This window comes from Enterococcus sp. DIV1315a (assembly GCF_051712325.1).
GTDB classification, from domain to species: Bacteria; Bacillota; Bacilli; order Lactobacillales; family Enterococcaceae; genus Enterococcus; species Enterococcus faecalis.
Genome location: NZ_JBIOOS010000001.1, coordinates 1,221,200 through 1,336,542 on the forward strand (window position 1 = coordinate 1,221,200; position 115,343 = coordinate 1,336,542).

Here is a 115,343-nt window from a genome sequence, read left to right on the forward strand (position 1 = left end):
TGGAAAAATCATTTGAAAAAAGACTCGTTTATCTTACCTCAGAATCTAGAGGAGATAAATGAATATTTAGTTCAAGTAAATCAACGAATAGAAAAAAGAGGGCAGCGAATAGTGAATCGGTTGTAATGAAATAAGAATCGACTTTTCACTAAACGTTGAAAGTCTCGAATCGTGTGCTCTTTTATTGACTCAGGAACAGAGAACGATTAAACTACTAGATTAGTATCAAAAAATAATTGCGTATAGGGCTAACCAGTCGCATGTTTAAATAACTTTTAGGTCTTATGTAAGTAACAAAAGTTATTAGTACGAAGCAATCATTTTAGAAAGGAGCTTTTATGTAATTCACATTATTAAATCAAGAAAATCAAGCCTATTGGGAAGCAACCTACATAGAAGCTTTTCCAGAAGAAGAGAGACTGCCGTTTGGTCAATTATTGACGTCTTCTCAAGCAGGAAAATTTCATTTGTTTGTTATTCAAGAGGCGGATGAGAACGTGGGGATTTTGTTAAATAGTCAAATTGCACCTGAAGCAACCTATGTCTTTTTCTTTGCAATTGATCAGCACCACCGAAACAAACGATTAGGCTCAACCGTGTTAGCGTTATTGAAGACACGTTATCCTAAGGGGTTCTTTTAGAGAGTGAAGAAATTGGCAAAAATGCAGCGAATGAAGCCCAAAGAGAAAAACGTTATCAGTTTTATGAAAGAAATGGCGTGCTGGATACAGGGTACTGATTATGGATAGAGGGCTCACTTTTCATATCATGTTTGCTGGAGCGTCAGGCTTCGGTGGAACGCAGCTACAGTTTTTATTAGACTTCCATCCAGTAGCAAAAATTTGGAAAAAGCCAAGTATTGATGGCATCAGGTAGTTTTTTTCAAATAAGTAAATTAAACAAACAAAAAAACATATGAAAGAACGGACCAATCGGTTCTTTCATATGTTTTTTATCATTAGTCTCGAAATAACTAGCGAATACCCAAAGCAATTCGTGCGTAACGGCTCATTTTATCCGTTGTCCAAGCAGGGTACCAGACTAATTTTACTTCGATATTATTCACTTCAGGAATATCTTTTAAAACACCATGGATTTGTTCTGTTAAAACATCTGCTAACGGACAACCCATTGTGGTTAAGGTCATTTTGATGACAGTATCACCAGTTTCTTCTGCAAATTCAACTTCATAAATTAGTCCTAAATTAACAATATCGATGCCTAATTCAGGGTCAATCACTGTTTCTAATGCAGTTAAAATATCTTCTTTAATTGCTTCAACTTCTTCGGTTGAACGTTGTTGAGGTTGTTCACTCATTCGTCTTCTACTCCTTTGCAAGTTGCCTCTTTACTATCATACCTTTTTTAAGAATGTTTGTAAATGAGAAGTATCTCACATGTCATGGAATTTACTGATTTACTAAAAAAGCTCATAAAATTCGAAATTCATTTTATTTTAATCAAAATCTCATTATTTTGTTGACATTAGAAAACAATGAGTTTAGAATGATCGATAACAATCTAAATTTAATTTTTGGATATTTTTAAAAAACTGAATTTTCAGTCAATTGAAAATATCAAAGGGAGGATTTTATGAAAATTAAGCAGGTACATGTTAGGGCATCAAAAATCAAGCTGAAAGAAACATTTACAATCGCTTTGGGGACGATTGAATCCGCGGATAGTGCAATTGTGGAAATTGAAACAGAAGAGGGACTTATTGGATATGGAGAAGGAGGGCCAGGCATTTTTATTACCGGTGAAACGTTGGCTGGCACGCTTGAAACGATCGAATTATTTGGCCAAGCAATCATTGGCTTAAACCCCTTTAATATTGAGAAAATTCATGAAGTGATGGATAAAATATCTGCTTTCGCTCCAGCGGCAAAAGCAGCAATCGATATTGCTTGTTATGATTTGATGGGTCAGAAAGCTCAACTGCCTCTTTATCAATTGTTAGGCGGCTATGATAACCAAGTAATAACGGATATTACACTAGGTATTGATGAACCAAATGTGATGGCACAAAAAGCCGTCGAAAAAGTCAAACTAGGTTTTGATACATTAAAAATTAAAGTCGGAACAGGAATTGAAGCTGATATCGCAAGAGTAAAAGCGATTCGTGAAGCAGTTGGCTTTGATATCAAGCTCCGCTTAGATGCGAATCAGGCTTGGACGCCCAAAGATGCAGTTAAAGCGATTCAAGAATTAGCAGATTATCAAATTGAATTAGTGGAACAGCCAGTTAAAAGACGCGATTTAGAAGGTCTAAAATACGTTACTTCACAAGTTAATACGACAATTATGGCTGATGAAAGCTGTTTTGATGCTCAAGATGCGTTGGAATTAGTTAAAAAAGGCACAGTCGATGTTATCAATATAAAATTAATGAAGTGTGGCGGCATTCATGAAGCGCTGAAAATTAATCAGATTTGTGAAACAGCAGGCATCGAATGCATGATTGGTTGCATGGCGGAAGAAACAACCATTGGCATCACGGCTGCTGCCCATTTAGCTGCTGCTCAAAAGAATATCACACGAGCAGATTTAGATGCGACATTCGGTTTAGAAACTGCGCCCGTAACTGGGGGCGTATCCTTAGAAGCAAAACCATTATTGGAATTAGGAGAAGCAGCTGGATTAGGCATTTCTCAATAAAAAAGGAGTAAAACAAATGAAGTATGATTTAAAGTATCTTAGTGTCCCTTTGCCTGAGGAAATTCAAAGGGTGAAAGAATTTGGCGATTTTGCAAGTGCGGATATTGCCATTGATTTTTGGTTGACAAAAGAACTTCCGCAGGCATTAAAAGAACGTTTGATAATTGAAAAAGATGTCATTAAAATGATGCGTATGAATGAGTATCCTCATAGCTTTGCAAAAGCTGATCAAATGATGAGAGACACTTTTCAGGATTATCAAACAGAGGAATTAATTCGTTTAAAAGAAACGGGTTTAGTGGACTGGGTTTATATTGACGGTGAACCGTATTTCCAACTTCGATTTTTGGCCAATTTAATTAAAACAAATGCGGCATATGTTGCACGTTTGCAGGAAGCAGAAAGCAATCAATTAGAAATTCTCCGCAAAAAAGAACTAAAAGAGAACATCGAACAAATGCAAAAAAACGGTGGTAGAAAAGTGAGAACAACAATTAAAGCCACCATTCAGGTGAAAAAAGAATTTGAGCGTCCAGGTGAGCGTGTTCGTGTCCATTTGCCGCTGCCCAAAGCGTGTCAACAACAATCAGAAATTGAAATCCTAGCTACGTCACCTGAAGCAACCTATATTGCGGCAGAAGATGCGCCTCAACGAACACTGTGTTTTGAAACAATCTTAAAAGAAAATCAAACGTTTACAGTTGAATATTGTTATGTTAATCGGATGGTTTACCAACAGTTAGAAAAAAATAACGTAGACAAAATGCAACCAAGCTTTGATTTAGAGGAACAGTTACCGCATATTCGATTCACGCCTTATTTAAGAAATTTAGCAGATGAGATTGTGGGCGATGAAAGTAATCCCTTAAAAAAGGCACGCTTGATTTATGACTTTGTGACGACAAAGATTCATTATTCTTTCATGCGTGAATATTTTACAATTTCCAATATTTCAGAGTATGCTGCAACTAATTTAAAAGGTGACTGCGGCGTGCAAGCGATTTTGTTTATCACGCTTTGTCGGATTGCAGGGATACCAGCCAAATGGCAATCGGGATTATATGTTTCTACACATTATACAGGCTGTCATGATTGGGCACAATTTTATATAGAACCGTACGGCTGGCTCTTTGCGGATTTATCTTTTGGCGGAGGTGCTTACCGAGACGGGGATAGACAGCGGTGGAATCATTATTTCGGCAATTTAGATGTTTTTAGAATGGTCGCAAATAGTGAGATCCAGGCAGACTTTCAGCCGGCAAAAATGCAATTGCGTGCAGACCCAATTGACAACCAGCGGGGAGAATTTGAGTACGAAAATGAGGGCTTGCCCTACGCATGCTTGATAGTTTCGCAAGAACGGCTTTCCATGGAAGAGTTGCCGTTTGATTGACACATAGGGGGAATAGTATGAAAAAGTTAAAAATGATGGGGATTATGTTATTTGTTAGTACGGTCTTGGTAGGTTGTGGCACAACAGCAGAAACAAAAATAGACGAGAAAGCAACTGAGAAAACCAGTGTCTCGAAAAAAGTTTTAAATTTAATGGAGAACTCGGAAATCGGTTCAATGGATTCTATTTTTACACAAGATGAAGCCAGTATTAACGCACAGTCCAATGTCTTTGAAGGGTTATATCAATTGGATGAAAAAGATCAACTAATACCTGCTGCTGCTAAAGAGATGCCAGAAATTTCTGAGGATGGCAAACGATATACCATTAAACTAAGAGAAGATGGCAAGTGGTCCAATGGTGATGCTGTAACAGCCAATGATTTCGTTTTTGCTTGGCGTAAATTAGCGAATCCCAAAAACCAAGCTAATTACTTTTTCTTGTTAGAAGGAACGATTCTGAACGGAACAGCTATTACAAAAGAGGAAAAAGCACCAGAGGAATTGGGTGTCAAAGCGCTTGATGATTATACTTTAGAGGTTACTTTAGAAAAGCCTGTACCGTATTTTACGTCGTTATTGGCATTTTCTCCATTTTTCCCACAAAACGAAGCATTCGTGAAAGAAAAAGGACAAGCCTATGGCACTTCTAGTGAAATGATTGTATCTAATGGTCCGTTTTTAATGAAAAATTGGGATCAGTCAGCGATGTCGTGGGATTTTGTGCGTAATCCCGACTATTACGATAAAGAAAAAGTAAAATCAGAAACGATTCATTTTGAAGTTCTTAAAGAAACAAATACCGTTTACAATTTGTACGAATCAGGTGAATTAGATGTGGCTGTCTTAACAGGAGATTTTGCTAAACAAAATCGAGACAACCCAGACTATGAAGCAATCGAACGGTCAAAAGTCTATTCCTTACGTTTAAACCAAAAAAGAAACGAAAAACCATCCATTTTTGCAAATGAGAATGTCCGCAAAGCTTTAGCTTATGCTTTGGATAAAAAAAGTTTAGTCGACAATATTTTAGCAGATGGTTCAAAAGAAATTTATGGGTACATTCCAGAAAAATTTGTATATAACCCAGAAACGAATGAAGATTTTCGTCAAGAAGCAGGCGCCCTTGTCAAAACAGACGCCAAAAAAGCCAAAGAGTATTTAGATAAAGCAAAAGCAGAGCTAAACGGAGATGTAGCCATTGAACTTCTTTCAAGAGATGGTGATAGTGACCGAAAAGTTGCTGAATTTATCCAAGGCCAGTTACAAGAAACGTTGCCTGGTCTCACTATTAATGTCAAAACAGTTCCTTTAAATAATGCGATTGAATTAATGAGAAAAGGGGATTATGAATTGTCTGTTGGCATGTGGGGACCCGATTATCAGGATCCAATGACTTTCTTAGAAAGCTCAGTTAGTGGTAACCGTATGAACTATTCCAGCCCAACGTTTGATCAACTAATTGAAGAAGCAACAACTAAATACGCAAATGATCCTGAAACTCGTTGGCAAACATTAATTAAAGCTGAAAAAGTATTGGTGGAAGAAGATGCCGCTTTAATTCCTTTATACCAAGAGGCCCGTAGTCAGCTTGTACGACCAGGTGTCAAAGGTATTCAGTATCATAACTTCGGTGCAACGAGCACATATAAGTATGCCTATAAAGAATAAATTAGTGAACGAGCGTGGGACAAAAATCACTTTGGATTTTTGCTCCACGCTCAAAAACTGATAAACGGCGGGAACAGAAGCAACACTACGCGTTGCTCCGATCTCAACAACTTCTAAGGTGTTTTCTCGACATGCGTCTCGTCACAGTACAGCCTTCAAAAGAGCTCCAGCTCTAAGAGTTGCGATGTTTCACTGTGAAGCATGAACAGATGAAATCATCGTACCTACTTGGTGAAGGTCCTTCGGAAATAAGCCGAAATTGTTGAGAATCACGAAGAACGTAGTGATTCGATGATGAACAATACCTACTTGGTTCTCGGAGTTAAACACTTCTGTCCCGACCTCTTCCCGATAAGAGCTTCTTTTTTGTTAATAGTCAACAATTAATAAAAAAATAATTGAAAAAGGTTGACAAAAATAATGATACTCGTTAGAATAAGCACTGTTAACAAATGAATAGCGTTTTCATGTGACTAGATAATACTAGGCATGGAAGAATTTCGTAATACAATGTGGTGTACAATGGTTACGCAACATGTTTAACGGGATTGTTCTATGCTTTTTTTGTTGTTTTCACTGAAAATGTTAGAATTACTTCTGCAGAAGAGGGTCATTTATGAAAATTAAAAAGGTGCTAAATCAAAATGCTGTACTTGTTCTTGACGAAGGACAGGAGAAAGTAGCTGTCGGTAAAGGCGTCGGGTTTAATAAGACTAAAAATGATGTCTTATCTCGACAATTGGTGGAGCGGATGTTTGTGATGGAGCCAGAAGGGCTGAAAAAACTTCAAGTACTGCTATCACAAATTGAAGACAAATACTTTTTAGCGAGTGAAGAAATTATCCAACATGCTGAAACGGTATTGGGTGAAAAGTTGAATGAACATATTAATATTGGGTTGAGTGATCACATTGCTTTTGCAGCTGAAAATATTCAAAATAATATTATTGTTCGGAACAAGCTTTTAAGTGAAATTGAGATTTTATATAGTGAAGAATTTGCTATTGCTCAATGGGCTGTAGAATATTTAACACAAACCTTAGAGATTCCATTTAGTTATGATGAAGCGGGGTATATTGCAATTCATATCCATAGTGCTCGCAGCGGGCGTACTGATAATAGTAAAAGTATCCGTGAAGTTACAATCGTTTCTGAAATTATTCATTTAATCGAGCAGGAATTGGCTATTGATATTCATGATGATAAAAATAGTCTCAGTTATTCACGTTTGGTGAATCATTTACGTTTGTTTATTCATCGCTTCCAACAAAATCAATATGCTGTTTTAGATGAAGAAATTTTGGAAGTCGTAAAGAAAAAGTATGCTGAAAGCTATGAAATCTCAAAAAAAGTACAAGTCTTATTAATGAGAAATTTTCATTATCAAGTACCAAATGAAGAACTTGGTTATTTATCGATTCACATTGAACGATTAAGAATGACCAAATAATAAAAATTAAATAGTTTATGTGAGGAGTTACGTATAATGAAAGCGTATATGCAAAGAATGGGACGTTCGTTAATGTTACCAGTTGCTGTATTACCGGCGGCTTCTTTATTAGTCGGTATTGCTAACTGGATCGTGGGTACAATCGGCGCTAGTCCAGCCACAACTTTTCTAATGAATGGTGGCTTGGCTATCTTAAACAACTTAGCATTATTATTTGCGGTTGGTTTAGCGTTAGGAATGTCAAAAGATAAAGATGGATCGGCAGCATTAGCTGGTTTAGTCGCTTATTTAGTGCCAAAAACTGTTTTAGCGCCTGCTTCTATCCAAGCCATTAAAGGCTTCAAGGATATTGCTGAAGTAAACCCAGCCTTCAACAGCATGGACAACAATGTCTTTGTCGGGATTGTCGCTGGTTTAGTTGCTGCGGCAATGTATAATCGTTTCTCTGGTGTGAAATTGCCAATGGCTTTATCATTCTTTAGTGGAAAACGTTTAGTTCCTATTATGTCAGCTATTTCGATGTTAGCAATCTCAGCTGTCTTATTCTTCTTCTGGCCAGTTGTTTATAACGGATTAGTTGCTTTTGGTAAAGGAATCTCTAGCTTAGGTTTCGTAGGAGCTGGCTTGTATGGTTTCTTTAACCGACTATTAATTCCAACAGGCTTACATCATGCTTTGAATTCTGTTTTCTGGTTTGATGTTGCTGGTATCAATGATATTGGGAACTTTTTAGCTGGTCAACAAGCGTTAGATACTGGTAAAGCAATTGTAGGACAAACAGGGATGTATCAAGCTGGTTTCTTCCCAGTAATGATGTTTGGTTTACCAGCAGGCGCGTTTGCTATTTATCAATGTGCACGTCCTGAGAAGAAAAAAGTTACAGCTTCATTAATGTTAGCTGCTGGTTTTGCGGCTTTCTTTACAGGCGTAACTGAACCTTTAGAATTCTCATTTATGTTCGTTGCTTGGCCTTTATATGTTTTACATGCAGTCTTTACAGGTATTTCTTTAGCATTCGCTGCGTTTATGCATTGGACAGCTGGCTTTGCCTTTAGTGCAGGTTTTGTAGACTTCTTCTTAAGTTTGAAAAACCCAGTCGCGAATCATCCAATGATGTTGGTGGTTCAAGGACTTGTCTTTGCAGCAATTTACTACTTCGGTTTCCGTTTTGCAATCACTAAGTTTAACTTAATGACACCAGGACGTGAAGAAGGCGATGGCGAAGAAACGCCAGATGTTGCGGAAGGCGACAACAAATTTGCTTCTCTAGCTCGTCGTATTTATGATGGTTTAGGCGCTGATGCTAATGTAACTTCTATTGATAACTGTACAACTCGTTTACGCTTAACAGTGAAAGATACAGGCAAAGTGGATCAAGCAAAAATTAAAGCAACTGGGGTTCCTGGTGTGAAAGTCATTGATGACACCAATATCCAAGTGATCGTTGGTACGGAAGTACAATTTGTTGCTGACGAAATGCAACGATTATATAACCACCAAGCGCCAGCAACACCAGTCAAAGAAACACCTGTTTCTCAACCAGTTGTTGAAGAAAAAGCACCGGTTTCAACAAAAGAAACTGAATTATATTCTGTAGCGAATGGGAAAGTTATTCCTATTTCTGAAGTACCAGATGATGTTTTCTCAGCAAAAATGATGGGTGACGGTTTTGCTGTCGTACCAACAGACGGCGAAGTTTCAACACCTGTTGCTGGTAAAATTACTAGCATTTTCCCAACAAAACATGCGTTAGGTATCCAAACAGATTCAGGCATTGAAGTATTATTACACATGGGTCTAGATACTGTTGAGTTACAAGGTGGACCATTTACATTACATGTTGAAGAAGGCCAAGTTGTAAAACAAGGCGATAAAATTGCAACCATTGATTTAGCCGCATTAGAACAAGCTGGCAAAAAATCAGATTTAATTGTTGTTTTCACAAATCAAGATATCGTTGCTCAATACGATTTACAAAAAGCAGGTCAAACGACTTCAATGAATGATGTAATCGGAAATGTTACCGTAAAATAAAAGTAAAAAAGGGCTAGCCGCAAGGCAGCCCTTTTTTTGTATTCTTTGAAAGTATTAGTGTCTGTAGAACCAGTAGTAATAAAAATCGCTTGCTCTACAAGTTTTTATTTATAAATAGCCTTAGAAAGTTTCGCATAATTGAACACTTTAACCACTCACAAAAATGGCCAATGTAACGGACAGAAAACAAGGAAGCGTTTTCTTTTGTATGGATTATAATAAATATATCAAGGAGGGGTTGCTATGAGTTCGAAAAAAGAACGTGGACAAAAATTGTTGTTACTTCTCTCAAAAAAACAAGATTATATGACTGCAGAAGAATTGGCAAACTGCCTAAGTACTTCTCCTAAGACAGTTTATCGTTTGATAAAAAAAATTAACGATGAATTTTCAGAAGGTTTACTCATATTATCTGAGAAAGGACGAGGATACAAGCTAGACTATGAACGATTTATGGAACAGAATCGACATTTAGTCGAAAAAGAAAGTGATTTTTCGCCAAGGGAAAGACGCAATCGAATTCTGGAGGAATTGTTGTTAGCTTCTCCACAAGCTAAAAATGTTTATGAATTATTTGCAAGATATTATGTTGGCGATTCTGTGATATTTAGCGATGAACAACAATTATCCGAAGATTTAAAGAAATATGATTTAACACTCAAACGGAAAAATCGAACGTTGGCAATTATCGGTGAGGAAAGAGCTATCAGGAAAGCCATTTCCGATAGAATACAACTGTTGAACATTATCGATATTGAGGATCTTCGAAACAACAAAGCATTAAATTTTAATAATTATGATGTCCTTTTTACGTTAGATCAAGTCAGGAACATTGAAAAAAAACTGGATATTACTATTCCACATCCATATAACGTAAACATCTTTTCGCATCTTTATATCTTAATTAGTCGTTCACGAAAAGTAGCTATTTCTGAAAAATACCAATTATCTAACGAAGAAGAACAAGAATTAACAAAGGACTTAGTACTCAAAAAGGTCGCGCAAACAACGGTTCAACAGATTGAAACTTATTTAAATAAGAGACTGCCTAACGTTGAAATTTATTACTTATATCAATATTTGGTTTCTTCTAGGATGCAAGGTTCGTTTAGTAAAGTAACTAATTTTTCTTTCAAAGTAATGCAAGTTACTCAATTTTATTTAGAGGAAATGAGTGCACAACTAAAAATTTTAACTGATAATGATCAGCTACTTCTTGAATTGGCTAGTCATATAAAACCAATGATAAATCGTCTTGAAAACGGCATACATGTTAAGAATAGTTTATTGGATCAAATAAAAATGACGTATGAAACAATTTTCAGAAAAATTGCGCAAGTTTCTAAGCAAGTAAGTAAAAACTATCAACTGCCGGCTATAAACGAAGATGAGAATGGGTTTATTACATTGTATTTTGCGCGAATGATTGAAACCAATCAGTTACCTATTCGTACTTTGATTATGTGTACCACTGGAATTGGCACTTCAGAACTATTGAGAGTAAAAGTTGAAAAGAAATTCCCTGAATTACAAATTGTTGAAATTATTGCCACACGAAATATAAAGAAATCATTAAAAGATTATTCTGATATTGAATTGATTCTTACAACGATTCATTTACAGGAAAAGGTCCCCATTAAATCATTGTTGGTAAGTGCCATGTTTACAATGGATGATCAGTATCGATTACAAAGAAAAGTTGAGGAAATCTATCATGAACGTTAATACTTTATACCAAGTTTTCCTAAACCAAGAACTTCTTTCAAAGCAGCAAGTATATCAATTCATTGCAGAAACAGCAGCACCTTGGTTAACGCCCGAAGAAAAAAAGCAGATTGAGGAATCTTTGGTAAATCGTGAGAAGATGGGAAGTAATCAGATTGCAGAGCAAATTGTCTTGCCACATTTAGAAAATGCACTCTTGAAAAAAAGTGAAATATATCTGATTGGCTTAAAAACAGAAATCCAAGAATGGACGGCAGACATTAAGCAAGTGAAATTAATTATTGTCATCTTACTAAAAGAAAATGAACGGTTAAAAGTAAAAAAAGAAATCAGTCGATTTACTAGAAAATTAGCAAATGAAGACTTCTTAGAAAAGTTGTTGCGTTTAAAAACAGAAACAGATTTTTATAAAATTATAGAAAAATTTGAGGAGGAAAAATAATGAAGATAGTCGGCGTAGCAGCCTGCACAGTAGGAATTGCTCACACATATATCGCACAAGAAAAATTGGAGAACGCTGCAAAAAAAGCAGGAGTTGAGATCCATGTAGAAACACAAGGGACCATTGGGATTGAAAACAAACTAACGGATGAACAAATTAAGGAAGCGGACATTGTTATATTAGCCATTGATGTAAAAATTTCTGGAAGAGAGCGTTTTGATGGGAAACGAATCATTCAAGTACCTACAGAAGTTGCTGTAAAATCACCCACTAAACTAATTGAAAAAGCAGAAGAAGTTATGACACAAGAAAAGTAACCTTCTAGGAGGAATTGTAATGGAAGTAAAGGATATCATTGACTTAAAAACCGTTAAAACGAATATGAATGTAAATACAAAAGAGGAAGCGTTAAAAGAATTAGCCAATCTTTTGCTTGAAAATGGCAATATTTCAGAGGAAAAAGGCTTTATAAAAGATATCTATGCTAGAGAGGCGGAAGGCCAAACAGGCATCGGAAACTATCTAGCCATTCCACATGGTAAAAGTGCGTATGTAAAAAAAATAGGCGTGGCCATTGGTATTAATAGTACAGAAATTCCTTGGGAATCTTTAGATGATAATGGCGTAAAAGGAATCATTCTTTTTGCTGTGGGCAATGATCATAAAGAAACAACTAGCCATCTTAAACTATTATCATTGTTTGCCAGAAAACTCGGAAATGATGAAGTAGTGAAAGAACTCCTTCAATCAAAATCGCCAGAGGATGTAGTGAAGGCATTCTCTTAATGAAATTACTGAGACAGCATATTGTGGATATTTTCTACAGAAGAATTCATAACAGCAATTTTTTAAAATAGAAAATAAAATGAAAAGAACAATGTTTAGGAGGATAAAAATGAAAAAACTAAAAGAGTTAAATCTTAAAGGTCATTTATTAACAGCAATCTCATATTTAATTCCAATTGTCTGTGGCGCTGGCTTTTTAATTGCAATTGGTATGGGGTTTGGTGGCTCAAGTCAAGGAACCTTGGTGCCAGGTGAATTTTCGCTTTGGGATGCTTTAGCTACTATGGGTGGCGCTGGCTTAGGCTTACTGCCGGTTGTTATATCTACTGGCATTTCCTTTTCAATCGCCGGTAAACCTGGAATTGCTCCAGGCTTTATTATTGGTTTAACTGCGAATGCAGTTGGTGCCGGCTTTATTGGTGGTATTTTAGGTGGTTACTTGGCAGGATATCTTGTATTAGCTATTTTAAAATATGTGAAATTACCAAACTGGGCGAGAGGGTTAATGCCAACATTAATTATTCCATTTTTAACCTCAATTACTGGTGGATTAATCATGGTATATATTATCGGGACCCCAATAACGGCATTTACTTCATTATTAACGAACTTTTTAGATAGCTTAGGTAACTCGTCATTATTAATTTTTGGTGGTGTAATTGGTTTATTAAGTGGTATAGACTATGGCGGACCCATTAACAAAACTGTTTTTGCCTTTGTTTTGACAATGCAAGCGGAAGGACTTAATGGACCAATTACAGCATTGCAATTAGTAAATACAGCAACGCCAATAGGCTTTGGATTAGCTTTCTTCTTTGCTAAATTATTTAGAAAAAATATTTATACAAAACTAGAAGTTGAAACGTTAAAGTCTGCCGTACCAATGGGCGTGATTAACATTGTTGAAGGTGTTATTCCTTTAGTTATGAATGATATTGTCCGAGGAGTCATTGCTACAGCGATTGGTGGCTTCGTGGGTGGCGCAACAACAATGATCTTAGGGGCAGATGCGACAGTTCCATTTGGCGGTGTTTTAATGATTCCAACAATGAGTAAACCGCTGGCTGGCGTGATTGCAATTGTTGTAAATGCTGTGGTTACCGGTTTAGTTTTAGCTATTATTAAGAAAGATGTAACTGAGAAAGATATGGAAGCTTTAGTAGAAAAAGAAGAAGAGGAGATAAACTTGGAAGATATTCAGATTTTCTAAACAAAATGAAAAAGCGCAACAAAATTAATGCAATTTATATTGCCTGTCAGAGATGTGTCAACGTCTGAATATAACGAGTTAGAAAAATTTTCAAAAACATCAACCAAATAATCAGATAGAAAGAGTTGGAAATTAGAATGAACAAAGTTGAATTTTCTCCGTCACTAATGACGATGGATTTGGACAAGTTTAAACAACAAATCACCTTTTTGAATGATCATGTTGCTTCGTATCATATAGACATCATGGATGGTCACTATGTGCCAAATATCACGCTATCTCCGTGGTTTATTGAGGAGTTAAGAAAAATTTCGAAGCTCCCAGTATCTGCCCATCTAATGGTTACGAATCCAAGCTTTTGGGTACAACAACTAGTAGATATCAAATGTGAATGGATTTGTATGCATGCAGAGGTTTTAGATGGTCTAGCATTTCGCCTAATTGACCAAATTCACAATGCTAATCTTAAAGCAGGGATCGTCCTTAATCCCGAAACGCCTATTGAATCAATCTTTCCATATATTGAATTGTTGGATAAAATCACAATCATGACCGTTGATCCAGGCTTTGCTGGCCAACGATTTATTGAAGGAACACTTGATAAAATTGTTGCTCTTCGTAATTTACGTGAAGAAAAAGGGTATCGTTATGTAATTGAAATGGACGGCTCATCGAATAGAAATTCATTTAAGCGAATTGATGCTGCAGGACCTGATATTTATATTGTTGGTAGAAGCGGATTGTTTGGATTGAACAAAGATATTGAAAAAGCTTGGAGAATGATGAGTAGAGACTATGAAGAAATGACTGGGAAAAAAATTCCATAAAACATTTGACTGTTTGTTAAAAGAATAGATAAGTTGTATAAAGCCAAGCCTAGAAAAGAATTTTGTTCATTCTTATCTGGGCTTTTTTGATGCAATAAATAAGCGCCAATAGAACAAAATTACTTGTTATTCTATTCTAGGTGAAAACGTTCAATCTTGCGAAGTTACGGTTTGTTCACAAAAAAGTTACTTTTATTAAATAAAACTAAAGAAGTAACAAAAACTTCGCTTTTTTCAGTTATTTCAAGTAACATAGAACGTATCTTAAAAGAAAAAGTTTGGATGATTCGATGCGTAGAGTAAGAAAAATAATTTATAAAATCATGCTACTTTTGTTTGTTGGTTTAGTTGCTGGTCTTGGCTATCTTGGCTATAAAATACATCAAAATGTTGAAACGGTAATGACCTTTGAAAAACAAGTAGAAGCAGAAGTCAAAAAAAATAAAATACCTGAATACAAAACATTAGCTTTAGCGATTATCTATACAGAGTCTAAAGGGAAATCTGGCGATATTATGCAGAGCAGTGAAAGTGTTTATGGACAACAAGAAGTGATTGAAACACCAGAGGAAAGCATCGCACATGGCGTCAAATTTCTTGCGGAAGCGTTAGCGAAAGCAAAAGAAGCTGGCTGCGATGAGTGGACAGGCGTACAAGCATATAATTATGGACTGGATTATATTCAGTTTGTTAAAGAACGTGGCGGGAAACACACGACAGAGTTAGCAGAAGAATATTCAAGAGAAGTCCTTTCACCGTTGCTAGGGAATGACCAAAATACGAAATATCGTTATTATCGTTGGCAAGCGTTAGTTTACAATGGTGGTTACCTTTATCAAAATGGTGGCAATATGTTCTATGCAGAAATTGTCAAAATGAATCGTTGGTTTATTGAAAAGTTAAATTAAAACGAGAAAAGTCTAAAGAATTCTTTCAACTTACAGGAATTTTTTAGGCTTTTCTTGCAGTTTCATGAAAATGCAAGTAAACTAGAAGGGATGTAACTGATTAATTGAAAAGGTAGGGAAAGAGCTGGATGTTGAATAAAGTCGACCTGAAAAAAGGGTTAAGTACAGAAGAAGTTGCCAAGCAGAAAGAGTTAGGCCTTCAAAATAACTATGAGGAAAATGTAGCAAAATCTACAAAAGATATTATTTTTGATAACGTCATGACGTTATTCAACTTTTTAAACTTTGCAATCGCTGTTTGTTTACTATTTGTCGGAGCGTATTCCAATCTGGCTTTCTTAGCGATTATTATTGTGAACATGTCAATCGGGATTTTCCAAGAAATTCATGCCCGTAATTTAGTTCAAAAATTATCTATTGTGGCAAAAGAAAATGTTCATGTTGTTCGAAATGGCGTACAACAAGAAATTGATACAAAAGAACTAGTTATGGAAGATATTGTTGTTATCTCTGCAGGGGAACAAGTTCCTTCTGATATGGAAGTTATTGACGGTAAAGTCGAAGCGAATGAAGCGTTGTTAACAGGTGAATCAGATTTAATTGAAAAGGAAATCGGCGATACCTTGCTTTCTGGAAGTTTCATTGTTAGCGGACAAGCCTATGCCCGTGTTATCCACGTTGGTGCCGAAAACTATGCTGTGAAAATCACCCAAGAAGCCAAAGTGCATAAACCAATTCAATCAGAGTTAGTCAATTCGATTCGTAAAGTCTCTAAATTTACAAGTTGGGTGATTATTCCTCTGGGGATTATTTTATTTGTTGAAGCTTTTTGGTTAAGAGATGCTGGCATTAAAACATCTGTTGTTGCTTCTGCAGCTGCTTTGTTAGGGATGTTACCAAAAGGATTAGTACTATTAATTAGTATTGCACTGACAACAGGTGTCATTAAGTTAGCCAAAAAACGTATTCTAGTACAAGATATGTACTCAATTGAAACATTGGCCCATGTGGACACTTTGTGTTTAGATAAAACTGGAACAATTACAGAAGGTAAAATGAAAGTGCAAAAGGCGATTATCTTGCATGACAAATATGAAGAACTTTTCCCGCAGATTATCGGAAGCTACCTATCTGAAAGTACGGATAATAATATTACAATGCAAGCAATTCGTGATCATTATGAAGTATCCAATCGATTTGGCGCAAAAGAAGTCTTGGCTTTTTCTTCTGAACGAAAATGGGGAGCTATTGAATTTCCAGAAATTGGGACAGTTTATTTAGGGGCTCCTGAGCGTTTGGTAGACGATAGTCGGTTGCCAGAAGCTGTCTTTACAGCACAAGAGAATGGGTATCGCGTCTTGATGTTAGCCATTGCGGAACAACAACCGTTAAACGAAACCAAAATGCCTTATTTAGAGCCATTAGCAATTCTAGAAATTGATGATCCAATTCGCCAAAATGCCAAAGAAACACTGGCTTATCTAAAAGAAGAAGGAATCGACTTAAAAGTAATTTCTGGTGATAATCCGGTAACTGTTTCAAATATTGCTCGTCGTGCTGGGCTACCCGGTTATGAGTCTTATATTGATTTGTCGACCAAAACGACAGAAGCAGAAGTGCGTGAAGCAGTTCAGCAATACACAGTGTTCGGACGTGTATCGCCTCAGCAAAAAAGAACCATTGTACGTGAGTTGAAAGACACAGAGCATGTGGTGGCGATGACCGGCGATGGCGTCAACGATGTTTTAGCGTTACGAGAAGCGGATTGTAGTATCGCCATGGCAGAGGGAGATGGCGCTACTCGGCAAATTTCTAATCTAGTTTTACTAGATTCTGATTTTACAACGTTACCAGATGTCTTGTTTGAAGGACGACGTGTGGTAAATAATGTAACCCGAGTTTCCAGCGTTTTCTTCATTAAAACGATTTATTCGTTTATTCTCTCAATCATTTGTGCCTTAACGGCCATTGCGTTCCCGTTCATTCCGATTCAAGTGACCTTGATTGATTTAGCAATTGAAGGATATCCTGCTTTCTTCTTATCTTTCGAAGGGGACAAACGAAAAGTTGTCGGGAAGTTTTTACCAACGGCTTTGAAAAATGCGTCTGTTAATGCGCTTTTAGTTGTAGCGAATATCATTGCTGTTTATCTGATTGGACAAAATCAAGGATTTTCTTCTTTAGACACCACGACGTTAATGTATTATTTATTAGTTGGAATTAGCTGTATGGCTGTTGTTCGAGCATGTCTGCCTTTAAATCCATTACGCATTTTCTTGGTTTTCAGTACCATTATTGGTATTTATGTAGCAGCTATGTTATTCCACAACATTTTAGAAATTGGTTTCTTAACTTCGCAAACAATGGGTCTCTTCTTTATTATGATGGCCATTAATATTGTAGTGCGTGTAACAATTGGTTTCGTACAAATGAAACGTGCTGGAAAAACAATTAAAGATTTATAAAAAGCAGAGGTTGAGCTAAAAGCATTCGTCTCCAGAAATGCAGTTCTTCTTTAAATCTTGAAGGAAGTCGGAGCAAGCTTGATGTTTAACTGATTATTTTAAGAGTTAGTGTCTGGGGCAGGAGTCAAGATGACTTTTGTCCTAGATACTTTCTTTTTTTGTTGAGTTGAAACAAGATACTTGAAAAACAGAGATTATGTGATACAATAAATCATGTGTAAATGTGTCCATTGGAATTCGCACTGAAATGACAGTGCGTTTTTTAAACGGTCAATCACATGAGTTAGCACAATGCTATTCTTAGGAGGTGAGGACAATGGCACAACGCATTCCTCAGGAAGTCATTGAGGAAGTTCGTCACCGAACGAATATAGTAGATATTATTGGGCAGTATGTCCAGTTAAAAAAATCCGGTAAAAATTATATGGGTTTATGTCCGTTTCACGAAGAACGTTCCCCTTCATTTTCAGTAGCAGAAGACAAACAAATTTTTCACTGTTTTGGCTGCGGGAAAGGTGGAACTGTTTTTAATTTCTTGCAAGAAATTGAAGGCATTAGTTTTCCCGAATCCGTGAAACGTGTTGCAGATTTGGAACATTTATCTGTGGACTTTGATTGGTCAGAGCCGCGTGAAGTAGCGGATACCCCAGAAAACCAACAAAGACGGAGTTTGTTACAACTGCATAGTAAAGCCGCAGAACTTTACCATCATATTTTAGTGAATACTAAAATTGGCGAACCCGCATTAAACTATTTATTAGAGCGGGGGTTAACACAAGAACTAATTGAGACCTTTCAAATTGGATTTGCGCCGCAAAAACGTGATTTCTTAAGTCAAGTTTTTAAAAACGAACAACTGGATGAAACGCTTTTTGAGCCTTCTGGGCTGTTTGTCCAAAGAGATAACGGTACGTTTTTGGATCGTTTCTATCAACGAATCATGTTTCCAATTAATGATCCCCAAGGCAATGTCATCGCCTTTTCTGGTCGCTTGTTAAAAACAGCTGATTTTCCAGGGGATGAGATGCCTAAATACTTGAATAGTCCTGAAACAACACTTTTTAATAAGCGAGAAACGCTGTTTAACTTTGATAAAGCCAGAAAAGAAATTCGTAAAGAAAATACAGTCTTGCTTTTTGAAGGATTCATGGATGTTATCGCTGCTTGGCAATCAGGCGTAAAAAGTGGGGTGGCTTCAATGGGGACTAGTTTGACCAATGAACAAATTCGGCGTTTGGAACGGGTCGCTAAGGAAGTAGTTATTTGTTACGATGGCGATAATGCCGGTGTTCAAGCCACAAACCGTGCGATTCAATTATTGCAAGAAAACAGTCATTTTGACTTGAGTATTGTCAGCATCCCTGAAAAGCTGGATCCTGATGAATATGTGCGGAAATATGGCGCAGAAGCTTTTCAAAATTTAGCCAATCATGGCCGAGAAACAGTTTTTAGTTTTAAAATGAATTATCATCGGTTAACTAGAAACATGAATAACGAAAAAGAACAATTGGATTATGTGAACGAATTGTTACGGGAGTTAACCAATGTTCAATCTCCCTTGGAACGTGATCGTTATTTAAACCAAATTGCTCAGGAATTTCAACTTTCTGTTCATAGTTTAGAAGAACAATTCAATCAATTGAAGCAAGAGCAACGTTCAGTCCAACGACAAGAAAGGCAACAATTTTATCAAGATGAAATGATGCCACCACCAATGGAAGAGCCTGTTTTTGAAGAGAATCACGTCCAGAACAAGTTACCGTTAACACAAGTTCAAAAAGCAGAACGTTCCTTATTATTTCGTTTAATGAATGAACAAGGAGTACGGCAAACCGTTCAACAATTGCCAGATTTTTCGTTCGCTCATGATGAATACCAAGAATTATATTTCTTGCTAGAAAGTTATGCGACACTGCATCAAAGTTTCGACATTGCCGATTTTATTAATTTCTTGCAAGATAATCAAACCAAACAATTAGCAATTGAAATTGCGTATCAGAATTTATCGGAAGAAAGCTCTGAGCGAGAAGTTGCCGATTTATTACATGTAATTGCCTTATCAAGTATTGCAGAGGCAATTGAGCAGAAAAAGATTCAACAGCAAGAAGCAAAACGAGTGGGCAACCAACAGCTTGAAGCCGAATTAACAATGGAGATTATCCGATTGGCTCGACAGCTTAAAGCTCAACGAACATTTACTTAAGCAATATAATGAATAGAACTAAGCGTTTTGTTCATTTTATTTTGATAAGTCCCAGTGATTTATCAGTTATTTCAAGCGTGAACCGAAAAATGAAGGGGGCCTTCTTTCATGGAAAAAGAAACAAGTAAAAAATATGAAGCTGCAGTGGCAGCATTTATCAAAGAAAACAAGCCTAAAGGAACAGTGGTTTATGATGATTTAGCGAATCAATTAGCCACACCGTATACTTTGGATGCAGAAGCTATGGAAAAATTGATCCAAAAAGTTGAAGATGCTGGTATCAGCGTGGTCGATGAAAATGGAGACCCAAGTGAACATAGCTTGAAAAAAGATGAAAAAGAAGCGGAAAAGGCCCAAGCAGAAGACTTATCTGCGCCAACAGGTGTTAAAATTAATGATCCCGTGCGTATGTACCTAAAAGAAATTGGGCGCGTTCAATTATTAACTGCCGCAGAAGAAGTTGAATTGGCACTTAAAATTGAAGAAGGCGATCAAGAAGCAAAACAACGTTTAGCAGAAGCTAACTTACGTTTGGTTGTTTCAATTGCCAAACGATATGTAGGTCGTGGTATGCAATTCTTGGATTTAATTCAAGAAGGTAATATGGGCTTAATGAAAGCTGTTGAAAAATTTGACTACCGTAAAGGGTTCAAATTCTCTACGTATGCTACTTGGTGGATTCGTCAAGCGATTACGCGGGCAATTGCGGACCAAGCTAGAACGATTCGAATTCCTGTTCACATGGTTGAAACAATCAATAAATTGATTCGGATTCAACGCCAACTATTGCAAGATTTAGGTAGAGAACCAACGCCAGAAGAAATTGGTGCGGAAATGGATTTACCAACAGAAAAAGTTCGTGAAATCCTAAAAATCGCACAAGAGCCAGTCTCTTTAGAAACACCAATTGGTGAAGAAGATGATTCACATTTAGGTGATTTCATTGAAGACCAAGATGCTACCAGTCCTGCTGAACATGCAGCTTACGAATTGTTAAAAGAACAACTAGAAGATGTTCTGGATACTTTAACAGACCGTGAAGAAAATGTTTTACGTTTACGTTTTGGTTTAGATGATGGTCGGACACGTACGCTAGAAGAAGTCGGAAAAGTTTTCGGTGTCACTCGCGAACGTATTCGTCAAATTGAAGCAAAAGCGTTAAGAAAACTAAGACATCCTTCTCGTTCAAAACAATTAAAAGACTTTTTAGAATAAACATACCGTTTAGCGGCTCTTTTCGTGCATGCGAGAAGAGCCGCTTTTGATTTTTAAAAAGTCTCTAAATGTCATTGCTAGTTATTGGAAGAAGGCGCAAGTTGTGGTAAATTAGAAGTAATGGAATATTAGCAGAATGTGAGGCGGAAGAATGACAAAAAAATGTCCGAAGTGCGGGAACGAATTCGATGCAGAATTAACGACCTGCCCAACATGTGGCTATTCACTAACTGACACAACAGTTGATAAAGAAGAAGTGGAAACGACTTCAACAAATATAGATTTTGAAACACAGGAAAATGAACAACACGAAGATCAATTAAATGAGAATATTGAATGGTCTGAGTTAAAAGATATGAGCTTAGGCCATGTGATGGAACTGTTTGGCGAATCACCAGAAGAAGAAAGTAATGATGACAAAAAAGAAGAGTCGATAGAAGATAACTTAATAGTCTCTGATTCAGAGGATGTTTCTGATTCAGAAGCAGTGCTTCAAGAAGGGGCTAGTGAGGAGACTCATGATTCGGTGGAGGAAACGACACCAGCGACAGAAGCGACGCCTACTCATTCAACAGAAGAAAAACTAGCAACGGACGAAGCAGTTAATTTAGAGGAAACAACAGAAGAAACAACAGAAGAAACAACTACTGTTGAAGCAGAAACAGCTGAGGTATCTGAGACAGTGAAGTCAGAAGAGGAAGCTTTAACAGAGATTTCAGGAACTGAAGTTATCTCTACCACTTCTGAAGAAGAAATTTTTTCACAACCACCGATAGAAGATCAAGATGTAACACCAAACGAAACTTTGCAAGCTTATATTCAAGCGCATCGAGCAGATACAGAAATGTCTGAAAATCCATCAGAAGAAACAGCAGAGACCCAAGAGTTAGAAAACAGCGGTGAGGCAGTATTAACCCAAGCCGAAACACCAACTGAATCCATTTCAGATTCTGAAGAAGGGTTAACAAGTGCAGCGTCGCTAGAGGAACCGAGCGAAGCTGACGTAACCGAGGAAAAAGTTTCAAATTCAGGTGTGATACCACCGATGAATGAAACTGGGAATGCTCAACCAGCGCCTGCTCCGAAGAAACCATCAAAAAAAGTGGCTTTCGTTGCGCTTGCGGTTGTTTTATTAGCTGGAGGTAGTGCTTGGGCGTATCATGATCAAACGCAAAAAGCTGCCGCACAAGAGGCGGCGGCACTAACCAAGAAAACAGATACGCTGAAAGATGAACTAGCAGCCTTTTATACCACGAAGGAGCAAGTTTTTATTAAACCCGATATGGTGACTGTTAGTCCAGAAAAACTCTCAAAACAAGTCGCGGAAATTAAAGATTCAGAAGAGTATTCTCAATTAAATAAACAAATTCAAACATTGAAAGAGAAGCAACAAACCATTCAACAAATCAACCAATTATTTGAGGCGCCGATTGTCAATGGCAATGAGTTGAAACCGGCGATTCTAGCTGCTGATCAACCAATTTCCGTAAAGAAATTAACAGGAAATGATCCATTTGACCAATTGATGAACCAAGCAATCGATCAAGCGAACCAACAATACAACCAATTACAAAAAGCTAAAAAAGCGGTTGAGGTCATTTATAAAGATGGAAAAACTACCAATCAGCTGAATCGAGACACGTATCAAGCTGCTAAGGCAGAAGTAGATAAAGTAACAAGTGATAAGCTGAAAAAAGAACTGGTCAAACAAGTCACGACAGCTGACCAAGCGTTAACCAAGGTTGAAGAAGAACAGAAAAGAATTGCAGAAGAACAAGCTGCCGCAGAGCAAGCAAAACAAGCAGAAGAACAAGCGAAACAAGCTGCTGCCGCGAAAAAAGAGAACGCTAAGAAGGAAGAAACAGCAAAAACAGAAGCGAATGGCTACACGGCGCCGAACAGTGACGGGGTTTACACTAGTCCGCTTTATGCGCCAGATGCTGCCGATATCGCTGATAGTAGCAATCCAGCGTGGACATGGGCACCAGGTGTGAAAGAAAAAGTCTTAGACACAGTGATTGCTCGTGGCTATGTGGTTCCTGGTGGATATTCTTTAGAACCTGCCAAAATTGTGAATGGCGAAGGTTACTACAATCTTTATGCAACAAACAATCAATCAAAATTATTAGAAGGTACTACAGAGAAAAATGTTCACATGTATTTAGTTACAATCAATGCTAAAACAGGTTGGTTCAAAGGGAACGCTTCTCGTAATGCAGGGCAATAAAAGAAAATAGAAACAATCGAACAAAAGCGGAAATCTTTTGTTCGATTGATTTTCCTTGAGGAGTTAATGATAAATGAGAGAATTACTAGCAACAACATTTACCGGCATTGTGGTCGATGAAAATGAACAATTTTATTTTGTTCAAAAAAATGGCATCACATTCCGTTTAAAAAAAGAAGAAGGTACGCATGCTATAGGGGAGGCTGTAGAAGGGTTTGGTTATTTAAATCAAAAACAAGAGCCAGCACTGACAACTACAATTCCTACTGTGCGCATTGGTAGCTATGGCTTTGGTACTGTCACAGGAACGAGACGTGATTTAGGTGTCTTTGTGGATGTTGGCTTACCAGATAAAGATGTCGTTATTTCGTTGGATGAATTACCAACCATGCGGGAACTTTGGCCTAAAAAAGAAGACCGAGTAATGGTTACTTTAAAAGTGGACAGTAAAGACCGCATTTGGGGCGAATTAGCAGATGAAAAAGTCTTTAAAGCCATGGCAAAACGCGGGAATGCTGAAATGCAAAACCAAAACTTAACTGGGCATGTGTATCGTCTGAAACTTGCAGGAACGTATATTTTAACTGATGATTTATACATTGGATTTATCCATCCTTCTGAACGATTCCAGGAACCACGTTTAGGTGAAAAAGTAGTGGGACGTGTGATTGGCGTGCGGCCGGACGGCGTATTGAATCTTTCATTAAAACCAAGAAGTCATGAAGTGATCAGCGATGATGCGTTGATGATTCTAACTTTCTTAGAAAGAGCAAACGATCACCAAATTCCTTTCACCGATAAATCAAGCCCTGATGAAATTAAACAAACCTTTGGCATTAGTAAAGCTCAATTTAAACGCGCCTTAGGCCATTTAATGAAACAAAAATTAATTAAACAAGAAGATGGTAAAACAATTCTAATTGGCTCGTTGGAACAATCAAAAGAAAAAAATTAAGGTAGCTAATTGAGAATATCTTGCAAATTACAGTTATTTCTTTTATAATTATTTTAATTTGATTGATAAATTAAGTTTCTTAATTTGTAATCATTCTAAACAAGGAGCTGTAATAATGGATTCGACTGCTGCTTTAAAAAAGACAAAAAAACAATTGCATGAATCAGGCTTTAAATTAACACCACAACGGGAAGCAACCGTACTTGTATTATTGGAAAATGAAAAAGATCATTTATCAGCAGAAGAAATTTACTTCTTGGTAAAACAAAAAAGTCCGGAAATTGGTCTAGCAACAGTCTATCGAACGCTAGAAATTTTAACAGACTTAAAAGTCGTTGATAAAGTGAGCTTTAACGATGGTTTAGCTCGCTATGATTTAAGAAAAGAAGGCGCCAAACACTTTCACCACCATTTGTTATGCTTAGAATGTGGCACAATTGAGGAAGTGGAAGAAGACTTGCTTGGTGAAGTAGAGCAAATTGTTGAAAGTCGGTATCATTTTTTAGTCAAAGATCATCGCTTAACTTTTCATGGTATTTGTCAAAGTTGTCAAAGTAAACATTAAAAAAACTGCCTTGCATTAATTTATGCAAGGCAGCTTTTTATTTATTGGCATTATAAATTAGCGAATTTTTCCAATAAGCGAATCATTTGGCAAGTAAAACCATATTCATTGTCATACCAAGCCACAGTTTTCACCAATTGGAAATCGCCAGCTGTCGTTACTTCTGTTTGCGTTGGGTCAAAAATCGAACCTTCTGTCGTGCCGATTATGTCTCCAGAAACAATTTCACGATCATCATAACCGAAAGAAGGGTTATCAATGGTGTGTTTTTTCATTGCTTCATTTACTTGATCAGCTGTTACTTTTGTTTTTAAAATGCTAACTAATTCTGTTAAGGATCCATCCACAACGGGAACACGTTGGGCATGGCCTTGTAATTTTCCATTAAGTTCTGGAATAACTAAGCCAATTGCTTTAGCAGCACCAGTTGAATGGGGAATAGTATTGTCTGCAGCAGAGCGTGCCGCACGAAGATTTCCGCCACGAACAGGGCCATCTAATAGCATTTGTGTTGATGTGTAGGCATGAACAGTTGTCATGGTACCAACTTCAATACCAAATTCATTATTTAAAAAGTAAGCCATCGGTGCTAGACAGTTTGTCGTACATGAGCCGGCAGAAATGATTTTATCGTTGGCATCAAGTGTATCATCATTGACGTTATAAACGATTGTTTTCATTGCGCCTGCAGGAGCAGAGATAACCACACGTTTCACACCTGCATCTAAATGAGCTTGTGCTTTTTCTTCAGAGGTATAAAAACCTGTACATTCAAGGACAATGTCTACTCCGTTTTCTTTAACCCAAGGGATTTTACTTGCATCTGGTTCTGCGTAGACACGGGTTTCTTCGCCGTCCACAACAATGCCATTTTCAGTGGCTGTCACGGTGCCAGGATAGGTGCCATGCGTAGAGTCAAATTGTAATAAGTGAGCCAACATTGTTGGGCTAGTCAAATCATTGATTGCCACAACTTCAATATCATCAGAAACTTCTTTTATTCGGCGAAAGGCTAAACGACCAATTCTTCCAAAACCGTTAATTCCTACTTTGACTGTCATAACAAAAATTCCTCCTTTAGATGTTTGTGTTTCTTTGGACCCTTGCTGAAAAAGTGATTTTCTTCAACTATCTATAGTATGAACCTCTAAAATTTTTTTGTCAAAAGACTGATAGCGAAGCGACAAAAAGAAAGCGAAAGATTCATGAGAAATTTTGCTTTTTCCAACGATAACTAACTAGAATTGCTAGACAAACGGTTGTTTTCCCGATACAATAATAAAGACTTTCGAATCACGCTTTTTGAGGTGATTAAAGATAGTAGAAGTAGAATAGGAGGACAAATTATATGTCCATGTTTTTAGATCAAGTGACGATTGATGTCAAAGCTGGTAAAGGCGGCGACGGAATGGTTGCTTTCCGTAGAGAAAAATATGTACCAGACGGGGGTCCCGCTGGTGGTGATGGCGGTCGCGGTGGCGACGTTGTTTTAGTTGTTGAAGAAGGATTACGCACATTAATGGATTTCCGGTTTAATCGTCATTTTAAGGCGACACCTGGAGAAAATGGTATGAGTAAAGGAATGCACGGTCGTGGGTCAGAAGATTTACTTGTCAAAGTTCCACCAGGTACAACAGTTCGTGATGCAGAAACTGGAGCCTTAATTGGGGATTTAATTGAGAATGGTCAAACCTTAGTAGTAGCAAAAGGCGGACGCGGTGGTCGCGGGAATATTCGCTTTGCTTCCCCAAGAAACCCTGCACCAGAAATTGCCGAAAACGGCGAACCGGGCCAAGAACGTAAAATCGAATTAGAATTAAAAGTCTTAGCAGATGTTGGCTTAGTTGGGTTTCCTTCTGTAGGGAAATCAACGTTACTCTCTGTTATCTCGTCCGCTCGTCCGAAAATTGGTGCCTATCATTTTACGACGTTAGTTCCAAACTTAGGGATGGTGACTACTAGTGACGGTCGAAGCTTCGCTGCAGCAGATTTGCCAGGCTTAATTGAAGGAGCTTCTCAAGGTGTCGGCTTAGGAACACAGTTCTTACGCCACATTGAACGGACGCGTGTTATTTTACATGTCATTGATATGAGTGGCATGGAAGGACGCGATCCTTACGAAGATTATTTGGCAATCAATAAAGAATTGGCTTCACACAATTTACGTTTGATGGAGCGACCTCAAATTATTGTTGCCAATAAAATGGACATGCCTGAAGCAGAAGAGAATTTAGCGAAATTTAAAGAGCAACTTGCGAAGGAACGCACCGATGAGTATGCTGATGAGCTACCTATTTTCCCAATCTCTGGGGTTACTCGTAAAGGTATTGAACCTTTATTAAATGCAACAGCTGACTTGTTGGAAGTAACGCCTGAATTCCCATTATATGAAGATGAAGTGGTAGAGGAAGAAACCGTTCGTTATGGCTTCCAACCAGAAGGTCCAGAATTTACGATTGATCGTGAACCAGATGCTTCATGGGTTTTATCTGGTGAAAAATTAGAAAAATTATTTGAAATGACGAATTTCGATCATGATGAAACAGTAATGCGTTTTGCACGTCAATTACGTGGTATGGGTGTCGATGAGGCATTACGAGCACGTGGCGCGAAAGATGGCGACATTGTTCGGATTGGTAATTTTGAATTTGAATTTGTCGAATAAGCATAAAACCAGTTCACTCAGTGAACTGGTTTTTTATTTTAAAATTAGTATTAAATTAGCGAATAGATTGAAATAATATTTTTAATAGCTTATAATTTTAAATGTAACAAAATAACAAACGAAAGGAGCGAAATTGAAATGGAAAACAATCAAGCAATGGTTCCTAAGTTTTCAGTTAAAAGTGCCGGTTTTCTTTTTAGTATGGGGTTCTTATGTGGTGTCCTGTTGCCGAGTGTTTTATTATGGACTTTCAGTCTGCCGTTTAATATTGGTGCCATGATTTTTTTGCCTGTTGGGATTGCTTTTGCGTTAGCGTATAGTCATTATTTTATTGAAACGAAAACAGGTTTTTGTAAGCGTTTTATTTGGTTGTTTTTAATTTCTCTTATTTTATTAGAGCTTATCTCTTATTTATGGCTGATTAAAGGAGTTATTTTTTAAGAGAAAAACAGAGGAGAGTGTTATTTATGTTAGATAAACTGACTGTTTGGATTGAAAATCATCTAGCTGGACCAATGGCTAAAATTGCCAATCAGCGCCATTTACGTGCGGTGCGGGATGGGATTATTGCGACATTACCTTTAATTATTGTCGGTTCTTTTTTTCTAATTATTGCGTTTCCACCGTTACCAGAATCTTGGGGCATTACTCAATTTTTAACAAGTAATGCTGCTACAATCTTATTGCCTTACCGAATGACAATGTACATTATGGCGTTATATGCGACTTTTGGCATTGGCGCTAGTTTAGCGAAATCATATAATCTTGATCAAGTCTCTGGAGGGATTTTGGCTACGATTGCTTTTTTATTAACATTAGTACCTGTAGCGATTCCTGAAGAAGCCAGTAAAGCAGCTGGCGTTTCTGGGTTTGTTTTACCAATGGCTAATTTGGGTGGTGCAGGGATGTTTGTCGGGATTGTGACGTCAATTATTGCTGTCGAAATCTATCGAGTGACAGATAAGTCTAAGTTCAAAATTACAATGCCTGATAACGTTCCACCTGCTGTTGCTCGTTCATTTGAATCATTGACTCCGACGTTAATTGTCATGTTATTGATTGGTTCAATCACTTATTATTTAGGCTTTGATTGGCACACATTTGTGGGGAACTTGGTGGGACCACTAGTTCAAGCAGCGGACTCTTTATTGAGTGTCTTGCTGTTAGTCTTTTTAACCACATTTTTCTGGTTCTTTGGGATTCACGGCGCTTCAATCGTAGGATCGTTGGCGCGTCCTCTATGGCTACAACTATTAGAGGAAAACACGACTGCTAAAGCAGCTGGCGAAGCATTACCTCGGATTGCGGCAGAACCTTTTTACCAATGGTTTATTTGGATTGGTGGTGCTGGAGCCACAATTGGTTTAGCTATATTATTAGCCTTCCGGGCAAAATCAGAATATGGTTCAAAACTAGGAAAAGCTATTTTAGCACCGTCTATTTTTAATATTAATGAGCCAGTTATTTTCGGTGTACCGATTGTCTTAAATCCGATTTTAATGATTCCTTTTATCTTTGCACCAATGGTTTTAGCAACGATTGCTTGGTTTGCCACAAAATTAGGTTTAGTAAGTGAAGTTGTCTTTACCGCTCCTTGGACCTTACCAGGACCAATTGGCGCCTTTATGGCGACAGGCGGCGATTGGCATGCTGCTGTTTTGAATATTGTTTTAATTCTAGTAGCCATCTTGATTTACTATCCGTTCTTTGTAGCTTATGATAAAAATGAGCTTGCCAAAGAACAAGGCAAACAAATAGAAGAATAAAGAGTGTAGCCGTTTAGTGTCCAGAACAAAAGGTGATGACCTTTTGTTCTGGACCTATTTGTTTATAAGTGTTAAAAATTCTCAATTTTTTTGAAATGTATAGAAAATTTTGAGAAAAGAAACGCATAAAAAAGTGTAAAATATTATATATATAATGAAAATGGTTTTCTTTTGTGTGAACATAATAAAGTTATTGTTAACTAAAAGAGAAAAGGGGTATGAAAATGGTTAGAACGAAGGTATATACAAAGGAAAAAATCTTAAACGTAGCTGAAAAAATTTTAGTAGATAAAGGTTTTTCTAATTTAACTGCTAGAAATATTGCAGATACTATGGGGATTTCTACGCAGCCAATTTATTTAGAATTTGTCAACATGGACGATTTAAAACGAACCTTAATTAAATCGTTATTTCATCGTATGCAATTATTTTATAAAGCAGATGTCGGTGCCTCAGACCCAGTGATTGCATTGGGTCTGAACTTTATATTATTTGCCCAAAAACATCAAAAAATCTATACGGCGTTATTTATGAAAGCACATGGTTATGAAGAAGAATTGCAGCAAATGCTTCAAACTTTTTTTGAAGAGCGTTTATTATTGGATAAAAAATATGTACAAATAGACAAAGGAAAATTTGTCGAATTATTTCCTAAAATGGTGGTAATTTATTTAGGTTTAGCCACAGCGGTTACAATGAAAACAATTGACTTAACTAAGAATCAAGAAATTCAATTATTAAGTCAATTATTGATAGAAGAGTAGTGTTTTGTTATTTATTCAAAATAACAAAAATACGACATAAGTCTGAGAAAAAACTGGTCGTTGCGCCCGAGGAAGGATTGTTTAAAACTTGCTATACTTTGGAAGAAGTAACAGAGAATAATTACTCGGGAGGATTTATGTGATGAAATTTATTAAATTTTTAGTGGTGACAGCAATTGTTATTGGTGGTGGTTTATTTGGGGCCAAGTTTTACGCAGAGAAGAACTCTGGCGAATTAGCTGGTGTGTTAGATCAATTAAATCCATTGGTTAAAGAAGGAAATGTGTATGTTAAAACAAAGAAAGCCGATAGCGTTAATGGCTATGGAATTGCTAGTTATACGCAAGTAGCCGCAGATGAGGAAGGCAAAACGCGAGAAATAACTTTCACAGCGGACCATGAATTAAAAACAGATCATTATCTAAAAGTCTCAAATAAAGGGGCCCACATCAATACGTATGAAGAGGTCAATCAAGACCAAGTACCAGAAAAGGCATTACAAGCGATTCAAAAATAACAAAAAGTCAGAACGTATCTTCAGCGTACGTTCTGACTTTTTGTTATTTTTTTGCTTCTTGAAGAATATTGATTTTTTCAATTTTAACATCGGTTTTTGGTTTATCGTTGGCACCAACTTCGACTTTGGCAATTTTATCGACAATATCCATTCCTTTGGTTACTTGACCGAAAACAGTATGTTTTTTGTCAAGAGAAGGATAGCCGCCTTTTTTGTAAGCATCAATGATTGCTTTTGGATAATCATCATATAAAAGACCATCAGATTGATCATCTGTATTTTGGACAATAAAGAACTGACTGCCGTTAGTATTAGGTCCTGCATTCGCCATTGATAACGCGCCACGAATGTTATATAACTGGTTTGAAAATTCATCTTCAAATGGTTTATTCCAGATGCTGTTTCCGCCAGTTCCATCACCGCTAGGATCGCCACCTTGGATCATAAAGTTATTGATGACGCGGTGGAAAGTCAATCCATCATAATAGCCATCTTTGGCATGTTTCATAAAGTTCTCGACAGTTTTTGGAGCCTGTTTAGGAAATAGTTTGATTTCAATATTTCCCATTGAAGTAACCATTTGGACTAAGTCTTGATCTTCGGCAACTTTGTCATCTAGTTGTGGTAAATCTAGTGAATTTAAGTCGACCGAATCCTTTGTTTTGCTTTCACTGGATTTAGCGACAGAATCACTCGTTGCGGTCGTGCCTTTATTATTGGTTGTGTTACAGCCTGCTAAAAGCAAGGTGAATGCTGCAACTGAAGCAACAGCAAGCATTTTCTTATGTTTCATCTGTTTTCCTCTTCCTTTCACACTGACAATTAGGTTCTTTTTTATCATAACAAAAGAGAAGATAACAAACCAGTGGAATTTTTATAAGATTTCCTATAGGAAAGGTGTAGACCATTTTTGTTTTTTTTGTTACAATGTAAGCAGATACATTATTATGTTTTACAATTTAGGAGGCAATCACATGGGAAAATTAGGTATTTCAATTTATCCAGAACGTTCAACATTTGAAAAGGACAAAGCATATTTGGATTTGGCTCATAAATACGGCTTTAAGCGTGTCTTTACTAGTTTATTGCAAATCAATGATGATCGGGAAAAGGTATTAGCAGAGTTTAAAAAAGTCGTAGATTACGCCAACCAATTAGGTATGGAAGTGATGGTCGATATTAATCCTGCATTGTTCGAACAATTAGGCATCTCTTATGATGATTTATCATTTTTCCATGATATGGGCGCTTACGGTATTCGTTTAGATCTTGGTTTTACTGGGCAAGAAGAGGCGAATATGACAAGAAACCCTTATGGCATTAAAATTGAAATTAATATGAGTTCAGGGACAAGTTATGTAGATAATATTATGGCCTACTCACCAAACACAGAAAATTTACTAGGCTCACATAATTTCTATCCACATCGCTATACCGGCTTAGGCTATGATCATTTTGTTTATTGTTCAGAAAAATTTAGAAAATATAATTTAAATACGATGGCGTTTGTGAACTCACACGATGCTACATTTGGGCCATGGCCGACACAAGATGGGTTATGTTCTTTGGAAGACCACCGCGATTTAGAAATTGCAACGCAAGTTAAGCATTTAGTTTTAACAGGATTAATCGATGATATTTCTGTCGGAAATGCTTATGCCTCAGAAGCAGAATTAGCAGCAATGGCAGAAGCCTTTCATGCACCGTATCCTTCGATCAAAGTGGATACAGAACCAGAAATCACAGAAGATGAAAGAATTGCATTGTTCGATAACTTACACAGTTATCGTGGAGATCGTTCTGATTACGTTTTGCGTTCAACAATGACACGTGTTTACTATAAAGATCGTCCTTTCCCAGCTCATACAACGAGAGATATTGTTCGAGGCGATGTCTTGATTGACAACGTTGGCTATGGACAATACAAAGGGGAAACACAAATTGCTTTAAAAGAAATGAAAAATGATGGCCGTGTAAATGTGGTTGGTCGTATTTCTGATGACGAACGTTTCTTATTAGAATTTTTGAAACCATGGTCAAGTTTTAAACTTATTGAAAATAAATAATTTTTAGTTTCCTATAAATAGATAAGTGGAGCATAGCGCAAAAGGTAACATTTTTGTGCTATGCTTTTTTTGTCGCAACAAAATTGTCCCATTGTAGTGGTAAAGAAAGATGGCTGAATCTTTGAATGGTAGTTGTCAAAAAAAGGGCGACAACTTATAATGAATCATACAGTTTAAATAAAAGGAGTACGTAGATGAATCGATGGTTAAAAATTTTGATTGCGCTTATTGTAGTAATTGCAATTGGTTTAATTGCGGCAGGCTTATATTTTTATAATTATGCAGTAGTTCCAGGAAAGAAAGACTTTATAAATGAGAATACCCCAGGGTCAAAAGTGGTCCAGACACCTGAAGGCGAGTGGTTTAAAGATGACAAAAATCGACAAGAATGGTCAATTACTTCGGAAGATGGGCTACGTCTAAAGGCCATTTATTTACCAGCCGACAAAAAAAGTAATCGTACCGTTATTATGGCGCATGGTTATATGGGTTCGGCAGAAACGATGTCTGTCTTTGCGAAAATGTATCATGATTGGGGCTACAATGTGTTAGCGCCAGATGCGCGTGGTCACGGGAAAAGTCAAGGAGATTATATTGGGTTCGGCTGGCCTGATCGTAAAGATTATGTCCAATGGATTGAGAAAGTTTTAACCGAAAATGGTCAGCAAGAACAAATCACTTTATACGGTGTCAGTATGGGTGCTGCTACAGTCATGATGACGAGCGGGGAAAAATTACCAGATAACGTGAAAGCCATTGTGGAAGATTGTGGCTATTCTACAGTCAATCAGGAGTTGCAATATCAATTGAAAGAGCTTTTCAATTTACCAAGTTTCCCATTAGTTAATGTTACTAGCGGGATTACGAAACTTAGAGCTGGCTATTTCTTTGGGGAAGCAAGCGCTGTTAAACAATTACAAAAGAATCATTTACCAATGCTCTTTATTCATGGTGAAAATGATACGTTTGTGCCGTTTAGTATGTTAGACGAAGTTTATAATGCAACCCAAGGACCTAAAGAGAAATATGTCGTGCCTGGAGCAGAGCATGCGAAAGCTTATAATAAAAACCCAGAAAAATATAAGGAAACAGTAGCTGCTTTTCTAGATAAATATATAAAATAACAAATTTATTCTTTACTAATAGTAGCAACAACAAAAGACTTGTTCTTAAGTTAACGACTTAGTGAACAAGTCTTTTGTTGTCAGTTGATTTTTTTTAATAAGTTGGAATTTACCCATGCAATCTAGGGCATAATCTGATAGGATAGTACTAGAAATGAGGGAAGGATAATGGAAGAACAATTAGTCGATTATTTACACTATTTACAAATAGAGCGGGGCTTATCAAATAACACACGACGGAGTTACGAGCGAGATTTAAAAAAATACGTAGCCTTTTTACAAGAACAAGGCTTGCATTCTTGGGACGAAGTTGACCGTTACATGATTACAGAATTTTTGCAATCCCTTCACGAAGAACAGCAAGCTTCAGCAAGTGTGATTCGGATGATTTCTAGTTTGAGAGGATTTCATCAATTTTTACGTCAAGAACGCTTAAGCGAACATAATCCGATGCAACATATTGACTCCCCCAAGAAAGTTCAAAAATTGCCAAGTACATTATCTGTTGACGAAGTGACTCGATTAATTGAAACGCCTGATACAAGTAAACCACTAGGTATGCGGAATCGTGCTATTTTAGAAGTGATGTATGCAACGGGCCTGCGAGTTAGTGAACTAATTGAAATAAAATTAGGGGATCTGCATTTATCCATTGGTTTATTGCAAACAATCGGAAAAGGGGACAAAGAACGAATTATCCCTTTAGGCGATTATGCGATTCAATGGATTGAGCGCTATATGAACGAAGCCAGACCTCAATTGATTAAAAACCATCCGAATGAAACACACCTGTTCGTTAATCATCATGGCGAACCGTTATCTAGACAGGGCATTTGGAAAAATTTAAAACAGATTGTTCGAGAAGCCCAGATAGAGAAAAATATTACCCCGCATACATTACGGCATAGCTTTGCGACACATTTGTTGGAAAATGGCGCAGATCTTAGAATCGTGCAAGAATTATTAGGACATGCAGATATCTCCACGACACAAATTTATACACATATTACCAAACAACGAATGGCAGATGTTTATAAGGAACATTTTCCTCGGGCTTAATTTGCGAGAATGCCCACAAACGAATAAATTTATGGTAAACTAGGAAGTCGAGAAAAGAAAGTAGGTGTCGTTTTTGCAAGAAATTAATTTAAAACTAGATGTCTTTGAAGGACCACTGGATCTTCTACTACATTTAATTCAAAAATTAGAAATCGATATCTATGACATTCCCATTACAGCAGTAACTGAACAATACATGTCTTATATTCATGCGATGCAAACCTTAGAGTTAGAAGTCGCTGGAGAATATCTAGTCATGGCTGCCACCTTAATGGCTATTAAAAGTCAGATGTTACTTCCAAAACAAGAGCTTGAAATCATTGATGATGAAGATTTTTTTGAAGAGGAAGACCCACGGGAAGCTTTAGTAGCTCAGTTATTGGAGTATCGGAAATTTAAATATGCAGCGACTGTTTTACATGAAAAAGAAGAAGAACGTAAACTCTATTATACAAAAGAACCAATGGATATGGATGATTATAAAGAGGAAGATACAACACTACCGCCTAATCAAATTAATACAATTGATTTATTTCTGGCCTTTCATGCCATGTTAGAAAAGAAAAAAAATCGCCAGCCTGTTGAAACAACTGTTGCTAGTGACGATGTTTCCATCGAAGAAAAAATCACCGCTATTTCAGAGCGTATGCGTCAAGTACAGAAAGGGAAGGCAGTGTCGTTTGATTCTTTCTTCGATTCTTATTCCAAACAAGAAATTGTGACAACGTTCATGGCTCTTTTAGAATTAATGAAAACGGGCGCGATTTATGCTGAACAAGAAAATAATTATAGTGAAATTTTGTTATTTAATACAGAAACCCAGCAGGAAGATACAACAGAGGTGGAGGAAACACAGTGACATTAGTTAGTCAAATTGAAGCAATTTTATTTGTGGTTGGCGAAGAAGGAATTGGCTTGGAAGAGCTTGCGTACTTATTAGAGAAGTCAACAGCAAAAACCTATGAAGAATTAACGAAATTGAAAGAACATTATGCTTCTGACAATAAATCGGCGTTAAATATTTTAGAAGTCGGCAATCATTTTGTCTTAACAACGAAGAAAAAATATGCCTCATTACTAAAAAAATATGCGCAATCGCCTATGTCGAACGCCTTATCACAAGCGGCGCTAGAAACATTATCCATTATTGCTTATAAGCAACCAATTTCGCGTATTGAAATTGATGAAATTCGTGGCGTACAGACTTCTGGCTCTATCCAAAAGTTAGTTGCCCGTCAGTTGATAGAAGAAAAAGGCCGCGTAGATGGTCCTGGTAGAGCAATTTTGTATGGCACAACGAAGTATTTTATGGATTACTTTGGGTTGAAAAGTTTAGAGGAATTACCAGATATCCAACAAATGGAAGATGAATTAGAAGAAGAACTACCAATGGATCTATTTTTTGATCGTTATCAAGAAACGAACCCAATGTCTGAAACAACAGAAGGCGAGGAAGCTTAAACAATGGAAAGATTACAAAAAGCAATTGCTCATGCTGGGGTGACTTCGCGTCGCAAAGCAGAGGAATTAATTGTCAAAGGTCGCGTAAAAGTCAATGGCCAAGTGGTCAAAGAATTAGGAACACAAGTAAGTAAACAAGATACCGTTGAAGTTGATGGTGTACCAATTTATCAAGAAGAATATGGTTATTATTTATTCTATAAACCAAGAGGGGTTATTTCTGCGGTGTCTGACGATAAAGGCCGTAAAGTAGTAACGGATTATTTTACAGATGTTACTGAGCGAATTTATCCAGTCGGTCGTCTGGATTATGATACTTCTGGGTTGTTACTTTTAACGAATGATGGAAGTTTTTCACAAAAATTAACCCATCCTAAACATGAAGTAGATAAAGTCTACGTAGCAAAAATTAAAGGTGTACCAACTAAACGAGATCTATTGCCATTAGCCAAAGGCATTCGCATTGATGGCAAACGCACAGCACCAGCCAATTTTCAAATTCTTTCAGCGGATATTAAAACAGGTAGCAGTGTCGTGGAATTAACGATTCATGAAGGACGTAATCATCAAGTGAAGAAAATGTTTCAAGCTGTTGGTTTCCCTGTTCAAAAATTAAAACGTGAACGTTATGGTGAGTTGACCTTACAAGGTTTGCGACCAGGACAATATCGTGATTTAACTAAAAAAGAAATCAGTCAATTATTAAATCAAGCTAAATAAGATAAAATGACTCGATCTCTTCGCGCTTATGGCGAAGGGATTGTTTTTTTTGAGAAATGAAACAATCAATGAAATTTAATAAAAAAGCTTAGTTAGTTGCATTCATTGTTCAAATCGGTTACACTAAGTAAGTAAAAAAATATAATACAAGGTTCGTCTTCAGGGGCAGGGTGTAATTCCCGACCGGTGGTTATAGTCCACGACTCGTTTTTAACGATTGAATTGGTGTAATTCCAATACCGACAGTATAGTCTGGATAAAGAAGATAGGGCTTATTTGAGACGCTTTTTCATCAGATAATCCTACTCTATTTTTCCCTGCAGAAAAATAGGGTTTTTTTGTATGACAAAGAAGCGAATCAAAAAGTTCGTTGAAGATGGGTCCTTAATTGGAGGATTTCAGATGAACAACAAGGTACAAAAAATGGTCAGCATTGCAATGTTGGCCGCAATCGGTACAGTATTACAATTTGTGGCATTTCCGATTATGCCGGCGTTTAGTTTTTTGAAAATCGATTTTAGTGATATTCCGATTCTACTCGGAATGTTCTTGTACGGACCGTTAGCAGGAGTAATTACTGCTTTTGTTCGTTCGTTGCTACACCTGTTCTTAACCGGACTAGCACCGCAAAATATGGTGGGAGATTTCGCTAGCTTTTTAGCAAGTAGTATCTTCACCTTGCCAATTTTTTATTTCTTTGGTAAAAAGAAAAATATCCGTACAAATCGGATAGTGGGCTTAGTAAGTGGGATCTTAGCCTTGACGATTTTCATGAGTATTGCGAATTATTTTGTCATTACACCCATTTACTTACAATTATATGGTGTGACCACACAACAATTTTTAGGAACATCTTTAGCAAGCTATGTGGCGATTGGTATTGTGCCATTCAACCTTATTAAAGGCCTCTTAGTCAGTGGTGTTTTTCTAGTACTACATGCGAAGTTATTGCCATGGCTATCAAAAAAACAACATACTATTCAGAAAAAAACACCGTTAACAAAATAAATGATAAAAAACCTGCTGTTGAACAATGTTTGACAGTGGGTTTTTAAAATTTACGCCTAAAAGAAAAGAGGTTGTCATAATCTGTCATCATTCTGTTAAAAAATACTAAACCATCTGCATTGTAATTTTAACTTTCCCTTGGTATGATAGAAATCATCAAAGAAAGAGGAGTTTTCCTGAGTGAAAAAGTGTAAAAATTGTCGTCACGTGAATCGTGATACGGAGTCCTTTTGTGAAGAATGCGGCGCTCCGCTAATGAATGAATCAATGCATCAAGAGGAAAACCAAGCGCAACCATCAATGAATAAAGGGAACGAATCTACTCCTCTCAGATCAAAAAGAAGCTGGATCTGGGTGTTTCTTTTTGTGTTCATCGTTCTTGGAGCGGGTAGCTATTTTCTCGGGACGCATTATTTTTCTAAGGAACAACAAATTTCTCATTTTATTGAAGCGATTGAGAATGGTGATGCCCAAGAATTAAGTAAAAAAACGAGGACGAACGAGTCTGAATTTCAAGTGAATCCGCAAAGCATTAAGCCTTTAATCACTTATTATCAAAAAAATCCAACTGAGCTAAAAAAATTAGAAAAAGCGCTATTAAAGGATAAAAAGCTACATGGTTTAACTATTCGTGAAACAAGTCAAACAGCATTTTTCTTTCACCGTTATCAATTCATTTTAACGCCTGTTTCTGTTCAGTTAACGACGAATCAGCGCGGTGTGACGCTAGCAATGAACGGGCGGGAAGTGGGCACTTCCGACTCAACCACTTATCAAAAGGAATTGGGACCCTTAGCGCCAGGACAATATACCTTTACAGCCACAGTGAAAGATAGCACCGGCGAACCTGTTATCACAGAAGAGTATCGTTTATTAGAAGAGGAAAATTATATTTCTAGTATTCCTTTAGATTTTAAACGAATGAATTTTGTTGTGGAGAGCAATCTGCCAGACGCAGATATTTATATTAATGATCGGAAAGTTGGTACGCTAACGAATGGAAGCAAAACGATTGGCCCTTTGTTCTGGTCCAAAGGGATGACGATTCAACTTAAAAAGACGATTAATGGAGAAGAAATTCAAACATCAAAAGAAACGATTGGTGAAAATGATTTTGTCGAAGCGCTCTCCGATAATCCAACGCTACAATTGAATTTTCCGTTAGCTAGCGACTATGATGCCCGCAAAGCGCTAGAAACCTTTTATCAAGCATTTGCCAAACAAGTGAAAAGTCATACGGATAGTACAGAATTTGCTAAAAAATATCTCGTTGGTGGGGAAAATAATCCTCAATTTCCTTCTTTTATTGAAGCACTTGAACGATTACGTGAAAAGAAATCGACCGATGTTTCACCAGATTTTGAAGTGACCATTAATACGCTACAATTGGATGGTAAAGAAAATTACCATGTCAATTATTATTTAGAAGCTAAAAATTCTAAAGCAAAAGAAAATGGTCTTCGTTATGAATGGATCAATGGCCTAAATGATCAAATTCATTTAGTCAAAGAACCGCTAAAAGAAGGACAATTACAGTTTGTTTCGATAGATGAGCAAACACTTGCTTGGCTCGAAAAAATACTCTAAGCAAAAATGAGTGCTAAATTATTTAGCACTCATTTTTGCTTATTTCTATTGCACGCGTGGGACATTTGCGGTACGCTTTTAACACATTCTCGCGTTCGTTTTCTGGAATAAATTGTTGTCGAGCATGCGGCTCGTCTTTAAAAAGGACAATTCCATGATCATCATAATCAAATATATTGGGCGCATAAACTTGACAAAGTCCACAAGCAATACATTTTTCAGGAACTAAACGTGATTGCATAAACAGTGACACATCCTATCTAAAAGAGGTTTACTATGGAAGCAACTTTTATTTTAGCGTTATTATCTCATGGATACAAGGTACGTGCATCAACTTTGTATCATCTTTTAAAAGGCAAACGGACTAGCTCTGTTTTGATTTATGGGTTTTTATATGATTGTTTACGATTCATTGGCTGGTGGCCAACGATTTCCGAACAAGCCTATTTTCAATTTCTTGAAAAACTTTCGAAGGCGAAACAAATTCAGTATCACAAAGAGACAAATGAGATTCAACTAACAAAAGAAGGGCAACTATTTTTAAAGGAGCACCATTTTTCGTTGCTGGATTATCCTGCAATTGATCTTTATCGTTTTGGCAGAAGTGATCGAGAAAGTTGGCAACTCATTCAATTTGCCGTGCAAGTGACTTCATATTTATCATTTGAGGAAAAACAGTATATTCCACTTTTATCAACACCGATTCCGCAACTATATTTGAAACGATGGTTACAACAAGACAAGAAAGAGCAGCGCGTTCAATCAATCAAAGAAGAACTGTTGCGAGGGTTTGAGTTACTACCTGAAGCAGAAAGCGACTATTTGGTTGCGCAACTTTCTGGTTATCAGCAAACTGGCAAAGTTCCTCAGCAATTAACAAGCCATAAGACAGCTCTTGAACAGCGTTTATGGCATACGCAAGCGGTTCATCATTTACTGCAGTTGATAATGTACGGAGGAAACTATCCTGCTTTACAAACGCTTGTATGGCCGTATCTAGAAAAAAATCTAAACCAAAGTATGCAAGAAACCCAACGATTGTTAACGGAAGGCAAGACGCTTCAAGAAATTGCTGAGCAACGAAAAATAAAACTGAGTACCATTCATGATCATCTATTAGAGTTGGCTATTCAAGGGCAGCTGCAGGCGTCTGTTTATCTTGAAAAGGAGGCAATACTCCAAAACTTGGCTCAAACAGAACAAAATCCGCGGTTGTGGGTGTATCGGGATTGGCGAGCGCAAGAAGAGACGCTTTCTTATTTAGATTTCCGCTTATATCAAATCCAACAAATTTGGCAAGAAAAGGAGTGAGTGTTGTTGACATTAGAACAAGAATTATTCACTCGATTTGGTTATGCAGCGTTTAAGCCTGGTCAAAAAGAAGTGATTACAAACTTACTTGACGGTATGAATACATTGGCTGTTTTGCCAACAGGCACTGGCAAATCATTGTGTTATCAATTTGTGGGCCAAAAGTTAGAGGGACTAACGGTAATTGTTTCTCCCTTACTTTCGTTAATGGAAGATCAGGTGCGTCAATTACAAAGACAAGGAATTAAAGGTGCGGTTGCCTTAAACAGTACGTTACAGTATTCAGAAAAGCGTTATATTTTAGCGGAAATGTTCCAATACGATTATCTGTTTTTAAGCCCAGAAATGCTTTTGCAGCAAGAAGTGCTTAGTGTGTTACAACGCCAAAAAATTGCATTATTTGTGGTGGATGAAGCCCATTGTGTTTATCAGTGGGGCGTCGATTTTCGCCCTGAATATAGTAAATTAGATCTGGTCCAAAAACAGCTAGACTTTCCTTTGACCTTGGCGTTAACTGCCACAGCGACACCCGTTGTACAGCACGCAATTATAAAACAATTATTTTCTCATGGTAGCTATCAAGAAGTTCTTTCTTCAGTGAATCGAAAAAATATTGGCTTGTTCGTGAAGGAAACGTCAGAAAAAGAAGAAGTATTACTAGATTACTTATCTAAAACGGCTGGTAAAATCATTATCTATTGCGCCACGCGCAACAAAACAGAACAAATCAGTCAACTTATTCAGGCGAAAACCAGTTTTAAGGTAGCCTATTATCATGGGGGCTTGGAGGCTAGTGAACGTAGTCGCTTGCAAGAACAATTTATTGATAATCAAATCGATATTCTTTGTGCAACGAATGCTTTTGGGATGGGAATCGACAAACCTGATGTTCGTGGAGTGATTCATTTTGATTTGCCTGATAGCTTAGAAAATTACCTGCAAGAAATCGGGCGAGCTGGACGTGATGGTCAAAAAAGTTGGGCGCTATTATTGTATAAAAAAGGGGATGAATTTATTCATCGGTTTTTCTTAGAAGAGACAAGAGCGAATCGAGCGACCTTAAAATCGCTGATTGAAGGAGAAGAACAAGCAGGTTTGTTAGAAAATGCCACCGAGTTACAACAAAAATGGGTTCAAGGCTATTTAGCCAAGGATTATTCTTTTGAAGAGCTAGAGCATCGTTTAGAGGAGAAAGAAAAAGATCGTCAAGCGCAATTAAGAGGGATGCTGACGTATATTGAAACCACAACCTGTCGAAGAACGTTGATTCAAACTTATTTTCAAGAATCGATTGTCAAACAATCACCGGAAACTTGTTGTGATAATTGTGCGTTATTCTTTGACATTTACCAAGATTCAATAGTAAAATCGAACAAGACCAGCAATCAAAATGAAGAAGATTGGCGTTCTAAATTTCTAAAATTATTTAAAGAACGTGATTAATTCATTTTTTTAGTCGGCAGTTGGCAAAAGCTATGATATAATAACAAGCGAGAGAAGTTTAGGAGGAAATTAGCAGTGAGTAAAAAGGACAAAAAGAAAAACCAAGCTCGTGAGCCATGGGAACAATCAATTTATGAACCTGATCAAAATGGTGGTGGTTCTCGTTTAGCAAAACGCCAACAGCAACGAGGAAATTCATTATTTCTAACTGTTTTAGTTATTTTGCTATTATTAATTATTGCCATTCCAATTGGGACTTTCTTATGGATGATGCAAGACAAGAAACCGAACGAAAGTGCTAGCAAAAATAGCCAGCCATCTTCTTCATTAGTCCAATCATCATCAAAAGAGAAGAAAAAAGAAAGTACGTCAAAATCAGTGGAAAGCTCAGAACCAGCAAGCAGCCAACCAGCTGAAAATACAACACCTTCAAGTTCAGATGCTGCTGCACAGCAACAACAGGACCAACAAGCACAACAACAACAGCAACAACAAGAGCAGCAACAACAACAAGAAGCTCAAAATCAACAACAGCAACAAGCGCAGAACCAACAACCTGTTTATGATACCGTTCAAAGTGGCGAAGGGGCACGTCAAGTTGCCGAACGTAACGGAATGACATTAGAACAAATTTTAGCGTTAAATCCTGGGATTGATACATCTGTGTTTTATCCAGGACAACCATTACGTATTAAATAATCCAGAAAAAGAGGTTTGGACAGCACTTTCAAGGGCTAAACCGCGACGAATGATTACATGAGAATGCCAATAAGCAGAAATTTCCGAAAGATGTTTTGCGTCTTTCGAGGGATTTCGGCTTATTGCTTTTTCGTTAGAGACTCGTCATCAGTTTAAATCCAAGTTCTTTTCTTCTGATTTTAATATAAAAGAAGAAGCGCATTTTAAAGGATGCATATCAGTTAAGGAGTTTTTTCATGGGGAAAATCAGTATTGCTATTGACGGACCAGCTTCGTCAGGCAAAAGTACAGTTGCAAAAATTTTAGCAAAACAATTGAATTATGTGTATTGTGACACGGGGGCCATGTACCGAGCGATTACGTATCTGGCCTTGCAAAATCAAATCGACATTCAAGCGGAAGAACCATTAGTAGCGCTTTGTGTCAACCACACTATTTCTTTTCAGCAAGCAGAGAATGGCCAACGTGTTTTTATCGACGGTCATGAAGTGACCGAAGCGATTCGCCAGCCAGATGTAACGAATGCTGTTTCAGCTGTTTCAAAACATGCAAAAGTTAGAGAAGAAATGGTGGCGTTACAACAGAAAATTGGTCAAGCCGGCGGAGTTGTCATGGATGGTCGAGATATTGGTACTGCAGTTTTACCAAAGGCCGAAGTAAAGATATTCTTGGTGGCTAGCGTTGAAGAACGTGCAGAACGTCGTTTTAAAGAAAATCAAGAAAAAGGGATTGAGACGGATTTTGAAACCTTGAAGGCGGAGATTGAACGTCGGGATTATTTAGATTCAACCAGAGAAGTATCACCCCTTGTCCAAGCAAATGATGCTGTGAAAATCGATACAACAGGGTTGACGATTGAAGAAGTCGTCGCCGCCATACAAAATGTGATTAAACAAAAAGGTTTTGAACTTTTTTAAAGAATTTTAAGAAAAATAGAAGAAATCGCTTTATTTTTTTACAAAAATCTCGTACTATGTAAGTATATATAGCTAAGTTTTGGAATTTTTGTTGGCATAGGAGGATAAGAGGCATGACAGATTTTGAAGACAAACAAGTAGCAAACAACGAAACAATGGAAGATGCAATGAACAGCGTTCAAGAAGTCAGTGTTGGCGATATTGTTAAAGGCGAAGTTTTAGCCATTGAAGACAAACAAGTTGTTGTCGGCATTGAAGGAGCGGGCGTTGAAGGCGTTGTTCCTGCAAAGGAATTATCGACTTTACCAGTTGAAGATGTACACGAACTTGTGAAAGTCGGTGATGTGTTAGATTTAGTTGTTATCACATCAATTGGCAAAGATAAAGAAAACGGCAGTTATTTACTGTCAAAACGCCGTTTAGATGCTAAAAAAGTTTGGGAAGAAATTGAACAAGATTTCCAAGCGGGCAAAGTAATCGAAGCACCTGTTACAAATGTTGTTAAAGGTGGTTTGGTTGTTGATGTTGGTGTTCGCGGATTTGTTCCTGCCTCAATGGTTGAAGATCATTTTGTTGCAGATTTTTCTGAATATAAAGGTCAAACACTAGCATTTAAAATTATTGAAATCGAACCTTCAGAAAACCGCTTAATTCTTTCACATAAAGCAGTTGTTGAAGCTGAAAAAGAATCGAAAAAAGAAGAATTACTTTCTTCTTTACATGACGGAGACGTTGTTGAAGGGAAAGTAGCCCGTTTAACAGATTTCGGCGCATTCATTGATTTAGGTGGCGTGGATGGTTTAGTTCATGTTTCTGAAATTGCTCATCAACATGTGGGCAAACCAAGTGATGCGTTAACTGTTGGCGAAGACGTTCAAGTAAAAATTCTTTCAATTAATCCAGAAGAAGGACGTATTTCTTTATCTATTAAAGAAACACTGCCTGGACCATGGACAGATATCGAAACAAAAGCAGCCGCTGGGACTGTTTTAGATGGCACAGTAAAACGCCTAACAAGCTTCGGTGCCTTTGTGGAAGTTTTCCCTGGTGTGGAAGGATTAGTGCATATTTCTCAAATTTCTCACAAGCATATTGCAACGCCTCATGAAGTCCTTCATGAAGGGGATCAAGTACAAGTGAAAGTTTTAGAAGTTAATCCAGAGGAACATCGTATTGCTTTAAGTATCAAAGCGTTAGAACCAAAACCTGAGTCTCAAGAAGAACCAAAAGAAGAACAGGAATATGAATTGCCTGAAGAAAATACTGGCTTTACCATGGGCGATATTTTAGGTGACGCTTTATCTGATGCGAAAGAAGAGGAATAACACGTTACTTTCTTGAAATTTATGAGTTTGACATAGCCGTAAACAGATCGGCTATGTCAAACTCATTTTTTCTTGAATTGGTTAGAAAATCAGCAGAAACTAAAACTTTTCTTGCACTTTAAGGTTTGATTAGGTAAACTAGTAAGGATTGAAATTCTCAAGGAGGGAATCAAATGGCAAATCCAACTATTGCGATTGTCGGTAGACCGAATGTCGGTAAATCGACTATTTTTAACCGCATTGCCGGTGAGCGTATCTCGATTGTAGAAGATACTCCTGGCGTAACACGCGACCGTATTTATACAACTGGAGAATGGTTAGGGCGTGAATTTAGTATTATTGATACAGGTGGGATTGATTTAGGTGACGAACCATTTATGGACCAAATCAAACACCAAGCAGAAATTGCGATTGATGAAGCAGATGTGATTATCTTTGTTGCTAGTGGCCGTGAAGGAATTACTGATGCAGATGAGTTAGTAGCAAAAATTTTATATCGTAGTAATAAACCAGTGATCTTAGCTGTTAATAAAGTTGACAATCCTGAAATGCGTAATGATATTTATGAATTTTATGCTTTAGGACTAGGGGATCCTTTCCCAGTTTCTGGTAGTCATGGTTTAGGCATTGGCGATGTGTTAGACGAAGCAGTTAAACATTTTCCTAACACTTCAGAAGAAGAGGACGAAGATACAATTAAATTTAGTTTAATCGGGCGTCCAAATGTCGGTAAATCATCATTGATTAATGCTATTCTTGGTGAAGATCGTGTGATTGTTTCAGATATTGAAGGAACAACGCGAGATGCAATCGATACGTATTTTGAATCTGAAGAAGGTCAAAAGTTCTTAATGATTGATACGGCTGGTATGCGTAAACGTGGGAAAGTATACGAATCAACTGAAAAATATAGCGTCATGCGCGCAATGCGGGCGATTGAACGCTCAGACATTGTTTTAATGGTCTTGAATGCAGAAGAAGGTATTCGTGAGCAAGACAAGCGTGTGGCGGGCTATGCCCATGAAGCAGGTCGCGGTATTATTATCGTGGTCAACAAATGGGATACAGTCAAAAAAGATACAAATACAATGCGTGATTTTGAAGCGGAAATTCGTGATGAATTCCAATATTTAGATTATGCACCCATTATTTTTGTGTCTGCATTAACCAAACAACGTTTAAACAAACTGCCTGAACTAATTGAAACGGTAAGTATGAATCAAAACTTACGGATTCCTTCAGCGTTGTTAAATGACGTTGTAATGGATGCTGTAGCAATTAATCCGACACCAACTGATAAAGGAAAACGTTTGAAGATTTTTTATGCAACACAAGTGGCAGTCAAACCACCTACATTTGTTATTTTTGTCAACGAAGAAGAACTAATGCACTTTTCTTATGCCCGGTTTTTAGAAAATCAAATCAGAAAAGCATTTACGTTTGAGGGCACGCCGATTAAAATCATTCCGCGACGCCGAAAATAGTGCATTCTACCATACTTTTTTTAGATATTCAAATAAATTTATCAACTTTGAGAAAAAATGATTATTTTTTGAAAAAACTGGTTAAAATACACTAAAAACCTTGCTATTACAACTTTCTTATGCTATCTTGTTAACAGAATATTGAACCAGATCAATATTTGCTGTCTGTTTTTGGACCACTCAAAAATAGACGGAACTTTAGGTGTGTAAAAACATCGTATCTCTTATAGAGGAGGTGAAATGATCCATGGCAAATAAAGCAGAATTAATCGAAAACGTTGCATCTTCAACTGGTTTAACTAAAAAAGATGCTACTGCAGCAGTAGACGCTGTCTTTTCAACAATTCAAGAAACTCTTGCTAAAGGTGAAAAAGTTCAATTAATCGGTTTTGGTAACTTTGAAGTTCGCGAACGCGCAGCTCGTAAAGGACGTAACCCACAAACTGGACAAGAAATTCAAATCGCTGCAAGCAAAGTACCTGCATTCAAACCAGGTAAAGCATTGAAAGATGCAGTGAAATAAGACAGACAATTAGAACCCTTGGTTTCCAAGGGTTCTTTTTTGAATCATACATAAAAAATGTTATTTTAAGAGGTGGTCGAAACAGTACGCTAAAAGGCTAAATTGTAACGAACCTTAGGTGAGAAAAACGTGCTTCGCTCCGAGAATCAAGCGGGAACGGTTCGACACTCGCTCCTTGCTTTTTTGATAAAAAGAGAAAGATTTATGAATGAAGGACAAAAATAAGTTGTTGCCAGTAGCTGTTTTTTAGTGGTTATGCTAGACTTGGGGTGAAGGAAGAGGAAACAGTCTTAAGGTGGTGAATCAATGAAATACAACTATTCTAGAGGGGAAAACAAGGTCGCTATTATTTATGGAGAAACATTTGCTTCCGTCCTAAAAAAACGACCAGTAACGACGGAGTCAATCGTTGTTTTGGCGAATCAGCGTTACTATGATCTTTTTTCGGAGAAGATTAATTATGCCTTTGGGGAACAGTTGGGATTAAACTGGTATATTTGTCGCAATGATGTTCATTGCAATGACTTATCAGAATTAGAAAGTGTGTTACGTTTCTTAGCTGATTGGCCAGAAAATCAGGATGTTTTATTGATTGGTTTAGGTAATGAAGGGGTACTACAATTAACCGCATTTTTGCACCAAGTAAGTAAGTGTTCCTCCAAATGTTGGCTGATGCCTGTGTCTGTTCAAGCGTTACGGCAAGGACTTTTACCAAGTGTCACAATTCAGCAAGCACAGCATGCAACTATGCATATAGAAAATCATTCAGAAGAAATTTTGTTTGATAGTACCTTGACCAATAAAAAAGGTGCCGCTCCTTTAATTGATTTGCTCGTTTTTATTCGAGCGAGTCTTGTCTGTGATTATGCTTATTTACAAATGCTATACCAAACGTATCCAGATAAAAAACGGTTGAATCAAACGTCATTTAATGGTATTTTAGACGAGTTGTTATCCTTTTATGAACAAGCAGGGGAAAAAGTGGATCAATTTGGCCGAGTTTTTGAAGCGGCCTTTGCCACAACCGAAAATGGCCATTTGTTATCAGGTCCCATGAAACGATTATTGGGATTGTTGTTACAAGTTTTATGGAGCCAGCAAGTCAATCACTTTGACTTTCAATTTAAAAATTTTATCATTTGGTTTATTCGCTTAGGTTTTCCGGTGGCGTTTCCAAAAGAAATTTTAAGTGCTGATTACGCAGAACAAGTCTTGGCTCACACAGAAACACTAGGTCCTCCTATGGCGTTGGAAAAAATCGGTCAACTAGGAGCAGCTTTAAAGCCAACGCCCGATCAACTGTTAACAACGATTGAAAGATACCAAGAAATTTTAAAAGAGATTTGAGGGGAAATTATGTCATATAGTGAAAAAATGGTTCAAGCATTACAAGCTGAAAATTTAGCAGAAGCACAGTTAATGTTTGAAGAAGCATTAAAGAAAGATGATGAAAATACCTTAGCTGATTTAGGGGAAACGTTATTATCTTTAGGTTTTCTAGAAGAAGCCAAACAAATTTTCCAACAATTGTTGGAACAATTTCCCGATGCAGATGGCTTAAACATTCCATTAGCAGAAATCGCCATTGAAAATAATGAAATAGATGACGCATTCATCTATTTAGAAAAAATTCCAGAAACTAGTGACAGTTATGTCCAAAGTCTCTTAGTTACTGCGGATTTGTACCAAGTTTTAGGGATTCCAGAAGTCAGTGAAGCGAAATTAAAAGAAGCAGCCAATCTTATGCCAGAAGAGCCGTTAATTCAATTTGCTTTGGGAGAACTATACTTTACAAATGGTCAATTTGTCGAGGCTATTACTCGTTATCAAAGCATTGTAGAAAGCGGGACAGCGCAAATCTCTGCTATTTCCTTGAATGAACGCTTAGGAAGTAGTTACAGCATGTTAGGTGATTTTGAAGAAGCAGTTCCTTATTTGGAAGCCGCGGTCAAAGAAGAACAAACAGACGATCGTTTATTCCAGTTAGCTTTCACTTATTTACAGTTACATGAGAATCAAAAAGCCATTGCGTTGTTCCAGCAATTAAAAACACTAAACCCACATTATCAATCACTTTATCTATATTTAGCGGAAGCGCTCCAAGAAGAAGAGCAATTAGAGGAAGCAAAAGCGGTGATCGAAGAAGGAATTGCGGAAAATCCCTTCCAAGTAGAGTTATACCAATTTGCCTCTGAAAATGCCTATCGTTTACACGACATTGCTGGTGCTGAAAACTGGTTGTTAAAAGCTTTGGAATTAGGTGAGAAAACAGATGAAAGTCGTTTGACCTTAAGTAATCTCTACATCACGGAAGAGCGTTTTGAGGAAGTAATTACTATTTTAAATGATTTAGAGGAAACGGATCATCCTTATGCTGAATGGAACTTAGCAAAAGCGTACAACGAATTAGAAGACTTTGCCGTCGCTAAAGTTCATTACGAACAAGCAGCGCAAGAATTGTCTCACGAACCAGAGTTTCTAAAAGAATACGCATTGTTCTTACGAGAAGAAGGCGAACTTGAAAAAGCAAAACACTTGTTGCACCATTATTTGGAACATGAACCTGGTGATGTCGACATGCAATCTGTGCTAGCAGATATGGAAGAAAGATAGGAAACGACGATGTTTGTTAGTTTATCAGAAAAGAAAAAATTTTTAACTTGGTTAGTGAATACCGTGCCTTTTGGAAGAAGAGAAGTACTGTGGATTTTAAATTACTTATTAACGCACGATGCGATTTTAAATAATGTTCATTTTGTTGAGAACGTAGAGAAGACTGATCGAGGGATCCGCGTGGTAGCAGATGGTTTAGGTAAGGAGCCGTTATTGCTTTTTATCCAAGCACAAGAATTTACAGATCCGGAACAAATTTTTCATGAGATTCGGATGAATTGGCGGAAAGCTCTTTATTTAGAATGTGTATTTCCAGAGGCTTGGCAAACGAGCCAGTATTTATCTGTTTTAGAAGATAATCCGTTTGCGCCATGGAATGAACAAGTGGATCAGGAAGTTGCCAGAGCGATTGATCAATATTTTAAGCAAGAAGAACAAACGCAACGAATGGCATTACTTAAAGCTCAAATTGATGATGCTTTAGAAACAGGCAACAAAGAAGCGTTTTTAGAATTATCCGATGAACTAAATCGTTTGAAACAACAATAAATAAAACCCAGCATTTATTGAAAATGCTGGGTTTTATTTATTGTTTTAATTTAAAGCGCCGTTGTTTGCTGGGTTTTGCATAAGTAAAGCCTTCGCCAATTGCTTCATGTACGTTAATGATGGACACAAAGGCTTTTTCATCTATTTCATTAGCAATCCGTTTGACTTCCATTATTTCTCGAGGACTGACTACCGTGTAGAGAACCCGTTTTTCCACTTGTGAATAAGCACCTTCACCATTTAAATATGTTACCCCACGTTCTAAAGAAGCCATTAAACTTTGACCGATTTCTTCGGAATGATTGGAAACAATTAAAATTCCTTTCGCAGCATAGGCTCCATCGAGTACAGAATCAACAACACGACTGAAAACAAAGGACACAATTAAAGTATACATCATTCGTTTGACATCAATATAGGTCAACGAGAGGAGTAAGACTGCAACATCAAAAAGTAACAACGAGCGGCCCATGCTAATCCCAAAGTATTTTTCGAAAATGCGGGCAATGACGTCGGTCCCACCAGTGGTTCCGCCTACGCGGTAAACAAGGCCACTCCCGAATCCTGCGGCCAAACCAGCTAGGAGAGCAGCAATCAATAAATCATGATCTAAATTAATTTCAACAGGAAAATTTTGCCAAAACCACAAAAATACCGATAACGACACGGTACCAATTAGCGTATAATAGAGGGAACGTTTGCCTAAAATTTTACCACCAATTAATAAGAGCGGAATATTGATTAATAATGTCGTATATGCTGGGTTAAAATGAAATAAGGCTCTTAAAATCAAAGTAATCCCCGTGACACCACCTTCGGCCAGGTCATTGGCAATATTGAAAGTAACCAAACCAAAGGCATAGATACAGCTTCCTAATACAATAAATAACACATCTTTAAAATAAAATCTTTGTTCTTCCATTTAATCACGTCCTTTTACAGTATAAACTGTATCATTCTCTATATAAAACAACAAGTAGAACCTTTCCAGATAGCCAAGTTTTTGATAAGATGTAGGAGGTAGAGTAAGAAAGGTTGGGGTAAAATGTCAGAATCAGAACAACGTAGTTTGCAATCGATGCAAACAGAAGTTGATGATTATATTCAACAGTTTAAAACAGGCTATTTTTCACCATTAGGACAAATGGCTCGTTTGACGGAAGAGGTCGGAGAATTAGCCCGTGAAGTCAATCATTATTATGGTGAAAAACAGAAAAAAGCAGACGAAAAACCAAAGACAGTATCAGAGGAACTTGGAGATGTCTTTTTTGTATTGATTAGCATGGCAAATTCTTTAGAGATTGATTTAACCGAAGTTTTTGAAGAAAATATGGCCAAATTTAACAAGCGGGATCGCTATCGCTTTGAAAGAAAGGATGGGAAAACACATGATTAAAATAATTGTCGCTGGGTTTAAAGGACGGATGGGCAGTACTGCTACCCAAATGGTCTTAGAAACCGCAGACTTTGAATTAGTAGGTGTGTATGATCCTCATGAAGCACAAGAAACTGTTTCTTTCGATGATGAAACCGCAATTCCCGTTTTTCAGCACTTAGAAGAAGTCCTAGCTGTCAAACCAGATGTTTGGATTGATTTTACGGTTCCTGAAGCCGCCTATCCAAATACGCGTTTTGCGTTGGAACACGGTATGGCGCCTGTTGTTGGGACGACAGGCTTTACGGAGGAACAAATCAACGAATTGACAAACCTATCTCGAAAAAAAGCCATCGGCGGCTTAATTGCGCCAAACTTTGCAATTGGGGCAGTTTTAATGATGCAATTTGCCCAAAAAGCGGCACAGTATTTTCCGGATGTGGAAATCATTGAATTACATCATGATAACAAATTAGATGCACCAAGTGGAACGGCTATAAAAACTGCAGAAATGATTCAAGAAGTTCGGCCAGCAAAAAAACAAGGGAATCCGCAAGAGGTAGAATCAATATCAGGGGCACGCGGGGCTGATTTCGAGGGTCTGCGAATCCATAGTGTCCGCTTACCTGGTTTAGTGGCACACCAACAAGTCCAATTTGGCAGTGTAGGTGAAGGGCTCACTATTCGGCATGATTCTTATGATCGGCGTTCATTCATGACAGGAGTGGCGTTAGCTTGTCGGCAAGTGGTACAGAGAACAGAACTACTTTACGGATTGGAACAGATGCTATGAAATTGACAACTATTCCAAACGAATTTAAAGAAGCTGCTCCCGTTATTCGTGAAATCAATGCACAGGGCTTTGAAGCGTATTTTGTCGGGGGCAGTGTCCGTGATGCTTTATTAAATAAACCAATCCATGATGTCGATATTGCGACAAGTGCCTATCCAGAAGAAATTAAGCAAATTTTTAAACGAACCGTTGATGTGGGCATCGAACATGGCACAGTCCTTGTATTGATGGAAGACCAACAGTATGAAGTAACAACCTTTCGTACCGAGTCAACTTATCAAGACTTTCGTCGACCAGATGAAGTCACCTTTGTTCGCTCCTTGAAAGAAGACTTAAAACGGCGAGATTTTACGATTAATGCCTTGGCGCTTGACAGCACAGGCGAAATCATTGATTTATTTGATGGTATCGAAGATTTAACTAATCAAACCATTCGTGCAGTCGGTAATCCCCATGAGCGGTTTCATGAAGATGCTCTGCGAATGATGCGGGGCTTACGCTTTGCTAGCCAATTAGATTTTAAAATTGAAGAAAAAACCTTAGCCGCTATCGCTGAATTTCATCCTTTATTGGAAAAAATTTCAGTAGAACGCATTACAATTGAATTTGTAAAAATGCTTTTAGGGGTTAATCGACAAGGTGGCTTAGCTCCGTTTATTGAAACAGAATGCTATCAATATTGTCCCAAATTACGAGAACAAGGGGCTGGACTTTTTCGTTTAATGGACTTGCCTGCTCGTCAAATTGAAACAGAAGCAGAAGCGTGGACGTTACTTATCCAATCGTTGAATTTACCAGAAGCAGAAATTCGCTCCTTCTTAAAGGCTTGGAAACTTTCAAATCAATTAATTCAAAACGTTTCACAATTAGTACGCGGTTTGCGTTTTCGCTTGAGTAACGACTGGCAGCCAATGATGCTTTATGAATTAGGCGAAGAATCAGCAGTACTTGTTGAAAGGCTTTTATATTATTACCAACAAGAGAGTCAAGTACAAGTAACAAAAGAGTTAGTTAAGGCATTACCCATTCATCAAAGACATGAATTGGCCATCACAGGAAAAGACCTTTTAGCCGTCTTAGAAGAAACACCAGGCAAATGGTTAGGGGAACTGATTGCTGAAATCGAGCAACACGTTGTTGAAGGTAGCTTAGAGAATAAACAAGAAGTTCTGCTTTCGTTTGCCAAAAAACAACGTTCAAAAGGAGAGAAAGCATAATGCCAACAGAAATGTTTACAAAAAAATTCTTGGTGAAAGAATCACAAACGGCTAAAATGCTCGGTTCTGGTGACTTAGAAGTTTTAGGAACCCCTGCTTTAGCTGCCATGATTGAACAAACAGCCAAAGAAGCTGTGAAGGACCAATTATCAGTTGGGGAAACAACTGTCGGAACGGTGTTAGAATTGCGCCACTTATATCCATCCGCGGTAGGGGCGACAATCGTTGTTACGATGACCGGCATTGAACAGACTGCACACAAAATACGCTACGAATTTGTTGCTTATGAAGGAGAGCGACAAATTGCCAAAGGTTCTCACCAACGTGCAGTAGTTGAGATTGATTCTTTTTTTAAAAGAATAACAAAATATTAAGAATCTACAGCGAAAGTTTGTGACCGTTTATCAAAAGTATGGTAAACTAATAATGTAAGAAATTATTTTTAAGTAAGGAGATTTGTGCTATGGCTAGAGAAATGACAGGACTTAAATTTTATTTCAGAAATGGTGAAACTTGGACGATTGATCGTCGTTTTATTGGTGATTTATGGATTAAACATATTACAACAAGTTTTGGCCGTATCCATGGTAGTGAATTTGTTGAAATTCATCCATGTGAAGGGTTCAAAATTGAAATTTTCCAAGAAGGAGATCATGTTCAAACCCACGATATTAACTTAGGTGGCTTAGAATTAGGGATGTTCTCTCGTGCTTTAAAATATGAAGATATCGAACGTATGGAAATTCTTTACAAAAATGGCACACCAGATTTAGTTTATTTCCCTTACAAAGATAAAACAGATGAGGGCTTGGATAACATCTATCAATCTACAAAAGTCAGCGAAAAAACTAAAAACTTATACATTGTTATCGATCCAACACAAACAGTTGATGATGTATACGCTGAAGAATTAAAATAATTTTTGCTCCACAGGAATCAGTGAAATGACTGGTTCCTGTGGCTTTTTTCAGTCTTTTTACGAATAAAATAACATTGGTTTTAATGGAATAGTCAAAAAAATAAGCGAATAAGTGTTGACACATGTTTTTTCTAGCGGTATACTGTTAACAATTCTTAATTAAATCAGTTTTGGAGTGATTCTTATGACAACAACGAAGAAAAACCATACACAACTGAATAACTTTTACTTTAGCTATTTTAGATAGGTTTGTATTCATAACATTATGGGTACAGACAACAAACGTTTGTATCTATAATGGCTAGGGAAATTTAAGATGACTTTCAGCCATGTAGATTTAAGAAAATCTATAGTGGCTTTTATATTGCTTTTTTGTAGGGTATTCACTGTAGATTTTTCTTAAAATTTACTGTGAATATCCTTTTTGTTTGGCCAAAAATTAGGATTTCAGAAACTTACTAAAAAAATTTCGTAAAGGAGCACACAGGATGAAAGAAATAACTGGAGCCACTCGTTTAGCTGGGCTATTCGCGAAACCCAGCCGACACAGTATTTCACCGTTGATTCATAATACAGCATTTCAAAATTTAGGAGTTGATGCTCGGTATCTGGCGTTTGACGTTGGACAAGAGACACTGCCACAAGCAATTGAAGCGATTCGAACGTTTCACATGTTAGGGGCCAACTTATCAATGCCCAATAAAGTGGCGGCTGTAAGTTATATGGATGAACTAAGTCCTACCGCCCAACTGGTTGGCGCGATTAATACGATTGTCAACAAAGATGGAAAACTTTACGGAGACAGCACGGATGGTACTGGTTTTATGTGGAGTTTGAAAGAGAAAAAGGTTGACGTTTTTCAGAATAAAATGACCATCTTAGGAACAGGTGGTGCAGCCTTATCAATCATTGCCCAAGCTGCTTTAGATGGCGTGAAAGAAATCGCCGTTTACAACAGGAAAAGCGCGGGGTTTAACGACAGTCAAAAAAAATTGGCAAATTTCACTGAACGAACCAACTGTGTAATCCATTTAAACGATTTAGCGGATACTGAAAAACTAGCAAAAGATGTTGCTGAAAGCGTCTTGTTAGTTAATGCAACGAGTGTGGGTATGCATCCACATGCACATAGTAGTCCTATAGAAAATTATGCAATGATTCAACCGAAGTTATTCGTGTATGATGCTATTTATAATCCCAGAGAAACACAGTTGTTAAAAGAAGCCCGTTTACGTGGCGCAGAAACAAGCAACGGCTTGGACATGCTACTTTATCAAGGAGCTGTTGCTTTTGAACAATGGACAGGACAAAAAATGCCTGTATCAGTCGTAAAACGTAAAATTGAAAATAGATAAAAAGAGCGCCGTTTAAAGGCATGAGGAGAGAATATAATGATCGTAATTATGAAAGAAAATGCAACCGAAAAGCAAATGAAACAAGTCATTGATTTAGTAACAGGTGCAGGCTTAACTACTCAAACAAGTCAAGATAATGGAAAAACAGTGATAGGCTTGATTGGTGATACAGAAAAATTAGTTGAAGCAGAGTTAACAGCATTAGAAGGCGTGGAGAAAAGTGTCCGCATTTCGTTGTCTTACAAACTAACGAGTCGTTTATTTCATCCAGAGAATACAGTGGTTGATGTGAACGGTGTTAAAATCGGTGACGGCAGTATGACCATGATGGCGGGCCCTTGTTCAATCGAAAGCTTAGATCAGATTCGCGAATGTGCGCGAATTGCTAAAGCTGGAGGTGCAACAATTTTACGAGGTGGTGCATTCAAACCTAGAACGTCGCCATACGCTTTCCAAGGACTAGAAGAAGAAGGACTAAAATACATTCGCCAAGCGGCTGATGAATTAGATATGCAAGTCATTACAGAAGTGATGGATGAAGCGAATTTAGAACTTGTCGCAAAATACAGTGACATTTTACAAATCGGTGCGCGCAACATGCAAAATTTCAAGTTATTACAAGCGGTTGGTAAAACTGGAAAACCTATCGGCTTAAAACGCGGGATTGCTGGTACGATTGATGAATGGCTAAACGCAGCTGAATACATTGCTGCGCAAGGGAATTTCAATGTGATCTTCATTGAACGTGGGATTCGTACGTACGAAACCGCTACGCGCAATACACTTGATTTAAGTGCGGTGCCTTTAATTAAAAAATTAAGTCATTTTCCAATTATTGTTGATCCGAGTCATGGTGTTGGTATCTGGGATTTAGTACCGCCAATGGCCCGAGCAGGTGTTGCTTCAGGTGCGGACGGCTTGATTGTAGAAATTCACCCAGATCCAGCGAATGCGTGGTCAGATGGGCCACAATCCTTGAATGAAAAAACTTACCTACGTATGATGAAAGAAGTTCATATCATCGAAAAAGCAATGAAAGAAATTAATGCTTTAGAAGATTAGTAAAGACAGAGGAGTAGTGGACATGAAATTAACCGTAACGTTACCTACACATTCATATGATTTAACCATCGAAACAGGTGCCTTAGATAAAATTGGCACCTGGGTACGTAGCCTGTGGCAGCCACAACGGGTAGCGATTATTACCGATGAAACGGTGAATAAATTATATGGCGCAGCTGTTGAGAAAGAATTGCAAGCTGCTGGTTTTGAAACATCATTGATTGCTGTAGCGGCAGGTGAACAAAGTAAGAGCCTCGAAACAGCTCAGCTGCTTTATGATTTTTTAGCGGAACAGCAATTGACTCGAAGTGATGGTCTAATTGCTCTAGGTGGAGGCGTTGTGGGAGATCTAGCTGGATTTGTCGCTTCAACCTATATGCGCGGTATTCACTTTTTGCAAGTACCAACAACCTTACTGGCACAAGTAGATAGTAGCATTGGAGGTAAAACAGCGGTTAACACTAAAAAAGCCAAAAATCTTGTCGGTACTTTTGCCCAACCAGATGGGGTTTTAATTGATCCTAATACACTTAAAACATTAGAACCAAGACGTGTGCGTGAAGGAATTGCAGAAATTGTAAAATCAGCAGCTATCGCTGATGTTGAATTGTGGCATCGTTTATCCTCTTTGGAAAATGAACAAGATTTAGTGGCACATGCAGAAGAAATTATCACGGCCTGTTGCAAGATTAAACGTGATGTCGTCGAAGAAGATGAATTAGATTTGGGCTTACGTTTGATTCTGAATTTTGGGCATACGATTGGCCACGCATTAGAAAATACAGCTGGTTACGGGGTGATTGCTCACGGTGAAGGCGTTTCTTTAGGAATGATTCAAATAACTCAAGTCGCAGAACAACAAGGGCTTTCTCCACTTGGGACTACCCAAGAGTTGGTCACCATGCTAGAAAAGTTCCATTTACCAGTAACGACAGATCGTTGGTCAGAAGAACGTCTCTATCAAGCAATTACACATGATAAAAAAACACGTGGGGGACAGATTAAAATCATTGTCTTAGAAAAAATTGGTCAAGCGAAAATTGTCTCTTTACCAACGGAAGAAATTCGAGCATTTTTAAACAGAGAAGGAGGAATTTAAGATGCGCTTTATTACAGCAGGCGAATCACATGGACCTGAATTAACTGCTATTATTGAAGGCTTACCAGCCGGCTTGCCTTTAAGTAGCGAAGAGATTAACCGAGAATTAGCAAGACGTCAAGGCGGTTACGGTCGTGGGGGACGGATGAAAATTGAAAAAGACCAAGTACGTATTACTTCGGGCATTCGGCATGGTAAAACACTTGGCTCACCAGTAACGTTGATTGTCGAAAACAAAGACTGGAAAAATTGGACCTCCGTGATGTCAGTAGAGCCAGTTCCTGAAAAACAAAAGAAAATCCGCCGCGTCAGTAAACCACGTCCAGGACATGCTGATTTAGTTGGTGGCATGAAATATCAACATGATGATTTACGGAATGTTTTAGAACGTTCTTCGGCACGAGAAACAACGATGCGTGTGGCGATTGGTGCGGTTGCTAAAAAACTCTTAGCTGAACTGGATATCCAAGTCGCTGGGCATGTCGCGGTATTAGGCGGGATTGAAGCTACGATTCCTGAAAATTTAACGATTCGTGAAATTCAAGAACGATCTGAACAATCTGCCGTTCGCGTATTAGATCCTTCCGTAGAAGAAAAAATGAAAGAACTAATTGACCAAACCAAGAAAAATGGCGATACAATTGGTGGGGTAGTAGAAGTACTTGTGGGTGGCGTTCCAGCTGGCTTAGGTAGCTATGTTCAATGGGATCGTAAACTAGATGCCAAAATTGCGCAAGCTGTTGTAAGCATCAATGCTTTTAAAGGTGCTGAGTTTGGCATTGGATTTGAAATGGCGCAACGCCCTGGTAGTCAAGTGATGGACGAGATTGTTTGGGACGAAAGTACAGGTTATACCAGAACTTCCAACAATTTAGGCGGTTTTGAAGGAGGAATGACCAACGGAATGCCAATCATCGTTCGTGGTGTCATGAAACCTATTCCAACCCTTTATAAACCATTACAAAGCGTGAATATTGATACAAAAGAGCCTTATAAGGCCAGCGTTGAGCGCTCTGATAGCACGGCGGTACCGGCCGCTAGCGTTGTTTGTGAAGCCGTTGTTGCAACGGAAGTAGCGAAGGCTATGCTCGAAAAATTTGATAGTGACTCATTTGAACAAATGAAAGAAGCAGTGAAACGTTATCGTCTATATACTCAAAACTTTTAATGGAAGAAAGTCGCAAGTATATGGAGGGAAAAAATGAAGAAACGTATTTTAATCGTAGGATTAGGGCTAATCGGGAGTTCACTGGCTTTGTGTATCAAAAAAGGGCATCCAAACAGTGAGATTATCGGTTTTGATAATCAAGCGGAGTCAACTGAATTTGCTAAGAAAACGGGTCTAATTGATGAGATAGCTGAATCTTTAACAAGTGGGGCAAGACGAGCAGAGATTATTTTTCTTTGTTCCCCAGTTAAAGCAACTTTAGTACAACTAGAAGAATTAAACCAATTATCACCAGAAACTGCTCTGATCACAGATGTGGGTAGTACCAAGGTGGAAATTAATCAGTTAGCAACAAAGCTTAACATGAAAAATTTTATTGGTGGTCATCCAATGGCTGGTTCACATAAATCCGGCGTAACAGCCGCTGATGAACGTTTGTTTGAAAATGCCTACTATATTTTTACCGATGACCATGGCGAAAAAAGCAAACAGATTCAGGAGTTACAAACGTTACTAAAAGGAACGCATGCGAAGTTTATTACGATGCCTGCACAGGAACATGATGAAATTACTGGTGCTCTAAGTCACTTGCCACATATTGTTGCCGCAGCTTTAGTGAACGAAAGTCAGCAACTGAATACCACTTACCCTAGAGCACAGCAGCTAGCGGCTGGAGGATTCAGAGATATTACTCGAATTGCTTCCTCTGATGCAACGATGTGGACGGATATTTTATTAAGCAATCGCTTAGTATTATTGGACTTACTAGAAAATTGGCAAAAAGAGATGACTACTGTTTGCCAATGGTTAACAGAAAAAAATGCCCCAGCTATTCGTAATTTTTTTGATAAGGCCAAAGAAACACGTGCTCAGTTGCCCATTCATAAAGAAGGCGCAATCCCAGCTTTCTATGATCTGTTTGTTGATGTACCAGATCAACCAGGAATCATTGCTGAAATTACGCAAATTTTAGGCGAAGCGGACCTTTCTCTTACAAATATTAAAATTTTAGAAACGAGAGAAGAAATCTATGGGATTCTTCAATTGTCTTTTAAAAATCAATCAGACTGCCAAGCTGCAAAACAAATTTTATCTAAAAAAACGAACTATACGTGTTACGAAAAATAAGAGGTGATGAGGGTGCAACTACGTACAAATGTGAAACATTTACAAGGGACTCTGATGGTTCCTAGCGACAAATCGATTTCCCATAGAAGTATTATGTTTGGAGCGATTTCTTCTGGAAAAACGACGATTACAAATTTTCTAAGAGGCGAAGATTGTTTAAGTACCTTAGCGGCGTTTCGTTCTTTAGGTGTGAACATTGAAGATGACGGGACGACAATCACCGTTGAGGGGCAAGGATTTGCAGGCTTAAAAAAGGCGAAGAATACAATTGATGTTGGAAATTCAGGGACAACAATTCGTCTGATGCTGGGCATTTTAGCTGGCTGTCCCTTTGAAACGCGCCTAGCTGGTGATGCGTCTATTGCCAAACGACCAATGAATCGTGTAATGCTTCCTTTAAACCAAATGGGAGCGGAATGTCAAGGGGTTCAGCAAACGGAGTTTCCGCCAATTTCTATTCGCGGGACTCAAAATTTGCAACCGATTGACTACACAATGCCTGTTGCAAGTGCTCAAGTTAAATCGGCTATTTTATTCGCTGCTTTGCAAGCCAAGGGCACTTCTGTAGTAGTTGAGAAAGAAAAGACACGTGATCATACAGAAGAGATGATTCGACAATTTGGTGGGACGCTTGAAGTAGACGGTAAAAAAATTATGTTAACTGGACCGCAACAATTAACAGGTCAAAATGTGGTAGTTCCTGGTGATATCTCTTCTGCAGCTTTCTTTTTAGTTGCGGGTTTAGTAGTCCCAGATAGCGAGATACTTCTGAAAAATGTTGGCTTAAATCAAACGCGGACAGGTATTTTAGATGTGATTAAAAACATGGGTGGTTCCGTCACTATTTTAAATGAAGATGAGGCCAATCACTCTGGCGATTTACTTGTAAAAACGAGTCAATTAACAGCTACAGAGATTGGTGGCGCTATTATCCCACGTTTAATTGATGAGTTACCGATTATTGCTTTGTTAGCTACTCAGGCTACTGGCACGACAATCATTCGAGATGCAGAAGAATTGAAAGTCAAAGAAACCAATCGGATTGATGCAGTAGCGAAAGAATTAACAATTTTAGGCGCCGACATCACGCCTACTGATGATGGCTTAATTATACATGGACCAACTTCTTTACATGGTGGAAGAGTTACCAGTTATGGGGATCATCGTATCGGGATGATGTTACAAATTGCTGCATTACTTGTAAAAGAAGGCACTGTTGAATTAGATAAGGCTGAAGCAGTTTCAGTTTCTTATCCAGCATTTTTTGACGACTTAGAACGTTTAAGTTGTTAACGAAGGAGGATAACGAACCATGGAAAGCATTGTTTTAATTGGTTTCATGGGTGCGGGTAAAACAACTATCGGCCAAAGTTTGGCCAATAAACTAAAGATGCCTCATCTTGATTTAGATACAGCGTTAATTGAAAAAATAGGACGCTCAATTCCTGACTATTTCGAAAAATATGGTGAAGCAGCTTTCCGAGAACAGGAAACCCAACTTTTAAAGGAGCTGTCAAAAAATACAGCCGTCCTTTCAACTGGGGGCGGGATTGTTGTCGGACCAGAAAATCGTAGCTTATTAAAATCTTTTCAGCAAGTGATTTATTTACATGCGACACCAGAAGAGCTGTTAAAAAGAATCGCAGAAGATACTGAAAACCAACGCCCCTTAGCTATAGAACGTTCTTCAAAAGAAATCATTACTTTATTTGAGTCTCGTAAAAATTTTTATGAAGAATGTGCGAAGATGACAATTGATACGACCAATCGCTCACCAGAAGAAATTATCAATGAAATTCTGCAACAATTAAAGGAGTAGAGAAACGATGAAAGTTGGTTATTTAGGTCCGATTGGTTCCTTTACGTACAGTGCAACGTTGGCTGCTTTTCCTGATGCTACATTGATGCCGTACGCATCGATTCCAGCTTGCTTGAAAGCAATTGAACAGCAAGAAGTGGCATGCAGCATTATTCCAATAGAAAACACGATTGAAGGAACTGTTAACGCATCGATAGATTATTTGTATCATCAAGCGCAGTTACCTGTCCAAGCAGAGTTAGTTTTACCGATTCAACAACAATTAATGGTGGCAAAAGAGAATCAATCGATCTGGCAACAAAGTCAGAAAATTTTATCACATCCGCAAGCATTAGCTCAATCGCAGATGTTTCTAGCGAAAAACTTTCCAGAAGCGATTTTAGAAGCAACGCCTTCAACAGCTTACGCCGCCAAATACATTGCAGAACATCCAGAATTACCTTTTGCAGCTATTGCACCAAAACTTTCTGCGGAAATGTATGATTTGACCATTGTTGAAAAAAATATACAAGATTTATCGGTAAATCAAACCCGATTTTGGGTTCTTGGTTCTGAAAATTTAGCGATTTCTTTCCCGCTATCTGAGAAAAAAATAACGCTGGCGATTACGATGCCAAGTAATGTTCCTGGCTCTTTACACAAAGCATTAAGCGTATTCAGTTGGCGAGGGATTAATCTTAGCAAAATAGAATCGCGGCCGTTGAAAACAAAGCTAGGAGAGTACTTCTTTTTAATGGACTTAGTGAAAGATCAACCAGAAAAATTAATTGAAGCAGCTTTAACAGAACTGGAACTGATTGGCGCAGAAATAAAAATTTTAGGGGATTACCCGATCTATGTTTTGTCCACACTTTAAAGAGTTAAAAATGAAAATGAAGCTTACTTATTAGATAAAGTGAGTTTCATTTTTTATTAAATTACATATTTGTAATAGGAATTTCCTGCGAAATGAGGTATCCTAAGAAAGGTGATAAAACACAGAGGTAAAGGAGTGACACGATGAGTCGTGTAGATCGTTATAAACATATTCATGAAAAATCGAGACCAGCAGAGCATAAAAAGACCTTTAATCCCCGAAAATCAATGGGTGAACATAGAGAAGAAGAACCAGAAGAACTAGCTGAAAGCCTTCAAGAGTCAGTTTACGAAGACAGCTATACTGAGGACAGTCGCAGAAGTGAGAGGCGACATCAAACAGATTCAGGTGGTGGCAACGGTTCTGACCAACCACCCCGCGGAAAAAAAGACAAGAAACCAAAAAAGAAACGTAAAAAATCAAAAACAAAACGCTTTTTCAAATGGCTAGTGATCCTATTGATTCTGTTATTTGCCTATAGTACAGTCATGTTTTTAAAAGGAAAATCTGCAGCAGAACATGATGACTCGTTGCCTCAAGAAAAAGTAGAAACATTTAATGGTGTCAAAAGTAGCAACGGGGCTAAGAATATTTTAATTCTTGGCAGCGATACACGTGGGGAAGATGCTGGACGAGCCGACACAATAATGGTTCTCCAACTAAATGGACCATCAAAAAAACCGAAATTAATTTCATTTATGCGTGATACATTCGTGGACATTCCTGGTGTCGGGCCGAATAAAATTAATGCCGCATACGCTTATGGCGGTGCTGAATTGGTTCGTGAAACGTTAAAACAAAACTTTAATTTAGATACGAAATATTATGCTAAGGTAGATTTCCAATCATTTGAAAAAATTGTTGACTCTATGTTTCCAAAAGGTGTCAAAATCGATGCAGAAAAATCACTGAATTTAGATGGCGTTGATATTGAAAAAGGGCAACAGGTCATGGATGGACATGTCTTACTTCAATACGCTCGCTTTAGGATGGATGAAGAAGGCGACTTTGGTCGGGTTCGTCGCCAACAACAAGTTATGTCAGCTGTAATGAGCCAAATGAAAAACCCAATGACTTTATTAAGAACCCCAGAATCACTTGGGAAATTAGTCGGCTATATGTCGACAGATGTGCCTGTTAGTTTCATGTTAACGAATGGACCATCATTGTTGATTAAAGGAAAAGCAGGGGTTGAGTCATTATCGGTTCCGGTACCAGATTCTTGGAATTTTGGTGAATCCTCTTATGCAGGCAGTATTTTAGAAGTAGATGAACAAAAAAATGCTGACGCCATCGAAAAATTCCTGAACGAATAAGGAAAGCATTTTAAAATATCCTTTTTTATGCTATATTAGAAACAACGTGGAAAATTAGTGAAACGAGGTTACAAAATGAAAATTGCTATTGTGACAGATAGTACAGCTTATTTACCCGAGCGCATTAAAGATCATCCGAATCTTTTTGTAATTCCCATCCCAGTCATTTTAGATGGAAAAATATACAACGAAGGCATTGACATTGAAGCAGATGAATATTATGCATTGCTAAATAATAGTAAAGAATTTCCGACGACTTCACAACCTGCTTTAGGAGAAGTGTTAGAGCTTTACAAATCAATCGCTGAACAAGGGTACGACACCATCATCAGCATTCATCTTTCTTCAGGAATCTCTGGTTTTGTTCATACATTGCACGGACTTACTGATGAAATCCCAGGCGTTGCTTTGTATCCATATGACTCAAAAATTACAAGTATGCCAATGGGACACATGGTAGAAGCTGCTTTAGATTTAACAGAAGAAAAAGCCAGCTTAGAAGAAATTTTTGCCAAATTAGATTTAATTCGTGATAATACGTATGCATATCTAATTGTAGAAGATCTGAACAACTTAGTTCGTGGCGGTCGCTTAACGAATGGCGCAGCCTTGATCGCTGGGCTATTGAAGATTAAACCTATCTTGACTTTTGAAGATGGAAAGATTGTATTATTTGAAAAAATCCGTTCAACAAAGAAAGCTTTTGCTCGTGCAGAAAAGATTATTGGTGAACGAAACGCAGGGATTGAAGCGCCAGTTAAACTGTACGTGATTCATGCCAATAACCGCATCGTTGCTGAAAAAGAACAAGCAAAATTACAAAAGCTATACCCAAATGCAGAAATTGAAATCGGTCATTTTGGTCCAGTTATCGGGACCCATCTAGGGGAAAAAGCAATTGGTTTAGCGATTTCAGCACAATAATAAAAGATGAGACAAAAGTAAACTACTTCTGTCTCATTTTTTATTCTATTATTTTATCGTTCGCTGGTGTTACTCAGCCGAATACTTTTTGTTTATAAGAAAATGTAAAATTACTCCTTTTTATTAGAAAATATCTTGCAAATTAAGCAATTCCTTACGAAGTAATGTATACTAAGGAAGAGGAGGCGGTTAAATGAAAAGAAATATAGCCTTGTTGCAAAGCGAAAAAATGAAAAAAGTTCAAGCTTTAGCAAACTACTACCAAGAATCAATTGACTTACCGCCTGGAAAAAACCGTGAGGCGGTTATCAAAAAGATTAACGAATCAAAAAAAGAAATTAAAGAAATAAATGATATATTAACAGATATTCAAAAGAAAAAGAAATAAAGGAGTCGTTTGTGATTATCGATGGATTTACGTTATTGCTATTTTTATTTGTCGTCGTTATGTATGGTTACTTTTACTTCGTACGTAAAAGTATTGTAATTCCGGCTGCAAAACATCCTACAACAAAATATTTAGTTGCTTTTTTTAGTTTAATGATTCTGGCCAATGCATTTTCGGCAGGAGATAAAATTGAAATGATTCGAAGTGTGTTATATATTTTGATTATCTTCAGTTTTCTTTACGATGCAAGAGGTTTTGCGGAGGACTGTATTATTACGCATCCTTTTGACAATCGGGGCACGGCCTTTAAAGATATCGAAAAGATTGTCCTTGTTCAAAAGCCGAACGGTATTCGTTTAGGGTATTTAAAAAAAGGCAGAAGAGGGGTGGTTTTACGCTTTTCTGCGCCACTAGAAGAAATGGTTCTTTTTCTTTCAACACGGATGAATGAAGAGGCAGAAATTGATATTATTGTTAATGAAGATTAACCATGTTCAGCTCCTAGAAATCAGCTTTTCCCGCGTTAAGTTTTGTCTGAATTTCTTTTGAAAAAAAGAAAGCAATTTTGCTTGTACTTTTGGTAAAATTTGTTATAATTAGTCAGATTAAATTTTGGAAGGAAGTTGTTTCGGTGAGTGAAGAATTTGAAAAGTGTGTCGCTGACTTGAAAAAGAAATATCAAGCAATCCCTGAAGAAAAACGACAACACTTTGCAGAACGTATGCAAAAGAAAAATTTCTTACGCTACAAAAAAATTGAATTAATTAAAGGAGAACTTCTTCGTTTAGAAGCACGACGCGCTCAATTGGAACTTTGCGAACGCAGTTCTGAGTTAGAAGAAGTCGAAAAGAAAATTATTCTTAAAAAGAAAAAATTACTTAAATGTTTTGATCGGTAAGTCAATAAAAATTTAATATAGAAGGGAATGATAGGATGGAATTTACCTTTCTAATCATTGTTTTTGCACTGTCTATTACCTTCTCAAACATATTCAACCGGATTGTTCCCGTCATTCCGCTGCCAATTGTGCAAATTATTGTAGGCGTTCTAATTGGTTTAACTAAAATGGGGCAGGAAATTGAATTTGAGCCTGAAGTGTTTTTAGTAATGATTATTGCACCGCTTTTATTTAGAGAAGGGGAGCTAATCAATCTGAAAGCAATGATGAAAAATTTCGGGATGATTCTTTTCTTGGCCTTTTTTGGTGTGTTAATTACCTTAGTCGGAGTCGGCTGGACCCTGCATATGATTTTGCCTACTTTACCATTAGCCGCTTGCTTCGCTTTTGGAGCGGCTCTAGGGCCAACGGATGCGGTGGCGGTAGGTTCGTTATCAGGTCGAATTGACATTCCTGAACGTTCGATGAACATTTTATCTGGTGAAGGACTCATTAATGATGCATCAGGCGTTACAGCCTTTCAATTTGCATTAGCGGCTTTATTAACGGGGTCATTTTCGCCGGTGGAAGCGGCAGGGACCTTGGTTATTTCCAGTATTGGTGGAGCGGTAGTCGGAATCGTGTTAGTTCTATTAAAACAGCAAATTGTTCATTTACTTGAAACTGCAGTGGCAAAAGATGTTACAGGCTACTTGTTGATTGAATTACTCTTGCCATTTATTGCTTATTTAATTTCAGAGTTGATTGGCGTTTCTGGAATTATTGCTGCTGTGATTGCTGGAATTATGCAAGCGTCTAGTTTGAAAAAAGTTTCGCTTTTTGAAGCAGAGCTGTCAAATGTTGGCGAAAGTATTTGGAGTATGATTGAGTTCACTTTAAATGCCTTAGTTTTCTTATTCTTAGGAATTGAACTTTCTCAAGTGTTTTCGCCAATTTGGATTGACCAACAATATTCAAACTGGTTCCTACTAATGGTTGTTCTAATTATTAGCGCCGTTGTCTTTTTGATTCGTTTCTTAGCCATTTTCAGTGTTTACACGCTTCAACATGGCCTTAAGAAAGTTAAAAACGCAATGAATGAAATGCTGATTTTAACTTTTGGCGGTGTTAAAGGAACAGTGAGTTTAGCCACCATCTTTATTTTGCCAACAGCGATTAACGGCGAGCATTTTAAAGAACGACCGTTATTACTATTCATTACGGCTTGTGTTATTTTGGTGACTCTGATTGGCGGGATTCTAGTTTTACCATTTTTAACTGATTCAGAGACGGAAGTGGAAAATGAAGAGTCAGTCGAAATTGATTTATTACGTGATGTCATTGATGTCTTAAAACAGCAAAATGAAGAGAATCCTCGTGGTGAAATGAATGCGGTCATTGAAAATTATCAAGATCGTTTAAAAGAATTGTATACCGAGCAGCTAAGTGCAGAACGAAAACAAGAAGTGCAAGAGTTGCGGACGTTAATTGTGTCCATTGAACGAGACGGCTTAGAAGAAAGTCTGAAACAAGGAGAAATTAGTGTCAGAAGTTATCGTATGTATCAACGCTTGATTACACGGATGCAACGGTCGATTGCCAAACAATTATTATCGATTGTAGGCTTTTGGTTATTATTTGCTCGACAAATCATTTCGATTCTTTTACATCCTAAGCTATTTTTCAATCGTGGTGAAGCTTCTGAAGAAGAAAAAGAATTACGAAATGAAGAACTAGAAAATATTCGCCAAGTTTTTCTAAGAAATTCTCAAGTTATTCTGAAGAGTTTAGATAATTTGCGCGGTGTCTATGATGATGATTTAATTGATTTCTTCATTGACGGACGCTTGGATTTAGCCCATAAGTTTGAAAAAGGCGAATTTATTGATTCGTATATTGTTCATACGGAGACAGACTATGTCAAAGACCTATTATTAGGCTTCCAAGAAGAACGACGGATGATTGATCATTACGAACAATCTGAACGCATTTCAATTATCGAAGCGAACGAATTACGAAAAAATGTCAATTTATTAGAGAGTTATTCGATTAGCGGCGAAGTGAATAACGTTCCGCTGAAACGATTTGTTAAAAATTTTAATAAAGAATAAGTAATAGTGTATGAGATGAAACCAAGACGATTTTTATCTCATGCACTTTTTTTATAATCCAATTTTTGATACAATAAGCAAGACCAAAATAGAAGGAGTTGGTAGTGTCGGTGAAAGAATTAAAAGTAACAGATTTAACCAAAACATATGGGGAAAAAACACTATTTGATCATCTTTCTTTTTTGATTCATGAAAAAGATCGCATTGGTTTAATTGGGATTAACGGCACAGGGAAAACCAGTTTATTAAATATTATTGCTGGCGTAGATAGCGGTGATGGTGATCTTGCTGCGATTCAGCAGCCAAGTGATTATCAAATTGGGTACCTTTCCCAGAATCAAACATTTGACGAGAATATTACGATTGCAGAAGCCGTGTTTCAGGGAGACAGCCCGATCATAAAAACAGTCAAAAATTATGAATTAGCGTTAGCTGCTTTAAGTGAGAATGGTTTAGACGAAGGGGTTCAAAGACGTTACACGCAAGCAGAAGAAGCCATGAATAAACAAGATGCTTGGACAGCAGATACCAATGCAAAAATTATTTTACAAAAATTAGGTATTCCCACATTGGAAAAGAAAATAGGTGAGCTTTCTGGTGGGCAGTTAAAACGAGTAAGCTTGGCGCAAGTCTTAATTGAAGCGCCTGATTTACTGTTATTGGATGAACCAACGAACCATCTGGATTATGAAACGATTGAATGGTTGGAAAACTTTTTAAATAACTATCGTGGCGCGGTTTTAATGGTGACCCATGACCGCTACTTTTTAGATCGAGTAACCAATCGGATTTTCGAACTTTCTTTTGGAAAACTGTATGAATACAAAGGAAACTATGAAACGTATGTGATGGAAAAAGCCGAACGTGAACGTGTCGCTGTAGAACAAGAAGAAAAAAGAAAACGCCTCTTCAAACAAGAACTTGCGTGGATGCGAGCAGGCGTTCAAGCACGAGGAACGAAACAGCAAGCAAGAATTGATCGGTTTCAGGATTTAAAAGAAAACTTGCATCAGGTACAAACCAATGGCACCTTAGAAGCAGACTTTGCCACGCAGCGTTTAGGGAAAAAAGTTCTGGAAATCAAGGAAGGAAATTATGCCATTGATCATAAACAGCTTTTGAAAGACTTTAATTTACTCATTCAAGCAAACGATCGAATTGGCATTACTGGTAAAAATGGTGCAGGAAAATCCACATTATTAAATATTTTAGCTGGACGCATTCCTTTAGAGAGTGGCCTATATAGTATCGGTGAAACCGTCCGAATTGGCTATTATACCCAGCAAAACGAAGAAATGGATCCTAATCAACGGATGATTGCTTATTTGCAAGAAGCAGCAGAAGAAGTGAAACGCAGTGATGGAAGCAGCGTTGGGGTCGCTGAAATGTTAGAGCGCTTTTTATTTCCTCGTTTTATGCATGGCACACTGATTGGCAAACTGTCTGGTGGAGAAAAACGCCGGTTATATCTCTTAAAATTATTAATTAGTCAGCCTAACGTGTTATTATTGGATGAGCCAACCAACGATTTAGACATTGATACGTTGACCATTTTAGAAGATTATATTCAAACGTTCAAAGGAGCGGTAATTGCTGTTTCTCATGACCGTTATTTCTTGGATAAAACAATGGATAAATTGTTAGTTTTTCAAGGAAATAGTCAGATCCTATCATTTTATGGCACGATGAGTGAATATTTGGCGAACCAAAAAGAACAAGAAAAGGTCAAAGAAAAACCACTCAATAAACCAGTAAAAGAAGCATCGACAGAAAAGAAAGAAAAAACAAAGCTGACTTATATGGAACAAAAAGAGTGGGCAACAATTGAAGAAGACATCACACAATTAGAAACGAAATTAGAAACATTAACTGAAGAAATGAATCATCAGGGTGATGATTTTGTTCGTTTACAAGAACTACAAGAAGCGGTAACAGCAACGGAACAATTGTTAGAAGAAAAAATGAATCGTTGGGAATACTTGAGTGAATACGCGGATTAAGAGACGGAGGGAATAAGATGGAAGAAGCATACTTAGCGCTAGGAAAAAAGATTTTAGAAGAAGGTCATTTTAAAGAAGACCGTACAGGAACTGGTACGTATAGTTTATTTGGCTATCAAATGCGTTTTGATTTGGCCAAAGGATTTCCCTTACTAACAACCAAACGAGTACCGTTTGGCTTGATTAAAAGTGAGTTATTGTGGTTTTTAAAAGGCGACACGAATATTCGCTATTTGTTAGAGCGAAATAATCATATTTGGGATGAATGGGCGTTCGAACGTTACGTAAAAAGCGCAGATTATCAAGGACCAGACATGACGGATTTTGGGCATCGTGTCTTACAAGATCCAGCGTTTGCAGAACAATACAAAGAAGAACATCAAAAGTTCTGTGACGCCATTTTAAATGATGCAGAGTTTGCAGAAAAATATGGTGAATTAGGGAATATTTATGGTGCGCAATGGCGTCACTGGGAAACCAAAGATGGTAGCTTTATTGATCAATTAGCTAATGTGATTGAAATGATTAAAACCAATCCTGATTCTCGCCGTTTAATTGTTTCCGCTTGGAATCCAGAAGATGTGCCTTCAATGGCGTTGCCGCCTTGTCACACTATGTTTCAATTTTATGTAAATGAAGGAAAATTAAGCTGTCAACTTTATCAGCGCAGTGCCGATGTTTTTTTAGGTGTTCCTTTTAACATTGCAAGCTATGCTTTATTGACGCATTTGATTGCACATGAAACAGGTTTAGAAGTGGGGGAGTTTGTACACACGCTAGGAGATGCCCACTTATATCAAAATCATGTGGAACAAATGCAAGAACAATTATCACGAGAAGTTCGTTCTTTCCCAACGCTCGTTTTGAATCCAGACAAGGCTTCTGTTTTTGATTTTGATATGGAAGATATTAAAGTAGAAGGCTATGACCCACATCCAACGATTAAAGCGCCGATTGCCGTATAAAAAAGGAGAGAGAAGCTATGTTAGCAGCTATTTGGGCCCAAGATGAACAAGGAGTGATTGGTAAAGAAGGCAAATTGCCTTGGCATTTACCCAACGACTTGAAATTTTTCAAGGAAAAAACAATTCATAATACATTGGTCTTAGGACGTGCAACTTTCGAAGGCATGGGATGTCGTCCGTTACCAAATCGAACAACGATTGTTCTTACCAGTAATCCGGATTACCAAGCTGAAGGCGTTTTGGTTATGCATTCCGTAGAGGAAATTCTTGCGTATGCTGACAAGTATGAAGGCGTGACCGTTATTGGTGGAGGTTCTGTCGTTTTTAAAGAATTGATTCCCGCATGCGATGTCTTATATCGGACGATGATTCATGAAACGTTTGAAGGCGACACTTTCTTTCCAGAAATTGACTGGTCTGTTTGGGAAAAAGTTGCCACTGTTCCCGGCGTCGTGGACGAGAAAAATCTCTATGCACATGACTATGAAACGTATCATCGAAACGATAAATAATAAAATGAAGGGAGGCATGAGCAATGCCGACATTGAAAGAAAAAATTATTCAAGAGAGTCAACGTTTAGGCATCGATAAAATCGGCTTTACTCATGCTGAACCATTTATTGAATTAGAAGATTCTCTGCATGAACAACGAGAGCGAGGATATAACTCGGGGTTTGAACATCAAAATGTGGAAGAACGAATTTACCCAGAAAAAACGTTTGAGCATCCTAAAAGTATTATCTCCATTGCTTTAGCTTATCCCACCAAAGCTCAGGAAAAAATGCCTAGAGATGAAAAGCGTGGACAATTTGCGCGAGCCTCTTGGGGAATTGATTATCATCACATTTTGCAGGATCGGTTGCAAAAATTAATTGCTTTTATTGAAGAGCAAGCTGCCACTGAAGCAGAAAAAGAACACTGGCGTTTTCGGCCGCAAGTGGATACTGGCGAATATGTTGACACCGCTGTTGCTCAGCGGGCGGGTTTAGGATTCATTGGTAAAAATGGTCTACTGATTACCGAAGAATTTGGTTCCTTTGTATATTTAGGTGAGGTGACCACCAACATTCAATTTGAACCAGATGAACCTGTTCCAAATGGTTGCGGTGATTGTACTCGTTGTATCACAGGGTGTCCTACAGGGGCTTTGTTAGGGGACGGTCGAATGAATGCTCAAAAATGTTTGTCTTATCAAACGCAAACAAAAGGCATGATGCCTGAAGAGTATCGGAAAAAAATGCGTAACGTCATTTATGGTTGCGACATTTGTCAGCTGGTTTGCCCTTATAATAAAGGAAAAGATTTTCATTTTCATGAAGAGATGGAACCAAAGATTGAAGAAGTTTATCCCAAATTGGCACCGTTATTAACTATTTCCAATAAAGAGTTTAAACAGCAATTCGGACACTTAGCAGGCTCCTGGCGTGGCAAAAAACCATTGCAACGAAATGCTTTAATTGCGTTAGCGAATTTGGGCGGCCGTGAAGCTATCCCACAAATTATTCTCTGTTTAAATGATCAGCGTCCTGTCATTCGCGGAACAGCTGCTTGGTCGTTAGGTCAGCTCGCAAAAAGAGAACCCGAGCAAAGTTTAGAAGCTTTAAATTATCTACTTTCTGTAGAAACTGAAGAAGAGGTTATCGAGGAAGCTCAAAAGGCTATTCACTTGTTAACAAGCAAAAAAGGAAGCCGCTCAACGGAGTGACTTCCTTTTTTTATTAAATATGATTGCGATATAAACCAACAACTTTACCTAAAATTGTCACGTTATCTAAAAGAATAGGCGCTAATGCATCATTTTCAGGCTGCAAGCGGATATGATCTACTTCTCGGAAGAATCGTTTACAGGTTGCTTCATCTTCATCGGTCATTGCGATTACGATGTCGCCATTATTGGCATTCGATTGCTTACGAACAATCACTTGGTCGCCATCTAGAATACCTGCGTTAATCATACTTTCTCCTCGAATCGTCAACATAAATAAAGTATTTTCTTCTGTACGTAAATCAGGAGGTAACGGGAAGAAATCTGATGCTTCTTCCACCGCTAAAATTGGTTCACCAGCAGTTACGACACCTAACATCGGAATAGTTGTCGGTTGAATTCCGATCTTTTCCAAGCCTTCTGGTGTTAATTCGATTGCTCGCGGTTTTGTTGGGTCACGTAAGATTAGACCCTTTTTTTCAAGACGAGCTAAATGTCCGTGAACGGTAGAAGTTGAGGATAAATCAACAGCCTTCCCAATTTCGCGAACGGTTGGCGGATAACCCTTTAATTCGACTTGTTCGTATATATATTTAAGTACTTCTAATTGTCTTGTTTCTGTACGTTTCGCCAAAACCCGCACCTTCTTTCAATTGATAAAATTAGTGTACCATAAAATGCGAACGAAATCAAACAAGCGTTCGTGTTTTATAAATATCAGAATATAGTTGTTTTTTTAAGGCAGTTCTTATAATATAGACAGTGAGAGTAAGGAGGGATTTTGATGTTATCGAAAGAAAAAATTGCCCGTATAAATGAATTAGCGAATAAAGCAAAAGTGGAAGAACTTAGTGCGAAAGAAAAAGTCGAACAACAAGAATTACGTAAAGAGTATTTAGAAGCATTTCGTGGAGGGATGCGTCACCATATCGAAGGAATGAAGGTCGTGGATCAAGAAGGGACCGATGTGACTCCTGAAAAACTAAAACAAATTCAACGTGAAAAAGGACTTCACAACAGAAAGTAATTGCTTTCATTGTCGAAATAAGCTACACTATGAATAAAGGTAAAAAAAACCTAAATTAGGAGATGATTTTTTTGTTTGACAAGACAGATCAATTGGGCGTTAATACAATCCGGACATTAAGTATTGAAGCCGTACAAAAAGCGAACTCAGGACATCCTGGTTTACCAATGGGTGCTGCCCCAATGGCGTATGCACTTTGGACAAAACATTTAAAGGTGAACCCAACAACTTCTAGAAACTGGGTTGATCGTGATCGCTTTGTACTTTCAGCAGGCCACGGCTCTGCAATGTTGTACAGCTTATTACATCTATCAGGATACAACGTAACAATTGACGATTTGAAAAATTTCCGTCAATGGGATAGTAAAACACCAGGGCATCCAGAAGTGCACCACACAGATGGTGTTGAAGCAACAACAGGACCTCTAGGACAAGGGATTGCTATGGCTGTTGGTATGGCAATGGCTGAAGCGCATTTAGCTGCAACTTATAATCGTGATAGTTTCCCTATTATGGATCATTACACGTACGCAATTTGTGGTGACGGCGATTTAATGGAAGGTGTTTCTCAAGAAGCAAGTTCAATGGCTGGTCATATGAAATTAGGTAAATTAATTGTCTTGTACGATTCAAATGACATCTCATTAGATGGACCAACTTCTAAAGCCTTTACTGAAAATGTTGGGGCTCGTTATGAAGCATACGGATGGCAACATATTTTAGTTAAAGACGGCAATGATTTAGATGAAATAGAGGCTGCGATTGAAGCGGCTAAAGCTGAAACAGATAAACCAACACTGATTGAAGTTAAAACAGTCATTGGTTACGGAGCACCAAAAGAAGGAACATCTTCCGTTCACGGCGCGCCAATTGGTGAAGAGGGCATTACAGCGGCTAAAGCTGTTTATGGTTGGGAATACCCTGACTTTACTGTGCCAGAGGAAGTCGCTGCTCGTTTTAAAGAAACGATGATTGACGAAGGCCAAAAAGCTGAAGAGGCTTGGAATGAGATGTTTAAGAACTATGAACATGCGCATCCAGAATTAGCCAAACAATTTAAAGAAGCTTTTGCCAACCAATTACCTGAAGGTTGGGAACAAGAATTACCTAAATATGAACTAGGAACAAGTGCCGCAAGTCGTGTAACAAGTAAAGAAACGATTCAAGCTATTTCAAAAGTTGTTCCAAGTTTCTGGGGCGGTTCAGCTGATTTATCTGCCTCAAATAATACAATGGTTGCTGCAGAAAAAGATTTCGAACCTGGTCAATACGAAGGCCGTAATATTTGGTTTGGTGTTCGCGAATTTGCAATGGCTGCAGCAATGAACGGGATTCAATTACACGGTGGTAGCCATGTTTATGGCGGGACATTCTTCGTCTTTACTGACTACTTACGTCCAGCAATCCGTTTAGCCGCTTTACAAAAAGTTCCTGTAACTTACGTCTTAACGCATGACTCTGTTGCGGTGGGTGAAGATGGGCCAACACACGAACCAATTGAGCAATTAGCAAGTGTTCGTTGCATTCCAAATGTTCATGTGATTCGTCCAGCAGACGGCAATGAAACTGTTGCTGCTTGGAAAATTGCTATGACTTCTACGGAAACACCAACTATTTTAGTTCTAAGTCGTCAAAACTTACCTGTTTTAGAAGGAACGTTAGAACACGCTTCTGATTCTGTTCAAAAAGGTGCTTATGTATTGTCACCACAAAAAGGTAAACAACCAGCAGGGATTTTAATTGCGACTGGTTCTGAAGTAAATCTAGCAGTGGAAGCACAAGCGAAATTAGCGGAAGAAGGCATCGATGTATCTGTCGTGTCAATGCCAAGTTTTGATTTGTTTGAAAAACAATCTGCTGAATATAAAGAAAGTGTGTTACCTAAAGCTGTGACAAAACGTGTGGCAATTGAAGCTGCAGCAAGTTTTGGTTGGGAACGCTATGTAGGGACGGAAGGCAAAACAATTACAATTGATCACTTCGGCGCTTCTGCACCTGGCGGTCTAGTTCTTGAAAAATTTGGCTTTACTCCTGAAAATGTGGTTAATACCTATAAATCACTATAAATAAAGATTAAAAAACCTGAATGCTTGTGATAGCATTCAGGTTTTTTGCTTCATTTCTTTTTGGGAGCAAAGAGCATAAAGTGAAAAAATAATGCGAACAATTGGAACCCAATACCAGTTAAAGTAACACCAGACCAACCATAGTTTTGCCACATTAATGTACCAATCAATGAACCCAGTGAACCGCCGATGAAATAGAAAAACATAAAGACGGTATTGTTACGATTGCTGGCTTCTTCTCCCAAATTTTGGACGCGTGTTTGATTGGCTACTTGCCCAAATTGAGTACCGATATCTAAAACAATAATTGCTAAGATTAGTAAGACCACATGTGTTCCACCTAGAAAAAGTAGGATAAAACTACCGAACTGCATCAACAGGCCAATCAAAACAATCTTCCGTTCTGGATAATAATCGGATAGACGACCAATGATGGGTGCTACGAAAGCCCCTGATAACCCAAAAGTTGCTAGAATACCGACTTCTTTCGGTCCCCAATAATAAGCTGGACTACTAACAAAGAAAATTAATGTAGACCAAAAGATTGAAAAGGTTGCAAACATAAAAAAGCCATTGACAGTTGCTTCTCTTAACAAAGGTTGCGATTTGATTAGCTTAGGAAGACTTTTCAAAGAACCTAAATAAGTTAATCGATTTGAAGTTTGAGTATGTATCACTGTTTTGGGCAATTTTAATTGGAGTAGAACGACCAATGCTAACACGAATATTACGGCGATTAAGTAGACTGTTCGCCAAGAAGCTGCACTAGCAATGAAACCCGAGATCGTTCGAGACAATAAAATTCCTGTCAATAGTCCGCCCAGCATTCGACCTGTTACTTTACCACGGTTCGCTGGTCCCGCCATGACCGCAGCATAAGGAATAATAATTTGGGCGACAATAGAGAGCAACCCAATAAAAAAAGAAGAGAGTGCAAACAGGAGAAAACTTGGTGCAAAAAATGCAGCACTTAGAGACAGCGAGGAGAGCCCAGCTACTCGAATGATTAATTTGCGGCGATCAACGACATCGCCTAATGGAACAAGAAAAAGTAAGCCTAGCGCATACCCTAATTGGGTCAGCATAGTAACAAAACCAATAGAACCAATACTGACTTGAAAGGCCTGAGCAATTTGGGTGCCAATTGGTTGAATATAATACATATTGGCGACCACGACCCCGCAAGTTAACGCTAATAAAAACGTCACTTGATTTGTTAAACCCGATTGTTGTTTCTTCATCTAACCACCTACATTTCTATGTAATTCATTTTGTAATACAACAACTACTCGGCAATAGTTGTTTTGATTACAAAAACAGACTTCTCTTATAAAGTTTGTTCAAAAAGTGACAAGTCCATTAAAAATTTTATCACAATAAATAAAGAAAAGTAAGAGGATAAATAACAAAAATCTCATCAAATTGAAAAGAAGAAGTGGTTGTTTTCACAAGTGTGAAGAGGGTTAATTAAATACAAACAAGATTTCAATTACATTACAGAAATTTTAAAACTCAAAATTTAATACGTTTATTTCTTGTTTCAATAGGAAATTAACGGTAAAATAGAAAAGTGAGACAGTGAGGAGGAAAAATGAATGAGCGAACAGTTAACAAGAAGTAGTAAACATATTCAAAAAGCTCTTAAAAAGCAAAAAGCTTATAAACGTGCTACCGCCGTTGCGGGGACTTCAATGATTTTAGCACCTGTGGTTGGTGCTGCGGTACCTGCCCAAGCAGAATCAAGCCAGCAAACATTTATTAATGAAATCGGAAATTCAGCAGCAGCCGTTGCCAATAGCAATGATATGTATGCTTCCGTCATGATTGCTCAAGCGTTGCTAGAAAGTAGTTATGGTAGTTCTGGGTTAGCATCTGCACCGAACTATAACTTGTTTGGTGTAAAAGGAAGTTATAATGGACAATCTGTTTATATGCCAACAAAAGAATATTTAGACGGACAATGGGTGACCGTCACAGCAGCATTTAGAAGTTATAATTCTTATGCGGAATCGTTCCAAGATCATGCCAATGTTATTCGTTCCACTGCTTTTGGGGATACATACCATTATTCAGGCGTTTGGAAGAGTAATACTAGCAGTTATCGCGATGCAACAGCCGCTTTAGCTGGAAGTTATGCAACTGATCCAGGCTATGCCGAAAAATTGAATTGGTTAATTGAAGCATATAATTTAACTCAATATGATTGGGGAGCACCAGTCGCTCAAACCACTAGTTATTCAGATACAACGGGAACCGTTGATACAACAATCGATACAGCGGCTTCTGCAACAGCAACAGCAGAAACTGTAGCTAGTCAAAGTTACACTGTCGCAAACGGCGACACATTGTGGGACATTGCTGCACGTTTTGGAACGACAGTTGATAATTTAATGTCACTAAATGGATTAACATTGGATTCTGTTTTATCGGTGGGTCAAACCATCCAAATCGGTTAATTTTGCAATTATTTAGTTGAAGAAGGACCTTACAAAAGCGGCAGTTTTTGTAAGGTCTTTTATCGTGAAAATAGGTAGGGCTAGCAGCAATTATTTGATGAGCATAATCCGTTTTTTTATTTAATTTTTCACAAACTAAAATTCGTTTTTCTGGTAGAAATCGTTTTTTTGAGCTATGCTTAGAGAAAGAATTATTATATTGTTTGTAAAATTGGAGGATGTAGGATTATGACTAAAGGTTATGTAAAATCAGTAACAGAGTTAATTGGTCAAAGCCCAGTTGTGAAATTAAAACGGATGGTACCAGAAGGAGCTGCAGATGTTTTTGTTAAACTAGAGTTCTTTAATCCTGGTGGCAGTGTGAAAGATCGAATTGCTTTAAGCATGATCCAACAAGCCGAAGCAGATGGTCGCCTAAAACCTGGACAAACGATTATTGAGCCGACTAGTGGTAATACAGGCATTGGGTTAGCAATGGTAGGTGCTGCGTTGGGATATCCAGTTAAGATTGTGATGCCAGATACTATGAGTATTGAACGCCGCAAATTAATGCAAGCATATGGGGCTGATCTATTATTAACCCCTGGTGCCGAAGGAATGAAAGGGGCAATTGCAAAAGCTACAGCATTAGCAGAAGAACACGGGTACTTCATGCCTTTGCAATTTAATAATCCAGCTAATCCAATGGTACATGAACAAAAAACAGGAAAAGAAATTGTTGATGTCTTTGGTAAACGTGGCTTAGATGCGTTTGTTTCTGGTGTTGGCACTGGAGGAACCGTTACAGGAGTTGGCCATGAATTGAAACGGATTTTTCCAGATATTGAAATTGTTGCAGTAGAACCAACGGAGTCGCCTGTTTTAGAAGGTGGCGAACCAGGTCCACATAAAATCCAAGGAATAGGCGCTGGTTTTGTCCCAGAAGTTTTAGACACCACCGTTTATCAAAAAGTTGCCGCTGTTTCTAGTGAAGACGCATTAGAAACTGCTCGTTTAATGGGGCCAAAAGAAGGCATCCTTGTGGGGATTTCAGCAGGGGCAGCAATTAAAGCTGCCATTGATTTGGCAGTCGAATTAGGCGCAGGCAAACGTGTCTTAGCGCTGGTTCCAGATAACGGTGAACGTTATCTTTCGACAGCTCTTTACGAATTTCCAGAATAAAAAACACGCCAAAAAACGAGCATTTCTCTTAGTTTAGTAAAATGCTCGTTTTTTCCACGAGAATCCTACAATAATTCTTGTCAATCGTAATAAGAAATAGTATTATTTAAGAAAGATAGACAGGGGAGGGATACAAAGATGGACAACGTATTGGTTAAAAATGCACTTGCTGAATTAAAAGAAGCCAATATCCGAATTACTCCGCAACGTTATGCTATCTTGGAATATTTAATCGAAAATCATACACACCCAACAGCTGATGAAATTTATCGCGCACTAGAAGATCATTTTCCAAATATGAGTGTAGCAACGGTTTACAACAATCTACGTTTATTTACTGAAATCGGTTTCGTTCAAGAAATGAGTTATGGCGATGCATCTAGTCGTTTTGATTTTAGTTCGAAGAAACATTATCACGTGATTTGTCAAAAATGTGGTAAAATCGTTGATTTTCATTATCCAGGGTTAGAGGACGTTGAAATGGCCGCTAGTAAATTAACAGGCTTCGAAATTAATGAACATCGTTTAGAATTATATGGATTATGTCCAGATTGCCAACAAGCACAACAGGAGAATGTGTAAAAAATTACATACTGTTAAAAATTTATCAAAAGATAAGTCACTTGTCTAGGCAAATTTCACAAGCGTAAGAGTTTTCACTCTTATGCTTGTTTTTTTGTGTGGTTATTGACTTTTAAATTCTTAAAAACAAAAAATTAACTAGCTATTATTAAGAATTAGCAACAGTTTGTGAATTTTTTTATATGCGATTCACAAGCATAGAACTCGAATAAGCTTGATTCCTCTGATATATTTTAAACAGACAGAGGGAGACGTCACCTCTGCAAAACAAAGATTGTGAAAGAAGGGATTTACAACATGAAAGTCGTAGTCGTAGGATGTACCCATGCTGGAACTTCAGCAGTTAAAAGTATTTTAGCAAATCACCCGGAGGCGGAAGTCACTGTATATGAAAGAAATGACAATATTTCCTTCCTATCTTGCGGAATTGCCTTGTACGTTGGAGGCGTAGTTAAAAATGCTGCTGATTTATTTTATTCAAATCCAGAAGAACTGGCTTCTTTAGGAGCAACAGTGAAGATGGAACACAATGTTGAAGAAATCAACGTGGACGACAAAACTGTTACAGCGAAAAACTTACAAACGGGCGCAACTGAGACCGTTTCTTATGATAAATTAGTGATGACAACTGGTTCTTGGCCAATTATTCCACCAATTCCAGGAATTGATGCTGAAAATATTTTATTATGTAAAAACTATTCACAAGCCAACGTGATCATCGAAAAAGCGAAAGATGCCAAACGTGTCGTTGTCGTTGGTGGCGGTTATATTGGTATTGAATTAGTAGAAGCTTTTGTAGAATCAGGTAAACAAGTCACTTTAGTCGACGGATTAGATCGCATTTTAAATAAATATTTAGATAAGCCATTCACAGATGTTCTAGAAAAAGAATTAGTTGATCGTGGCGTTAATTTAGCTTTAGGTGAAAATGTCCAACAATTCGTAGCAGATGAGCAAGGAAAAGTAGCAAAAGTCATTACACCAAGTCAAGAATTCGAAGCAGATATGGTGATTATGTGTGTTGGTTTCCGTCCAAATACAGAATTATTAAAAGATAAAGTTGACATGTTACCAAATGGTGCAATCGAAGTCAATGAGTATATGCAAACAAGCAATCCTGATATTTTTGCTGCGGGTGATAGTGCAGTTGTTCACTACAACCCAAGTCAAACAAAAAATTATATCCCATTAGCAACGAATGCTGTTCGTCAAGGTATGCTAGTAGGTCGTAATTTGACTGAACAAAAATTGGCTTATCGTGGCACACAGGGAACTTCTGGCTTATATTTATTCGGTTGGAAAATTGGTTCAACAGGTGTGACAAAAGAAAGTGCCAAATTAAACGGACTAGATGTCGAAGCAACTGTTTTCGAAGATAACTATCGTCCAGAGTTTATGCCAACAACTGAAAAAGTTCTGATGGAATTAGTCTATGAAAAAGGAACACAACGCATTGTTGGTGGTCAATTGATGTCTAAATATGATATCACACAATCTGCCAATACTTTATCATTAGCGGTCCAAAATAAAATGACTGTCGAAGATTTAGCGATTTCTGATTTCTTCTTCCAACCACATTTTGATCGCCCTTGGAACTACTTAAACTTATTAGCCCAAGCCGCTTTAGAAAATATGTAATTAATAATAGAAAAAGGATGAAGAACAGAAGCTCTTCATCCTTTTTGTTAGTCACTAAGCGCTCCAGTTGTTTGGTTCATTAATGCCATTAATTGCTCTTTCGTTGTTCGTTTGATAGAAAGAGGGGGGAGATTATCTAAAGAAAAATAAGCACAATTCGAGGTTTCAATGTTTTTTTCAAAGGGATGATTTTCTAAAATCTCACAAGAAAAGATCATTTTATAGTACTGAAATAGTTGAGGAATGTCTTTTCGTTTATCTGTATCATAAACAGCAAGCAATTCTTTTGCTGTAACGACTAAGCCAGTTTCTTCCAATACTTCTTTTTCAATATTTTCTTTAGGAGAGCAGCCAATTTCGGCATAGCCACCAGGTAATGACCATTCTTTGGTCCGTAAATCTTCAACTAATAAAAAACGATTCTCTTTTTTTATCAAACCGCGAACATCTACTTTCGGTGTTGGATAACCTTCTTCTTTAGTTAAGATTTTTTCTAAGTCGGGCAAGACAGTCGCTTCGTGTCCGGTTGCGCTGATAAGTTGTAACGTAAGTTCTCGTAGTTCTTGGTAACGTTCTTGATCAAAAGCATCTTTCCCGTAAAAAAGACCTGCATCCGCCAATGCTAGCAATCGCTTGTAGGTGTTCAGATAATCCATATACGCACGCTCCTCATAGACTTAATACGTTTAGTTTAACAGAAAAAAACAAAGGAAGGGCAGATTTAGCGAGAAAAGGAGTCGGTTTAAGGAAATAATAAAGAATAAATGACTAACTTACATTTTTAAACTACCTATGCTATTATTTAATAAAAAGGATTGTGTATACAATAATTTTGTTATGTAAACAAAGCAAAAAGATTGACGTCATTCGCTAGACAGGTTAATATCATACTATTCGTTTTTACGAATCATTGGGTTTTAAGCGCCTTGAGGTTTTTCCGACATTATGGGACGCTTGGAATCCTTGTTTAATTTTAATTAAACAGTTGATTTAATCTACAAAGGAGTTTTAGTATGTCAGTATTTATTAGAGAGTGTACCGTCGCAGACGTACCAGAATTAGAGGCCATTTGCCAAGAGACTTTTGCAGATACTTATGGAGATGGCGAAAACGAAAAGGATTTACAGGCACATTATGAGAGGAAATTTAGTCCAGCAGTTTTAGAAAGCGAAATCTTACATAAAGATTCGCAATATTTCTTTGCTTTTTATAATAATGAACTTGCAGGTTATGTGAAATTAAATCACGGTGATGCTCAGATTACCTATCAACATCCACAAGCGTTACAAGTTGAGCGCATTTATATTCGTAAATCTTTTAAGCGTTTAGGCTTAGGCAAACATTTGATTACGAAAGCAATTGAATTAGCGGAAGAAGCAGAAAAAGAGACGGTTTGGTTAGGTGTTTGGGAACATAATCATCCAGCGCAAAAATTTTATCAATCATTGGGCTTCGTCAAAACAGATGAACATGATTTTTATATGGGAAATGAACGCCATACCGATTATACAATGACGAAACAGTTAAAAGAGTCAACGTAAAGCAAAAACAAGGAAACGGACGCAATGAAGCCGACGATTCCTTGTTTTTTTATCTTAAAATTGTGAAGGGGATTTTCCATAATATTTTTTGAATAATTTACTAAAATGATAGGCATCTTCGTAACCAACCGTTTTTGCCACTTCTTTGACACTTAAGGAATCATTTTTCAGCAATTCTTTCGCATGGTTTAAGCGGATTTGAATTAAATAATTGATTGGCCCAACGCCTGTGGCCGCTTTAAAGGTTTTCGACAAATAAGTCGGGGTAACATATAACATTTCAGCTAACTGTTCCAAAGTAATTTCTTCGTCATGGTGGGTTTCCAGATAATAAATCGTATGATTGACTAAATTTCGTTTTCTTTTTTCCGTTTTCGATAGCCGAGTTTCAATTTTATTTTCTTGATCAACTGCTAAACTTCTTAAAATATAGACCAATAGTTCAATAACTAAAGCTTTAATTTGTAACGCTGATTCAACTTCTTGATGGTTTAATTCATGAACAATTTGCCAAGCTTTTTCTAAAAAAGCACCATGTAAATGACTTAAATCTAATAAAGCTGATTTATTTGGAAATACGTTTCGCGCTAAGCCTTCTAAATAGAGATTTGAAATACCAATGTGTAGTTGATGTGAGTAAGTTCCTGCTTTTTGTTGCTCACCATGTTCCGTTCGCGGATTAAAAAGAAACACTGTACCAGCAGTGGCATGGTACTGTTGCCCTTGAACAATATATTCAGATTCACCTTCTAAAAGAATAGATATTTCCAGAAATTCATGATGATGACAATTATAAGGGTGGGTCTCTTCGTTCCAAGGATCAAAGGCATATAAAATTTCAGGATTAAACGTTCGACTATTTGTGTAGTTCATAAAAAATCACTCCTACTTGTATCCGCTTTCTATACTATATTGTACATCAAAATATACAAGAATGCCCATTTCTTTTCCTATAAAAAAACAGTAATCTTATACACGTCCATAAAAACAAGAGAGAGTAGGGGAGAAAATGAATAGTTTTGAATGGATTTGGCAATATGCTAAAAAAAATAAGAATAAGTTACTGCTAGCTGTTATTTTTGTCGTTATTAACGCTATTTTAATTGTTATTATTCCATTGTTATCTGGCAGAATTGTAGACCAAGTAATCAATCAGGGGAAAACTGAAGAGCTTGTCCCAATTCTTGGGATTATGATTGGGGTGACCGTTATTCGGACAGTTGTTCGTTATAGTTATCAAGTCTTGTTTGAATCGGTCGGACAATCTGCGTTATTTGACTTAAGAAAAGATATGTATATCAAACTTCAAGAATTAGATTTTGATTTCTTTAATCATACACGTGTTGGCGACATTATGGCGCGAATGACAGGGGATACAGACGCTATCCGCCATTTCGTTTCTTGGGTCACTTATAACCTTTTAGAATGTATTTTATGGTTCATCGCAGCCGTGATTGTGATGGGGACGATCAATTGGCAATTGATGCTGGCATTAATTTTAATTACGCCTTTGATTTTTCTGTTAACACAAAAAATGTCGAAGGAATCACATCCGGTATTTTTTGAGATCCGGGAAAGTTTTTCTCGGCTAAATTCGATGGTCGAAGAAAATATTGGTGGAAATCGGGTGGTTAAAGCTTTTTCTCAAGAACCTTATGAAATTGAAAAGTTTAACAAGCACAATGAAGACTATAAAAAATGGAATATGGCTTCCGCAGATGTCTCTAAAAAATATTTACCGTGGTTAGACGGTTTTGCAGGTAGTTTAAATGTTATTGCCTTAGTTCTTGGTGGCCTCTTTGTGATTCAAGGTCGGATGACAATTGGTGATTTAGTGGCCTTTAACGGCTTTCTCTGGATGTTGAACATGCCGATGCGAATGAGTGGCTGGTTGATCAATGATGTGCAACGCTTTACGGCATCATCTATTAAAATTCGTCAGTTATTAGCAACGAAACCGAAGATTCCCATTGCTCGGGAAAAAGAAGCAGAACCGATCCAAGGCTATGTGACGTTTGATCACGTGTCCTTTCATTTTTCAGATGATCCAGAAACCCCCATTTTATCGGATGTTTCATTTTCAGCAAAACCTGGTGAAACAATTGGTATTTTAGGGGAAACTGGTTCAGGCAAAACCACTTTAGTTAACTTAATCGCTCGGTTTTACGATCCAACCAAAGGCACTGTTTATATTGATGGAAAAGATGCTAAAAGCTATTCTGTTCGTAAATTGCGAGAAAATATCTCCATGGTTATGCAAGATGTCTTTCTTTTTTCCAATACGATAGAAGATAACATTGCTTTTGGTAACACATTGGCTAACTTGGAACAAGTGCAAATGATGGCTGAAATTGCTGATGCCCATAGCTTTATTTCCAGAATGCCCGAAGGTTATGCAACAATTGTTGGTGAACGCGGCGTTGGCCTATCTGGTGGCCAAAAACAGCGGATTTCACTGGCCCGTGCTTTAACCAAAGATCCAGCAATTTTAATTTTAGATGACACAACTTCCGCTGTTGATATGGAAACAGAATCAAAAATTCAAAAAGAACTAGGTCGTTTGACGGAAAAGAAAACGACATTTATTATCGCCCACCGAATTTCTTCTGTGAGAGAGGCCAATTTAATTTTGATGATGGAAAAAGGCCGTGTGGTGGAAAGCGGTACGCATAGCGAATTAGTCGAACAAAAAGGCAAATATTTTGACGTATATCAAAAACAATTAGGTCTGACAAAGGAAGGTGAGTCGCGTGGCTAGAAATACGTTTGATGTGGATGAGACTTTAGAAAAAGAATTTAATTGGTCTCATTATAAACGATTAGGCGCCTATATTAAGCCTTACAAAAAAGCTGTTTTTAAAACATTATTTGTCATCATATTAGCTAATCTGGCAAGTATGTTAGGCCCTTACTTTACTAAAATTGCGATTGACCAAGTAATTCCACAAAAGAATCTCTCGTTACTCTTGATACTAGGGGCTATTTTCCTATTTTCCTTGGTGATTATTGGTTGGTGTATGCGTTATCGGATATATGCCATCACAGAAATTGGACAAGATATTTTAAAAGATATGCGTTTTTCAATTTTTGAGCATCTACAAAAATTACCATTTTCTTACTTTGACAGTCGGCCGCATGGAAAAATCTTAATTCGGGTGGTCAATTACATCAATACGTTAAGTGATTTATTAAGTAACGGATTGATCAATTTAATTTCTGATTTATTTAATGTGATTATCACCTTAATCTTCATGTTATTTATTGATGTGAAATTAACCTTATACAGTTTGCTGCTATTGCCTGTGTTGTTCGTGATGGTTCTATTTATCCAAGGGAAACAACGGAAAGCTTACCAAGAGCTTAGCAATAAACAATCAAACTTAAATGCCTATATTCATGAAAGTATTTCAGGAATTAAAATTACACAATCTTTTGCACGAGAAGATGAAAATTTCCAGATTTTTAACGAGGTAAGCGAAGAATATCGTCAATCCTTTATGAAAGCTGTGCGTGTCCAGTATTTATTATGGCCAGCAGTGCAAAATATATCCGTCATTACGACTTGTTTTATCTATTTCGTAGGAATCCGTCAATTAGGTGTGTCCGTTACCACTGGGACGCTAATTGCTTTTATCGGTTATATCAATAACTTTTGGAATCCAGTCATCAATATTGGTAACTTCTACAATTCTCTGATTACTGCAACTGCCTATTTGGAAAGGATTTTTGAAACGATGGATGTTGTTCCAGAAATTCAAGATGCGCCGCACGCTATTGAGTTGCCGCCAATTAAAGGAACCGTCGACTTTCAGCATGTTTATTTCCGTTATGAAGAAGGAAAAAATATTTTGACCGATGTTAGTTTTCATATTGAGCCAGGACAAACAATCGCCTTGGTTGGGCCAACAGGTGCGGGTAAAACAACAATCATCAATTTGTTAAGTCGTTTTTATGATGTGAATGAAGGGGCCGTTAAAATTGATGGTTATGATGTTCGCGATGTGACACTCCGTTCGTTAAGAAAACAAATGGGGGTAATGCTTCAAGATACGTTTATTTTTTCAGGAACGATTATTGAAAACATTCGGTACGGAAATTTAGCAGCCACAGAGGAAGAAGTCATCCAAGCCGCAAAAATTGTTCGTGCGCACGACTTTATCAAGGATTTAAAAGATGGCTATGAAACAGTTGTGGAAGAGCGGGGTAGTACACTCTCGGCAGGACAACGCCAATTAATTTCATTTGCTCGTGCTTTACTGGCAGATCCCAAAATTTTAATTTTAGACGAAGCAACCTCCAGTATTGATACAAAAACAGAAGAATTGTTACAAGAAGGACTACAACAACTTCTGAAAGGACGGACATCGTTTATTATTGCTCATCGACTTTCTACCATCAAAAATAGCGATAAAATTTTCTATATTGATGGTGGTCGTATTGTGGAAGAAGGATCTCATGATCAACTAATGGCAAAACATGCGTTATATCATCATTTATATCAATCGCAATACGACTTATTAAAGAGCTAGATGATAAAACAGAGAAAATTCTTAGTTGAATCTTTCTCTGTTTTTCTGTATCGTAACCTTAACAAAGGAAAAAATGATGAGGTGCCAAATGAATCGGAATTTTGAAGTAGAATTAACAACATTATGTATGATTAGAAATCAGAAAAATGAAATCCTTGTGCAAGAACGACAAAAAAAGGATTGGCCTGGTTGGACGTTCCCTGGCGGACATGTTGAAAAAAACGAGGGCATGGAAACAGCCATGGTTCGCGAACTCCTTGAAGAAACAGGATTAGTGCTGAAGCCACAATTAGTAGGTGTTGCAGAATGGCTGAATGATTGTTCAGGTGCGCGGGAATTAGCCACATTATTCATTGCAGAAACAGCGGATGAACTACCAGAAGAAACGGAACAACCCTTGTTTTGGGTCACTGAAAAAGAATTGCGAGAAGGTCCTTTAGCTGGCAGTTTAGCAGAACTTTTCCCAGTATTTTTTGGCGAAAAGCAATTTTATTTTAAAAATAATACAGCTTAATGATTCAAACCTAAAAGATTAAATCAATCCCATTTATTAAAAGAGAGGAAATCTAAAATTAAACATTGCTATTTATAAGCAATGTTTGCTATTCTTAATAAAAGGGAATTAATTTTTTATATAATGAGGGGGAAAAAGTGTGTTAAAAAGAAAAGTGGGGATTGTCGTAGGCGTTTTCTGTTCAGCTTTGTTACTGACAGGTTGTGGCAAAAGTGCGAAAGATGAGTTCATTCAAGGAATCGGCAATCAAAACGCACAAGAATCTGGGGTTTGGGATTTCTCTATGTCAATTAGTGACATGAAATTTTCACAAGAAGATGGTGCACAAACGAATCCTATGATCGGGATGCTCATCACGCAAATCAAAGACGCATCGCTTTCTGGGAAGATTCAAGTAGATGCCAAAAAAGAAAAAGCATTCAACTTAGAGATGAAATTAAAAGCGATGGGCATGGATGTACCGATTTCATTGGTTGGATCATTAAATAACGAGGGCAAAGAGCCAAAACTCTATTTAGCAACAGATATGATGGAATATATTGTCGCTGTCGCAGACTCAATGACTGACGGTGCTATTGATAGTTCTCAGTTAGATACAGAAAAACTAAAAGGAAAATACATTGATCTTTTAGCCATGAACGAGGAAAGCGCGAAAGAATGGCAAGATACAATTAAAGAGACTCAAGAATCTGAAGAAGACCTTAAGCAAACGATGGAAGAATACAAAGAGTTTTTAGAAGGATTAGACAAGGATACGTTCGAGAAAAAAGGGGACACCATTACCCATACGTTTACAAAAAAAGAATTACAAAAGTTAATCAAAATTACGACAGAAACATCTGAAAAAGGTAAAGAACAAGATCCTTTCGAGAAAGTCAAAGATGTTTCTGCCAAAGTTTCTGTTAATACAAAAGAAAATAAAACAAATATGTTGATTAATGTGAAACCGCAGCAAGACAAGAACGTTGATATGGGACTTGAATCATTATCTAGTAAAATTAGCATTACACAAAAAGCCAAAAAAGCGACGATTTCAATGCCTAAGAAAGAAAATATTTTATCAGAACAAGAAGTTGAAAAAATATTTTCCGATAGCACCTCTATGACAGGTCTATCGATTGAAGACACGACTGTTGCGATTAATCAATAACGCTGAATGACCAATAAAAACGGTCGCTCAAAAAAAGTAACGAAAGACCTAGCATGATTGGGATGCTAGGTCTTTTTTGAATAAAAAAACAGCATTTTAGTTTTCTTTGAATTATTGGTTGTTATTTTTGGTGGCGTAAACAGTTTAAAGTTAATAAATTCTACTGCTATTTTTAATCATTCTATTAAATAACAAATGTTTTCGAGTGTTTTTAAGCATTATTTTTGTTATGCAGAGTGTTTTTTTTATACAATGAGTATAATTTTAGATGAAGGAGTGTTTTAGGTGAAAAATCAACATTTAACTACGTCACAAGGAAGTCCAGTTGGCGATAATCAAAATTCGCTAACTGCAGGAGAATTTGGTCCTGTCCTAATCCAAGACGTTCATTTATTAGAAAAATTAGCTCATTTTAATCGTGAGCGCGTGCCAGAACGGGTTGTTCATGCCAAAGGTGCTGGTGCTCATGGGATTTTCAAGGTGAGCCAATCAATGGCACAATATACTAAAGCCGATTTTTTATCTGAAGTTGGCAAAGAAACACCTTTATTCGCTCGTTTTTCAACTGTAGCTGGAGAATTAGGTTCATCAGATACATTGCGTGATCCTCGCGGTTTTGCGCTTAAATTCTATACAGACGAAGGAAATTACGACTTAGTTGGCAATAATACGCCCATTTTTTTCATTCGTGATGCAATTAAGTTTCCAGATTTTATTCATAGCCAAAAAAGAAATCCGCGGACGCATTTGAAAAGTCCAGAAGCAGTTTGGGATTTTTGGTCTCATTCACCAGAAAGCCTTCATCAAGTAACAATTTTAATGAGTGATCGTGGCATTCCGTTGTCGTTCCGTCACATGCATGGTTTTGGTAGCCATACATTCAAATGGGTCAATGCTGCTGGAGAAGTATTTTTTGTTAAATATCACTTCAAGACGAATCAAGGAATCAAAAATCTAGAGAGTCAATTAGCAGAAGAAATTGCTGGGAAAAACCCAGATTTCCATATTGAAGATTTGCATAATGCTATTGAAAATCAAGAATTTCCTTCTTGGACATTATCTGTGCAAATTATCCCGTATGCAGATGCGTTAACAATGAAAGAAACACTTTTTGATGTAACAAAAACGGTTTCTCAAAAAGAGTATCCGCTGATTGAAGTTGGCACGATGACTTTAAATAGAAATCCAGAGAATTATTTTGCAGAGGTTGAACAAGTAACCTTTTCACCAGGGAATTTCGTTCCTGGTATTGAAGCTTCTCCAGATAAATTATTGCAAGGACGTTTGTTCGCTTATGGGGATGCACATCGTCATCGTGTGGGCGCTAATAGTCACCAATTGCCAATCAACCAAGCAAAAGCGCCTGTAAATAACTACCAAAAAGACGGCAATATGCGTTTTGACAATGGCAATAGCGAAATTAATTACGAACCAAATAGTTATACTGAAACACCAAAAGAAGATCCTACGGCGAAAATTAGTTCCTTTGAAGTTGAGGGAAATGTTGGTAATTATAGCTATAATCAAGATCACTTTACACAAGCAAACACTTTGTATAATTTGCTGCCAAGCGAAGAAAAAGAAAACTTAATTAACAATATAGCGGCATCTTTAGGTCAAGTGAAAAATCAAGAAATCATCGCGCGTCAAATTGATTTGTTCACTAGAGTAAATCCAGAATATGGAGCACGCGTCGCACAAGCCATCAAGCAACAAGCATAATTTATATAACGTACGTGACAAAACCAGTCTAGATAAACTAAGGACTGGTTTTGTTTGCTTTTCAATGCTTTTTATTCTACTTTGTATAATGTATATTATGTAAACTAGAATAAATAAAAAACTTTAGCCGATAACTTGCCACTTCTCTTTCGACCAATCAATTCACCCAACTAACCTTACAGTTGTTTGCTAAGCTAGTTGGGTTTACTGTTTATTGAAACCTTGGATTGTTCATTTCTTGATGAATTTCTTTGCTCGCTTCATATAGAAATAATGTTTGTTTTTTACTTGATGCATAATCGACAATGGGTTTTGGATAATTTTCTCCTAAATGTACATGATATTGCGTTTGTAAGGCTTCGTTCATTAGATTTGGTTGATGAATATACTTTTGTGGCACTTGTTTAAGTTCTGGAACATATTTTTTGATGAACTGGCCGTCATTATCAAATTTTTTTGACTGGATAATTGGATTAAAAATCCGAAAATACGGGACAGCGTCCGTTCCTGTCGAAGCAGCCCATTGCCAGCCACCGATATTATTGGCGGCATCATAATCAATCAACATTTTTTGAAAGTATTTTTCACCCCAACGCCAATCGATGTGTAAATTTTTAACTAAAAAAGAGGCAGTGATCATTCTTAAGCGATTGTGCATCCAACCAGTTTGATTCAGTTGTCGCATTGCGGCATCAATTATAGGGTACCCCGTCTCCCCTTTTTGCCACTTGGCAAACATTTCTGGGTCATTTGTCCATTGAATATAACGAAATTTTTCTTGAATAGCTTCCTCTTTTTGTTGTGGAAACGCACTATAGATCATATTGTAAAAGTCACGCCAAGCTAATTCTTTTTTGAAGGTTTCTTTACTTAAGCTAGAAGGCGCAGATGCAAGCTCTTGCCAAATAGTGCGAATCGAAAGTTCTCCCGTTCTTAAAAAAGTAGACAGATGACTCGTTTGATCCTGATAAGGGAAATCACGCTTATTTTCATAGGATTGAAGTTTTTGATCAATAAAAGTATTTAAGCGCCTTCTGGCTGTTTCTTCGCCGACACTATAGTGTGTTAAAGGAATTCTTGCAATCTGTTCCCCATATGCTGCTTCCTCTTCTGGAAAAAGACACGCACTAAAAATTTTTTCAGCTGTATAGGAAACAGGAATCGGGGTTTCTTTAGGCGCCTCTTTCCATTTATTGTAATAGGGCGTAAACACTTGGTACTTGCTACCATCGTTCTTCTTAATTTCTTCAGAGCCATGCAAATAGGCATCTTGAAAAGAGAAAGACTGAATATTATTTTCTTCAAAAAAGCGCATAGCTTGCTGGTCCCGCTTTGCCCCAAAGCCACAAGTATCTTCATTAAAATAAATGGCCTGCCAATCGGGTAATTTGCGTTTCAAACGTGAAAATAAACCTAACGGCTCGCCGACCATGATTTGTAAATGTGCCTCTTGATCGATTCGTTCTTTAAACGAGGCTAAACTTGCAAAAAAAGCGTTATGATTAGCACTTTCTTGAATAAATTGTTGAGGATTCATTTGGAATAATAAAATCAATTCATCAGCTGCAGAATTTTGTAACGCGTGTGCTAATGCTTTATTATCCTGTAATCGTAAATCACGTCTAAACCACATTACTCTTTTCATTTTTAAATCCTCCTAAATACTTCGTCTTGCTTATCGTAACCGTGACTGCTGATTTTTAAAAGTAACTTGCCTAGACTTTTCAAAAAGCCGATAAAAACTGGGTTTTCAGCTTTTATCGGCTTTTTGATTAAATTAATAGGAAATATTAAAAGCTTTCATATCTTTCTCAATATATTGTAGGACTTCTGTATTGCCAAAAAATTGTGTAAAATAATAGGCTTGACGATAGTCATCGGCTGTGTCTTCCCCGAGCATTTGTTTGTTAAAGGCTTTTTCATATAAAAGATAATCTAGCAAATAAATGGAGTGTTTGTCACGACAAATCTGAATCCCTTTTTCGCTTAAAATGACACTTTTTTGGTAGTCTTTCATTTCCGAGTAGAATTTAGCAGAATTATAATAAATTCTACAACGCTCCAAGGAACATTCTAATTTAAATTGTTCCAATTCTTGTAATGATTTTTCGTAATACACTTGCGCTTTTCTCATATCTTTTTCCAGTTCATATAGCGTACCTAGCGCATTCAGGCTTAAAATGTTGTAAATATTGACTTTACGGTCAATTTCCGCGCCCCGGTATAGGTAAAACAAGGCCTCTGCTTTATCTTTTTTTCCTAATAAACAAGTAATTCCCTTATAATATAACAATTTAGTCGTTAGTTCATTATTAGATAAGATAAGACCTTCAGGCACTTCTTGTAATAAATTGTAGGCCTCTAAGTGAAATAACCGTAAAGATAAATCCTCGACTTTGTTTAGTAGATTTTCAATTTTCTTTTCTTCAGAAATCATCATACATTCTTCTACTTCTAAATCTAATCGGAGGCAAATAGATGAGAAAATATCTAAACTGTCACATAGATTACGGTTTTCAATATTACTAATTGTTGCTTGCGTACAGATGCCGTTAGCCAGCTCTGATTGTGTGATTTTTTTAAGTTTTCTCGCTTGTTTTATTTTGTCTCCTGCTACCTTCACGAACAGACCTCCACTTGTATTATTATGTAAATTCATTAAAAAATGTTATACTTTGATTATCAATTAAAGGAGGTACATGCTATGTTTGATTTACTTGCATTATTGACTGGAACATCAACTTATGGCAACGTTCCCCATGTTTAATTAGTCAATGCGTGTCAAGTATGGTCTTCCATACTTGGCATGTTTCCTTTAAAACTGATTCAATCATACTACAAACGGATAGACAAATACAACCGAAAATCATTGGTTTTTTATTAAGAAAAAGAACAGCAAGAAGTGATAACTACTTCTTGCTGTTCTTTTGTTTAGTTAGGTGTATTTAGATTTAAAATGATTTGTTTCTTCTTTTTAACAACCTTGCGGATAATCTCTAATTAATTGTTGATACCAATAAAAAGAATCTTTCCGATAACGGTCTAATGTTCCTGTACCATCGTCGTGTTTATCTACGTAAATAAAGCCATAACGTTTTTTCATTTCACCTGTTGTGGCACTGACTAAATCAATCGGTGCCCAAGTTAAATAACCAATTACCTCAATAAAATCTTCTGTCATGGCTTTTTGGACTTGCTCAATATGTTGTTGTAAATAATGAATACGATAGGTGTCGTGCACAGTTCCATCTTCAAAAACATCAACCGCTCCTAAGCCATTTTCCGTTATCATAATTGGTATCCCATAACGTTGGTAAAGCATATTTAATAAATAACGAATACCCATAGGATCTATTGCCCAACCCCATTTAGAAACTTCCAAGTGAGGATTTTGAGTGCCACCCCATAGAGAACCTTCAGCGTCGTCGTCTCCTTCAAATTTTGCAACTTCGCTAGCATAATAGTTTAAACCAATCCAATCAATTTTACCTTCAGAAAATGCTTCCTGATCTTCGGGCGAAATAGTAATGTGGAGTCCAAGTTTCTCATATTCCTTTTGTTTATAAAGTGGAAAGGCTCCATTGCACATTGCATCTATCTGATAAAAATCACGAGTTGTTTGTTTTAATGAGTTTAATGCATTCGTTGGATGGCAATCTTTCGCATAGGCTGGTGTCAAACCAAAAACACAACCAATTTGGAAATCAGGATTAATTGCATGGCCTAATTGAACGGCTTTAACTCCGGCAAGTGTCATATTATAGCCAATTTCAGCTAACACTTGTGATCGATGTTGGATTTTATCGTATTCTAAACCTGTCAAAATATAGGTGAAAGGTTCAGAAGCGTTTGAGGTCGGATCGAGGTGATTCATTTCGTTAAACGTAGACCAATAAGTAACCTTCTCTTTAAACGCTTCAAAAACAGTCTGACAGTAATGCAAATAATAATCAATAACTTTCCGATTTTTCCATGAACCATATTGTTTGACTAAATGAACTGGCATTTCAAAATGATACAAAGTGACAATTGGTTCGATTCCCTGACTGAGTAATTCATCAATGATTTGATGATAGAAAAACAAACCTTCTTCATTCGGTTCGGCTTCATCTCCTTTTGGAAAAATTCGTGACCAATCAATGGAAATGCGGAGTGACGTAAAACCCATTTCTGCAAATAAGGCGATATCTTCCCGATAGCGATGGTAAAAATCAATGCCAGTATGCGAAGGATAATACTTGTCTGCCTCAATGGCCTGGGTGATTTCTCGCGGCTGATCTACGGCACCCGCTGTAACCAGATCCATGATTGCTAAGCCTTTGCTGCCTTCTTGATAAGCCCCTTCTAATTGATGAGCGGCGATACTGCCGCCCCATAAAAATTTTTCTTTTTTCATGATAGGTCTCTCCTTTTTATACCACGATATTTAGCATTTCTTGATCATACGAAGCACATTCTCCTGTAGTTCCGATAACATCTAAAAATTCATTCGTATTGGTAATTACACAAATAACAGTATCTGAAAGTCCCTGTTGGCGAATGTAATCAAAATCAACGGTGACTAATGATTGTCCTTGTTCAACGTGCTCGCCTTCTGTCACATGGACAGTGAAACCTTTACCATTTAAAGAAACAGTGTCAATACCGATATGAATCAATAGTTCTACACCGTCTGCATTTTTAAGTCCGATGGCATGCTTTGTCGGAAAAACCGAAACAACCTCGCCAGAAAAAGGTGCAACCACTTCGGTATCAGTTGGAACGATTCCAACACCTTTACCTAATGCTTCTGTTGAAAAAGCCGCATCTTCTACTTCACTTAGAGGGATGACGGTTCCTTTAATTGCTGCAAAAACAGGATTTTTGGTTAGTAGTCGTTCTTTTTGTGTTGTTTTGTTAGTCGTTGTTTCTTTAGGTAGTTCTTTTTCTTCTGATGGAATCCCTAGGATAAACGAAGCAACTGCTGCACCGACAAAACCGACAATTACTGCGATTAGCATAGCCATAAAGTTCTTCGTATCATTTGTTTTGCCTAAATAAGAAGGCAAACTAGTTAAGCCCCACACATAGCCATAAGTTTTAACTTTTAACAGTCCAGCAATTAGTCCTCCTAAACCACCGCCAATCATTACAGCAATAAATGGCCGACGGAATTTTACGAATACACCATAGACAGCAGGTTCCGTCACTCCCATCAATGCAGTAAAACTAACTGAGCCAAATAATTCACGTTGTTTTGCTTGACGAGCACGCAGGAAGTAACCAAACATGGCTCCCGCAACAGCAATATCTGAAATTGTTGAAGCATGTAAAAAGATGCTATCATAACCTTGCTCGCTTAACATTTGCATAATAACTGGCATAACGAAATTACCAGCACCCAGTAAAATTAAGAATGGTTGGCAAGCGGCATATAAGGCTGTTACAGCCCATGAACCAACTGTATTTTGTAAAATATCACAAACGAAGAACAACGCATCACCAATCCATGTACCTAATGGTCCAAAAATCAATAATGTCACCGGTAAGGTAATCAGCATAATTAGTAATGGATTTAAAAAATATTGCAAGGCATCAGGTATCCATTTTTTAAAGCGCTCAGTTAAAATCCCCATAAACCAAACACCTAAAAAGATTGGCACAAAACTATTTGAATACGTAATTTGTGGTAAACCTAACCCAAAAATACTTAGACCTTTGACACCGTCAATTGAATCAGACAATAACGTAACCGCTAACAAAACGGCTAAATAGGGACTTGCTTTGAGACGTTTAGCTGCCGATGCTGCAATAAACACTGGTAAAAATTGAAAAGCAGCGGTACTAATTGTGTTTAACACAATAAACGTTGAGCTGTCTTCTTGAATAATTCCAAGTAATTTAAATAATGATAAAAAGCCTGCCAAAATCCCTGCAACAAAAATCGGTTCGATTAAGGGTGTCATTGTTTCACTCACGACATCGACAATTGCTTTGAATGGATTAGTCTTTTTCTTTGGTGCGTCTGTAGTTGTTTCCCCTATTCCTAACATAGGTAATAATTCTTGATAAATATCTTTCACTTGTGTGCCAACAACGACCTGATAAGCCACATTATTATCGATAACGTCAATCACTTGTTTCATTTCTTGGATTTCGGCTGTTTGGGCTTTACTACGATCTTTTAATTGAAATCTCAAGCGCGTGACACAGTGTGCAACACTATCAATATTTTCTGGTCCGCCAACTAAGACAATTAATTCTTTTAAAAATGTTTCATATTTCATTTTCTACACATCGCTTTCTTTTCGCTTTTCTGTTCGTTCAGTCATGCGATGAATGTGCATCATTAAGTATGTTTTTTCATCTTCAGAAATCAGCTTTCCAAAAGTGCCAATGACATACAATTCGATTTTTTTCACCGCACCATAAGCTTCTGGGTAGAGCTGTGAAATTTGTTGATATAACTCAGAATCGTTTTCACTATACGTATCATTGGTTAAAATCCGTTGGACGAAGTATTGTAAATGCTGCATGAAACGCGTGTAATTAATGGATTCATGATTCATTGGCGCACCAAGATGGTATTGAACGATGGACACAATATCTTTCATAATTTCTGTGACTTTTTCATTCTCTTGGCTATTTTGTACAGCTTCTTGGATATTTACCAAATGTAACGCAATTGAAGCAGCTTCGTCTTCTGGAAATGAAACGTTGTATTCTTTGTTTAATCGTTCCACCACTTCTACTCCTAATTGATAGGACTTCGGATAATAGCGCCGTACTTCCCAAAGAAGAGGATTGGAAATATATTGGCCTTTCTTACCACGTTTCAGGGCGTAATCAATATGATCTAAAAGCGTTAAATACAGGTAATCAGTTGCTTTTTTTTGAAAAAGCTCCTCCGCTCGTAAAATAATGCTACGAACAATTTCAAATAATGATTCTTCTGTATTCGCTAACAAATAACTAAAATGCTCTAAAACATCTGCCGAGTCTAACACAAAGACTTTGTCTACTTCTTCTTTAGAAACTGATTGGCCTACTTTTTTTCGAAAAGCAATTCCTTTAGAATAGACGATTACCTCATTGGTTCCTTTTGTTAAAATCGCTACATTGTTATTTAGTATTTGTTTGACTTTCATATAACCCCTTCTTCCTATAAAAAAACCGCGAAAAAAACTCAACAAACAAACTGTCATCCTTAACCCATGTAAAGATTTATAACAGTTGTCTGTTGAGTTCTGCCTGGTCGAACCAGTGACATACTCTTTTCTTGCAACCCCTTGTTGCAATCGTTTTCTTCTTATCCATATAATAACAATTTTTATTCGAAATTACAACATCTTTTTGTCTGTTTTATCATTTCCCCTTAATTCCAAAGCACAGAGATTAAATAATACAACAACATGATCCCTACAAATACACCGAGCATTAGTAAAACATACCACCAATTTTTGGCGCTATAGGTTTCATTTTTATCTTTTTCGGTTCGTTTCCCGGCAGCCCATTTCCATAAATCGTAATTATTCATCTCTCTCACCACCTTTAATGGGTTTGTTAACTTAAGTCTAACACGGAATGAGAGAACTTGAAAACAAAAGGATCACCCACTTATGCAATGGATGATCCTTTTTGGGCACTATTCTTCTGGTAACCCATTATTTTTAATCACTGATTGGTACCAATAAAAACTATCTTTTTTAATGCGTCGTAAATCTTTTAACTCATGGTCTTCACGATTGACGTAAATAAAACCGTAGCGTTTTTTGAATCCTTGATGAGAACTTAAAATATCCATGACCGACCAAGGGCAATAGCCAAACAACTCAACGCCGTCAGAAATAGCCGCATGACAAGCAGCAATATGATCATGCAAATACGCAATTCGATAATCATCATGAATTTTTCCGTCCTCTGTTAGGTGATCTGGTGTGCCTAAGCCGTTTTCTGTAATGATTAACGGCAAACGGTATTGACGATAATAATCATTTAAAACTAAACGTAGACCAGTTGGATCAATTTGGGCACCATACTTAGAGGTTTTTAAATGTTGATTTTTTTCGATTTTAAAATAACCGTATAGATCAAAATCAATGTCCTTTTCTTTCGTACCCAATGGGTGTTGCTCATCTGTCGGTAAATAGCTAGCGACTAACGTCCGATAATAATTAAGAGCGATAAAATCTGGTTTAGCGGCTTTCAAAATTGCTTGATCTTCTGGCTGTGTTTCGGGATAAATGCCACATTTGGTCAAATACTCTTGATAGTAACCTGGGTATTCGCCAAAACAATACATTTCTAGAGCGTAATTCGTTTTAAAGTTATCATTCATACGAGCCGCCCAAACATCTTCAGGCTTATTAGAACTAGGATAAGTCATCGTTGAGGAAACAGAGGGACCGACTTTTCCCCCAGCGACCAATTGGTGACAATCATTCGTCGCTAACGCATGGGCAACAAACATATGGTAATCCATTTGTGCACGAATTTTTTCAGCATTTTCTGGTGCAACGTCGTACATATTCATTCGTTCATCGACACGAATCATTAAGTTTTGTTCGTTTGTAACTTGCCAATTTTTGACTCGATCACCAAACGCTTGATAACAAACTTGCGCATAGCGTTGAAATGCGGAAACGCAGCGACGATCCGCCCAACCATTGTATTTTTCCACCAACGCAAAAGGTAAATCAAAATGATAAAGTGTGACAAACGGCAAAATATCGTTTTCTAAAAGTGTATCAATGACGGTATTATAAAAATCGATGCCGGCTTGATTGATTTCGCCATCACCTGTTGGAATGATTCGTGCCCATGAAAGAGAAAAACGATAGGTTTTTAAGCCTAATTCTTTCATTAACGCAATGTCCTCTTTGAAACGATGGTAAAAATCGCTGGCGACTTTCGTATCTGCTTGTACAGCTGACTTTTTAAAAGAATTGTAATCAGCGACTGTTAGGCCTTTGCCGTCCTCATTCCAAGCGCCCTCAATTTGAAAAGCGGAGGAAGAAGCTCCCCATAAAAAATCGTTCTTAAATTGTTTAACCATTAGTTTTGCTCCTTTACTTGCATGAAAAATAAATTTGTTTGTGGTGTAATCTCTGTTTGTTTGGTTGTCTCAATTATAGCCATTTCCGCAGTATTTGTTATGATGACTAAGACGGTTGGATCATAACCAGCAGCTTGGATGATTTGTTTATCAAAAGAGAGCAGTTTTTGTCCTAGTCTGACCCTTTCTCCTACTTTTACGAACGTTTCAAATCCCCGCCCTTTTAATTCGACTGTATTGATTCCAATGTGAAGGAGGATTTCAGCACCATTGTCTAACTTTAAGCCAATTGCATGATGAGTTGGATATAAAGCCGTCACTTGCCCATTTCCTGGTGAAACAATTTGTTCCTCTGTCGGATAAATAGCTAGCGTTTTTCCCATTTGTTGAGAAGCAAAGACTTCATCGTTGATTTGGTCTAAAGATACGAGTTGTCCTTGAACAGGTGCTTGAATCCGTTGTTTTTCTTTGACTGTCCCTACCTCTGTCTTTAAGCCGGGTTCTTGACGTGACTCGTCAAGCGGTAAATCATTAAAGCCTAGAAAAATCGTTAATAGAAATGCACCAAAAAAAGCAATGCCACAACCTAATAAATAACAAATAAAGGCTTTGGTTCCTGCTTCTGCGTAAACTGGGATGGTCAAGAGTCCTTGGTTAGCGAAGGCTGTCCCGTAGGAACCGCCCCAGCCCATTAAGGCCCCACCTGCTGCTCCGCTAGCCACCGCATAAATCATCGGTTTTTTTAACCGCAAGTTTGCCCCATAAATGGCTGGTTCTGTGATACCAAATAATGCAGTCACTGTTGCAGAGGCAGCAACAGCTTTCAAGTTTTTATTTTTTGTGCGGACAAACATGCCAAATGCGGCGCCCGCTTGAGAAAAGTTCGCTGCACCAGCAAACGCTAGCAAATTTTGCCGTCCTGTTCGAGCGACATCATTAATCCCAATTGGCACAAGCCCACGGTGAGCCCCAAAAATGACTAAGACACACCAAATTCCGCCGATAAAACCGCCTAACAAGATGGGACTCAAATTCATTATATAATAATACAACCAATTCACGCCGTCACCTAAATAAATCCCTATCGGTCCAAATAATAATAAAGTGGCTGGAATCATTAAAAGTAATGACAGCGTAGGAACCATAATAATTTTTAGAACTTCTGGAATGACTTTTTCCAAAAAGCGTTGCACATAAGCTAAAATAAAAATTGCAAGAATAATAGGAATTACTGTGGAAACGTAATTGGCTTTGGTCACATGTAATCCAAACAAGGTAACCGCTGATTTTTCAGTCATTAATGAAACGATGGTCGGATAACATAAGGTAGCACCAATTACCATGGCGATATATTCGTTTGTTTTGAAAACCTTAGCAGCTGAATAACCTAAAATAACTGGCATAAAATAAAAAAGTGCATCGGAAGCGGCGCTTAAAATAATATACGTATTCAAAGGTTTTAAATCGACCTGGTAAAAATTGTTTGCGACCATCACAGCAATAGCTAAAATTCCTTTTAACATGCCAGAAGCGGCAATTGCTGGTACGACAGGCGTGAAAATCGCGGCAACAGTATTTAAAATTCGATTGGCTAATGAATTTTTTTCTTTTGTAGATGTTTTGGTCGTAAGTTGCTTAGCCAACAAAGGTTCTAGAGCATTATAAACATGCGCGACTTTATTGCCTAAAACCACTTGATACTGCCCGCCACTTTCAACAACAGAAATGACACCTTCTGTTTGTAGTAAGGCTTCTTTGTTCGCTTGTTTCGTATCTTTCAATACGAAACGCAATCGTGTATAACAATGTGTGACATCCACGATATTGTCTTTGCCACCTACGTCTTTCAAAATTTCTTTTGCTATTGCTTGGTAGTCCATGATGACCACTCCTTATCTATAAAATAACAGCTCAATAAAAAAGACCAAATCACACATGCACGTTTCAGCAAACACACTCAATATTTGCTCGTCGTGAATGTCCCTTTGATCTGATCTACGTAATAACTATGTTTCTCACGATAGAATAGCTGATTGAATTTATTTTTAATTTACCATTATTTAGAGGGATTATCAATGAATTAGGTAGACCACTTCAGTGTTTTGTTACTAAAATCAGCAGTGAAAATAGTAGTTTACTACATTCACTGCTGATTTATTTGATTACAAGACTGGGGACAACAAGCGTGAAAAGTTTTGCTTGAAGCGTAGCCAGTACCCTTGTTTTTTAATTATCTCGTCGGTTAGTAAGACACTTTTTTCTATATCTTCTTCAAAGACTTGCGCTAACATCCACGCAATGTCGGGATTGTAAATAAACGTACTTACCTCAAAATTCAATGAATAACTGCGAATATCTTGGTTTGTTGTCCCAACCATAGCTAATTCATCATCAATCACCATTGTTTTTGCATGAATAAACCCACTATCATAAATATAAATTTTAATGCCGCGTTTGTGTAAGTAATTCGCGTAATATTGTGTTGCGCGGTAAATAAAGGGATGGTCAGGCATACAAGGAATCATAATTCGCACGTCGACACCTGAACGAACCGCCACTAACAACGCATTAATCATACTATCGTCAGGGATTAAATACGGTGTTTGAATCCAGACACTCTTTTCTGCAGAAAAAATCATCCGAACAAACCCGCTTTTCAAAATTTCTTCTTCTGAATCAGGACCATCTGAAACAACTTGTAAGGACAAATGCTCCACTTCATGATCTTCTGGTAATTTAAAATATTTTTCATGATACGTCATACGTTCTTCAGGATATTTGACTGAAGCATTCCAATCCATGATAAATATCTCTTGCAATGAAAATACGGCCGTCCCGACCAAACGAATATGGGTATCTCGCCAGTAACCAAATTTTTCGGTGACATTCAAATATTGATCCCCAACATTGAACCCGCCGGTCCAGCCAATTTTCCCATCGATGACAACAATTTTCCGATGCAAGTGATAATTTAGACGTGTTTTACGGATCATATCGCGAGAAGTAATAAAGGGAGCTACTTTTCCTCCAGCGTCAACGTAACGAGCAAAAAACTTTTTATTTGCGCCGGGTGAACCCCAAGGATCGTAAATTAAGTAAACTTCCACGCCTTCATGCAACTTTTCAATTAATACATCTAAAAATTGATTGCCAATTGTGTCATTAAAAAACGCATAATACTCCACATGAACGGTTTCTTTCGCTGCACGAATATCTTCAAATAATGCTTGGAATTTTTCTTGGCCATCTGTGAATAATTGCAAACTATTTCTTTTGGCCAACGGTGATGCGTCCATATTCCGGAAATAACGATTTAAAACTTTCGCATCATAAAGTAAATCATAACGTTTATCGCGCCCTGCTTTTTTGTTATCAACGTCCACTTTTTCTTTAATTCGTTGAACCATTTGTTTTTCATCATCAGACAATTTAAAAACTTCTTGTCCATCGATACCTCGCCCACAGAATAAGTAAATAATAAAGCCGATACCAGGCAAGAAAATCAACGTCATCATCCATGCTAAAACGCTGGAAATACTACGAGGTTTTCTAAAAACAGTAATTAAGGCAGCAATAACGTTAATTACTAATAAAAATAACAAAATCCAAACAAAAATTTTCATCGCTTACCTCCTTTTTACTTCATACTAAGATTATATCAAATAACAGTTAAATTAGGCGAATAATATGAGCGAGTATTCAAAAAAGAATTCATTTCTATAAGTGTTTCGCCTTTGATTCTCAGTTTTTCTGTACTATAATGAGGGCTGGATGTAAAGATTTTGAAAAGAGGTACTTATTTTATGGTCGTTGATTTGAAAATGTTAGCTATGATTTTTATCATTAATTTTGCGTATATTACCTTAAATACTATTCGTTTTATGTTAACGATGAAAGGTTATCGGGTTATTGCACCGCTGGTTAGTATGGCTGAAATAACAATTTATGTCTTAGGGCTGAGTATGGTTCTGAATCGGTTAGACAATCCTTTAAATTTACTTGTTTATGCGCTTGGTTACGCTGTTGGCATTAGTGTAGGAATTAAAATCGAAGACTATTTGGCCTTGGGTTATATTATGGTATCGGTTATCCTACCTTCTACTACTGAACAATTTCATTTACCAGAAACACTTCGTGAACACGGCTATGGTGTTACACAAAGTGTTGCCTACGGACGCGAAGGAGAACGAATGGTTTTAGAAATTCTTTCCCCAAGAAAAAACGAACGTACATTGTACAAATTAATCAATCAATTAGAGCCGAGAGCATTTATCATTTCCTATGAGCCTAAGTTCATTTCTGGTGGTTTTTGGACGAAAAAAGTTCGCAAAAGAAATGACGCCATTTCTCACTAAGAAGCGGCGTCATTTCTTGTTATCGATTTTCAGTTTACATAATAAAATTATCGTAACTTTAATGTATTCTAAGATAACTTAGAGAGTTCATACCTAGTTGCTCAATCAATTGTTGCATAAAAATTAAGCGTTCGATGGCCGATCGGTTAGCAATTTTTTCATAATAAAATGCTAGAATATCCGACTGTGCTTCTAAAGGCTCGGCTTGTTCCGTTGCTACTGGTAAAAGGAGTTTTAAGTGGTCCTGGTCAATCGTAATCACTTGGGTCAAGTGCAAACTTTCTTGAAAAATATTAGGCACAGTACTGACTTTGCGGCCTCGCAGAGCTTGTTTAATGACTCTTCTCGCTTGCGAAAGATAGTATTCAGGATTTACGTCCCCTAGCAAGTCATATAAAGCGCTGAAGGCTTCTGGCAAGGATTGCTCTTTGCCCAAGTAATCAAAATAACGAGGCATTGTTGGAACCTCTGTCTTTTCTTTTTCAAGCGTAATTATAGATAGTTGTGCCGACGCCAATCTTTGTTTTTGATAAAATGAGAGGCCACCGCTCACGCCAAAAAAATAGTCTTCCTCTTCTGGAAACACTTGTGGCCAAAAAGATTCAGCTAGCCAAAATAATTGCTCTGTTACAGTTCCTTTAAACTTAGGAAGTTCGTCTTCAGCCAAGGTCAAACTCGCAACTTCAGCTGCCGTATAAATAGGAAAATTCAAACGATATTGACGATTTTCCCGAATGATTAACTGACAATCAATCATTTCTGATAAAAATTGTTCTAACTTGGCTTCTGTTGCAAAGGCCGCTTTTAATTGTCTTAAAATGATTCTTTCTTCCCGATGTTCATACATAAAAGTAACAAGAGGGAAAAAAAGTGATTGGTTGAGCAAATGATTGTATTGTTTCGTTTGTTGCGGAGAATGATAGTAAATTGCTAAATCATTCATGTTAACGCCCCTTTACTATTGAAGCGCCTAAGCAACAAGGAATTTATCGCGTTGCTTAGGCGCTTACGGTTTTAGTTAAAGACTTCTGTTAATTGTGGTACTACTTGTTTTTTACGAGAAACAACGCCTGGTAAGAACGCACGATTGTTAACTAGTGTTACATTGAACGCTGCTTCAATTTTGGCTTGTTCCGCACCAATCGCTAATAATTCAGAATCACTGTCTAAGATATTCGTAATAATTAAGACAAACAAGTCATAATTATTGGCTGCATTTTCTGCGGCCATAGCTGCTTCTAATTCAGCTTGACGATCTAAAACTTCTGCTAAGTCGACGGTATTTACTTGGGCAACGCGAACTGTTTTGCCGTTCATTGGGAAGCTCTTAGCATCTAAATCTAAAAGAACTTCAGCTGATTTATCGCTTAAATTTGTTCCTGCTTTTAATAAGTCAAGACCATAGCCTTCTAAATTAATTTCAGCAATATCAGCTAGGGCGTGCGCTGCATCGATGTCTTCTTGTGTGCAAGTTGGTGATTTAAATAATAATGTATCAGAAATAATCGCTGAGACCATCATACCAGCAATTTGAGCTGGAATTGTCACGTTATTTTCTTTAAACATTTTATAGATGATTGTACTGGTACACCCTACTGGTTCTGCACGATAATACAATGGATCTGCTGTTTCGAAGTTGGCAATCCGGTGATGATCCACTACTGCTAAAATGTTTACTTCAGCGATATCTGAAATGCTTTGTTGGAATTCGTTATGATCCACTAACATGACTTGGTTTGTTTCGCTAGCTGCTTCAGTGACAACACGTGGTGCTTCAATATTGAAGTAATCTAAGGCATATTGTGTTTCTTCACTTGGTGTTCCTAAAGCGACAGCTTCTGTCTCTTTTCCTAATTCTTTTTGTAAGTAAGCAAAACTAATTGCTGCTCCGATAGCATCTGTATCAGGATTTTGGTGTCCAAAAACTAAAATTTTTGACATAATACACACTCCTTGGTTTTGATTCACTCTTAATGATAACAAAAAATAGAAAAGAAACAACAAAAAAATTGTCTTCTTTTCTATTTTTTCGTTTGTTAACGTGCTAGATAACCTTGATAGTCCTCGACATGTAGTAGTTTTTTCGCATTTTCAACACGATCATTTTTAGGAGGCTCAATTCCTTCTAATGGATAAGGAATACCTAGTTCTTCCCATTTGTACTTGCCCATCGTATGATAAGGAAGCACTTCAACTTTATCTACATTGTTTAATGTTTTTATGAAGGCATCCAGACGGATTAAATATTCGTCGTAATCACTACGTTGAGGCACCAATACGTGGCGAATCCAAACAGGTTTGTCAATTTCAGATAAATAGGTAGCCATTTCCAAAATATTATCATTTGATTGCGTTGTTAACAGTTTATGCTGCTCGTTATCAATATGTTTGATGTCGAATAAGAGTAAATCTGTGTACTTCATCAATTCATCAAATTGACTAATGAAGGGTTCTTCCCGAGTAAAAGGTTTACCACACGTATCTAAGGTTGTATGAATGCCTTGTGCTTTGGCTTTTTTAAATAAATCGATTAAAAAGTCCATTTGCAATAGCGGCTCACCACCACTGACAGTGATACCACCCTTTTCGCCCCAATAAGAGCGAAAACGTAATGCTTCCTCTAATACTTCGTCAGTCGTCACCACACGACCACCGGAACCAATTTTCCAAGTATCTGGATTATGACAGAATTGACATCTCATGCGACACCCTTGTGTAAATACGATAAAACGGACACCTGGACCATCAACGGTACCAAAATTTTCTGTTGAATGAATTCTACCTGTAACTGGTGTTGTCATAATGATCCCTCTTCTTTCAAACGAAAAGGATGACACGTTAAATGTCACCCTTTCAGTTAAATAATGTAAATGTTTTTTATAGTCTGTCGTGTGAAGTTCTTGAAATAACGTCTGCTTGTTGTTCAGGAGTTAAGTCACGGAATTTCACGGCATATCCAGATACACGGATAGTTAAGTTTGGATATTTTTCTGGATGTGCTTGTGCATCTAATAATAATTCGTTTGTAAATACGTTTACGTTTAAGTGGTAACCACCTTTATCGAAGTAGCCATCTAATACGTTACGTAAGTTGTTAATTCTTGTGTCGTCGTCTTTACCTAAACCATTAGGGTTGATGGTTTGTGTATTAGAAATACCATCTAAAGCGATTGTATATTCTAAACGAGCTGTTGAGTTTAATGAAGCTAATAAGCCATTTTTCTCACCTAAGAATTTACCGTCTTGATAACTTGGGTTCGCACCTGGTGCAAGAGGTTTGCCGGCACGACGTCCGTCAGGCGTGTTCCCTGTTGCTTTACCATAAACAACGTTTGAAGTGATTGTTAATAATGAAGTCGTTGGTTTAGAGTTACGGTATGTGTGTTGACGTTTAATTTGTGTCATAAAGTAATCTAAAATCCAGTTAGCCATTGCATCGGCTTCTTCGTTATCGTTTCCGTATGTTGGGAATTCTTTTGTTGGTACATAATCAATTGCCATACCATCTTCGTCACGGATTACTTCTACTTCACCGTGTTTAATTGCCATGATACTATCAGTCGCATGAGAGATTCCGGCAATACCAGTTGCGAATGTCCGTTGTAAATCAGTATCCATTAAAGCTAATTGTGGTGCTTCATATGCATATTTATCATGCATGTAATGAATAATGTTTAATGTGTTAACGTACAATTCAGCTAACCAGTCTAAGATGTCTTTATAGCGTTCCATGAATTCATGGTAATCTAATTTGTCACCAGTCATTGGACGATATTTTGGTGCTACTTGCATTTTAGTTTTTTCGTCGACCCCGCCGTTAATTGCATAAAGAACAGCTTTCGCTAAGTTCGCACGAGCGCCGAAGAATTGCATATCTTTACCCATAACTGTTGCAGAAACACAACATGCGATTGCGCAGTCGTCAGAACCCCAGTTTTCACGTAATAAGTCATCGTTTTCAAATTGGATAGATGAGCTTTCTTTCGCGATTTTAGCTGCATATGTTCTGAAGCCTTCTGGTAAGTGAGAAGAATACAATACAGTTAAGTTCGGTTCTGGAGATGGTCCCATGTTTGTTAAGGTGTGTAAGATACGGAAGTCATTTTTGGTAACTAATGAACGACCGTCAATACCCATACCAGCAATAGATAATGTTGCCCAAATTGGATAACCAGAGAATAATTGGTTGTATTCTGGTGTCCGTGCAAATTTAACCATACGTAATTTCATGATTAAATGGTCAATCATTTCTTGTGCTTCAAATTCAGTGATTAAACCAGCTTCTAAGTCACGTTGGATATAGATGTCTAAGAATGCTGAGATACGACCAATTGACATTGCCGCACCATTTTGAGATTTAATGGCACCTAGGTAACCAAAGTATAACCATTGGATTGCTTCTTGCGCATTTGCAGCAGGACGAGAAATATCGAAACCATAAGAAGCAGCCATTTGTTTTAAGTCATTTAACGCACGGTATTGTTCAGAAATTTCTTCACGTAAGCGAATAACATCGTCTGTCATTTCTTTGTTACCAGTGTTATCATGATCTTTTTTCTTTTGTTCCATTAAGTAGTCGATACCGTATAATGCGATACGACGATAGTCACCGATAATACGGCCACGGCCATAAGCATCTGGAAGACCAGTAATGATTTTGTTTTTACGTGCTAAACGCATTTCAGCTGTGTAGGCATCAAAAACACCTTGGTTATGTGTTTTTCTGTATTCTGTGAAGATTTTTGTCATTTCTTCGTCAGTTTCATAACCATTTGAAACTAAGGCATTGTTCGCCATTTTAATACCACCGAATGGCATAAATGCTTGTTTTAATGGTACATCTGTTTGTAAACCGACAATTTTTTCTTCTTCTTTGATTAAGTAACCAGGTTCATGTGACGTAATAGTTGCTGGGATATCGCTATCCATGTCATAAACGCCATTTTTTTCATGTTGGATTTCAAATAATTCTTGTAGTTTTGTCCATAATTTGTCAGTGCTTGGAGCGATTGGTTCTAAGAAACTGTCGTCGCCTTTGTACTCTGTGTAGTTGTTTTGAATAAAATCACGAGTGTCAACGCTTGTTCTCCATTTGTCGCCTTTAAAGCCTTCCCATTGTTTCATGAAGTGTTTGCCTCCTTAGTTAACTGCTACTTTATTGTATGTAACAGCTTTATGTGATTAGTATAACACATAACCTTTTAGATGCAAGCGTTTTTTTATTATTTATTGCACTTTCTTAATAAATAAATGGGGAGCAAAGATTCTAAATGCTGATATATAAACATTTATACTTGTGAAAATAAGAACGATTTATAGTTGTTATCACTTGTGAAAAATGTACTTCTGTATTAAAAACAGCAGCCATCTGTATTAATACAGATGGCTGCTGTGGAGATATTTATAACACAGTTTAGTTTGTTTGTTCTTCTTCAATCACTGCAGAATGCATCTCGTGGACTTCCATTACTTGGCCATCTTTTTGTTCATCGATGACAAAGGAACCGTTGGATGTTCGTTCACTGATTGGATAGTTTTTCGACTGAATAACTTCTTGTGTGCCTTTTTGTGTAGTAACTAATAAATCTAAATCGGTACTTTCAGACATAAAGACAACACGATGTGGATTTTTCTTCAATTCCCGTAAGACCATTAATCCACGTTTTGCTCTTCCTAATTGTGTTAATTCTTGGGCTAACATGCGTTTAACACCGCCACGTTGGGTAACGATGACAATCGGTGTATCCCCTTCAGAATGAACCAGTAAACCATTAACGACATAATCGTCTTCTTTGAGATTCATTGATTTAACTCCAGCCGCTTTACTACCCACGACTGGTACTTCATATAATGGATAACGTAAGCCAAAACCGCGATTGCTAACGAGGAAAACATCCAATAAGTCTTGATCATTTGTTAAATAAACATTGGTAATTTCATCTTGGTCTGATTTTAATTTCATACAAGATGTCGGGCGGCTCTTATAAGTGCGCCAAGGCTCAAAATCAGCCATTTTGGTTTGTTTAATCATGCCAGCTTTTGTAATGAAAACAAAGGTTTTTGTCGGACTTAACTCTTTATAAGGATATACAGCAATAATCGATTCATCGATAGCAAGATTTAAAATGGTTTGAGAAATATGTTCGCCAATTTCTTTCCAGCGTAAATCTGGCAACTCATGGACGGGGCGATAAATCATATTCCCTTTATTTGTTACTAGTAAAAGATGATCTAATGTATTGACTTCGCCAGCATATAGTAAAAAGTCGCCTTCTTTCATGCCGATTTCTTCTGGTTTTGATGCTGTATAAGAACGAATACTACTCCGCTTGATATAGCCTTCGTGCGTCACGGTTACGACCACGTCTTCCTGCGCAACTAACACGGCTGTTTCAATCTTGATTTCTTGGATTTCCTCTTCAATTTGAGTTAAGCGCGGATTTCCATATTGCTTTTTAACTTCGCGAAGTTCTTTTTTCATGACTGAGAATAGTTCTTTTTCATTGTTTAAAATGTTCAATAACTCAGCAATTTGTTGTTCTAAAGTTTTCGCTTCTTCTTGTAAATCAGTAATATCCGTATTGGTTAAACGGTATAGCTGTAAAGTAACGATTGCTTCTGCTTGTTCTTCAGTAAACGCGTAGTCGGATACTAAGTTCTTCTTCGCATCTTTTTTATCTTTACTGCCACGAATTGTTGCAATCACTTTATCTAAGATAGACAATGCTTTAATTAAACCAGCAACAATGTGCTCACGTTTGCGAGCTTTGTCCAACTCAAATTGACAACGGTTAATGATAACTGATTTGCGGTGCGTAATGTAACTTTCTAAAATCCGTTTTAGTCCCACTTGTTGCGGGGTCATGTTGTCGATGGCTACCATGTTAAAGTTGTAATTGATTTGCAATTCAGTGTTTTTAAATAGATAATTTAAAATACCTTCTGCATTGACATCTTTTTTTAGTTCAACAACAATTTGCAAGCCAGTTCTGTCACTTTCGTCACGAACTTCGGCAATGCCGTCTACTTTTTTATTTAAACGGATTTCATCCATCTTCTTCACTAGCGTTGCTTTGTTGACTTCATAAGGAATTTCAGAAATGACAATTTGTTGTTTGCCGCCTTTTAAGGGCTCAATCTTTGTCTTTGCACGTAAAATCACTTTACCACGGCCGGTTTCGTAGGCTTTTTTAATTTCTGCTTTTCCTTGTAGGATCCCACCTGTTGGGAAATCTGGTCCTGGAATGTATTCCATTAATTTCTCTAAACTTGCATTAGGATGATCAATTAAATACACAGTTCCATCAATGATTTCCGCTAAATTATGCGTAGGAATTTCTGTTGCATAGCCTGCTGAAATCCCCGTTGAGCCGTTTACCAATAAATTAGGATATTTGGCTGGTAAAACAGTGGGTTCTTTTTCTGTATCGTCAAAATTCCAGACGAAATCGACGGTATTTTTGTCGATATCTTTTAACAACTCACCACTTAACTGTGATAAACGAGCTTCTGTATAACGCATCGCCGCTGGTGGGTCGCCATCCATACTTCCGTTGTTTCCGTGCATTTCAATTAGTACTTCCCGTAATTTCCAGTCTTGACTTAGACGCACCATCGCTTCATAAATACTACTGTCGCCATGGGGATGATAATTCCCCATAATGTTTCCGACAGATTTTGCTGATTTACGAAAGCCTTTATCAAAGGTATTGCCGTCTTTATTCATTGAAAAGAGAATGCGGCGTTGTACTGGTTTTAGCCCATCTCGAATATCTGGTAGGGCCCGTTCTTGAATGATGTATTTGGAATATCTTCCAAAACGATCGCCCATTACTTCTTCAAGGGTTAATTCTTGAACTTCTTGGCGTTTTTCCAAAATTGTCACTCCCTACTCTATGTCAAACAAACTGATTTCAGTGTCATCGGTTTGTTCTGCTTCTTTTGTTTTTTCCGCATCTAAAAGGCGTTCTCCTGTTGGTGCAGAAGTGTCTTCTTCTGAACGATCTAAAATACTGCCATCTTCTTCCAATGTAAATTGAACATGTTGTTCAATCCATTTTCGACGAGGTTCGACTTTGTCGCCCATTAATGTGGTCACACGGCGTTCTGCTTGAGCTGCATCATCAATCCGAACACGAATTAAGGTTCTAGTTTCAGGATCCATCGTTGTTTCCCAAAGTTGTTCTGCATTCATTTCACCCAAACCTTTATAGCGTTGGAGCATATAGCCTTTACCAACTTTATCAATCACTTCTGCCAATTCACCATCGGTCCAAGCATACTCAATGACTGATTTTTTTCCAGTTCCTTTAGAGACTTTATAAAGAGGTGGTAAGGCAATGTAGACTTTGCCGGCTTCAATTAATGGTTTCATATAACGATAGAAGAACGTTAATAGCAACACTTGAATATGGGCACCATCGGTATCCGCATCGGTCATGATGATGATTTTATCATAATTACAATCTTCAATTGAAAATTCAGGACCAACGCCTGCGCCAATCGTATAGATCATAGTATTGATTTCTTCATTTTTCAAGATGTCTTGCATTTTCGCTTTTTCCGTATTAATGACTTTTCCTCGTAGCGGTAAAATGGCTTGAAACTTCCGATCGCGTCCTTGTTTTGCTGAACCACCGGCCGAGTCTCCTTCGACAAGATATAATTCATTTTTCTTAGGATTTCTGGATTGAGCCGGGGTTAATTTTCCAGAAAGTAACGATTCGCCTTTTTTCCGTTTTTTACCGTTCCGGCTTTCTTCACGGGCTTTGCGAGCCGCTTCACGGGCTTCACGGGCTTTAATCGCTTTCCGAATTAATGATTGACTCATTTCACTGTTTTCTTGTAAATAGAAGCCCATTTGTTCGCCTACGACGTTGTCGACAACGGTTCTTGCTAAAGGTGTACCTAATTTCCCTTTGGTTTGGCCCTCGAACTGTAGTAAGTTTTCTGGTACTCGAATAGAAAGGACGGCTGCTAAGCCTTCACGGAAGTCGCTACCTTCTAAATTTTTATCTTTTTCTTTTAATAGTCCCACTTTCCGTGCATATTCATTGTACGCCTTTGTCATTGACGTTTTCATACCGACTTCGTGGGTACCGCCATCTTTTGTGCGGACATTGTTAACGAAAGATAAAACATTTTCAGAATAGCCATCGTTGTATTGGTAAGCTAATTCAACTTCAATACCTTCTTTGGCTCCTGAAAAATAAACAACGGGTGTTAATGTATCTTTTTCTTCATTTAGATAGGCAACAAATTCTTTAATGCCTTCTTCGTAGTGGAAGACCTCTTCTTTGGGTTCTTCCCCACGTTCATCTGTTAAAGTAATTTTGACGCCTTTTAATAAGAAAGCTGATTCTCTCAAACGTTCTGCTAAAATTTCGTAAGAAAAATTTGTCGTAGAGAAAATGGTGTCGTCAGGTAAAAAAGTAACGGAGGTACCGTTGCGTTTTTTTGTTTTGCCGATTTTTTTTAAGGTACCAACTGGTTTACCGCCATCCTCAAATCGTTCCATGTATTCTACGCCATCACGAATAATATGAACTTCTAACCACTTAGATAAGGCATTAACAACACTGGCACCCACCCCATGGAGTCCGCCTGAAGTTTTATAGCCACCTTGGCCAAACTTACCACCCGCATGTAAGACAGTAAAAATTACTTCTACTGTTGGGATACCAGAAGCATGCATCCCTGTTGGCATTCCGCGGCCAGAGTCTGCAACACAAATACTATTATCTTTTTGGATAGTTACGTTGATTTCATTCCCGTAGCCAGATAACGCTTCATCGACTGCGTTATCGACAATTTCATAGACTAAGTGATGGAGTCCACGGCTATCGGTTGAACCGATATACATACCAGGTCTTTTCCTCACTGCTTCCAATCCTTCTAGGACTTGGATAGAGGCATCATTGTACTCATTGTTAATTTTTTTAGCCAAAGAAAAAACTCCTTATACTTAGATTCTCGTTTAGTTAATAAGCGTACATTAACTATTTCTTAAAGAATTAGAAGAAGAGTGAGCCGGTTTCTTACGTTTTCCGTTCGCTCCTTCTAAAACCATCATTACAATAATACTCTATCTGGGTCAAAAAAAAAAGAGCTTTCCGTTCAGGACGCTCTTTCTTTATAAAATTACACGTGTTTATTCA

At 37.5% G+C, this 115,343-nt stretch carries 103 protein-coding genes, 2 pseudogenes and 1 riboswitch (2 of these 106 running past the window's edge); of the genes and pseudogenes, 80 read left to right on the forward strand and 25 right to left on the reverse strand.

The window, feature by feature from the left end; genetic code table 11:
• A protein-coding gene (locus tag IGJ03_RS05890) for a hypothetical protein (RefSeq protein ID WP_179189117.1) crosses the window boundary here: on the forward strand, positions 1-126 show its 3' end. The gene continues 729 nt to the left of window position 1, outside the view; the window shows 126 of its 855 coding nt (coding positions 730-855); its start codon lies off the left edge, out of view; it ends in the stop codon at positions 124-126.
• A gap of 266 nt (positions 127-392) precedes the next feature.
• A pseudogene (locus IGJ03_RS05895) lies at positions 393-876 on the forward strand (GNAT family N-acetyltransferase).
• A gap of 97 nt (positions 877-973) precedes the next feature.
• Here IGJ03_RS05895 and IGJ03_RS05900 read toward each other — a convergent pair.
• Entirely contained in the window at positions 974-1,318 is a 345-nt protein-coding gene (locus IGJ03_RS05900) for a metal-sulfur cluster assembly factor (protein ID WP_002357660.1), read from the reverse strand.
• Positions 1,319-1,593: 275 nt separating this feature from the next.
• Here IGJ03_RS05900 and IGJ03_RS05905 point away from each other — a divergent pair, with 275 nt between their 5' ends.
• The 18 genes from IGJ03_RS05905 (at position 1,594) to fur (ending at position 24,733) form a co-directional block, all read left to right on the forward strand.
• Positions 1,594-2,658 carry a dipeptide epimerase gene (locus IGJ03_RS05905; RefSeq protein WP_010777623.1) on the forward strand — a complete coding sequence of 355 codons (1,065 nt, stop codon included), beginning with the start codon at positions 1,594-1,596 and terminating at the stop codon, positions 2,656-2,658.
• Positions 2,659-2,674: 16 nt separating this feature from the next.
• Positions 2,675-4,051, forward strand: coding sequence for a transglutaminase-like domain-containing protein (locus IGJ03_RS05910; RefSeq protein WP_010777624.1), 1,377 nt, complete (start codon positions 2,675-2,677; stop codon positions 4,049-4,051).
• Between the two features lie 17 nt (positions 4,052-4,068).
• Positions 4,069-5,721 (forward strand): peptide ABC transporter substrate-binding protein, encoded by a 1,653-nt coding sequence (locus IGJ03_RS05915; RefSeq protein ID WP_002363926.1) that lies wholly within the window; start codon positions 4,069-4,071, stop codon positions 5,719-5,721.
• A 616-nt stretch (positions 5,722-6,337) separates the two neighbouring features.
• Complete coding sequence (locus IGJ03_RS05920) at positions 6,338-7,171, forward strand: PRD domain-containing protein (RefSeq protein WP_002357655.1); 834 nt, start codon at positions 6,338-6,340, stop codon at positions 7,169-7,171.
• 36 nt (positions 7,172-7,207) lie between these two features.
• Positions 7,208-9,205, forward strand: a complete 1,998-nt coding sequence (nagE, locus tag IGJ03_RS05925; protein WP_002374894.1) for an N-acetylglucosamine-specific PTS transporter subunit IIBC — start codon at positions 7,208-7,210, stop codon at positions 9,203-9,205.
• Positions 9,206-9,448: 243 nt separating this feature from the next.
• Entirely contained in the window at positions 9,449-10,930 is a 1,482-nt protein-coding gene (locus IGJ03_RS05930) for a BglG family transcription antiterminator (protein WP_375804662.1), read from the forward strand.
• Complete coding sequence (locus IGJ03_RS05935; RefSeq protein ID WP_010777626.1) at positions 10,920-11,372, forward strand: PTS sugar transporter subunit IIA; 453 nt, start codon at positions 10,920-10,922, stop codon at positions 11,370-11,372. Before IGJ03_RS05930 ends, IGJ03_RS05935 begins: the two co-directional genes overlap by 11 nt.
• Complete coding sequence (locus IGJ03_RS05940; protein WP_002357651.1) at positions 11,372-11,689, forward strand: PTS fructose transporter subunit IIB; 318 nt, start codon at positions 11,372-11,374, stop codon at positions 11,687-11,689. Before IGJ03_RS05935 ends, IGJ03_RS05940 begins: the two co-directional genes overlap by 1 nt.
• A gap of 19 nt (positions 11,690-11,708) precedes the next feature.
• Positions 11,709-12,158 (forward strand): PTS sugar transporter subunit IIA, encoded by a 450-nt coding sequence (locus tag IGJ03_RS05945; RefSeq protein WP_002403623.1) that lies wholly within the window; start codon positions 11,709-11,711, stop codon positions 12,156-12,158.
• Between the two features lie 109 nt (positions 12,159-12,267).
• Complete coding sequence (locus tag IGJ03_RS05950; protein WP_002357649.1) at positions 12,268-13,368, forward strand: PTS fructose transporter subunit IIC; 1,101 nt, start codon at positions 12,268-12,270, stop codon at positions 13,366-13,368.
• A gap of 137 nt (positions 13,369-13,505) precedes the next feature.
• Positions 13,506-14,195: a D-allulose 6-phosphate 3-epimerase gene (gene alsE, locus IGJ03_RS05955; protein ID WP_002420219.1), complete on the forward strand. Its 690-nt coding sequence runs from the start codon at positions 13,506-13,508 to the stop codon at positions 14,193-14,195.
• A 290-nt stretch (positions 14,196-14,485) separates the two neighbouring features.
• Positions 14,486-15,103, forward strand: a complete 618-nt coding sequence (locus IGJ03_RS05960; RefSeq protein ID WP_002357646.1) for a lysozyme family protein — start codon at positions 14,486-14,488, stop codon at positions 15,101-15,103.
• 128 nt (positions 15,104-15,231) lie between these two features.
• Complete coding sequence (locus IGJ03_RS05965; RefSeq protein ID WP_116495034.1) at positions 15,232-17,568, forward strand: cation-translocating P-type ATPase; 2,337 nt, start codon at positions 15,232-15,234, stop codon at positions 17,566-17,568.
• A 316-nt stretch (positions 17,569-17,884) separates the two neighbouring features.
• On the forward strand, positions 17,885-19,771 hold the full coding sequence (gene dnaG / locus IGJ03_RS05970) for a DNA primase (RefSeq protein ID WP_010824642.1): 1,887 nt from the start codon (positions 17,885-17,887) through the stop codon (positions 19,769-19,771).
• A gap of 108 nt (positions 19,772-19,879) precedes the next feature.
• Positions 19,880-20,986 carry an RNA polymerase sigma factor RpoD gene (gene rpoD / locus IGJ03_RS05975; RefSeq protein WP_002360364.1) on the forward strand — a complete coding sequence of 369 codons (1,107 nt, stop codon included), beginning with the start codon at positions 19,880-19,882 and terminating at the stop codon, positions 20,984-20,986.
• A 151-nt stretch (positions 20,987-21,137) separates the two neighbouring features.
• Positions 21,138-23,213, forward strand: coding sequence for a cell division site-positioning protein MapZ family protein (locus IGJ03_RS05980; RefSeq protein ID WP_010824643.1), 2,076 nt, complete (start codon positions 21,138-21,140; stop codon positions 23,211-23,213).
• A gap of 73 nt (positions 23,214-23,286) precedes the next feature.
• The gene (locus IGJ03_RS05985) at positions 23,287-24,168 is read left to right on the forward strand and encodes a CvfB family protein (protein WP_002361792.1); all 882 of its coding nucleotides are present in this window, start codon (positions 23,287-23,289) and stop codon (positions 24,166-24,168) included.
• Between the two features lie 115 nt (positions 24,169-24,283).
• Complete coding sequence (gene fur / locus IGJ03_RS05990) at positions 24,284-24,733, forward strand: ferric iron uptake transcriptional regulator (protein WP_002357640.1); 450 nt, start codon at positions 24,284-24,286, stop codon at positions 24,731-24,733.
• A gap of 50 nt (positions 24,734-24,783) precedes the next feature.
• Here the strand turns inward: fur and gap are convergent, their stop codons facing one another.
• Positions 24,784-25,794, reverse strand: coding sequence for a type I glyceraldehyde-3-phosphate dehydrogenase (gene gap / locus IGJ03_RS05995; RefSeq protein WP_002357638.1), 1,011 nt, complete (start codon positions 25,792-25,794; stop codon positions 24,784-24,786).
• A gap of 287 nt (positions 25,795-26,081) precedes the next feature.
• On the opposite strand from gap, the gene obgE reads away from it, so the two are divergent.
• The 5 genes from obgE to IGJ03_RS06020 all read left to right on the forward strand — a co-directional run bounded on the left by obgE (position 26,082) and on the right by IGJ03_RS06020 (position 30,445).
• Positions 26,082-27,398, forward strand: a complete 1,317-nt coding sequence (gene obgE / locus IGJ03_RS06000; protein WP_002384537.1) for a GTPase ObgE — start codon at positions 26,082-26,084, stop codon at positions 27,396-27,398.
• 138 nt (positions 27,399-27,536) lie between these two features.
• Positions 27,537-27,839 carry a hypothetical protein gene (locus tag IGJ03_RS06005; protein WP_002374891.1) on the forward strand — a complete coding sequence of 101 codons (303 nt, stop codon included), beginning with the start codon at positions 27,537-27,539 and terminating at the stop codon, positions 27,837-27,839.
• Between the two features lie 26 nt (positions 27,840-27,865).
• Positions 27,866-29,164 (forward strand): PTS sugar transporter subunit IIC, encoded by a 1,299-nt coding sequence (locus IGJ03_RS06010; protein WP_375804660.1) that lies wholly within the window; start codon positions 27,866-27,868, stop codon positions 29,162-29,164.
• Positions 29,165-29,382: 218 nt separating this feature from the next.
• The gene (locus tag IGJ03_RS06015) at positions 29,383-29,928 is read left to right on the forward strand and encodes a TetR/AcrR family transcriptional regulator (RefSeq protein ID WP_375804659.1); all 546 of its coding nucleotides are present in this window, start codon (positions 29,383-29,385) and stop codon (positions 29,926-29,928) included.
• Positions 29,929-30,070: 142 nt separating this feature from the next.
• Complete coding sequence (locus tag IGJ03_RS06020) at positions 30,071-30,445, forward strand: YxeA family protein (protein WP_002357632.1); 375 nt, start codon at positions 30,071-30,073, stop codon at positions 30,443-30,445.
• A 43-nt stretch (positions 30,446-30,488) separates the two neighbouring features.
• Here IGJ03_RS06020 and IGJ03_RS06025 read toward each other — a convergent pair whose 3' ends face one another.
• Positions 30,489-31,238 (reverse strand): peptidylprolyl isomerase, encoded by a 750-nt coding sequence (locus IGJ03_RS06025; RefSeq protein ID WP_002374887.1) that lies wholly within the window; start codon positions 31,236-31,238, stop codon positions 30,489-30,491.
• 181 nt (positions 31,239-31,419) lie between these two features.
• On the opposite strand from IGJ03_RS06025, the gene IGJ03_RS06030 reads away from it, so the two are divergent.
• The 8 genes from IGJ03_RS06030 (at position 31,420) to IGJ03_RS06065 (ending at position 39,470) form a co-directional block, all read left to right on the forward strand.
• Complete coding sequence (locus IGJ03_RS06030) at positions 31,420-32,511, forward strand: DUF871 domain-containing protein (protein WP_002357630.1); 1,092 nt, start codon at positions 31,420-31,422, stop codon at positions 32,509-32,511.
• A gap of 194 nt (positions 32,512-32,705) precedes the next feature.
• A complete protein-coding gene (locus IGJ03_RS06035; RefSeq protein WP_142956390.1) occupies positions 32,706-33,635 on the forward strand; it encodes an alpha/beta hydrolase in 930 nt (309 codons plus the stop codon).
• Positions 33,636-33,803: 168 nt separating this feature from the next.
• Positions 33,804-34,694 carry a site-specific tyrosine recombinase XerD gene (xerD, locus tag IGJ03_RS06040; RefSeq protein ID WP_002360354.1) on the forward strand — a complete coding sequence of 297 codons (891 nt, stop codon included), beginning with the start codon at positions 33,804-33,806 and terminating at the stop codon, positions 34,692-34,694.
• A gap of 64 nt (positions 34,695-34,758) precedes the next feature.
• Positions 34,759-35,553: a segregation/condensation protein A gene (locus IGJ03_RS06045; RefSeq protein WP_002396363.1), complete on the forward strand. Its 795-nt coding sequence runs from the start codon at positions 34,759-34,761 to the stop codon at positions 35,551-35,553.
• Positions 35,550-36,155 (forward strand): SMC-Scp complex subunit ScpB, encoded by a 606-nt coding sequence (gene scpB / locus IGJ03_RS06050; protein ID WP_208770186.1) that lies wholly within the window; start codon positions 35,550-35,552, stop codon positions 36,153-36,155. The genes IGJ03_RS06045 and scpB overlap by 4 nt, the downstream gene beginning before the upstream one ends.
• A gap of 3 nt (positions 36,156-36,158) precedes the next feature.
• Positions 36,159-36,875, forward strand: coding sequence for a pseudouridine synthase (locus IGJ03_RS06055; RefSeq protein WP_002357624.1), 717 nt, complete (start codon positions 36,159-36,161; stop codon positions 36,873-36,875).
• A 151-nt stretch (positions 36,876-37,026) separates the two neighbouring features.
• Positions 37,027-37,146: riboswitch (FMN riboswitch) on the forward strand.
• A 71-nt stretch (positions 37,147-37,217) separates the two neighbouring features.
• On the forward strand, positions 37,218-37,883 hold the full coding sequence (locus tag IGJ03_RS06060) for an ECF transporter S component (protein WP_002382314.1): 666 nt from the start codon (positions 37,218-37,220) through the stop codon (positions 37,881-37,883).
• Between the two features lie 255 nt (positions 37,884-38,138).
• Positions 38,139-39,470 (forward strand): zinc ribbon domain-containing protein, encoded by a 1,332-nt coding sequence (locus IGJ03_RS06065; RefSeq protein WP_438711162.1) that lies wholly within the window; start codon positions 38,139-38,141, stop codon positions 39,468-39,470.
• 22 nt (positions 39,471-39,492) lie between these two features.
• On the opposite strand, the gene IGJ03_RS06070 is transcribed toward IGJ03_RS06065, so the two are convergent.
• Positions 39,493-39,711, reverse strand: coding sequence for a ferredoxin (locus IGJ03_RS06070; protein WP_002357617.1), 219 nt, complete (start codon positions 39,709-39,711; stop codon positions 39,493-39,495).
• A 35-nt stretch (positions 39,712-39,746) separates the two neighbouring features.
• Here IGJ03_RS06070 and IGJ03_RS06075 point away from each other — a divergent pair, with 35 nt between their 5' ends.
• From IGJ03_RS06075 to IGJ03_RS06120, 10 genes are all read left to right on the forward strand, one after another.
• Entirely contained in the window at positions 39,747-40,781 is a 1,035-nt protein-coding gene (locus tag IGJ03_RS06075; RefSeq protein WP_104842449.1) for a helix-turn-helix domain-containing protein, read from the forward strand.
• Entirely contained in the window at positions 40,782-42,224 is a 1,443-nt protein-coding gene (locus tag IGJ03_RS06080; protein ID WP_002420207.1) for a RecQ family ATP-dependent DNA helicase, read from the forward strand.
• Between the two features lie 75 nt (positions 42,225-42,299).
• Entirely contained in the window at positions 42,300-42,923 is a 624-nt protein-coding gene (locus IGJ03_RS06085) for a LysM peptidoglycan-binding domain-containing protein (protein ID WP_002371160.1), read from the forward strand.
• A 236-nt stretch (positions 42,924-43,159) separates the two neighbouring features.
• A complete protein-coding gene (gene cmk / locus IGJ03_RS06090) occupies positions 43,160-43,840 on the forward strand; it encodes a (d)CMP kinase (protein ID WP_409533571.1) in 681 nt (226 codons plus the stop codon).
• Between the two features lie 113 nt (positions 43,841-43,953).
• A complete protein-coding gene (gene rpsA / locus IGJ03_RS06095; RefSeq protein ID WP_002360341.1) occupies positions 43,954-45,165 on the forward strand; it encodes a 30S ribosomal protein S1 in 1,212 nt (403 codons plus the stop codon).
• 173 nt (positions 45,166-45,338) lie between these two features.
• Positions 45,339-46,649, forward strand: coding sequence for a ribosome biogenesis GTPase Der (gene der / locus IGJ03_RS06100; RefSeq protein WP_002357608.1), 1,311 nt, complete (start codon positions 45,339-45,341; stop codon positions 46,647-46,649).
• Between the two features lie 247 nt (positions 46,650-46,896).
• On the forward strand, positions 46,897-47,172 hold the full coding sequence (locus IGJ03_RS06105) for an HU family DNA-binding protein (RefSeq protein ID WP_002357604.1): 276 nt from the start codon (positions 46,897-46,899) through the stop codon (positions 47,170-47,172).
• Positions 47,173-47,478: 306 nt separating this feature from the next.
• Positions 47,479-48,519 carry a hypothetical protein gene (locus IGJ03_RS06110; protein ID WP_375804658.1) on the forward strand — a complete coding sequence of 347 codons (1,041 nt, stop codon included), beginning with the start codon at positions 47,479-47,481 and terminating at the stop codon, positions 48,517-48,519.
• Between the two features lie 9 nt (positions 48,520-48,528).
• The gene (locus IGJ03_RS06115; protein WP_002377424.1) at positions 48,529-49,785 is read left to right on the forward strand and encodes a tetratricopeptide repeat protein; all 1,257 of its coding nucleotides are present in this window, start codon (positions 48,529-48,531) and stop codon (positions 49,783-49,785) included.
• 9 nt (positions 49,786-49,794) lie between these two features.
• Positions 49,795-50,334: a ReoY family proteolytic degradation factor gene (locus IGJ03_RS06120; protein ID WP_002360333.1), complete on the forward strand. Its 540-nt coding sequence runs from the start codon at positions 49,795-49,797 to the stop codon at positions 50,332-50,334.
• 37 nt (positions 50,335-50,371) lie between these two features.
• On the opposite strand, the gene IGJ03_RS06125 is transcribed toward IGJ03_RS06120, so the two are convergent.
• Positions 50,372-51,256, reverse strand: coding sequence for a YitT family protein (locus IGJ03_RS06125; protein WP_375804657.1), 885 nt, complete (start codon positions 51,254-51,256; stop codon positions 50,372-50,374).
• Positions 51,257-51,379: 123 nt separating this feature from the next.
• Between IGJ03_RS06125 and IGJ03_RS06130 the strand changes: the two genes are divergently transcribed.
• The 23 genes from IGJ03_RS06130 (at position 51,380) to queG (ending at position 73,411) form a co-directional block, all read left to right on the forward strand.
• Positions 51,380-51,730 (forward strand): nucleotide pyrophosphohydrolase, encoded by a 351-nt coding sequence (locus IGJ03_RS06130; RefSeq protein WP_002363944.1) that lies wholly within the window; start codon positions 51,380-51,382, stop codon positions 51,728-51,730.
• A complete protein-coding gene (gene dapB / locus IGJ03_RS06135) occupies positions 51,723-52,502 on the forward strand; it encodes a 4-hydroxy-tetrahydrodipicolinate reductase (RefSeq protein WP_002379444.1) in 780 nt (259 codons plus the stop codon). The genes IGJ03_RS06130 and dapB overlap by 8 nt, the downstream gene beginning before the upstream one ends.
• Positions 52,499-53,719: a CCA tRNA nucleotidyltransferase gene (locus IGJ03_RS06140; protein WP_002365655.1), complete on the forward strand. Its 1,221-nt coding sequence runs from the start codon at positions 52,499-52,501 to the stop codon at positions 53,717-53,719. The genes dapB and IGJ03_RS06140 overlap by 4 nt, the downstream gene beginning before the upstream one ends.
• Positions 53,719-54,093 carry a thioesterase family protein gene (locus IGJ03_RS06145; protein WP_438711097.1) on the forward strand — a complete coding sequence of 125 codons (375 nt, stop codon included), beginning with the start codon at positions 53,719-53,721 and terminating at the stop codon, positions 54,091-54,093. Before IGJ03_RS06140 ends, IGJ03_RS06145 begins: the two co-directional genes overlap by 1 nt.
• Positions 54,094-54,182: 89 nt before the next feature.
• Positions 54,183-54,638, forward strand: coding sequence for a hypothetical protein (locus tag IGJ03_RS06150; protein ID WP_002357586.1), 456 nt, complete (start codon positions 54,183-54,185; stop codon positions 54,636-54,638).
• A 488-nt stretch (positions 54,639-55,126) separates the two neighbouring features.
• On the forward strand, positions 55,127-55,993 hold the full coding sequence (gene aroE, locus IGJ03_RS06155; RefSeq protein WP_002378286.1) for a shikimate dehydrogenase: 867 nt from the start codon (positions 55,127-55,129) through the stop codon (positions 55,991-55,993).
• Between the two features lie 36 nt (positions 55,994-56,029).
• Positions 56,030-57,055: a 3-deoxy-7-phosphoheptulonate synthase gene (gene aroF / locus IGJ03_RS06160; protein ID WP_002363948.1), complete on the forward strand. Its 1,026-nt coding sequence runs from the start codon at positions 56,030-56,032 to the stop codon at positions 57,053-57,055.
• Between the two features lie 22 nt (positions 57,056-57,077).
• Positions 57,078-58,154: a 3-dehydroquinate synthase gene (aroB, locus tag IGJ03_RS06165; protein WP_002357583.1), complete on the forward strand. Its 1,077-nt coding sequence runs from the start codon at positions 57,078-57,080 to the stop codon at positions 58,152-58,154.
• Position 58,155: 1 nt separating this feature from the next.
• Entirely contained in the window at positions 58,156-59,322 is a 1,167-nt protein-coding gene (gene aroC, locus IGJ03_RS06170; protein WP_002357582.1) for a chorismate synthase, read from the forward strand.
• Between the two features lie 33 nt (positions 59,323-59,355).
• Entirely contained in the window at positions 59,356-60,450 is a 1,095-nt protein-coding gene (locus tag IGJ03_RS06175) for a prephenate dehydrogenase (RefSeq protein WP_002366684.1), read from the forward strand.
• A 6-nt stretch (positions 60,451-60,456) separates the two neighbouring features.
• A complete protein-coding gene (aroA, locus tag IGJ03_RS06180) occupies positions 60,457-61,743 on the forward strand; it encodes a 3-phosphoshikimate 1-carboxyvinyltransferase (RefSeq protein ID WP_002374853.1) in 1,287 nt (428 codons plus the stop codon).
• A gap of 19 nt (positions 61,744-61,762) precedes the next feature.
• Positions 61,763-62,269 carry a shikimate kinase gene (locus IGJ03_RS06185; RefSeq protein ID WP_002360319.1) on the forward strand — a complete coding sequence of 169 codons (507 nt, stop codon included), beginning with the start codon at positions 61,763-61,765 and terminating at the stop codon, positions 62,267-62,269.
• A 7-nt stretch (positions 62,270-62,276) separates the two neighbouring features.
• Positions 62,277-63,125 carry a prephenate dehydratase gene (gene pheA, locus IGJ03_RS06190; protein WP_081115663.1) on the forward strand — a complete coding sequence of 283 codons (849 nt, stop codon included), beginning with the start codon at positions 62,277-62,279 and terminating at the stop codon, positions 63,123-63,125.
• Positions 63,126-63,268: 143 nt separating this feature from the next.
• On the forward strand, positions 63,269-64,441 hold the full coding sequence (locus IGJ03_RS06195) for an LCP family protein (RefSeq protein WP_083578595.1): 1,173 nt from the start codon (positions 63,269-63,271) through the stop codon (positions 64,439-64,441).
• 75 nt (positions 64,442-64,516) lie between these two features.
• Positions 64,517-65,365 (forward strand): DegV family protein, encoded by an 849-nt coding sequence (locus IGJ03_RS06200; RefSeq protein ID WP_002382324.1) that lies wholly within the window; start codon positions 64,517-64,519, stop codon positions 65,363-65,365.
• A gap of 193 nt (positions 65,366-65,558) precedes the next feature.
• Positions 65,559-65,753 (forward strand): hypothetical protein, encoded by a 195-nt coding sequence (locus IGJ03_RS06205; RefSeq protein ID WP_002357574.1) that lies wholly within the window; start codon positions 65,559-65,561, stop codon positions 65,751-65,753.
• Between the two features lie 11 nt (positions 65,754-65,764).
• The gene (locus IGJ03_RS06210; RefSeq protein WP_002369392.1) at positions 65,765-66,241 is read left to right on the forward strand and encodes a hypothetical protein; all 477 of its coding nucleotides are present in this window, start codon (positions 65,765-65,767) and stop codon (positions 66,239-66,241) included.
• Positions 66,242-66,318: 77 nt separating this feature from the next.
• Positions 66,319-66,651: an ACP phosphodiesterase gene (locus IGJ03_RS06215; protein WP_002357572.1), complete on the forward strand. Its 333-nt coding sequence runs from the start codon at positions 66,319-66,321 to the stop codon at positions 66,649-66,651.
• Positions 66,652-66,686: 35 nt separating this feature from the next.
• Positions 66,687-68,741 carry a cation:proton antiporter gene (locus IGJ03_RS06220; protein WP_002360309.1) on the forward strand — a complete coding sequence of 685 codons (2,055 nt, stop codon included), beginning with the start codon at positions 66,687-66,689 and terminating at the stop codon, positions 68,739-68,741.
• 110 nt (positions 68,742-68,851) lie between these two features.
• Complete coding sequence (locus IGJ03_RS06225; RefSeq protein ID WP_025189955.1) at positions 68,852-70,741, forward strand: ABC-F family ATP-binding cassette domain-containing protein; 1,890 nt, start codon at positions 68,852-68,854, stop codon at positions 70,739-70,741.
• Between the two features lie 17 nt (positions 70,742-70,758).
• Entirely contained in the window at positions 70,759-71,706 is a 948-nt protein-coding gene (locus IGJ03_RS06230; protein ID WP_002357569.1) for a thymidylate synthase, read from the forward strand.
• 17 nt (positions 71,707-71,723) lie between these two features.
• On the forward strand, positions 71,724-72,218 hold the full coding sequence (gene dfr, locus IGJ03_RS06235; RefSeq protein ID WP_002360302.1) for a trimethoprim-sensitive dihydrofolate reductase: 495 nt from the start codon (positions 71,724-71,726) through the stop codon (positions 72,216-72,218).
• Between the two features lie 23 nt (positions 72,219-72,241).
• Positions 72,242-73,411 carry a tRNA epoxyqueuosine(34) reductase QueG gene (queG, locus tag IGJ03_RS06240; protein ID WP_002366694.1) on the forward strand — a complete coding sequence of 390 codons (1,170 nt, stop codon included), beginning with the start codon at positions 72,242-72,244 and terminating at the stop codon, positions 73,409-73,411.
• Positions 73,412-73,424: 13 nt separating this feature from the next.
• On the opposite strand, the gene lexA is transcribed toward queG, so the two are convergent.
• A complete protein-coding gene (gene lexA / locus IGJ03_RS06245; protein WP_010825248.1) occupies positions 73,425-74,045 on the reverse strand; it encodes a transcriptional repressor LexA in 621 nt (206 codons plus the stop codon).
• 150 nt (positions 74,046-74,195) lie between these two features.
• Here lexA and IGJ03_RS06250 point away from each other — a divergent pair, with 150 nt between their 5' ends.
• Together IGJ03_RS06250 and tkt are read left to right on the forward strand one after the other, a co-directional pair.
• The gene (locus tag IGJ03_RS06250; RefSeq protein ID WP_002384502.1) at positions 74,196-74,438 is read left to right on the forward strand and encodes a DUF896 family protein; all 243 of its coding nucleotides are present in this window, start codon (positions 74,196-74,198) and stop codon (positions 74,436-74,438) included.
• Positions 74,439-74,509: 71 nt separating this feature from the next.
• Positions 74,510-76,504, forward strand: a complete 1,995-nt coding sequence (tkt, locus tag IGJ03_RS06255) for a transketolase (protein ID WP_010708181.1) — start codon at positions 74,510-74,512, stop codon at positions 76,502-76,504.
• A 50-nt stretch (positions 76,505-76,554) separates the two neighbouring features.
• Here tkt and IGJ03_RS06260 read toward each other — a convergent pair whose 3' ends face one another.
• Positions 76,555-77,745 (reverse strand): MFS transporter, encoded by a 1,191-nt coding sequence (locus IGJ03_RS06260; protein ID WP_375804655.1) that lies wholly within the window; start codon positions 77,743-77,745, stop codon positions 76,555-76,557.
• A gap of 354 nt (positions 77,746-78,099) precedes the next feature.
• Between IGJ03_RS06260 and IGJ03_RS06265 the strand changes: the two genes are divergently transcribed.
• The 4 genes from IGJ03_RS06265 (at position 78,100) to IGJ03_RS06280 (ending at position 82,341) form a co-directional block, all read left to right on the forward strand.
• Positions 78,100-78,960, forward strand: a complete 861-nt coding sequence (locus IGJ03_RS06265) for a glucosaminidase domain-containing protein (RefSeq protein ID WP_353965077.1) — start codon at positions 78,100-78,102, stop codon at positions 78,958-78,960.
• Positions 78,961-79,188: 228 nt separating this feature from the next.
• Positions 79,189-80,121 carry a cysteine synthase A gene (gene cysK / locus IGJ03_RS06270; protein ID WP_002357561.1) on the forward strand — a complete coding sequence of 311 codons (933 nt, stop codon included), beginning with the start codon at positions 79,189-79,191 and terminating at the stop codon, positions 80,119-80,121.
• Between the two features lie 138 nt (positions 80,122-80,259).
• A complete protein-coding gene (locus tag IGJ03_RS06275) occupies positions 80,260-80,703 on the forward strand; it encodes a Fur family transcriptional regulator (RefSeq protein WP_002357560.1) in 444 nt (147 codons plus the stop codon).
• A gap of 297 nt (positions 80,704-81,000) precedes the next feature.
• Complete coding sequence (locus IGJ03_RS06280; RefSeq protein ID WP_002361833.1) at positions 81,001-82,341, forward strand: NADH oxidase; 1,341 nt, start codon at positions 81,001-81,003, stop codon at positions 82,339-82,341.
• Between the two features lie 47 nt (positions 82,342-82,388).
• Here the strand turns inward: IGJ03_RS06280 and IGJ03_RS06285 are convergent, their stop codons facing one another.
• Entirely contained in the window at positions 82,389-82,997 is a 609-nt protein-coding gene (locus IGJ03_RS06285) for an NUDIX hydrolase N-terminal domain-containing protein (protein ID WP_002360295.1), read from the reverse strand.
• A gap of 233 nt (positions 82,998-83,230) precedes the next feature.
• Between IGJ03_RS06285 and IGJ03_RS06290 the strand changes: the two are divergent.
• Positions 83,231-83,335, forward strand: a pseudogene (locus IGJ03_RS06290) (GNAT family N-acetyltransferase); the annotation flags it as partial.
• Positions 83,336-83,354: 19 nt separating this feature from the next.
• Entirely contained in the window at positions 83,355-83,882 is a 528-nt protein-coding gene (locus IGJ03_RS06295; protein WP_002361836.1) for a GNAT family N-acetyltransferase, read from the forward strand.
• 54 nt (positions 83,883-83,936) lie between these two features.
• On the opposite strand, the gene IGJ03_RS06300 is transcribed toward IGJ03_RS06295, so the two are convergent.
• Entirely contained in the window at positions 83,937-84,755 is an 819-nt protein-coding gene (locus tag IGJ03_RS06300) for a helix-turn-helix transcriptional regulator (protein WP_002357554.1), read from the reverse strand.
• 136 nt (positions 84,756-84,891) lie between these two features.
• Between IGJ03_RS06300 and IGJ03_RS06305 the strand changes: the two genes are divergently transcribed.
• The 5 genes from IGJ03_RS06305 (at position 84,892) to IGJ03_RS06325 (ending at position 91,797) form a co-directional block, all read left to right on the forward strand.
• A complete protein-coding gene (locus tag IGJ03_RS06305; RefSeq protein WP_002369380.1) occupies positions 84,892-86,640 on the forward strand; it encodes an ABC transporter ATP-binding protein in 1,749 nt (582 codons plus the stop codon).
• A complete protein-coding gene (locus IGJ03_RS06310) occupies positions 86,633-88,411 on the forward strand; it encodes an ABC transporter ATP-binding protein (RefSeq protein WP_002360293.1) in 1,779 nt (592 codons plus the stop codon). The genes IGJ03_RS06305 and IGJ03_RS06310 overlap by 8 nt, the downstream gene beginning before the upstream one ends.
• Before the next feature lie 88 nt (positions 88,412-88,499).
• Positions 88,500-88,925, forward strand: a complete 426-nt coding sequence (locus tag IGJ03_RS06315) for an 8-oxo-dGTP diphosphatase (RefSeq protein WP_002385906.1) — start codon at positions 88,500-88,502, stop codon at positions 88,923-88,925.
• Positions 88,926-89,064: 139 nt separating this feature from the next.
• Positions 89,065-90,075 carry a hypothetical protein gene (locus tag IGJ03_RS06320; protein ID WP_375804654.1) on the forward strand — a complete coding sequence of 337 codons (1,011 nt, stop codon included), beginning with the start codon at positions 89,065-89,067 and terminating at the stop codon, positions 90,073-90,075.
• Positions 90,076-90,360: 285 nt separating this feature from the next.
• Positions 90,361-91,797 carry a catalase gene (locus IGJ03_RS06325; protein WP_375804653.1) on the forward strand — a complete coding sequence of 479 codons (1,437 nt, stop codon included), beginning with the start codon at positions 90,361-90,363 and terminating at the stop codon, positions 91,795-91,797.
• Positions 91,798-92,008: 211 nt separating this feature from the next.
• Here the strand turns inward: IGJ03_RS06325 and IGJ03_RS06330 are convergent, their stop codons facing one another.
• The 9 genes from IGJ03_RS06330 to cls all read right to left on the reverse strand — a co-directional run bounded on the left by IGJ03_RS06330 (position 92,009) and on the right by cls (position 104,454).
• Positions 92,009-93,442: a cryptochrome/photolyase family protein gene (locus IGJ03_RS06330; protein WP_429861481.1), complete on the reverse strand. Its 1,434-nt coding sequence runs from the start codon at positions 93,440-93,442 to the stop codon at positions 92,009-92,011.
• Positions 93,443-93,574: 132 nt separating this feature from the next.
• Positions 93,575-94,456 (reverse strand): helix-turn-helix domain-containing protein, encoded by an 882-nt coding sequence (locus IGJ03_RS06335; RefSeq protein ID WP_002363971.1) that lies wholly within the window; start codon positions 94,454-94,456, stop codon positions 93,575-93,577.
• Between the two features lie 315 nt (positions 94,457-94,771).
• Complete coding sequence (locus IGJ03_RS06340) at positions 94,772-96,193, reverse strand: family 1 glycosylhydrolase (protein WP_375804652.1); 1,422 nt, start codon at positions 96,191-96,193, stop codon at positions 94,772-94,774.
• Between the two features lie 16 nt (positions 96,194-96,209).
• Positions 96,210-98,063 (reverse strand): beta-glucoside-specific PTS transporter subunit IIABC, encoded by a 1,854-nt coding sequence (locus tag IGJ03_RS06345; RefSeq protein ID WP_270287370.1) that lies wholly within the window; start codon positions 98,061-98,063, stop codon positions 96,210-96,212.
• A gap of 3 nt (positions 98,064-98,066) precedes the next feature.
• A complete protein-coding gene (locus tag IGJ03_RS06350; protein ID WP_002381901.1) occupies positions 98,067-98,924 on the reverse strand; it encodes a PRD domain-containing protein in 858 nt (285 codons plus the stop codon).
• A 227-nt stretch (positions 98,925-99,151) separates the two neighbouring features.
• Positions 99,152-99,313: a hypothetical protein gene (locus IGJ03_RS06355; protein WP_002361843.1), complete on the reverse strand. Its 162-nt coding sequence runs from the start codon at positions 99,311-99,313 to the stop codon at positions 99,152-99,154.
• 108 nt (positions 99,314-99,421) lie between these two features.
• Positions 99,422-100,831, reverse strand: a complete 1,410-nt coding sequence (locus IGJ03_RS06360; protein ID WP_270785439.1) for a glycoside hydrolase family 1 protein — start codon at positions 100,829-100,831, stop codon at positions 99,422-99,424.
• A complete protein-coding gene (locus tag IGJ03_RS06365) occupies positions 100,831-102,711 on the reverse strand; it encodes a beta-glucoside-specific PTS transporter subunit IIABC (RefSeq protein WP_375804651.1) in 1,881 nt (626 codons plus the stop codon). Before IGJ03_RS06365 ends, IGJ03_RS06360 begins: the two co-directional genes overlap by 1 nt.
• A 282-nt stretch (positions 102,712-102,993) precedes the next feature.
• Positions 102,994-104,454 carry a cardiolipin synthase gene (cls, locus tag IGJ03_RS06370; RefSeq protein WP_002371124.1) on the reverse strand — a complete coding sequence of 487 codons (1,461 nt, stop codon included), beginning with the start codon at positions 104,452-104,454 and terminating at the stop codon, positions 102,994-102,996.
• A 180-nt stretch (positions 104,455-104,634) separates the two neighbouring features.
• On the opposite strand from cls, the gene IGJ03_RS06375 reads away from it, so the two are divergent.
• Positions 104,635-105,186 carry a DUF2179 domain-containing protein gene (locus IGJ03_RS06375; RefSeq protein WP_002361848.1) on the forward strand — a complete coding sequence of 184 codons (552 nt, stop codon included), beginning with the start codon at positions 104,635-104,637 and terminating at the stop codon, positions 105,184-105,186.
• A 58-nt stretch (positions 105,187-105,244) separates the two neighbouring features.
• On the opposite strand, the gene IGJ03_RS06380 is transcribed toward IGJ03_RS06375, so the two are convergent.
• The 7 genes from IGJ03_RS06380 to IGJ03_RS06410 form a co-directional block, all read right to left on the reverse strand.
• On the reverse strand, positions 105,245-106,129 hold the full coding sequence (locus tag IGJ03_RS06380; RefSeq protein WP_085444256.1) for a DUF1803 domain-containing protein: 885 nt from the start codon (positions 106,127-106,129) through the stop codon (positions 105,245-105,247).
• 71 nt (positions 106,130-106,200) lie between these two features.
• The gene (locus IGJ03_RS06385) at positions 106,201-107,127 is read right to left on the reverse strand and encodes a manganese-dependent inorganic pyrophosphatase (RefSeq protein WP_002360265.1); all 927 of its coding nucleotides are present in this window, start codon (positions 107,125-107,127) and stop codon (positions 106,201-106,203) included.
• Between the two features lie 95 nt (positions 107,128-107,222).
• Positions 107,223-107,987, reverse strand: a complete 765-nt coding sequence (gene pflA, locus IGJ03_RS06390; protein ID WP_002357530.1) for a pyruvate formate-lyase-activating protein — start codon at positions 107,985-107,987, stop codon at positions 107,223-107,225.
• 76 nt (positions 107,988-108,063) lie between these two features.
• Positions 108,064-110,310 carry a formate C-acetyltransferase gene (gene pflB / locus IGJ03_RS06395; RefSeq protein ID WP_002357529.1) on the reverse strand — a complete coding sequence of 749 codons (2,247 nt, stop codon included), beginning with the start codon at positions 110,308-110,310 and terminating at the stop codon, positions 108,064-108,066.
• Between the two features lie 289 nt (positions 110,311-110,599).
• Positions 110,600-113,062, reverse strand: coding sequence for a DNA topoisomerase IV subunit A (gene parC, locus IGJ03_RS06400; protein WP_002357527.1), 2,463 nt, complete (start codon positions 113,060-113,062; stop codon positions 110,600-110,602).
• Between the two features lie 12 nt (positions 113,063-113,074).
• Complete coding sequence (parE, locus tag IGJ03_RS06405) at positions 113,075-115,132, reverse strand: DNA topoisomerase IV subunit B (RefSeq protein WP_085444255.1); 2,058 nt, start codon at positions 115,130-115,132, stop codon at positions 113,075-113,077.
• Positions 115,133-115,336: 204 nt separating this feature from the next.
• Positions 115,337-115,343, reverse strand: the 3' end of a protein-coding gene (locus IGJ03_RS06410; RefSeq protein ID WP_438711099.1) for a CoA-binding protein. It continues 422 nt past the right edge of the window; the window shows 7 of its 429 coding nt (coding positions 423-429); its start codon lies beyond the right edge, outside the window; it ends in the stop codon at positions 115,337-115,339.

What these genes read in the sequence shown, in the direction of transcription:
- IGJ03_RS06110 (WP_375804658.1), top strand. Translation starts at nt 47,479, where the DNA reads ATGAAATACAACTATTCTAGAGGGGAAAACAAGGTCGCTATTATTTAT.
- IGJ03_RS06120 (WP_002360333.1), top strand. Translation starts at nt 49,795, where the DNA reads ATGTTTGTTAGTTTATCAGAAAAGAAAAAATTTTTAACTTGGTTAGTG.
- IGJ03_RS06205 (WP_002357574.1), top strand. Translation starts at nt 65,559, where the DNA reads ATGAAAAGAAATATAGCCTTGTTGCAAAGCGAAAAAATGAAAAAAGTT.
- IGJ03_RS06335 (WP_002363971.1), bottom strand. Translation starts at nt 94,456, where the DNA reads ATGAATTTACATAATAATACAAGTGGAGGTCTGTTCGTGAAGGTAGCA.
- rpoD (WP_002360364.1), top strand. Translation starts at nt 19,880, where the DNA reads ATGGAAAAAGAAACAAGTAAAAAATATGAAGCTGCAGTGGCAGCATTT.
- IGJ03_RS06195 (WP_083578595.1), top strand. Translation starts at nt 63,269, where the DNA reads ATGAGTCGTGTAGATCGTTATAAACATATTCATGAAAAATCGAGACCA.
- IGJ03_RS06145 (WP_438711097.1), top strand. Translation starts at nt 53,719, where the DNA reads ATGCCAACAGAAATGTTTACAAAAAAATTCTTGGTGAAAGAATCACAA.
- alsE (WP_002420219.1), top strand. Translation starts at nt 13,506, where the DNA reads ATGAACAAAGTTGAATTTTCTCCGTCACTAATGACGATGGATTTGGAC.
- IGJ03_RS05920 (WP_002357655.1), top strand. Translation starts at nt 6,338, where the DNA reads ATGAAAATTAAAAAGGTGCTAAATCAAAATGCTGTACTTGTTCTTGAC.
- IGJ03_RS06005 (WP_002374891.1), top strand. Translation starts at nt 27,537, where the DNA reads ATGGAAAACAATCAAGCAATGGTTCCTAAGTTTTCAGTTAAAAGTGCC.
- xerD (WP_002360354.1), top strand. Translation starts at nt 33,804, where the DNA reads ATGGAAGAACAATTAGTCGATTATTTACACTATTTACAAATAGAGCGG.
- cmk (WP_409533571.1), top strand. Translation starts at nt 43,160, where the DNA reads ATGGGGAAAATCAGTATTGCTATTGACGGACCAGCTTCGTCAGGCAAA.
- IGJ03_RS05940 (WP_002357651.1), top strand. Translation starts at nt 11,372, where the DNA reads ATGAAGATAGTCGGCGTAGCAGCCTGCACAGTAGGAATTGCTCACACA.
- IGJ03_RS06275 (WP_002357560.1), top strand. Translation starts at nt 80,260, where the DNA reads ATGGACAACGTATTGGTTAAAAATGCACTTGCTGAATTAAAAGAAGCC.
- IGJ03_RS05985 (WP_002361792.1), top strand. Translation starts at nt 23,287, where the DNA reads ATGAGAGAATTACTAGCAACAACATTTACCGGCATTGTGGTCGATGAA.
- aroF (WP_002363948.1), top strand. Translation starts at nt 56,030, where the DNA reads ATGATCGTAATTATGAAAGAAAATGCAACCGAAAAGCAAATGAAACAA.
- fur (WP_002357640.1), top strand. Translation starts at nt 24,284, where the DNA reads ATGGATTCGACTGCTGCTTTAAAAAAGACAAAAAAACAATTGCATGAA.
- IGJ03_RS06140 (WP_002365655.1), top strand. Translation starts at nt 52,499, where the DNA reads ATGAAATTGACAACTATTCCAAACGAATTTAAAGAAGCTGCTCCCGTT.
- gap (WP_002357638.1), bottom strand. Translation starts at nt 25,794, where the DNA reads ATGACAGTCAAAGTAGGAATTAACGGTTTTGGAAGAATTGGTCGTTTA.
- IGJ03_RS06315 (WP_002385906.1), top strand. Translation starts at nt 88,500, where the DNA reads ATGAATCGGAATTTTGAAGTAGAATTAACAACATTATGTATGATTAGA.
- cls (WP_002371124.1), bottom strand. Translation starts at nt 104,454, where the DNA reads ATGAAAATTTTTGTTTGGATTTTGTTATTTTTATTAGTAATTAACGTT.
- nagE (WP_002374894.1), top strand. Translation starts at nt 7,208, where the DNA reads ATGAAAGCGTATATGCAAAGAATGGGACGTTCGTTAATGTTACCAGTT.
- pflA (WP_002357530.1), bottom strand. Translation starts at nt 107,987, where the DNA reads ATGACAACACCAGTTACAGGTAGAATTCATTCAACAGAAAATTTTGGT.
- IGJ03_RS05905 (WP_010777623.1), top strand. Translation starts at nt 1,594, where the DNA reads ATGAAAATTAAGCAGGTACATGTTAGGGCATCAAAAATCAAGCTGAAA.
- IGJ03_RS06075 (WP_104842449.1), top strand. Translation starts at nt 39,747, where the DNA reads ATGGAAGCAACTTTTATTTTAGCGTTATTATCTCATGGATACAAGGTA.
- aroA (WP_002374853.1), top strand. Translation starts at nt 60,457, where the DNA reads ATGAGGGTGCAACTACGTACAAATGTGAAACATTTACAAGGGACTCTG.
- cysK (WP_002357561.1), top strand. Translation starts at nt 79,189, where the DNA reads ATGACTAAAGGTTATGTAAAATCAGTAACAGAGTTAATTGGTCAAAGC.
- IGJ03_RS06340 (WP_375804652.1), bottom strand. Translation starts at nt 96,193, where the DNA reads ATGAAAAAAGAAAAATTTTTATGGGGCGGCAGTATCGCCGCTCATCAA.
- IGJ03_RS06295 (WP_002361836.1), top strand. Translation starts at nt 83,355, where the DNA reads ATGTCAGTATTTATTAGAGAGTGTACCGTCGCAGACGTACCAGAATTA.
- IGJ03_RS06365 (WP_375804651.1), bottom strand. Translation starts at nt 102,711, where the DNA reads ATGGACTACCAAGCAATAGCAAAAGAAATTTTGAAAGACGTAGGTGGC.
- IGJ03_RS06185 (WP_002360319.1), top strand. Translation starts at nt 61,763, where the DNA reads ATGGAAAGCATTGTTTTAATTGGTTTCATGGGTGCGGGTAAAACAACT.
- rpsA (WP_002360341.1), top strand. Translation starts at nt 43,954, where the DNA reads ATGACAGATTTTGAAGACAAACAAGTAGCAAACAACGAAACAATGGAA.
- dfr (WP_002360302.1), top strand. Translation starts at nt 71,724, where the DNA reads ATGTTAGCAGCTATTTGGGCCCAAGATGAACAAGGAGTGATTGGTAAA.
- IGJ03_RS06300 (WP_002357554.1), bottom strand. Translation starts at nt 84,755, where the DNA reads ATGAACTACACAAATAGTCGAACGTTTAATCCTGAAATTTTATATGCC.
- IGJ03_RS06350 (WP_002381901.1), bottom strand. Translation starts at nt 98,924, where the DNA reads ATGAAAGTCAAACAAATACTAAATAACAATGTAGCGATTTTAACAAAA.
- IGJ03_RS06305 (WP_002369380.1), top strand. Translation starts at nt 84,892, where the DNA reads ATGAATAGTTTTGAATGGATTTGGCAATATGCTAAAAAAAATAAGAAT.
- IGJ03_RS06230 (WP_002357569.1), top strand. Translation starts at nt 70,759, where the DNA reads ATGGAAGAAGCATACTTAGCGCTAGGAAAAAAGATTTTAGAAGAAGGT.
- IGJ03_RS06025 (WP_002374887.1), bottom strand. Translation starts at nt 31,238, where the DNA reads ATGAAACATAAGAAAATGCTTGCTGTTGCTTCAGTTGCAGCATTCACC.
- IGJ03_RS05960 (WP_002357646.1), top strand. Translation starts at nt 14,486, where the DNA reads ATGCGTAGAGTAAGAAAAATAATTTATAAAATCATGCTACTTTTGTTT.
- IGJ03_RS06200 (WP_002382324.1), top strand. Translation starts at nt 64,517, where the DNA reads ATGAAAATTGCTATTGTGACAGATAGTACAGCTTATTTACCCGAGCGC.
- pflB (WP_002357529.1), bottom strand. Translation starts at nt 110,310, where the DNA reads ATGAAACAATGGGAAGGCTTTAAAGGCGACAAATGGAGAACAAGCGTT.
- IGJ03_RS06280 (WP_002361833.1), top strand. Translation starts at nt 81,001, where the DNA reads ATGAAAGTCGTAGTCGTAGGATGTACCCATGCTGGAACTTCAGCAGTT.
- IGJ03_RS06070 (WP_002357617.1), bottom strand. Translation starts at nt 39,711, where the DNA reads ATGCAATCACGTTTAGTTCCTGAAAAATGTATTGCTTGTGGACTTTGT.
- dapB (WP_002379444.1), top strand. Translation starts at nt 51,723, where the DNA reads ATGATTAAAATAATTGTCGCTGGGTTTAAAGGACGGATGGGCAGTACT.
- IGJ03_RS05900 (WP_002357660.1), bottom strand. Translation starts at nt 1,318, where the DNA reads ATGAGTGAACAACCTCAACAACGTTCAACCGAAGAAGTTGAAGCAATT.
- IGJ03_RS06380 (WP_085444256.1), bottom strand. Translation starts at nt 106,129, where the DNA reads ATGAATGATTTAGCAATTTACTATCATTCTCCGCAACAAACGAAACAA.
- IGJ03_RS05965 (WP_116495034.1), top strand. Translation starts at nt 15,232, where the DNA reads ATGTTGAATAAAGTCGACCTGAAAAAAGGGTTAAGTACAGAAGAAGTT.
- IGJ03_RS06035 (WP_142956390.1), top strand. Translation starts at nt 32,706, where the DNA reads ATGAATCGATGGTTAAAAATTTTGATTGCGCTTATTGTAGTAATTGCA.
- IGJ03_RS06385 (WP_002360265.1), bottom strand. Translation starts at nt 107,127, where the DNA reads ATGTCAAAAATTTTAGTTTTTGGACACCAAAATCCTGATACAGATGCT.
- IGJ03_RS06055 (WP_002357624.1), top strand. Translation starts at nt 36,159, where the DNA reads ATGGAAAGATTACAAAAAGCAATTGCTCATGCTGGGGTGACTTCGCGT.
- IGJ03_RS06330 (WP_429861481.1), bottom strand. Translation starts at nt 93,442, where the DNA reads ATGAAAAGAGTAATGTGGTTTAGACGTGATTTACGATTACAGGATAAT.
- IGJ03_RS06345 (WP_270287370.1), bottom strand. Translation starts at nt 98,063, where the DNA reads ATGAAATATGAAACATTTTTAAAAGAATTAATTGTCTTAGTTGGCGGA.
- IGJ03_RS06010 (WP_375804660.1), top strand. Translation starts at nt 27,866, where the DNA reads ATGTTAGATAAACTGACTGTTTGGATTGAAAATCATCTAGCTGGACCA.
- obgE (WP_002384537.1), top strand. Translation starts at nt 26,082, where the DNA reads ATGTCCATGTTTTTAGATCAAGTGACGATTGATGTCAAAGCTGGTAAA.
- IGJ03_RS06260 (WP_375804655.1), bottom strand. Translation starts at nt 77,745, where the DNA reads ATGAAGAAACAACAATCGGGTTTAACAAATCAAGTGACGTTTTTATTA.
- IGJ03_RS06250 (WP_002384502.1), top strand. Translation starts at nt 74,196, where the DNA reads ATGTTATCGAAAGAAAAAATTGCCCGTATAAATGAATTAGCGAATAAA.
- IGJ03_RS06020 (WP_002357632.1), top strand. Translation starts at nt 30,071, where the DNA reads ATGAAATTTATTAAATTTTTAGTGGTGACAGCAATTGTTATTGGTGGT.
- aroB (WP_002357583.1), top strand. Translation starts at nt 57,078, where the DNA reads ATGAAATTAACCGTAACGTTACCTACACATTCATATGATTTAACCATC.
- dnaG (WP_010824642.1), top strand. Translation starts at nt 17,885, where the DNA reads ATGGCACAACGCATTCCTCAGGAAGTCATTGAGGAAGTTCGTCACCGA.
- IGJ03_RS05930 (WP_375804662.1), top strand. Translation starts at nt 9,449, where the DNA reads ATGAGTTCGAAAAAAGAACGTGGACAAAAATTGTTGTTACTTCTCTCA.
- IGJ03_RS06030 (WP_002357630.1), top strand. Translation starts at nt 31,420, where the DNA reads ATGGGAAAATTAGGTATTTCAATTTATCCAGAACGTTCAACATTTGAA.
- IGJ03_RS06175 (WP_002366684.1), top strand. Translation starts at nt 59,356, where the DNA reads ATGAAGAAACGTATTTTAATCGTAGGATTAGGGCTAATCGGGAGTTCA.
- IGJ03_RS06115 (WP_002377424.1), top strand. Translation starts at nt 48,529, where the DNA reads ATGTCATATAGTGAAAAAATGGTTCAAGCATTACAAGCTGAAAATTTA.
- IGJ03_RS06150 (WP_002357586.1), top strand. Translation starts at nt 54,183, where the DNA reads ATGGCTAGAGAAATGACAGGACTTAAATTTTATTTCAGAAATGGTGAA.
- IGJ03_RS06125 (WP_375804657.1), bottom strand. Translation starts at nt 51,256, where the DNA reads ATGGAAGAACAAAGATTTTATTTTAAAGATGTGTTATTTATTGTATTA.
- der (WP_002357608.1), top strand. Translation starts at nt 45,339, where the DNA reads ATGGCAAATCCAACTATTGCGATTGTCGGTAGACCGAATGTCGGTAAA.
- IGJ03_RS06065 (WP_438711162.1), top strand. Translation starts at nt 38,139, where the DNA reads ATGAATGAATCAATGCATCAAGAGGAAAACCAAGCGCAACCATCAATG.
- aroE (WP_002378286.1), top strand. Translation starts at nt 55,127, where the DNA reads ATGAAAGAAATAACTGGAGCCACTCGTTTAGCTGGGCTATTCGCGAAA.
- IGJ03_RS06265 (WP_353965077.1), top strand. Translation starts at nt 78,100, where the DNA reads ATGAGCGAACAGTTAACAAGAAGTAGTAAACATATTCAAAAAGCTCTT.
- IGJ03_RS06355 (WP_002361843.1), bottom strand. Translation starts at nt 99,313, where the DNA reads ATGAATAATTACGATTTATGGAAATGGGCTGCCGGGAAACGAACCGAA.
- IGJ03_RS05915 (WP_002363926.1), top strand. Translation starts at nt 4,069, where the DNA reads ATGAAAAAGTTAAAAATGATGGGGATTATGTTATTTGTTAGTACGGTC.
- IGJ03_RS06375 (WP_002361848.1), top strand. Translation starts at nt 104,635, where the DNA reads ATGGTCGTTGATTTGAAAATGTTAGCTATGATTTTTATCATTAATTTT.
- IGJ03_RS06360 (WP_270785439.1), bottom strand. Translation starts at nt 100,831, where the DNA reads ATGGTTAAACAATTTAAGAACGATTTTTTATGGGGAGCTTCTTCCTCC.
- queG (WP_002366694.1), top strand. Translation starts at nt 72,242, where the DNA reads ATGCCGACATTGAAAGAAAAAATTATTCAAGAGAGTCAACGTTTAGGC.
- IGJ03_RS06060 (WP_002382314.1), top strand. Translation starts at nt 37,218, where the DNA reads ATGACAAAGAAGCGAATCAAAAAGTTCGTTGAAGATGGGTCCTTAATT.
- IGJ03_RS05935 (WP_010777626.1), top strand. Translation starts at nt 10,920, where the DNA reads ATGAACGTTAATACTTTATACCAAGTTTTCCTAAACCAAGAACTTCTT.
- pheA (WP_081115663.1), top strand. Translation starts at nt 62,277, where the DNA reads ATGAAAGTTGGTTATTTAGGTCCGATTGGTTCCTTTACGTACAGTGCA.
- aroC (WP_002357582.1), top strand. Translation starts at nt 58,156, where the DNA reads ATGCGCTTTATTACAGCAGGCGAATCACATGGACCTGAATTAACTGCT.
- IGJ03_RS05980 (WP_010824643.1), top strand. Translation starts at nt 21,138, where the DNA reads ATGACAAAAAAATGTCCGAAGTGCGGGAACGAATTCGATGCAGAATTA.
- IGJ03_RS06105 (WP_002357604.1), top strand. Translation starts at nt 46,897, where the DNA reads ATGGCAAATAAAGCAGAATTAATCGAAAACGTTGCATCTTCAACTGGT.
- IGJ03_RS06285 (WP_002360295.1), bottom strand. Translation starts at nt 82,997, where the DNA reads ATGGATTATCTGAACACCTACAAGCGATTGCTAGCATTGGCGGATGCA.
- IGJ03_RS06130 (WP_002363944.1), top strand. Translation starts at nt 51,380, where the DNA reads ATGTCAGAATCAGAACAACGTAGTTTGCAATCGATGCAAACAGAAGTT.
- IGJ03_RS06220 (WP_002360309.1), top strand. Translation starts at nt 66,687, where the DNA reads ATGGAATTTACCTTTCTAATCATTGTTTTTGCACTGTCTATTACCTTC.
- IGJ03_RS06015 (WP_375804659.1), top strand. Translation starts at nt 29,383, where the DNA reads ATGAAAATGGTTAGAACGAAGGTATATACAAAGGAAAAAATCTTAAAC.
- IGJ03_RS05910 (WP_010777624.1), top strand. Translation starts at nt 2,675, where the DNA reads ATGAAGTATGATTTAAAGTATCTTAGTGTCCCTTTGCCTGAGGAAATT.
- IGJ03_RS05945 (WP_002403623.1), top strand. Translation starts at nt 11,709, where the DNA reads ATGGAAGTAAAGGATATCATTGACTTAAAAACCGTTAAAACGAATATG.
- IGJ03_RS05950 (WP_002357649.1), top strand. Translation starts at nt 12,268, where the DNA reads ATGAAAAAACTAAAAGAGTTAAATCTTAAAGGTCATTTATTAACAGCA.